Genomic DNA, 85,867 nt, shown 5'->3' with positions numbered 1-85,867 from the left:
TCTAAACACACTAAAAATTAATACGAACGTGAGGACTGCGAAGAATAATCCGTAGTCTTCTACTGATAAATTTCTTACGAGTACTAGCTTAGTTAAGTACGCGATGATTGCTGCGAGGACTGATCCTGTGAAGTAGTATATGCTTCCGCTTAGTACTTGCTTTGTATAACTCATATTCTTTTATGAGTCGTGTTGTTTTTTTATATTCTTTGCTTTTTTAGGCACTAGTCAAGTCTGCGCGTGAGATTTATAAATAATAAACCAATTCTAATAAGTATTATGAAAAATGCGATAAAACTATTCAATAATAAAGAAATTCGTGTTCTTTGGAATGAAGACGAAGAAAAATGGTATTTTTCTATTGTTGATGTAGTTGAAGTATTGACAGAAAGTCCTAGACCTAGAAAATATTGGAATGATTTAAAAAAGAAACTTGAAGAAGAAGGTAGTGAGTTGTCCGATAAAATAGGACAACTGAAATTACAATCATCGGATGGAAAATATTATTTAACAGATGTAGCCGATACTGAGCAATTATTACGTTTAATTCAATCCGTCCCAAGTAAAAAAGCTGAGCCTTTCAAGATTTGGCTTGCTAAAGTTGGAAGGGAGAGAATTGATGAAATTCAAGACCCTGAACTATCAATAAATAGGGCATTGAGCACGTATTTAAAAAAGGGTTATTCTAAAGAATGGGTTAATCAGAGATTAAAGACTATTGAAATAAGAAAAGAATTAACAGATGAGTGGAATAGGGTTGGAATAAAAAATCAAGGAGATTATGCAATTTTAACAAATGAAATTACTAAGGCATGGAGTGGTAAATCTGTTAAAGACTATAAAAAATTAAAAAATCTTAAAAAAGAAAATTTAAGAGATAATATGACTAATCTTGAATTAGTTCTCAATATGCTCGCAGAAGTTACAACAAAAGAGATATCAAAAAATAAAGATCCAACTGGTTTTGATGAAAGTAAAAAGATTGCTAAAAGAGGAGGAAGAATTGCTGGAAAAGCGAGAATTGAAACAGAAAAAGAAATTGGCAGAAAAGTTATTAGTTCTAAAAACGCAGAAGATATTCATTTTAAAAATAAAAAGAAGTTAAAATGACTTGCGTGGTAGAATAAAAATTTCTTAGATAAAGTATTCATAAGATGCACTAGCCACTTCTGGGAAAAGGATATTTAAATAAAGAAATATTACTAATTTTATGGAAAAGCAAATTATCGCTAAATTAACTAAAACTTTTGAAGATTATGTTCATGAAAAAGAAGGATTAGAATATTGGTTTGCTCGCGACTTGCAAAAACTTCTAGGTTATGATAAATGGGAAAATTTCTTTGTTGTGATTGAAAAAGCTAAAGAATCTTGTAAAAATGCGGGATTTGAATTTGATGACCATTTTCTTAACGTCAGGAAAAAGGTTAATCTAGGTTCGGGTGCTAAGAGAGAAATTGATGATTTTATGCTTACTAGGCATGCTTGTTATTTAATTGCTCAAAATGGTGATTCTAGAAAGGAAGAGATTGCTTTTGCTCAGAGTTACTTCGCTATTCAAACTAGGAAACAAGAATTAATTGAAGAGAGAATTAAACTCAGAGAACGTTTCAATGCAAGATAAAAACTCGTGAGATCTGAAACTGAGCTTTCTAAACTTATTTATGAGCGAGGTGTCGATGATGATGGTTTTGCCAGGATTAGGAGTAAAGGTGATGAAGCATTATTTGGTGGGAAAAACACGCATTCAATGAAGGTTCATCTTAAGATTCCTAAGAGTAGGCCTTTAGCTGATTTTCTTCCCACAGTAACTATAACTGCTAAAAATTTAGCTACTGAAATTACTAACTTTAATGTTAATAAAGATGATTTATCTGGTGAGAGAATTATTACTCGAGAACATGTTAAAAATAATTCTGATGTTAGAGAACTTCTTCTTAAAAGCGGTATTAAATTAGAAGATTTGCCTGCTGAGGAAGACATTAAGAAGTTAGAGAGAAAAATAAAAGCTGATGAAAAAAAGTTAACTTCTACAAATAAGCGCCTTTAAATATTGACGATATTGAAAAATTGGGCTTAATAAAAAAGAATGAAGAAATACTTTACCCAACGTTTTTCGCTAACACCGAAAATAAAAAATATAAATTCTATAAAAAACCATCTGATTTTAAAATTAATAAACTCTGACTTAACAAATTTCATTCAAAAAAAGAAAGTCATCCTCTTTAATAATGCTCTTTGGAAGTTGCGCTAAAGCAACATCAGGATTTCATAAAAAATGTTTTGTTTTTATAAATAACAAAAAACTTTTAAAAAAAGACTTGTTTTCTCCACTTCGAAGTGAAAATACATAGTTTTTTGAAAGAATTGCAATCAGACTTGTCCACGAGAAGCACGAATGGCGGTGTTAAGCGCTTTAATCACACCGAGGACTTGGAGCTTCAAGCAGTAACTATATTTTTAGATGAAATGTTAAAATCAGCCAATCCTAGATTAGATCTTGATACTTATTATCATTCTTTGAATACAGTTATTAATTCTCCTTACTTAGAGCTTGTTGAGAACAAAATACTAGGCAATCTTCATGACTTGTTTCCTTTTTCTAAGAATCCTGAAACTGTTAGTGCAACTTTTTTTAAAAACGCTTTACCTTATTATGAGAAACATCCTGAGTCTGAATTGGCTAATTGCATGCAAAAAATATACTTGGATGAATTAAGTAAAAAACTCACAAATTCTAAGAACATACTTCATAATAACATGCAAGTATTATTGGAAAATAAGCTTGAAGAAATAGGAAGATATGAAACAACTCTTGCTGTGAACGCGTCGCCTGAAAAACCTAAGGATTATGACTATAAGTCTAATTTCTTTGTTTTGGGTGAGCAATTAAGAAATGGCTCGCCTGATCCTGGAATAATAAAATGGTTTTATTCTAAGATAAGATTGATAGAAGCAGACATCATTAAGTATGATGTTCCTGATTTAAAATATGCTATTAGCAGATCTAAAGAGTACGTTGAGCGTAAGTATTCTATTGAAAGAAAAAGTTTTGGAACAAAAGACTTTAGGTGCGAATAAGACGCACTGGTCAAACGCGCAAAAAGGGTTTTTAAATAAATAAGTATTTGTTTTTTTTATGAAAAAAATACTTGGAAAAGACTTCTTTGGAAAAGATAATTGTTTGAAAGCATACTTGAATGAGAAATTGGAGTTTTATTTTGAATTTGGAAAGAAAAGCGAGGATTCTTGGTCTTGGAAAAAAGTTAAAATGAATGATTTGGAGTTGGGAGAAATAATTCTTGTTCTTGAAGATAAAAAGAAAAGCATAAGTTTTTTTCATGATTTTAAAGGTGATAAGACTCAGATATGGGTTAATAAGGATAAGTTCTTTTTTGTTAAAGTTAAGGAGTTGAGTAAGAGTCTTAATGATGGTGAACAAGTAGTTCTTAGAGAGTTGTTGAAGTATTCTGTTTTAAGGATGAACATGATTATTTAATCAACAGTTTTAAAAAGTCTTAGATTGTTTAGAAAAATCATGTCTGAACACTTATTGGATTTTGCTAAGCAAAAAGATGTGTTGTTGAAAAGAATTGTTTTTAAGGATTCTGTTAAGGATTCTAAGATGTCTGCTGAAGTTACTGGTATTGATTTGAGTAGAATAGTTAAGACTGTTTTGTTTAGTGATAAGCATAATAAAAATTACGCGGTCATAATTAGGGGTTCTGAAAGGGTTAGTAGGGCTAAATTGAAGAGTTTTTTTGATGTTCCTAAGTTAGAGATTGTGAAGTTCGAGGATGTTATTATTAGGACGGGTTTTCCTGCTGGTGGTGTTCCTCCTTTTGGGTATGATGCTAATTTCGTTATGGATTCTGATTTAAATGATGAGGAAGTTGTTTTGGTTGGTGGAGGCACTATTTATTCGCTTATTGAGATAAAAGTGAAAGATATTAAGAAGTTGTGTAATCCCTTTATTTTAGATGTTAAACAATAAAAAAACAAAACATTTATAAATATTTACCACTTCTTAGTAATTATAAATCAAAGGGTTTTTTAAAATGGAAGAAACAACGAAACAAAAAAAGAATTTAGACAACGTGATGCTAGAAATCAGTACGTACTTCCAAGAAAAAATACAAAGAAGAACCCAACTACTAACAAGACTAAAAACGCCAGGACTGAAAACAGACGAAATAAAAACATACACCAACCTGATATTTAAAGATGCCGAACAACAAATACAAAAAATAGACGAACTATACTCAGACATAGTACCCCAATACGAAGAAAAAAGCCTAAATCGAGACATGGTAAGAGGATTATTCCACGATTTAAGAAATCCTTTAAACAGAATAATGGGATTCTCAACACTCTACACAGACGAAGCAAGAAAAGACTTCCTTGAACAAATAGAAGAAGGAAATAAAGATCAACAAAACATGATTCAATCCACCCTAGAAAGCCTAAAACAAGGAAGACAAACATATAATTTGCAAACAGAAAACTTAACAGACATAGTGCACAAAACAGAAAAAAACGCTAAATTTCTAATAGATCAGTCAAAAACACAAGGAAAACAACTAGAACTACGAACAAATTACCAAATAACAGAAAACACAGAAATAGAAACAGACAAAGTAATACTAGAAAGAATACTAGACAATTTAATAACTAACGCGATAAAATACACCGAGAAAGGAACAATAGAACTAGGCGTACAAGACCTAGATGAAAAAATACAATTCTACGTTAAAGACACAGGAACAGGAATAGATAGTCACGACGTACAAAAAATCTTTAATCCTTACTTTAAATCAAACAACCAAGAAGTAAACACAACCAACATAAAAAGTTACGGAGTAGGCCTATCCATAGTGAAAAGATGCGTGGAAGGACTACGTGGAAAACTAGACCTAGAAACAGAACTTGGAAAAGGAAGCACTTTCTACGTGACCCTACCAAAAACAAATTTTATTTCTTACGCTTCTTAACAGGATTCTTTAAAGCATCAAGACTAACAAATTCCTCAACCTTAGCGTTAGTCTTCTTAATCGTGACATACATATTAAAAACAATAACAAACAAAACCACGAAAGCCCCAATAAAAAAGAAATCCTGAGTCCTATCAATACTAAGAAACCCCATGAAATTATAAATAGAACTAGGTAACAACACAAACAAACCCGCAAATAACCAAACAACTAACCAAGAAATAAAACTCCTAGAACCATAATTATGACGCTTATAATTCAAATAAGTAAAATAAACCATGACCGCAACGAAAACCAAACCTAATAATTGAACTCCCAAAAACATAAAACAACCTCTAACCCCAAAAAAACATCTTGTATTATATAAATATTATCAAAAAAAGAAGCAATGGACAACCATACAACATATTTTTAAACAAAAACCCATTAATAAAAAAAAAATGGCGGAATTCAAACTAAGACTATACCAAGAATCCATTCTGGGAACAGCCACATCAAAAAACACGTTAGCAGTACTACCCACGGGACTAGGAAAAACAGCGATAGCAGCCATGCTAATAAAACACCGCATAACCTTATACCCCGAATCCAAAGCAGTCTTCTTAGCACCAACAAAACCCTTAGTACAACAACACGAAACAACACTAAAAGACTTCTTAGAAAACGTGACGAGTTTCTCAGGAACAATAAGCCCAGAAAAAAGAAAAGAACTATGGGAAAAAAACCAAGTCTTCGCAAGCACACCACAAGGCTTTGAAAACGACGTAATAAGCAACAAAATATCCTTAAAAGACGTATCAGTAATAATATTTGACGAAGCTCACAGAGCAGTAGGAGATTACTCCTACGTTTTCCTAGCAAAAAAATACCAAGAAACAGCAAAAAATCCTAGGATACTAGGATTAACAGCTAGTCCAGGATCAGATGAAGAAACAATACTAGATGTATGCAAAAACTTACAAGTAGAAGAAATAGAATACAGAAGCCAAGAAGACCTAGATGTTCTACCATACGTACAAGACCTAGACCTAGAATACGTACAAGTACAACTCCCTGAAGAACTAAAAAGAGTAAAAATGTTCTTAGATAAGAGCTACGAATCAAAACTAAAAGAAGCAACGCTTCTAGGATACATAAAACAAGGAGCAACATACACAAAAACTAATTTGCTAAAAATGATTTCTGAATTGCATGGAAAAGTAGCGAACGGAGAAAAAAACTTTGAAGTACTAAAAACCATAAGTTTACTCAGTGAGGCGCTAAAAATTCAACACGCACAAGACTTAATAGAAACACAAGGAGTGCATCCTTTAATAGAATACTTAGAACAACTAGAAAAACAAGCACTAACCTCAAATACTAAAGCAGTAAAAAACTTAGTTAAAGACGTTAATTTCAGATCAGCACTAATAGCTGCTAAATCCATAAAAGAAAACCATTCACACCCAAAAATAGATGCAACAAAAAAAATAATACTAGAAGAACTAGAAAAAAAACCAGACGCAAAAATAATAATATTTTCCCAATTCAGAGACACAGGAATAAAAATAAAAGAAATACTAGATGCGTGCTACGTAAAAAGCGAACTATTCACAGGGCAAGCAAAAAAGAAAAACGCAGGACTAAGCCAAAAAAACCAAAAAGAAATGATAGAACGCTTTAAACAAAACGAGTTCTCATGCTTAATAGCAACAAGCGTAGGCGAAGAAGGCCTAGACATCCCAGAAGTAGAACTAGTACTATTCTACGAACCAGTACCAAGCGCGATAAGAACCGTTCAAAGACGAGGAAGAACAGGAAGACACAAATCCGGAAGAGTCATAGTACTAGTAACAAAAGAAACAAGAGATGAAAGTAACAGATGGGTCGCGCACTACAAAGAAAAAAGAATGTACCGCGTATTAAAAAACATAAAAAACAAAGTATCAGCAATGGAAAGAAAACAAACCACTATAAAAGAGTACGAACAAAAAAACGTGCACATGCTCGCAGATTACAGAGAAAAAAATTCAGCTGTTATGAAAACACTCATGGAGATGGGAGCTAACTTAGAACTAAAAAGCTTACAAATAGGAGATTACCACTTAACTGAGAACGTAGTAATAGAATACAAAAAAATAAAAGATTTTGTGGACAGCATAATAGACGGACGATTATTAAGCCAAGCGAAAGAACTAAAACAATACTACAAACCATTAATAATAGTTGAAGGAGATGAAGATATTTACACACAAAGAAAAATACACCCAAACGCGATAAGAGGAATGATATATACACTAACAACTATTATGAAGATACCTGTGATATTCACCAAGAACCCAAAAGAAACCGCTTCGTACTTATTATTCATAGCAAACAAAGAACAAAACCCACAAGAACAAGATTATCAACTACACTCAGTTAAACCAATAACAGATAAAGAACAACAAGAATACATCGTTTCGAGCTTGCCAGGAATAGGAATGAAACTCGCACCTCACCTACTAGAAAAATTTAAAACCATAAAAAAAATAATGAACGCTGACGAAGAAGAACTAAGAAGCGTGGAACTAATAGGAGAAAAAAAAGCTAAAAAAATACAAGAAATAATAAACAAAGAATACGAAGAAAAATGACACTCGAAGAACAAATAGATGAAAAACACAACAAAATAACAATAAAAGGAACAGAAGAAGAACTACAAAAATTTCTGTACTGCATGGACGAAGTACTAACAAAAGGTATGCTAAAAGAAACAATAACCCACATAATTAAAGAAAACAAATTATATTCTCCACACAACCAAATAAACTTCACAATGATACACAGAGCTTACTTATCAAAAAACGAGATATTAATATTGCCAAATGCAGGAAACCAAAAATTTTATTTTCCACTAATAAAAAAAAGTTACGAAGAAACAAAGAAATTATACAAAGAAAAAACAAAATGAAAACACTAACACAACTAAGAAAAGAAATAGACAAAACAGACAAAGAAATAATAAAACAAATAAGAAAAAGAAACAAAATAGTATTAGAAATAGGTAAAATAAAAAAAATAAAAAAACTGAACATAGAAGATAAAAACAGAGAAAAACAACAAAAACAAAAAATAGAAGAACTAGCCAAAAAAAACGAAATAAATCCTGAGTTCTTAAAAAAAATGTTCAAACTAATAATAACCAATTCAAAAGAACAACAACAAAAAATAAAAAATTAATGACTATAAACATTCCACGCATTAGAATCCTCAGATAACTGAGACCTATAATTCTTAGGCAAATGAATAAGCGCAGAATAAGCCATAGGCAAATAATGCTTAATCGCATGAGTCAAACCATTCACATCCCTAGTACAAAGAGGATTATCAATCTGAGCAGGATCACCAAGAACAAGAAGCTTAGAACCCATACCGACCCTACCACAAATAGTCTTCATCTCATAAGGAGTAAAATTCTCCCCTTCATCAACCACTATCATAGTATCACTAAAAGAACGACCACGCATAACCCCAGAATAAGTCATCCTAAAAACAGGAAGCTTAGGAGATAAATACGCTTCACCATTAATCTTAGGAATATCAGGCCTCTTCTTAAACTGAGAAGTATCCCTCTTAGGATGAGATAACAAATCCTCAAACCCAAAGAATTCATCAAGAACACATTCCTCGTGCGCATCAATAAAAGGCATCAAATGAGACTCTAACTTATCATACATACTACCAGGCAAAAAACCAATATCCCTATCCTTACCAATAAGATTATTAGGTTTTAACAAAACAATTTGCTTGAACTTATACCTTACTTGTTCACCCTTACCATCAACCCCATAACCCCTAGCTTTAGCAATACTAGAATCATACCATAAAACTTGATCAATAACAGAAACATAACTAAGCAAAGTCTTACCAGAACCCGCGCCACCAGTCATAAAGAACAATTCAACATCATCATTAAATAATCCATACTGAAAAGCCAAGTACTGCTCCATGTCCCAAGCAGACACACCCAAAACATTATCCCTAACAACAGAACCAACCCTCACTTTCTTATTATACTCCTGATCATTCAACAAAACAACCCTAGGATTATCATAACCAATAATCTTACCATTAGAAGAACGCTTCAAATCACCCACAACTCTAGCATAACGAGGAGAATCACCTCGAATCTTAACGAACTGATTAGGATACAAAGCACCATCAACAGGATTCAACAAATCAACCGCTTCATCCAAAGACAAACCCTTAGGAGAAGAAAAAATCTTCTCCGCGAACTTATTAGAAGCAACAATCACACCCTTTTTAACAATGCTCTCATCATGAAGCAAAAAACCAGGCTTATCAACCGCCAAACCCCTATCCTTCAAATCAACACGAACAGAAGAATCATTAGAAATAAACTTAGGACGATTACCCCAAGAACCATCATTATCAACCGCTTCCCAAAACTCATTAATCCTTTTTTCAAACGCAGAATAATCAGAAATCAAACCAACACCCTTAACAAAAGCAACATCGAGCCTATCCATCATGTTATAAACATTATAATTCTCCGTGGACTCAGCTTCATTAATTCTAACTTCATCCAAAGCCCTCAAAAAATCCTCCGCGCCAAAAGAACCCTGCTTCTTAGACCTACCAAGAACACCAATCATCTCCCTAGGAAGAACCAACAAATTCTTATTATTATCATCCTTAGACTTAGCCTCGAATTCCTTCAAAATATCAGGACCCGCCAACTCAATAGTATCAATCAAAGGCGAATAAATATTATGATACTTCTTCTTCACACTAACACCTCACTACATAAAAACTCTGCTAATAGACTCGTAATCATTCAACAAAATATTACGATTACCACTAAACTTACCCTTATCCAAAACTACTCTGTAAAGCTTACTACCTTTTTCTTCAACGTACATCCCAAAATTTTTTTCAGAACGCTTAAAAGAATTACTAGAAACAATTTCTTTAAGTAAAGCACTCTTAGGAATTGCTTCACCACTAGCATAATTAGATAAAATATCCTCAACAAGCATAAGATTCAAAGAAACACTAGAACTGCCTTTCTCAATACAATCCTCAATGTTTTTTTCAAGAGCACTATAAACGCATTTAACTTCATTAAACTTAGCTTCTTCAGAAGACATATTCTTACGAGCACACTTATACTTAGACAACCCCTCAAACAAACTATACGTAGCAATACTAGAAAAATCAAATTCGTTATCAGAACAAGACTTAAGCAAACTAAGCATAGAAAATAATTGCTTATCATCTAAAGACTTATCTTTTTGTTTAACCACGAATCAACCCCCAAACCTAAAAAAAAATATGAATACTGAAAAGATTAACAAAATCCTATATAAATGTTTCTATGAAATAATAGTGACAAAAAAAGTTTTGTGAATTAATTTAATAAAAAACTTAATATAATCAAAAGAGTTCCAAAACAAAATGAGAATAGATAACGAACTAAAACTAGACTTTTCAGACGTACTAATAAGACCAAAAAGAAGCACACTAACATCAAGAAAAGACGTGCTCCTAGAAAGAACATTCACATTCTTACATTCACCAAAGAAATGGACAGGGATACCAATAATAACCGCGAACATGGCGACATCAGGAACACTAGAAATGGCAAAAACCCTTTCAAAACACAAAATGATAACAGCATTACACAAATTCTACACAATAGAAGAACTCGAAGAATTCTTCAAAGAATACAACGAACCAGATTACATAGCATACACACTAGGAATAAGAGATGAAGACATAGATAAACTAAAAAAAGTAAAAGAAAAAAACTTACTGAACAACTTCAGCTTCATAGTATTAGACGTTCCAAACGCGTACCTTGAAAGATTCATAAACAAAGTAAAAGAAATAAGAAAACTATGCCCGGAACACATAATCATAGCAGGAAACGTAGTAACAAATGAAATAACAGAACAAATACTACTAGAAGGCGCAGACATAGTAAAAATAGGAATAGGAAGCGGATCAGCCTGCTTAACAAGAAAACAAACAGGAGTAGGATATCCTCAACTAAGCGCAGTAATAGAATGCGGAGACGCAGCTCACGGAATAAGCAAAGGAAACGGGTCAGGAAGAATAATGAGCGACGGAGGAATAACAAGCCCTTCATGCATAGCTAAAGCATTCGGAGGAGGCGCAGACTTCGTAATGATAGGCTCAATGTTCGCAGGATACGACCAAAGCGGAGGAGACCTAATAGAAAGAAATGGAAAAAAATACAAAGAACACTTCGGAATGAGCTCAGCCACAGCGATGAACAAATTCTACGGAAAAGTAGACGAGCACAGAGCAAGCGAAGGAAGAACAGTAGAAGTACCCTACAAAGGAGATGTTAACGAATTAGTACATGAAATACTAGGATCTCTAAGAAGCACAGCCACATACATAGGTGCAAGAAGCCTAAGAGAATTTAGTAAAAGAACAACTTTCATCATGGTAAACAGACAACTAAGCACTTACTTAGAACCATACGATAACCATAAGAACTAATCATGAAGCAATCCAACAATAAAAACTGCTAAAGCAAGAAACAAGAAAGCAACAGAGAAAATCTGATTAACAGGAGCAACCTGAGACGCATCAGCAACAACGAAACCAGTAATACTCGCGCCGGAACCCATAGCGAACATAGCCGCCAATAACAAAAATACTAACGTCAAAAACAAGATTGCTTTTCGCTTCATAAACAACTACATTAATTAACTTGTTTTTATACTTTTTGAAAAAAAAAATAAACAACAACAAAAAAATGAGCTTAAAATACTTATTCAACGAAGAAATAAAATACGAAGACTTAAACAAAGTTTACGAAATAGCAACAAAAGAATTTGGAACAGATAAAGACAAAACACAATACAACGGTTCAAAAAAAGAATTCTACGAACTACAAAAAAAAACACCCATATAGTTTTAGCATAATAAAAAATAAAAATGAAATAATAGGATTCATAACCATTATTCCTTGCAACAAAGACCTAATGAACCAATTCCTAAACAAAGAAATAACAGAAAAAGAACTAATAAAAAACATAAAAACGAAAATAACAAAGAAAAACATAGAAACCCTGTACGTGATGTCAGCGTACATACACAAAGATCATAGAACAAAAGGAATAGCAACAAACACAATCATAAAAATGATAAGTTATTACCAAAAAGAATATGAAAACATAGAATTATTCGCTTGAACATTCTCAGAACAAGGAAAAAAATTATTTGAAAAAATAAAAAAAATAACTAATCTAAAAGGAGAAAGCATAACAAAAAATTAACGCCTTCTAAGACGAGAAGAACTATTTCTGTTACCTGAAAAACCACTTCTACCACTAGGCCTTGAACCAGTCCTCCCACCACTATTATTAGATCTGCCTTGAGAAGAACCTCTACGATTAGAACCCACGCGATCATTATTATCCCTAGGCTTAGAAATATCAAACTTTATTCTAACCATGTCTTCAGGCGGAGAAAGCTTATCAATGCTAAAATCATAATTAGAAAAAACCCTAGAAAAATTATCATGATCCAAATCACTAACAAGATTAACAACTAATCCTTCACTACCCGCACGAGCAGTCCTACCAATCCTATGAACATAATCATTAGGATCCTTAGCCATATCATAATTATAAACATGAGAAACATCATCAACATGAATACCACGCGCCGCGACGTCAGTACAAACAAGAACTTTACACTTACCAGTCTTAAAATTATCAATAACCTTAGTCCTACTAGCCTGAGTAAATCCACCATGAAGAACAGATGCCTTAATATTATTCCTAACAAGATTTTGATGAACCAAATCAGAATTCATACGAGTATTACAAAAAACCATGATTCTATCAGACTCCTCATTCTTAATAAGATGAACAAGCAAAGACAATTTTTCTCCACGACGAGCATCATAATAAACTTGTTTCAAAAGCTTCGCATCAACCTGATTATCAACCTTAACATTAACAGGATTAGACAAAAACTTATTAGTTAAAACCCTAACCGCAGGAGGAAAAGTCGCTGAGAACAACAAAGTCTGACGCTTCTTAGGACAACGCTTAACAATGTCCTCAACATCAGGAATAAAACCCATATCAAGCATACGATCCGCTTCATCCAAAACTAATAACTTAAGCTTTGACAAATCAATCGTACCACGCTGAATATGATCCTTTAAACGACCAGGCGTAGCAACCACTATCTCCGAAGAACGAAGAAAGTCAATCTGAGGATTAATACTAACCCCGCCATAAATCTGCAATATCCTAAACCTTTTATTAACGTTCAAGTCATTAATAGACTTAGACACTTGCTCCGCTAATTCACGAGTAGGAACAAGAATTAAAGCTTGAACCCCTTGTTTAGGCAAACAACACTCAATCGCACCGCAACCAAAAGCTAAAGTCTTACCAGAACCAGTAGCTGATTCACCAACCACGTCCTTACCCTCAAGAATTAAAGGGATACTCTTAGCTTGAATCTCAGTTGGAACTTCGAAGCCAAGACGCTGAATCGCGCCTAGCAACTTAGAACCAAGATTAAAACCATTAAAATTAGAAACTAAATTATCTGACATAATAAACACCGTGTTATAAAACTAAAGTACTTAGAATTATGCTTTACGAACGTTAACAGCTTTAAGACCTTTATCTCCTTGCTCAACATCAAACAAAACAGCGTCATCATTATTTAATCTTACACCGTCAGCCAAACCTGAAGTATGAACAAAATAGTCCTTCTCGTCTTCACCAGTGATGAAGCCGAAGCCTTTCAAGTCATTAAAAAATTTTACTTTTCCTTCCATTATATTATTCCTCCAAAACAGACGCCCCGCGCCAGTCAGATTAGAAACATAACAACACACAAAATATTTTTCTTAAGGTAAACTTACGAAGAAATAAAATGATTCTTGTAAATGATTCTAATAAAACTAGGAAACAACACTAGTTTTTAAAGCTTTGTTTTCAAAAAACAAAGAAAAAAACGCCGAATTAACAAAAATAACCATCATGAACAGGCAAAACCGCGAAAGGAAAAACCTCATTGTTTCTCTCTAAGAACACAACGAAGAACTCTTTGTAAAACAAGAAAGAAACACCCTCAACGTCAACGTCCTTCAAGAAATCAACGGAGTACTTAGGAATAAAACCATAATCCTCAGCCATGGATTGACAAAACTGATAATTGAATAATTCATCAACAGCTCTTTCCTCAACGAACAAATAAGTCAAATCATCAGCTTTATCAAGAAAGAAACCAAGACTAGAACTATAAGACTTAAGAAACGAATCCTCAACGTCAACATTAGACGCTAATAAATGATAAGAATAATTAACAAGAACAACATCTTCCTCAATGAGTACTTCATAAGACAAATAATCAAGACTTAAATTATCACCATTAGCCTCAAAATCCACTTCTAACAAAGAATCCACGCAACCCCTAACAATACTAAGCTCAGAAACCAAGAAAGAACTAGAAATAAAAGAATCATGAATAACAGCGAATTCCTCCGCGCTAAAACTCAAAACAAAAGTTTTACCATCAACACTAACAACGTTATCAGGATAAAAACCATAACCCCCAGTAATCAAAGCCCTAGGAATAAAATCATCAACCACTAAGTCAGAACACTGAGAAACATAACTACGAAGACGACCATGAGGATCATCACCAAAAAAATCAGGATCAGAATCAGAACGAGAAAGAAAAATAAAAAGAAAAACACCTATAACTAACAACAAACCCAGAATCACAAAAATCGTTACTTGCCCCTTTTTTTTAAACACCATAAAGTACCTCTTTTGCATTAAACTAACCAAGGATAGCCCCCGTATCCTTAAAACAAAGTACGTATTGTTGACGACTAGCATATTCCTGGCTTAACTCGCCACTAGGCAAACCAGTCCTAACATCAAACCACCTCTTATAATCAAGATTGTAAAGTCTCACAAAGAAACGAACATGCGAAGTAGAAGACCAATAAAAATTATTAAGATCTTTTCCTCTTTGACAATTAATAAAACCCATAGATTCCAATTCTTCACAAAAACCACTACTACCAAACCAAAAAGACTGCTTCTTTATATCATTAGAAAGCAAAGCTTCAAAAGCATCACTACTTGCAACTCTCCAACCCTCACCTTTAGACTTACAATGATTAAGCGCGGAATCATAAGTCATTCTTTGACCTAAATCTGAATCAAAACAATAAACAACATATTTTTGTGGTTCACCCGCTAATATTGGAAACACAGGAACAGACAAATCAATAGTTCCAGGCTCACAAGCACTAAAAGGATCTGGTTTCACTACTAAATGCTTACCAGGCTCCAATAAACAAGCAAAGTGTTCAGGTACTAGCAAATAAGAACTAGAAACAGAACTACTAGTTCCTAAACCAGGATTATACACTCCGTTATTACCAAGAACGTTATGATTATAAGATAATTCTTTATCCGTGTCTTTAGTAGATTTGTAAGCATAATCAATTAAATCAGTCGCAGGAAAAAAACCCTCCAAATTATCTCTACAATGTCTAATTGCTTCGGACCAAGACATCTGCCCGTGATTATTATTAAATGAAAACCACCAACAATAATCTTTTCCATTATTAGGACTTTTTAATAAAAATGATTTTTCAGGACAAAGATCAGAATCAAATGACGCAGAAGAACCACTTGCACCAGAAGAACCACTTGAAGAACTACCTGAAGAACTACTTGGAGAATCACCGCTCTCATCAGAGGAATCACCACTCGCACCAGAAGAAGTTCCTTCAACTATTATACTACCACTACCTTGCCACCAATTCCTATACCTGTCCGACTTAGTTTCCCACTCAGTCCAAACACCGACTTGCAAACCATAAGTGCCTTCTTTTAACCTATTAACAAAACTTAAATCATTAGAAGAATAAATTAACACGTTATCAGAACAACTACCAGACTTAGACCAATCAAGAATCGAACCAAAACTAGAATCTTGCTTATTAAACCAACCAATCCATAAGCCGTACTTGTCACAATTAACACCAGACACCTTCACATAAACATCATAATTCTTACTTTGTAAATCCTCTTTAGAAATAGTTTTAGGATCACAAACATCACGATTATTCCACCTAGAATCATCTGATTTGCAAAGAGTTACTCTTATATCATCAATCATTAAAATCTTAGAAGCGCTCTCACTTAACTTATCAGCAGACTTACCCTCAACGCTTGAAGCATCAGCCTCACCAATAGGTTTACCATCAACACTCCACCTAGCATGCTCATCACCAGGAATAGGTTTCCAAATACTATAATCTTTGTCCTTCAAACATTTATCTTGACAAATACCATGAACACCACAAGGAGATAAACCCATATCACAACCAAACGCGCACATTTGCTGATTAGAACTACCACAATTATCCTCTCTCGCAGAAGACCTGAAACAACCCAAGCCCGCATCAATAAAAACATTATCTAACTCAGAAGGACTAAAACTTACTTTTCTTAAACCACGAATACCAAGAGAACTAAGATACTCAAAAGAATCAACGCTGTACCAATCACCACCCGCCAATCTACAATTATCTATTCCCTCAGGTAAGAAACAACTATTCCTAGTTATCTTATTAGAAAAGCTAAAAGAACCATATCTGAAATAATTAGATTTAATATTAGTTCCCCTGAATAAATCAGGCAACTCATACAACACTTTTCCCTCTAAAGATTCAGAAGGAACAAAAATATTAGGTTCTACAGGAACACTTCCATAAACACTATGAAACCTTAACTCATCAGAACCAAGAACTAAATAAATAGAATCATCAACATTAACTAAAACTTCAAAAAACAACTCATACAAAGCATCGCTCCTAGAATTCCAAGCTCCTACTTTTACACCTTTAACAGGAAGCTGAACAGACAAAGAACAAGTAGCTTCATTAAAACTCAAAGAACCACTAGGAATCTCAATTATCTCCGGAAACTCAGAAGAAAAACCACTTTTAGATCTTAAAAAAACATTCAAAGAACTCAAATCAACATTATCCCAACCAATCTTTTCACAAAAACTCAAATCAGAATAATCAGATATAACCCCTGGAACTTTATTATTAGAGAACCACAATAATAAATCAACACTTGAACCAGAAGGAATACGACCCCCACCACCAACATCCCTAGGAAGAGCATCATCATCAACCAAAGGATTAGAAGGATTCATAGACACTTCAACTTGCAAATCCTCACTAAAAAAACCTATCTGAACATCATCTTGCTCTTCAACTAAAAAAGAATCATAATCCTTACTGATAACTAATTTATCCTCTTCTAAAACAATAAAATAATGTCCGTGATTAAGAACATTAGTAGGATTTATTAAAAAATCATAAATCAATAAATAAGTCTCAAAAAATTCTTCATTGATTTCTTGAAAAACAAGACTTGATTCATCAAAGAAAGAATCCAAAACAGCTCGCTTATAAAACTCTTTATTATTAATCGTTTTTATAGCTAATTCTTCAGAATCAAAAACACTCAAATTATTAATTATAATAACATGATTATTAAACACAAAAATATTAGGATAATAACTAAACTCATCCGTGTTAAATAAAACAGTATTTTTTTCTCCATTAAAAGACAACTTAATATCATTTAAATCAGAAACTTTACTCTCTAACAAAACTTTATAATTATCAGAAACAAAACCCTGCTCGAACACAATACTAACAGAAACATGACTTCCAAAACGCTCGTTTTTTAAGGCTTTAACAATATCAATTAAAGATTCATCCTCAACAGGAACTAATTCATTCATATAACTTAATAATTCTTCACGAAACAAGAAACTATAATCAACAATTTCAAAGGTTCTAGAAATACTAATAGAATCAGTCAAATTTAAATCTCCTTTAGAAATATTAAAACTTGATTTGACAACTCTTTTTTGTTGTATATCATCCTCGTGTCTATACAATAAAAAAGATCTATTACTAGTAGAATAAGGAATAACTCTTTCAAAAACAAAACCCTCCAAAGGATTAATCTCCTTATCTCTAAGAATCGCCCTTTTTACTATTTCATTCTCAACAAAACGCACATTCTTTTCAACATTAACTTCTTTTAATTCCTTATTCAAAGGATCAATGAAAAAAGAAACATAAGAAAAATCCCTCTCATGAAAAACCACGAAGTAAACAAAGAAACCAGATTGATTCTTATCAAAAAAAACAAGCCTGGAATCCTTAAGCCAACCATGTTTATCAAATAAAATATCAGAAACATTCACAATTCCCAAACTTTCAAATTCGTGCTCATAAAAATCTTTTAATAAAACGTCGTAATAAGAAGCGTATTCATTCTCCAAAATTAATAAATCATATTCCTTAGTTGTATTAACTTCGAAGTTCTTAGATGTAAGAGGAGCCCAATCAGGACAACTAGGTTGCCAAGAACAAATAGAATACTCCTTATGAGAAAAATCACAAGAACAATCAACATTCATGAAGCCCCCAGTATCTTGACAAATAGCGAATCCGCAACTCGGCAAATTGTTAATCTTAAAACAATTAACTTGCTCATCCAATCCTTGAACAGAAACACTGAAAAGAGTTAGTGAAATCAACAAAAGTAATATTAGTGAAAATAATTTTTTAACCATTACAAAATACTTACTTGATATATTTAAATAATTTACTAAAATGATTTATTTAAAAAAATAATACTTATAAAACAAAAAAAAGTAAAAAAAGGGTAAAATATTTATAAAAATATAAAAATAATCATCAATATTAAAAACTTATTAATGAGCGAATATAAATGAAAAAAGAATTAATAACAATTTTGTTGATCCTTGTTTTTTTCTTAGTTGGATGTTCTAATTTTAATGAATCCGAAAATGAAGCATTAATTAAAGAAACTGAAGAAGAAAATTTGAACAAAAAAAATGAAACAAATTTCATATTATCTGAAAACTGTGAGTTTCCTAGAAATATATTAAGAGAAGAACATGAATTAATGGAAGAAATTAAAAATTATGATTATGATCGTGCACTCACAATGTACTTGAACAGTTTAAACGTTTCACCCATATCCTTTGACAATTTAAACAATAACATAAATTCGCCTTTAAAAACATATACTTATAAAAATGGCACTCAAATAGATATTTTAAGACTTGCTTCCGTCATTTTAGTTCGTAATTGTTATATTCCTATAAATATTATTTATGAACACAATGCTGCTTTTGAAATAATAATAGCGTTCAGATACGAGCATGAAGATATTGCTGAGCCAAGATATTTATATTTTGATGAAAAAATAAACACTTTTAGATTAATTCATTATGGGTGGAGTTTTGAGAAATTATTTGAATTAGAAAGTGAAAGAAAACAAATAAACATAGAAAGATATGGTTTAATAAATACTAATTATTTTTTAAGTAATCTTGATATCGTGCTTAATAATGAAATAGAATGGTTTGAAATATGAACAAAAAAACAAAGATGGTGTTGTTGTTAATTTTTTTAGTTGTAATAACAGCAATACTTGTAACTAGTGAACTCATAGCTTGTTGTAGAGTAAGTTCGGGCACAACAAGCAACGTGTGTTCAGGAACTACAAAAGTGAGAGTTGTTAATTCTAATTTGTTAGATGTTTTTGTTCCTGCAGGAACATCTTCGGAATTATCTAGTTTCTTAATTCACAGTTCAAGCCTTACAGGAATTAGTACAAGCATTATAGCTTGTTGTACTGATGCTGAATGTAGTTATCCAACCCCTTTTTGTGATACATCAAATATTTGCAGACAATGTTTAACAACACACAATTGTTTAGTACCATATCTTTGTTCTATGAGTTCTAAAACTTGTGTTGAATGCTCCGATACAATGCCTATAGGTCATGGTTGTGGTTTATCAATTTATGAATCTTGTCCTTATGATTTAAACTGTGAAAATGAAGAATGTTGTATAATGGGTGATTGGTTACATCCTGATTGTCCCACTATTAAATGTCAGAGTTGCATACCTAGAACTTGTGCAGGCGCAGGGTTTCAATGTGGAAGTCATTCAGATTTATGTGGTGGCACAATTAATTGCGGAAGTTGTATACCTCCAGAAACTTGCATCTTAGGACAATGTCAAGGAATAGTGCAAATATGTAACAATATGGAAGATTGTATGAATATGTATTCTAAGTGTAGGCTAGTAATGGAATGTTTTGAAGGATCCTGTTGTATTATGGGTACTGAAATGTTCTTAGATTGTCCTCCTCCTTGTGCGCCTGTGTAATTTTATTAATTAGCACGATTTTTTGATTTGATAAAATTTTAATGATTGAAATAACAAAATAAACAAATCAATATTACATAATAAGTAATTATTATTAATTTGATATTACATGAAAAGTCTTTAATTTAGTCATTAACGTAAAGTTTATAAATAAAGTATTACATAAGAAGTAAATAAATGCATTTTAAACAAAGTCTTGATGAAAATAGCTTCGAATTAAACCTAGAAGTTGACGCTCAATTAATAGAGCAAAAACTCGAATTCTCATTCTACGAAGCTAAATCATATCAAGAACAAGAAAACATAGCAATACCTTGCAGTGTTTTTCAAGAAGGACTAAGCGGGCTCGAAGCAATCATCAAGTATTTGAAAGAAGAACAAAAACTAAGTTTTTCTGAAATAAGCAAATTACTAAACCGAGACCCTAGAACTGTGTGGACAACATACAACAAAACAAAAACAAAACAAATAACGAAAATAAAAAAACTAGGAAAAGCAACGAGTTTCAGCACGGAAATAATCAAAAAAAGAAATTATTCAGTTTTGGAATCAGTAGCACAACACCTAAAAAATAAAGGATTGACAGTAAAAGAGATTTCTGAAGAATTAGGAAGAAACAAACAAACAATTTGGACCGTTCTGCGAAGAGCTAAAGAAAAAAATAAACAGAGCGAGGTGGCACAATGATTAAACAAACCACTTCGCGAATAAAGAAAAACAACACCTTACTATTGTATTTATTACTAATATTAATTATCAGCAGTTCAATAATAGCACAACCAACAGGAGTAGACATAACTTATAACGAAACAGAAACAACTACCCCGACGCCATCCGCGGAATTAACAACTGCAGGAGGAACATTCACCACGCTTGTACTAAGTGGAACTTTCCAAACTCCGAGATGGAAAGCTTACGTAGGTAACGTAACGGGCAGACTCGCTTTAAGTGATGCAGCGAGAAGAACAATATATGATTGGGATCTAACAACGACTTCAGGACAAGTATACGTAACTAGGAACAACAGCATTTCGTGGGACACTATTAGCTGTGCGACACAACAAACAATATTAGATGAACAAACACATCTGAATATTTCAGAAGCTTCAGCAGACAGTATAAATAGGACTTTCAACGAAACAATACATCGTAGCTTCATGGTTGGCTTCTCAGTAATACCTCAAAGTAGTTGTAGAGCGATAGCGACTTACGTCGAAGACACCAAACAAGCACCTAGCGTGGATGCTACATTCCAAGAAATATTATTACAAGACACAAATAATAATTTGATATTCACAACTTTAGTTGAACAAGGAGAAACAGGATATGATTCTAATCCTTATGATTTCCAATTAATCGTGCCTGAGAATCCTGGAAGTAGTGAAGGCACAACGTATTATTTCTACGCGGAAATATATTAAATAGCATAAAACGTGAATTTTGAGGATTTTTTAAAATATAAAAAACCCAAGATTTCGCGTTTTTAAAGCTTTAAAGAATCTAATTCACTAATTAATAAATTAATGTAATAAATAAATTAATGTAATAAATAAAATAATATATTTAATAAAATAAAGTAATAAATAAAACAAAATAAATATTAAATTAAAGTAATTAAGAAACCAATATTTAAAAAAACAAATTTCGCGTTTTTAAAGCTTTAAAGAATCTAATTCACTAATTAATAAATTAATGTAATAAATAAAATTCTATTATTTTTGTTTTATAGTAAAAAACAAAACATTTAAATATAACTTATATCATGGAATGAATTAAGATACAAAAAAGTATACCAGTGATGAAATGATTGGATTTTGTATCAAAGTGACCAAAAGGCATCAAAATCGTCTGAAAAAAACAAAAAGATGGAACAAGAAACACTATTCACAAGCGCGAAATGGAACATCCTAAAAGCATTAGCCCTAGAAAAAAAATCACCACTAGAACTAGCAGAACTCGCAAACACATCAATGTCAAACATAAGCCAATCACTTCGCTTCCTAGAATTAGCAAACATCGTAAAAAGCGAAAGAATAAGCAACCGCGACAAAGGACAACCAAGAATAGTATACAGCCTAGCAAACGATAACGCGTACCTAATAATAACCGCGACAGGACTCGTAGATAAAAAACTCATACCAATAAACGAACACAAAAAAATAATGATCAAAATATGGCTACACCCAGATGAAACAAAACACGAAACAATAGAACAAGGATACCAAGAACTAAGAAACAAAATGCAAAACATAGACGCGATATACTACGAAGAAAACACCAACACAAAACTAAGACTAATTCTCAAAGAACCAATCAAAACAGAACAAATCACGCATAAAGATACAACAATACAATACGAAACAATCACTAGAACAGAAATAGAAAAACAACCAGGAAAATATTACGAAATATACAATCCTCAAAAAATAGACACGAGGTAAAAAAAAAAAATACAATAAGTAAAATAAACCGGAGGGAAATAAAATGAAGGGGAGAACAACATTAGTAATGCTGTTACTAATAATCCTAACAGCGGGATTCGTAACGGCGCAACCACTAGGAGTGGAAGACGTGGATGTCGGAACATCATCAAGATTCGATGACACAACGACACCAGAAGCAGTAGATGCACAAGCAGGAAACGTTACAGAATTAACACTACACGGATTATCTGTGACTAGGTTCTGGCAAGGTTTCTACGGGAACATAACAGGAACAATAATACTATCAGATGCATCAGGCGCGAACTTCTACGACTGGAACGTAACCACACCAACAGGACAAGTATACGCGAGTAGAAACAACGCAGTGAGCTGGACGAACATAAATTGTTCAAACGCGACACACATAGCAGCTGAAGAAACAGCACTAGGACAAAACTCAAATGATCCAGACAGTATAACCAACACGTTCACAAATAATAACCACCCTGATTTCAACGTAGGCTTAACAACTATAACTGGTTGTCCAACAACACAAGCATACAACGCAACAGGAGAACAAGGAAACGCATTCTGGCAAGTACTACTAAACGCAGACACAGACACAATATACACAACAATAATAGAAGACACAACACCAGAAGGATTCGACGGGAACCCATGGCACTTCCAACTATTAGTAGGAGAAAATGGCCTAGTAGAAGGAACAACACCATACTACTTTTACTTAGAAATAAGATAAAATAAGAACTAAGAAAAGGAACTAAAAAATGAAGAAAAACAAAGAGGAAACAAAAATGAAAACAATACAAAGACTAATATTAACCACTGTATTAATACTGTTTGTTTCCTCTTTTTCCTCCGCCCAACCAACAGGAACAGACATCACAGTAGATAACCAAGAAACAGTAACAGCTAATCCTCCAGGAAACAGAACAGATGATGGAGGAACAATAACAACACTAGTAGTAAATGCTTTACAACAAAACATAAGATGGAAAGCATACATAGGAAACGTCACAGGAAGCCTAACACTAGATGATTCAAGCGGAAGCACAATATACAACTGGGAATTAGACCAAGGAGACATAAGCGGAACAATATACTCAAGCAGACACAACAATATAGATTGGACAGACATATCTTGTGCACAACCCGCGCGAATAACATCAGAAAACACGGCGCTAAACCTCACAGGAATAGACAGCATAGACAACACATTTAATGAAACTACTCACGAAGCAATAAGCATAGCCGGACAACCAGTAATAACACAAAACACTTGTCCCGCCACGAGTACTTTCGTAGGCAGTACAAGACAAACACAATCAACAGCGGACTTCCAACTAGTACTACTAGAATCTGAAAGTACAAACATAGTTTACGCAAGCGCCATAAACCCAACAACCACAGGATATGATGGCTCAACATACGACTTTCAAATGATAGTCGCAAATAATCCTTTAGCAACAACAACATACTACTTTTACGTAGAACTAGGATGAAAAAATATGAAACTAAAACTACTGATAATAATAACAATAATAATTGTAATAAGTAGTTTGCAAATCCAAAAAAACGTAGAAGCATACAACTACGAACACGTAAACGTAACAACGAGAGTAAACGTAACAAACGCAGGACCAGAAATACTACAAGTAATAATGGACAATACCCAAACCCTAAGTGCAGGAACAACAAAAAACATTTTTTGCAACGCAACAATTCTAGACTGGAACGGATGGGATGACATAACCGAAGTAAACGCCACGTTTTATCACGTAACTAGTACACACGAATCAGCAGATGATGGAAATACGCACTACACAAATACGAGTTGCTCAATAATAAATCACGATGGATTATACACAGCAAACTATACTTGCTCATTCAACGTGATACATTACGCTAACAACGGAACGTGGACTTGTAACGTAACAACAAAAGACACATTCAACTTCACAGACACATTATCAAACACCACAATTATTAATGAATTATACGCATTAAACGTCACGAGCCTAATAGATTACGGAAACTTAACAGTTACAGAAACAAGCGATAATCAAACAGCCACAATAACGAACTTCGGAAACATGGACATAAATGTGAGTGTGTTTGGATACGGAGGAACAGACCCAGTAGTAGGAGCAGGACTAGCAATGATATGCGACAGAGGATCAAACATAACAATAGAAAATCAAAGATTCTCATCAATAGACGTAGACTGGGATTTTAAAACTCAACTATCATCCACTCCACAAGACCTAGGAGTAATGCTTTCACAACCAACAGATTTAACTCCAATAATAAACAGAACGACGTACTGGCAATTATACGTACCACCAAACCCTTTCGGGATATGCTTAGGAACTGTAAGATTCACAGCCACGGTACCATCATAAAAATAATAAAAACATGAGAGGAAACAAAAATGAAAAACTACGTAGACGAAGTTGAAAACATAAGCCAAGACATCCTATTAGATTTCTCAATAGGATTATAAAAACCATAAAAAAATAAGTAATAAATATGAAAACAAAAAAAACAATATTCATAACTATAATAATAAGCATAGTACTAGTTATGATTCTTTCTCAAAACACGGAAGCATCCATACTCGGAGTTAACAGAGCAAGATTAAACTTTGAAAACGTACTAAGAGGAGGATACGCAGAACAACAAATAACAGTGAGCATGGGCTCAGAAAGAGCAATACAAGTATTCTACGAAGCAAAAGGAGAAATAGCTGATTGGATAACCCTAGAACCTAGAGATGAACACTTAATAGTAACTGAAAACAATCCAGGAATAATAAACGTAATAGTAGAACCGCCAAGCGACGCGAGAGTAGACACTTACGAAGGAACAATAATAATAAGCACAGGACCCGTAGGAGAAATAACTTCTCAAATAGGAACAAACATAGTGGTAGCATTCGAAGTAAAAATAACCGTGACAATAACAGACACTCAAATAATTTCCTGCACCGCGGGAGGAATAAACCTGGACACAATAGAAATAAACGAAGAAAACACAATTACTGCGACTATAAGAAACACAGGAAACGTAAGAATAAGACCTTTGTTTGAAATGAAAATATTCTCACAACTACAAGAACAATTAATTAAAGAACACGCGTACAGACACGACGCGGAAATAATACCAACAAAAACAGAAATAATAAACAACAAAATAAACCTAGGATTAGAACCAGGACAATACTGGGCAGAAATAACAGAGCCAATATGCGGAAACAAAGCAACAATAACCTTTAGCGTGCTAGAAAGAGGAGGAATAAGCGACGAAGGAAACTTAATAACTCTAAGAACAAAAACTTGGGCAACCACAAACGAAATAGTACCAATAACTGCTAAATTCAAAAACCAAGGAACAAGAACTGTGAGCGCGCAATTCAAAGGAGTCATACTAAAAGACGGAAAAATAATAAAAATAATAGAATCAGAAACAATCAACGTACCAAGAAATGAAGAAATAGACATAGAAATGTTTTATACACCTGAAGAACCAGGACAATACCAAGTAAAAGGAAGAATACATTACAATCAAAAAGTAACACAAGAAAGAGGAACAATAATAAATGTTAACACAGAAACAAAAACACAAAAAACAAACACCAACATAGTAACCTTAACTTATTCAATAATCATAATTACTATAACAACACTGTTATTCTTAATACTAAGAAAAAAGAAAAAAAAGAAAAGAAAAAAAAATAACTAAATCATTTCACCAATTTCTATGTATTCGTCAGGATCAACGAGTTCAGGCAAAATATCTGCTTCTATTTCTTCATCAACAACTGATTGCTGATCACCTAAGTAATCATTATCAGCAACATCCATTGATGAACAAGCAGACACCAACAACACCGAAATCAATAACAATCCCATCACTAAATATTTCACTTTTACTCACCTCTCACAGAGTTATTAACAACGCCACTAGGACGCTGAGCAATATTACTCAACCTAGAATCAATTCTTTGCTGTAAGTCCTCAGGAACTCTCTCTTTCATCTCATTAATCTTTTCCTTGACTCTTTCACCATTCTCAGAACTAACTTGATTCCTAACTCTTTCTTGCTCCTGCATAATATTCATCCTTTGACGTAAAGCTTCCTCTTGCATATCACGAAGAACATCATTAGCTTGCTCGGCACGAATATTCCTAACAGAACTAAGAACTTCTTCCTTAATTTGCTTAGGCTCAACCTCGCCAGACCTTATCCTAGAAAGCAAATCCTCACTGATAACGTCTCTGCCTGAAGCTCTAACAATTTCTTCATTATGAATCCTGGCTCTTTCCCTCAAAGCATCATCATACCTGGCCAGATTAGGTAATTCATGAACTTCCTTATTGACTTGAGCTCTTAAATCATTTCTTTCTTGCTCTTGAACAAATTCTCTAAGCGTTTCCCTAAATTCTTTAGATAACTCTGATGCTTCATGTCTAAACTCAACAAAAGCACGAACATCTTCTTCTTTACCAACAAGTTCATAACTAGAAACTTTGCTCTTCAAATCTTCCATAACCAAAAGAATAGCTTCCAAGTCTTCCAAGGACTCTTCAGATAATCTATCAGCTAATCTTTCAAGTAACATTTCTCCTTGAAGAATATTCTTCTGAATAGATCTTTCTAACTGAAGCAATCTAACAGTTGCGCCATCATTAGTGTTGAACGGAGCCAATTCTACGTCGTCAGCAACCTCATCCAATTCATCATCAGCTTCATCATCAACGACTTCAGCTTCATCAGCATCAGTATCTGATTCATTATTTTCTACGTCATCAACATCATTTCCATTAATGACGTCATCCTCATTCGTTTCGTTGTCATCAGCTAAACTTAAAGGCAAAGCAATAAGCAAAGCTAAAACAACCAAAAAAACTTTCAAGTTTTTCCAAATCATTTTATCACCTCATCAAATCCAATAAGAGGACTTGATACCTCTTTTTATTAAGACGGAACAAAATATAATATTTGCCCGGAACAAACCGGAACAACCAAAAAATAACCGGAACAAAGCGCCTTAAAGAATATATACATATAACTAATGCTTTAAATTATTTTTGCTTATTCAAAACAATAACATTACTATTACCCTTATTTAACTTAACAACTAATCCTTTTCTTACAAGAGAATCAATATTTCTAGACAAAGAAGATTTAGGCCAACCAAATTTTTTTTCCAAAAAACTCTGAGACACACCGTCTTTCTTTTCTAAAAATAATAAAATATTTTTTTGTCTCTCCGTCAAAGAAAACTTAACATGCACATCTTTTTTCTTTTTATTCTTAACAAAATACAACAAATAAAATCCGATGAACAAAACAAAAATCCCTAAAAAAACAAATAACAAATAATAACTCTTGCCAGGTTTTGATTCTTCAAAATGATATTGTAAGAATATTTCTAAAACTTTATCCTTCAAAATGCCTTTAACGAAAGGAGAATCATCATACCCTATATTAATAGGTGCAGAACTTTTCACGTAATTAATCACGACCCCATCAGGTAAAGAAACTTTGAATAAAGCACTAGAAAAATAATCACTGCTCAAATTAAAAACCCAATACTTACCTTGTTTAGAGGTTAAATCATCATAAGAACCTGTGATGTTAGGATGATTAGTCAGCCCAGAAATCACCACGTCCCCTCTATCATTAATATTTATTAGCAAATCAGCATAAAATTCATTCTCTGAGCTAGCTAAAGAAAAATTAACAGATAACAATAATATGAATATAAATAATACGAATTTGAAAAACTTGTTTTTCATATAATTAAGATGACCCCTTTGTTTAAATTATTTATGAAAACACACACAAAATTATTTTCTATATAGAAATTAATCATTTCAAGAGTAAAAAACAAAACATTTATATAATAATGTAGCACGAAGAATGTATAAAAAACATACAAATGTAATACAAATATACAAAAAAGGTACTAAATGTAATACATTAAACATACAAAAACTAATAAAAAAACTACAAAAAACATACAATTTTGTTTGACGCGTCGAGGAACAAATAATGAATAAAACAGAAATAATCAACGTACGACTATCAAAAGAACTTCTAAAAAAACTTGACCCATTGCTCCAAGAAAAATCCTTCAGCTCAAGATCAGAAGCCGTAAGACAATTCCTAAGAGAATACGTACAAGAACAAAAACAAAGAGGGATAAAAAAATGAAAGACACAGTGCTAAGCATAAGACTCCCCGCAACATTAGTACAAGAACTAAAAATCTTAGCACAAGAAAATCACTACTTAGACTTATCAGAACAAATCAGAACAATAATACGACAAAAATGCGAAGAACACACACAACCCTACAAACACGAAGTACAAAAAATGAGAGAACAACTAGAAGAAAACATCGCACAAAACAAAGACAGCAAAGACAAAGACAAACTCTTACAAGAACTAGAAAAAATAATTATGGAGCTTAAAAAATGAAAATAACACCAAAAATCAACAAAGCAATAACCTTCATGATGATAACACTATTATTAATAATTCTAGCATCAGCACAAACAACACAAACAACTCCAGAAAACGCAACATACACACCTAATCAAAACTACGAATTCATATTAATAGAAGAATTACAAGATAAAGTAATATTCAAACTCTTCGAAAATGAAATAATACTTCTAGAAAACAGTGATGTGAATTACGAAGAAGGATACTACTTGATAAACATAGACGACTTAAGCGCAGGAACATACAATTATGAATGGACAATAATAAACGAAACAAACACAACTAATACAACAATAATAAATAACTACAAAATAAAAAAAGCCGAACCAATAATAACACTTAAATTTAATTCACAAACTGAAAACGCGACCATAAATCAATTAGACATAGTAAATATAACCGCGACAATAGAAACAGAACAAGGACACTTAGAACTATTAATAAATAATACTTTGATGAACACAACAGAACTACTTGAAGAAACAGAAGGAACAAGAACCATAACAATAACAGGAAGACCAGACAAAACAGGAACCTACGAAATAAAAGCAAGATATAACGAAACAGAAAATTATACACACAAAGAAAAAACCATACACATAGTAGTTGAAGAAGCCCTGATAATAGAAACAGACAAAGAAAAATACAACTTAGGAGAAACTTCTTATTATTTATTAAAAACAACAAACAATATAGAAGTAGACATAAAAATATGCAGAAATGCAACACAAGGAACTTTACAATGGGAAGAATGCACACACACACAAAAAATACAAGCACCATCAACATTATTAACAAATACAGAAACAAAAAATCCGGGTAAGTACGAAATAAGAGCAAACATAACAACCGCGAACATAGCCATAACAAAAACATATGAAGTAATAGACAGCATGAAACTAAGCGTTTCTGGAAAAACAAAAATAAAACTAGACGAAGAAACAACTCTTACAGCGACAACAACAGGAGGAATAACACCTTACACATACACTTGGACTTTACCAGATGGAACAACAAAAACAGGAAACGAACTAAAAATAAAATATGCAACAGAAGGATATAGAGACATAAAATTAACAGCAAGAGATAAAGAAGGAAACACAAAAGAAGAAACCATCACTTTAGACGTGAGACCTTATTATGATTTAACAATAGAAGTAAGAAATCAACAAAACCAAGTACTAAAAGACACAATAATAACAATACTTGAAACTAACGAAGATAAAATAACAGATAGTACAGGAAAAACAAAATTTAACTTACCAAAAGACACATACAAAGTAAGACTGGACGCGATAGGATATTACGTGAAAACAGAAACAATCAAACTAGATGCAACAACTAGTCTAACAATCAAACTGGACAAAATAGAAACAACAACGACAACAACAAATAACAAAATAGAACTAGAAAAACCTACAAATAAAGCCACAATAACTAATACAGAAATAGAATTCCAAGCAAAAATAAACTTAGCAGAAACAGCTACATGTAAATTATTCATAACAGACAAAAACAGCCAATGGTTCATAGAGCTAGCAAGAAAAGAAAACGTGAAAGCAGGAACAATAACTTTCAAAGAAAAAATAGAAACAGGAGAATACAAATGGAAAATAAGTTGTGAAACACAAAAAGAAACAGCAGAATCTGAAATAAGAGAATTCTCAAAATCAACAACGCAATTCTCAACAACTAACACTCAAGACACAATAGACGCAGGAGAACTAAGAAGACAAATAGAACAAGCACACGAAAACTTAGATAACTTAGGCTTAGAAGAAAGAAAAACCGCGGACGCATTAGACATAAAAGAAACACTAAGAGTATCTCTAAGAGATTATGAAAGAATACTACGAGATCTTAACAGCTTAGCACTAAGAAGAGACTTAACAGATCAACAAAAACAAGAAAAAATACAAGAATACAAAGAACAAGTAATACAATTAGAAGGAAAAACTCCTTTACTAATAGAAGTTACAGAATCAGAAGAATACATGACTCATGCAAGCAGGGAAGACCTAGAAAAAATTGTTAAAGAATACGCAGAAAAAAGAAACCTACAAGGAAGACCAGACTTAAGAGAAATAGAAAATCAACAAAACCTAATAAGAATTAGAACATTCACCGCACAAACAACTATAACATACATAAATGGAGAAAAAGAAAATATAACAGTAGTTCAAAAAACAATAGAATACACAGGAGACACAACAAGGCATCATTTCTTACTAGAAAAAATAAGCGATGAAATAACTACTGAATTCGTAACGAAACAAGTACACGATGTACTAACAAGAAATAAATTAATAAGATTTGAAAAACCAGAAACAATAAATTATTACTTAAAAGAACACCAAGACTTAGAAAAAATAAAAAATACACACACAATAATACTAACAGAAGGATCTTTCAGAACAAGCGGATCAGGAAGTAATGCAATAACAGGACTAGTAACATTCACAGACATGAAACTAGAACCAATAACGAGCTTAGTAATAATACTAATTTTACTAATACTAGGATATGTTTTCTACGTTTTTGACTTAAAAGAAAAAATAATAGAATACATAAATAATTTTTCAAAAGACAAGAAAATAAAACAATTACAAAACCTCATAAATGATGCAAAAGATTATTTGGAAACAAAAGAAATAGAACGCGCAAGCCTCATATACAAAGAAATAAAAATGATATATGAAAAAGCGCCAAGAAACGTTAAAAAAGAAGTATATGAAGACGCCATAACATTGATGAATATTCTAAACGAAAAATACGTAGAAGAACTAACAACACAAACACAAACAGCACTAAAAGAAAAAAACAAAGAATACGCAATTGAAACATACAACAAGTTAACAGACGCATACAACAAATCAGAAAAAAACACACAAATCAAATTCAAAGAACAAATCAAACAAATAACCGAAGAAATAACAAAACAATGAAAGAACAAGAAAAAAAACGGACATTGAAACAAAAAATAAAAGACATGACCAGAAAAAAAAATATGACTATAGAAGAAGCGCTAAAAAACAGAAATAACAAAAAAACTAAAGAAAAAAACTACGCATTAATCATACTAACAATAATAAGTATACTAATAATATTAACCACGAGTATTTACACAGGATACATAGCTTATCATGAAGGACAAGGCGGATACATACACCAAATAAACCTGCTGTTCAAAAAACCAGTAATAAGCTGGGCAGGATTATATGGCGCTGCATTCGGAGTAGGACAAACACAACCATGGGAATTCGAAGTAGACCCAGGAGGAATGATAGAAGGAAACATATTCTTCGAATGTCTGAGAAGCGGAACCACCACGCTACTATTCGCAAGCCTAGTACCACAACAAGAAATATCCATACCGACGCTTCAAGCAGCAACACGCCAAGAAATAGACGCGTTTATAGGAATAGATAACACACATTACGATTCTACCATTAACACATTCAAAGAAACAATGAACATACAAATAGGCGCAAACCCAATCAACAATATACCGACAGTATACACATACGTAGGAACAGGCACCGAAGAAGGAATGTTCAAAGCAGGCCTATTAAAAGATGAAAACAACAATTATGTAGTCGTCGCATTAATAGAAGAAATGCTCCACAGAGGATTCAACCAAAGATTCTATAATTATCAAATGATGCTCCCCATTCCCAACAATGCAACAACAAAATATTACATATTCTTAGATCCATACATAGAGTGTCCTGCAGGCGAAGATGAACCAGGCGCATTCGGAATAGTAGAAGGAATAGTCACAGACATAGGAGGAAATCCTATGGAAAACACAATAGTAACAATAGGACGCTATTCTAACGTCTCAGACGCGACAGGTTACTACAGAATATCAACAGACGCAGGAACAAGAAATATCTTCGCAATAAGAACAGGATACAAAGTATATTTCAATAACGTAACAGTATTCGAAAACAATGTAACAGAACACAACATAATACTAGAAATAGACTTACCACCAGTAGAATACATAGATATGCACCCAGACATAGGACCTGACTTCGGACCAGACCAAGGACCAGACCAAGGACCCGGAGAAGTACCCTTCCAAATAGAAAGACCCGTAGAAATAGAAGGACAAGATTACTGGATACCCTTCAATAGAATCACGAAGAGAATAAGAGAAGGAGAATTCGCACAAGAAACAGTCTTCATACAAAGCTTCAGACAAAATAACATGCAACTAAATTTTGAAGTAGTAGGAGACGCAAAAAAAGTAATAAGTATAGATAGAACCAGTGTACTAATACCCCCAAGAGGAGATGGAAGAGCAACCCTAACATTTTTTGGAAATGAAACACCAGGAATATACAACGGAACATTAAACATAACCGGCGGAATAGATGTAGAAATACCAATAATAGTAGAAATATTAGACAGAGACAAAATACCAATACAAGCACTACTACTAGGAATAAGTATGAGTGACAGAAAAATATACTCAGGCTCAAAATTCACATTCAGAACAGACCTAACAAACTTGCTAAGCGACAGAGAATACCCTGTTAGTCTAATATTCACAATACAAAACCTAGACGGAACAGAAACAATATGGACACACACATCTAACGTGTTCCTAAAAACAAGTCTGTCATTAATAAGAAACGTACAATTACCTGATAACATAAGAGAAGGAGAATACGTAATAAGAGTAACCGCTAACTACTTAGATCTAAGTTCTAGCACTAGCCACGTATTCCACGTAAGTCTACCAATACATCAATACATATTATTTTGGGGAATAAGAGTATGGCACGCAGTACTATTCTTATTATTCTTAATAGGACTAATAATAGCAATAATAATAATCAAAAAAAGAATAGAAGGAAAAAAGAAATATCACTTAAAAGTTGAATATTCAGAGATACCAAAAGACGGACCAAGAAGTATATTCGCAGGAAAAATCGCAGAGACATCAAACAAAGCATACATGAACCTTGAAAATTTTAAAACACACACAATCGTAGCAGGATCAACAGGAGGAGGTAAAAGTTTCTCAGCACAAGTAATAATAGAAGAAATGCTACTAAAAGACGTGGCAGTAATAGTCTTCGATCCAACCGCGCAATGGACAGGGATGCTAAGAAAACTAACAAACAAAGGACTACTAGGCTTATATCCTAGCTTCGGAATGACAGAAAAAGACGCTAAACCATTCACAGGAAACATAAGACAAATCAATAACGCGCGCGAATTAATAGATATAAGAAAATTCATGAAACCAGGAGAAATACAAGTATTCGCAGTACATAAATTAGACCCAAAAGAAATAGATATCTTCGTCGCGAACACCGTAAGAGAAGTATTCCACGCGAACTTCGACGAATCAGAACCACTAAGACTTTGCTTAGTATACGACGAAGTACACCGTTTACTACCTAAGTTCGGAGGAAGTGGAGAAGGATTCTTACAAATAGAAAGAGCATGCCGTGAGTTCAGGAAGTGGGGAATAGGCGTAATGCTAATCTCGCAAGTATTAGCAGACTTCGTAGGACAAATCAAAGCAAACATCAACACAGAAGTACAAATGAGAACAAGAGACGAAGGAGACTTAGACAGGATTAAAACAAAGTACGGAGAAGATGTTCTGCAAAGCTTAGTAAAAGCAAGCATAGGAACAGGAATGGTGCAAAACTCAGCATATAACAGAGGAAGACCTTATTTCATAACGTTCAGACCAATAATGCACTCAGTAGCAAGATTAAGCGATGAAGAAATAGCACAATACAACGAATACAACATGAAAATAGATCAAATGACTTACGAATTAGACCAATTAGAAAAAGAAGAAAAACAAGACGTGTTCGATTTAAGATTAGAACTAAAATTAGCATTAGACAAAGTAAAAGCTGGAAACTTCAACATGGTAAAGATATACATTGAAGGATTAGAACCAAGACTAAAAAAAGTTTGGACTAAAATAGGAAAAACACCTAAGAAAATGGAAATAAAAATGGTGTCTCAAGAAGAACTAGATAAAGAACTAAAGAAAGCACAAGGAGAAAGAGAAAAATTCGAAGCAGAAAATAAGAAAGAAGAAACAAAAGATGACAAAAAAGAAACTCCTCAAGACAAATTCAAAAAAGATGTTCCTCCTGACAAGATATTGAAATTGCACAACGACATGTTAGTTGTTACCCCAACGAGTTTATACTCAGAAATAGAAGCGATGAAAGACTCAGATTATGAGTACCACGTGAATGAAAATAAAAATGATTTCGCTGATTGGATAAGAGACGCAGTAGGAGATGCTGAATTAGCAGAACATCTGGATAACACTAAGGACAGAAAAGAAATAATAAGCTTGCTTGATAAAAGAGCAAAAGGAGAAAAATTGCCTGCGTTAGAAAAAAGTCCTGAAAAAAAGAAACAAGAAGAACAAAAAGACGCAGTAAAAAACTTCGCTAAAGAACCTGCTGAAGAACCAAAGAAACAAGAAGAACAAGAAAATAAAGAAGAAAAATCAGAAGAAACAAAAGAAGATGAAAAAGAATCAGAGGATAAAAAAGAAGATGGTGAAAAATGATGCAAACAATAAAACCTGATAATTATTTTTATCTTAGGAACGGAGAAAAACTTAGAAGCATCAAAGAATTAGAAAAAGAACTAGAAAAAAACACTAATTACGAGAATCTTGAAAACTTTTATCATCATGTAACTAATGAAAAAAACGATTATGCTAATTGGATAAAGAACGTGTTTCATAAACAAGAATTATATGAAAAAATGAAGAACGTGAAAAAACCTGATGAACTACTTAGAATAATATTAGAAGAGCAAACTCGTGAACACAAAGAAAAACACAAAAAAATAGATTTAGAAAGAATAAAACACGAATTAGAAATTAACAAAAAAATAACAAGAAAAGAAAAAGCCAAAGCCATACTAAAAAAAATAATAAAACCTAAAATTAAGAAAAACAAAGAAGAAGATAATAAAGATAAAAAAACCATTTTTAAAAAAATATTAAACAAGATACGAAGAACCCCTTCCGATAATTGGATGAAAGAATTAGAAAAGGAAGCTAAGAAAATAAAGAATAAAAAATCAGAAGAGGAAGAAGAAGAGGAACAAACTAAAGAAAATGAAAAAAAACAAACAATTAGCGTTACGGAAAATTTATTATCAATAATAAAAGAAGCGAAAAAGTTAGGAAAAACAAATGAAGAAATTAAAAAAATACTCATAGGCCAAGGAATAAGTTCCGAGATATTAAATAAAATATTTTCTTCTCAAAACGAAGAAGAATCAAAAACAGAAGAACAAGAAAATAAAGAAGAAACAAAAGAAGAAACAAAAAAAGATGAAAAAGAAACAGGACAAAAAGAAGCAGTAGAGCCAGCAGAGCTAGAAGAACAAAACGAACAACCAAACACGGAATCTGAACAAAAACAAGAAACAGAACAAAACAAAGAAGAAGAACCAGAACAGGAAGACAAAGAAAATAATGATGAACAAAAAGAAACAGAAAAAACAACAGAGACAGAAGAACCAGAAAAATATGAAAGACAAGAAAAAACAGAAGAACAAAAATTAGCTGAAGAAAAAGAAAGAGATTTGAGAGCGGAAAGAGCAGAAAATTTGCTGGAAAAAACTCGTAATATGAAAAGTAACTCTTACTTGAATTATGAAAAACAAAAAGAAACAGTTTCAGATCTTAAAGACATATATGAAGAATTATACTCAGAAATATCAGATTACAGAAAACAAGGAAAAGACATGTTTATGCCTTACATGAATCTTAGATTGATAAAGCCAAAATTGTCATTCTTAGAAGTAAGCAATAAAGAACAAGACAGAAGACAAGTTATGAAATTATTAGAAGGAGTCAAAAAAGAAATAAAAGAATCAGTAGAAAGAGAAGAGCTTAATGTGAAAAAAGAAGTTTTGCAAGCCGCGGGCTTATACGAAGAAAAAAAAGAGGAATGAAGAAATATGGGATTGTTTAAGAAAAAGCTAAGCGACGAAGAAATGATTAAGAAAAACATAGAAGCGCAACAAGCAGAATTAGAAGAAAAAGAAGCAGCTAAGAATAAAAAAAATGATGATTTAGGAGATTCTAAACTAGGAATAGAAGTAACAAAAATAAAAGCTCAATTAGAAGGATTAAACGAGCAAAGACAAGCCGTTAATGAAAGATTCTCAAGGATGAACGAAGAAATAGGTGAAATAAGAGGAATGATGATGGACACGAACAAGTCCGTAGGTAACATAGAAGCCTCAGCCACTAAAGCAATAGACTTAGTAGAAAGCGTTAAACCAGATCAATTAATGTTAGAAGTTAGAAAACAAGATTCTAAAATAGAAAGCGTAAAAGCAGGAGTGGAAAGTAGCGAATCATTAATGAGAGACATGATGAAAGAAGTAAAAGAAATGAGGAAAAAAATTGATTTTTACAAAGGAATAGAACAAGTCAATAAATTAAACGAAGAAATCAAAGCAGAACTCATAGATATAAAAAAAATAGAAGGAATAATAGAAAGACACAGTAACAAAGTAGAAACAATATACATAGAAGTAGAAAAAAAATTCGTGGAATTTGACAAGTTTAACGATTCCGTAAAAGATTTGAAAAGAAGCTTCGATAAGATGCAATCTGATTTTGATAAAATAAAAATAAAATTAGAAGATAAAACTGATAAGAAAGAATTATTAAAATTCATAACTAAGTTTAACGACTTTGAGAAACACACAAACAGCGTAATAAACTTAATGGATGAAAGATCTAAGAGTACTCATGAAGATGTTAAGAAACACATGAATACTTTGAAAACTGAGATAAAAAGTAAACTTGATTCTGCTATAAAACAACTTAATTTAGAAGTTGAAAAAACAGATTATAAACCTGAAGACAAAAAAGAAAAACAAACAGAACCAGAATCAACAGAACCTAAAGAACAAGAAAAACAAGAAAATAAAGAAGAAAAATCAGAAGAACAAGAAAAACCAAAAGAAACAGAAAACGAACAAGAAAATAAAGAAGAACAAAAAGAAACAAAAGAACAACCAAAAAAAGAAACAGAACAAAACATAGAGAAAGAAAAATCAGAAAAACAAGAAAAACCAAAAGAAACAGAAAACGAACAAGAAAATAAAGAAGAACAAAAAGAAACAAAAGAACAACCAAAAAAAGAAACAGAACAAAACATAGAGAAAGAAAAATCAGAAGAACAAGAAAAACCAAAAGAAACAGAAAACGAACAGAAAACGAAAGAAGAAATAAAAGAAAACTTGAAAGACGTAATAAGCGAATTCACAACGGATCCTGAAATAGAAAGAGAACTAGAAAAACAAATATTACTAATAGTTGGAGAAGCAAGAAAAAGAGGAAAAACAGACGAAGAAATAAAAGAAGTTCTCATTAAAAACAAATTACCTCAAAAAATAGTACAAAGTATATTCAAATAAAAAAAATTCACTAAAAAAAGAAATCAAACTTAAAAAAACAAGGGAAAAAATGAGAAAAATAAGGTGGTTAGAAGTACTTAGTACAATAATACTAGTTACCATTATATTCTTATTAAACATACAACTAATAAGTACTGCAGAAAATGAATTCTCAAATCTAAAAATAATAACTGATAAAGAATACTACGAAGTAAAAGATACAATAATAATAAACACGAAACCTGAACTAATAAATGAAAACATAACTGAATTATTAACATTAACAATAATAACAAGCACCAAAAAATACGATTACATAGGGATACCAAAATTCCCAATAAAATTTAATTTACCAGAACCAGACACATACAAAATACAACTAATAAATAAAAAAACAAGAGAAATAATAAGTGAAACAATAATAACAACCAACAAAGAAGAAACAACAATAGAAGAAACAACAAAATCAGAAATACTAGAACAAGAACAAATAACAACACAACAAATACAACAACCAACCCACATAAATCCAGGAGGAATCATCCTAGAAAATTACGCGGGAATAAAAAGACCTGCGTCACTACAACACATCTTTAATTCTAGAGGACCAAGACTTTTAATGGAAAACCCAATAAAAGCAATAGAAAAAATAGAAATAAAAGGATTAAAAGACGAAACACCCCCAAGACTAGGACTAGAAGACATAAACAAAGAAATAAACATAAACGGAAGACCCACAATAAGAAGCTACGCGATAGACCCAACAACTATGAACTTCGAAGAAGCAACAATAACAGCAATCGCGCAAGGAACAGCACTATACGAATGCAAAGAATACGACTTCGAAACCCAGACTTGTTGGGGGAACTGGCAAAAAAAGAGAAACCTAGAACTAGGAGAAATATACACATTCACACTAACACCAGAAGACCCACTATACAGCGAACTAAACGATACACTAGATTGCAGTTGCTCATACACACAAACAAGTAACAACGCACAAATAAGTTGCGACGTAACATGCGAATACACAGTACAAGTACCAACAGGAGCAACCTCTTTCTTCATGGAAGAAATACAATACAACGTAGACATAACAATGACATCTGCAGGAACAATAACTGCGGGATCACAAAACGCGTTCTTAGACCACGACGATAATCTTGGAAACGGAAACGAAATACAAGTAGGTTCATCAAGCGCAACATCATCCACAACGGTTACGTGGACAAATAACAATATAGATGAAACAGGAAGCCAATCATTCAACCAAGACAACTGCGATAACTGGCCAAACTACTGCACTTACTACATACATTTAGACGCATCACTAACATTCACCACGCCAGGAAACTCACAAAGAGAAAGCACAGTAGGAATAAGCCTGAACTGGGCAAACGCGAACCTGAACTACACAGAACCAGGAGACTTCGCAGTAATATTAGAAAACCCAGAAAACAATTACTACACAAGAGCAGACCCAAACCAAGAATTCGAATACATACCAACAAGCGCAGAAACCACAATCGAGAACTGCTCACTATACACAAACGAAGGAGGATGGAGCGCGAAGAACACCACCACGAATGTGAACAATGGCACAAGCAACTTCTTAAGCACAACTTTCACAAACGAAGGAAGCTATACTTGGAACATGATGTGCATAGACGAAAACGACGATACCACAACAGCCGTACTAAACAGAACAATACACATAGACAGAACACCCCCAATGATTACACTAATAAGCCCTGCTAATTCTGCAACGATAACAGATACAAGCGTCATATCTTTTAATTATAACGTCACAGATAACTCAACAATAAGTAATTGCTCATTAATAATAAACGGAACAACACAAAGCACGTACTACGACGTAGCAAGAGACACAACACAAACAATAAACCACTTCCTAGAAAACGGAGTATACGAATGGAGCATGCAATGTTATGACGGAGCAGGAAACCAAAACACGAGTGCAACAAGAACAATAACAATAGATATCACACCAGTAATAAATGAAGGATTATGGTACGAAACAAGCACAACAGACTGCGGTACATTACTTTGCGAATTAGGCCTAGCACAACAAACTGATGGAACACAAAACACAGTATCAGGAAGCGTAGGTTCAGGACAAGTAGTAAAAATAGTAGAAGCAACAAGTCCCTTCCTAGGAATAAACGGAGCAGAAATACCAAGTGGCTCAACAGTTTCATTCAGCACATACTACACAGACGCAGGAAACAATCTTAATGCCAGATGGTACTTATACAGACAAACAGAAACAGGAACAAACACCTTGATTTGCTCAAACACAGCAGGCTCAGGCGTAAGTGGTGGCGCCGCATCTACTGGCACATGCACTCCTTCAACAGATATTAGACTTCTTAGCACGGATAAATTATATTACGAAATATGGATGGGTAATACTCATCCAAACGCGGCAAGAACATTTATTCACGCAGTAGATCACACATCAAGCTTTGTTAATGCACAAGACTTCGTACAAATAGGAATACTAAGCACTGAACTAATACAACCAAATACATCTATTTCTGTTGGACAAGGAGATCCTTTTAATTTAACATGCGAAGTAGACTGCTACATGGGAACATGCCTAGACCTAAACGTTTATGCACAAAGTAATGAAAGTGGAACATGGAACAACATAGGAAGTAGCGGAATAATAATTCTAGGAAGCACCCAGAATAACCCTGAAGATGAAGGAGACCTTTTTAATTCAACAACCACCGTAACTTTTAATCTTGAAGGAAGCAACCCTGGAACAACCAACATAAGATGCAGAGCTGCATCTAAATATTCCACAGCAATAACATCCTCTGAACAAGTCACAGTAGGCGTAACAACAGAACCAGAAATAACTCTTAATTATCCTGGAAATAATTCTTGGATAAATGATGAACCAGTAATTTTCAGATACACTCCTCAAACATTTGGAGACTTAGATGTTTGTTATTTGTACATAAACGAAGAATTAAACCAAACAGATAACGACCCAACTAAGAACGTGGAAAACACTTTCTCAGTATCAGGATTAGAAGAAATAAGATATAATTGGAGTGTTATGTGCGAAGACGACGGAGGATTAATAGGAAACTCAACAACTTATTATTTTGACATAGACAGACAAGCACCTTACAACTTAACAATCTTCGAACCAGAAATTCCACAAGCAAACATAACACAATCATGGATAGATTTTGAATGGATAGTGCAAGACTTAAAATCAGAAAACATGACTTGTGAAATATACATAGACGGAGCGCTAGAAGACATAGTACTAGCTCAAAATAATACATTAACTACTACAACAATAGAAGGCTTCGCAATAGGAGACTACACATGGAGAATGGAGTGTTCAGATGAAGCAGGAAACACAAATATAACAAGTACTTATAACATAACAATAACAGATGTTCCACCAACAATAACATTGATAAGCCCAGCGAATAACGGAGGAGTAAACACAACCACTGCGACATTAGAATACATACCTTATGATGGATTCGGAATAAGTGAATGTTCATTATATGTTAATGGCTTATTTAATCAAACCAATACTAGCATAACTGCGAACATAATAAACACGTTCCAAATAGGAATAGAAGAAGCAGAATACAATTGGAGCGTACAATGTTTAGATTCGAACAGCAACCCTGGTTCGAGCGCTACATGGATTTTCTTCGGAGACTTCACCCCACCAACAATAACACTACACAACCCATTAAATGACGCTTACTTCACGCAGTCAAGCATACTATTCTCATACACCGCGAATGATAACTGGGCTCCTTTAATGTGTACGATAAACTTCAACGAAGAACCAAGTATAACTACGAGCACAACGAGCGGAACAATGGTTAGTGAAACAGGAACAGGATACCCTGACGGATATCATGATTGGAACGTGATGTGCACAGACATAGGCGGAAATATAAACACGAGCGAAACAAGAAACTTAACAATAAATCAAAGCCCAATAATAACACTAAACACGCCAATAAACGCGACACACCTCAACGACACAATAATAAATTTGACATACACCCCCGCGGATAATGACGGATTTGAATACTGCGATTTATACCTAAACGAAGCATACAATCAAAGAAACACAACGAACATAACCTCAGGAACACAAACATTATTCGAATTACTAGGACTAAGCGAAGGATATTATGATTGGAGCGTAACTTGCGTTGATGCAGGAATATTCTCAAATACTAATACGAGCACGAATAGAACATTCATAGTAGACAGAACACCACCTAGCATAACACCTTTAGATCCAAGCGAAAGTCAAACAGTAAACACATCCACACATAACTTTACTTGGATAACACAAGATTATTACTCAGAAGAAATGGTTTGTGATGTATACATAAACGAAGAAATAAACCAAACCAATATATTAACTGAGAACAACACAGAAACAGGAATAGAAATAAGCGGACTACTAACAGGGTTGTATAACTGGAGTATAACTTGTACTGATAAAGCAGGAAACACAAACAGTAGCGAAACAATAAACTTCGAAGTACTACTACCACCAAAAATCACACTGATAAACCCTGCGAATAACACAGGAAGCACGAATAGAGACACAACTTTTACGTACATACCAAGTGAAGGAAGCGGAACATTCACAACGTGTTCACTAATACTAAATGGAGCAACAGAAGCAACAAACACAAGCATAACTGCTAATGATGAAAACAGCTTCTTAGTAACAAATATGCCTGACGGCGCATACGAATGGAACGTACAATGTACAGACACTAATAGCTTAACCGGACAAGCAGACGAACCATGGATATACTACGTGGATAACGAACCACCATACGAAGTAACACTAATAAACCCATTAAATAACACAATAGAAACAGGAAACAACGTATCATTCACGTTCCTAGCAAAAGACGCAGTCAGCCCAGAAATGTACTGTGACGTGTTCCTAACAGAATACGAACCAATAATAGACACTTATCCAATAGCGAACTTCATATTAGTAGAAAATAACACGGAACACACAATAAATTATTTATTAAATGACGGAAATTATTCTTGGAACGTTCTATGTGTAGATAAAGCAGATTTATTCAACGAATCAGCAGAATACTTCTTCGAAGTAATCGCACCACCAAACGTCACACTAATAAGCCCAGAAAATTATACTTGGTTCAACACAAACAACGTAACACTAACATATTTCCCAGAAGACGATTTTCAAATAACAGGATGTGAACTAATACTAAACGGAGAAACAAATCAAACAAATAACATAATATTCAATAAACAAAATAACACTTTTGACTTAAACAATTTACCAGAAGGAGAATACAACTGGACAGTCGCATGTACAGATAATGATGCGAATACATACGCGCCAAACGAAAGCAGTTTCTACATAGACCTAACATCACCAAGCATAACATTGCACAACCCAATAATAGATGAATTACTAAACACAAGCACAATCACGTTTAATTGGACAGTCACAGACACACTAAGCCCAATAATGATTTGTGACTTATACATCGATGAAGAAATAAACAGAACAAACATAGTAGTAAATAATTCTGAGCCACACCAAGAAATCATAAGCGGATTCACAGACGGATGGTTTAATTGGAGCGCGCAATGTAGAGACCTAGCAACAAATAGTAATACGAGTGAAACAAGGAACTTCGAAGTGCAAGAACCGCCAATCGTGATACTAGGAAACCCAATTAATAATCATAGAACGAACATAACAACTATTAATTTGTTCTTCACGGCGTTCGATAATTCAGGAACAATAAATAATTGTACATTACTAATAAATGATGAACCAAACCAAACAAAGACTAGTGTAACTAATGGAATAGAAAATTCTTTTGAACTAACAAACCTAGGAAACGGAACATACAACTGGGACGTTATGTGTGCAGATCCCAGTGGAAACGAAGGAAAAAACGAAACAGGAAAAACATTCCACGTAGACTTAGCACCACCAATAATAACATTGATAAGCCCAGAAGTAGATCAGACATTTAATCAAAACGACATAACATTTTACTGGAACGCCACGGACTTCAACGAAACAACACCTTTAGTGTGTGAGTTAAATGTTTCAGATCCTCTAGGAGAAAGATTCGCAGATAACATAACTGGTATGTCAGGCGAAACTTTTAATTACACATTTTTCGGATTGGAAGATGGAGAACACTTCTGGAACGTAACATGTAAAGATGATTTAAACAACGTAAACACAAGCGAAACATGGAGATTCGTAATTAACCAACCTGACTTATACTTAAATGATACGAGAATAAGTTTTAACAACACGAATCCTGATTTAAACGAAGTAATAAATATTACTGCTAACGTGAGCAACCTAGGAGGAGTAGATGCAATAAACACGTTAGTTGAATTCTGGCAAGGCAACCCAGATGAAGAAGGAATATTAATAGGAAGTCAAACAAAAAACGTGACGTATGAAGGACACGAATTATATTGGGTTGAATGGAGCATACCAGAAGGATATCACACCATATACGTGATCGCTGATCCGAATAATACTATTGATGAATTAAATGAAACAAATAATAACGCAACGATTAACATAAGCGTACTAAGAAACATTATACACAAGCCTTTGAATGGAAGCGTGTTCAATTACAGCGAAGTATTATTTAATTTCACATTACAAGATTACACACAAGGATTAATTAATTACACAGTTTACGTTGACGAAGCACTCATAGGTGAAAGCGGACAAATACAAGACAATGAAAGCCAAGAAATAAACATAGCACTGAGCGAAGGAACAAGAACAATAACTATAAGCGCAGAAGACTCAATAGGAAGAATAAAAAACACCACGGTAACAATAATAGTTGATGAAACACCACCCGTACCAATAATTCTAACAAGCAACAATACATGGTTCAACACCACTAATCCAGAAATAAACATTACCGCGACGGACGGAGTAACAACAAACATAAGCTACACTTTGTACGTAAACGAAACAGAAACAGAAACAGGACACATAATTAATGGAACAATTCAAACAATACAACTAACAGGATTAGAAGAAGGAACCTACTCATTAATATTAGAAGCTGAAGACGAATCAGGAAACAAAGCAAACAGCACAACCACTATTATATACTTAGACGTAACACCACCAAGCATAACTCTGGACGCGCCAGAAAACGAAGAAAATTTCACAACGAGAAATGTGTTATTAAATTACACCATTTATGACAACATGGCACAAACATCTATTTGTTACGTAAACGTTTCAGGAACAACGCATGGACCATTTAATAATAACGTAGGAGAACAACAAAGCTTCCTCGCAGAAGACTTAGACGAAGGAGAACATTACTGGAACGTGATGTGCACAGACCAAGCAGGAAACACAAACACAAGCGAAACAAAAAATTTTAATGTGTTCATACCACCAGAAATAACACTGATAACTCCTATTAATAATTATTGGAGCAACCTATCCACAAATACTTTTACTTACCACGTAAGCGACGACACAGGAATAGAACAATGCTCCATTTATTTGAATAATGTATCTAACCAAACAAGTTTCTCAGTTAATAACAATAATAATAACACATTCATAGTAGAAAACATGAACGGAATCTACGAATGGAGAATAGAATGCCTAGATAACACAACTATGAACACACAAGGAATAAGCGAGAATAGAACGCTGAACGTAGACTTAGAAGCGCCGAAGATTAATATGATAACAGAAAATAATAATTGGTTCAACACAGGACCAGGAATACAATTCAATTTAACAGATAATTTAGCAACCACTATTAATTACACAATATATGTTAATGGAACAATAAACGTGGAAGGCACAACAAGCAATAACACATTAACAACGAGGAACTTAGAAGGACTAAGCAACGGAATCTACGAAGTAAGAATAGAATCAACTGATTTAGCAGGGAACACAAACACAAGCGAAACAATAATCATATTTTATGACACAATCGCACCAAGCGTAACACTTAATTACCCTGTTAATGACACAAACACAACGAGCACCTCAGTTAATCTTAGCTTTACACCAAGTGATAATATGGCACAATACTTAATGTGCTTCGTAACCCTAAATGATGATGCAATAGCAGAAAACCTCAACGTTACGAACGGAGAAGAAGAAATAGTAGAACTAACAAGTCTTATGGGAGGCTACTATTATTGGAACGTTACATGTACGGACCAAGCAACAAACACAAACACGAGTGAGACTTGGATGTTCTTCATACCAATACCAGACCTAAGCGTGAACGCTTCAGAGATATACTTCAGCAACGAGAATCCAAGAGAAAACGAAGAAATAACCATAAACGCGACTATAAGAAATATTGGAGGAAGCCCAGCAGGAGAATTCATCGTGCAATTCTGGGCAAACGAAGTAAACACAACAGGAAACCAAATAGGAGAAAACATAACCATACTTTCTCTAGATGAAAATGAATCAATAAATGTGAGCGTGAACTTCACAGTCCCAGTAGGAAGCACCGATATAATAGTGTACGTGAACCCCGACAAAAGAATCACAGAAGATAATTACACAAACAATATCGCTTCAAGAACAATAAGCGTTGAATTCTGGCACTACGCCCTAGGAACCACTAATGACACACTAAGAGTTACAGACGCATCCGCGGGACTGTTGTTTGAATGGAACGTTGAGAATTCAACAGGAAGCAACATATACGTAACAGATTACGACTCCGACATTTCATGGCTAACACTGCAAGCACTAGGAAGAGATACAAGCAACCAAGAAAGACTACAAGACTTCGAATTATTAGACACGGCGCTAGGTTCAACTAATTACGCGGACTCAATCAATAGAACATACACAGAAAACAACGCAGTAATAGAAACAGAATCAATAAACATCTTCGGAACAACAATCAACAACATACCAATAATTAACAGCACGAACAACACAAATTTCAAAACAGGAATCCTATGGGACTACCAAACAGGAACAGAGTACGACGGAACACAAAACATCTTGTTCATAACACGAATAAACAAAGGCGCGCAAGGATACAACTCAACTAATGATTTCGAAATAAGAATACCTGCGACACTAAGAGAATACTCAGGACCCACGGACAGAGTCGTGTTTTACACCGAACTAAAATAAAAACAAAACAAAGAAAGAAAAAAAAATGATTAAAAAAATGATAAGAAACGCGACGCGCTCGCCCCGAATAATTGACCAATGTTTCACCGAGTCTAGTATTTTTGTGTTTGTAAAATCAAGGCTCGCTTGGTGTTGTCGCTAAACCCAAAAAAGAATAAAAATGAGAAAATGAATAAAAAAAAAATACTAACAATCATTACAATATTAACAATAGTTCTAATTATAAATCTTTCAAGCGCAATAATATCTTATTACAATCCTAACAGCACCATATCAAACGGGTGGAGTCAAGGATCAGGAATAACACACACAGAAATAACAGATAGTGCACGACAACCAAACGCTCCAGATATTAACACATTCGTAGCTACAAGATCAAACGCGGTAGAAATATCAGAGTTCGGATTCCCTAACATAACAGAACAAAACGTTGTGAACATAACTCTTTGGGTATACACAGCAACAAGTAGCAATGCACAATACACTTTTTCACTAAGACAAGGAGCAACAACTAGATGCAGTACTTTTCTACCTGTAGACACAGGAATAGGATGGCAAAGCTGTACTTGGGACAACGTAACAGGAGACTTATCAGATATGAGAATACACTTAAGTGCCGCGACGAGACCAACCGGAGGAGGAGGACCAACAAATGCACAAGTATACGCGGCGTACCTCGAAATAGACACAGGACCCGAACCCCCAAACATTACATTAATTTCACCAAACACAGACACAACATCAATAAATGAACCCACCACGTTTAGTTTTAACGTAATAGATGAACTTTATACAACAATAGACAACTGCACGTTATACGTAAACTTCACAGGTAACTGGGAACCAAATCAAACAATTACGAACATAGATAACGACACAACTAATTCTTTCAACGTAACTCAAAACGACGGATACTACGAATGGAACGTGTATTGTGAAAACGAATTCGGAAGAGGAGCATTCGCAGAAAATAACAGAACCATTTACCTAAACATGAAACAACCAAGCATAACTAATTACGAATTAAATGAAACAAGCATAAGACAAAACAGAACAGTAAGATTTAACGCGACAATAACAGATTATTATGGAGTAGACACAGCCACAATCACACTAAGATATCCAAACACAACCCAAATAAGTTATGAACTAAACAGGAACGGAAACGAATTTTACTACACATTTACGAACACAATAAACACAGGAACATACGAAGTCACAAGCATATGGGCAAATGACACAAGAGAAAAATCAGGACAAATAAATCCCGAGATAAGCTTCGAAGTACAAGCAATACCACCAAACATTTTCAACTTAGTTTACCCCTTGAATAATACAGAATCAAAAACACTTAACCCAGAAATGGAATGGGAACAAACAACCACGCCAGACTTCGATAATTACACATTAGAATTTAGTAAAAATAATGATTTTAACATCATAGAACAAAGATACAACACGTTCGAAATAACAACTACTAATTATTCTATAAATAATCTTGATGACGATTCAACATATTATTGGAGAGTAATAGCTTACGATTTCTTCGGAAACCAAAGAATAACACCTTGGTACAAATACATAACAGACAATACACCACCAAGCATAACGCTAAACACACCCAGCAACGATTCATACACGAACCAAACAAAGAACACGTTTACGTTCACACCGAGCGATACAAACACAATAACTAACTGCTATTTATACACAAATACTACAGGAACGTGGACAATAGCTAATCAAACAGACAACGTTCAAAAAAACCAAGAAAACGAATTAAACGCAACGCTGAACGAAGGACGCAACGCGTGGAACATACGATGCTTCGACGAAGCAGGAAACAACGCATACAACACCCAAAATAATACATTAACCGTGGACTTAACGCCACCAAAACTAAACTTAGTAAGCCCCGAAAATGAAGAATTAATAATTGGCACAAACATAATACACTTTGAATTCAATGTTAGTGATGAATTATCAGAAATAGAATCCTGCTCATTAATCGTAAATGGAAGCATAGAACAAACAAAGTACGACGTAGTTAATAACGCAGTAAACGAATTTGAAAGATTTTTACTAAACAATTATTATTCATGGAGCGTAAACTGTAAAGACATAAACGGATGGGAAAACACCACAGATACATGGTTCTTCAGAATAGATTCCTTAGACGAAGATCCTCCGCTAGTAACACTGAATTATCCTGCAGCGAATGATTATGTTAATACAAGCGAAATAATATTTGAGTACTACGTAGAAGACGCATCAGACATCACGAATTGTACACTGTACATAAATGAATCCGTAGCAGATATATCTTATGATGTTGAAACGTTCACCACCAATAATTTTTTCGTAGCGGAATTCACAGAAACAATTCATACTTGGAAAGTACAATGCTTTGACGAACCAGGAAACGAAGGAAACTCAACCACCAAAACTTTTACTGTGGATTTAACAAATCCAGAAGTTATATTGAATACGCCTGAGAATGATTCATGGACAAAAGAATCAAGTGTGAATTTTAATTACTACGTTAATGATTCAAACATAGATTACTGCGCGTTGTACACAAACGAAACAGGAATAATGGAAGAGAGACAAACCCAGACTCCTAATAACGAAGAAAACAATACTATTAACAGAAACATGCCCCAAGGCACATATGCCTGGAACATTATGTGTATTGATTTAAGCAAAAGAAAAAGCTACGCAGAAAATAATTATTTAATAAACATAGATATTACCAATCCTGTTTATTCTAATGAAAACGTCACCCCCCTTAGTCCTAGTGTTTACGAACCAAGCACCACATATAATTTCAGCATAGAGTGGACAGACAACGTAGCCATAGACACCGTTTTGTTCGAACACAATTTCACAGGAACAAAAACAAATATTACACCAAACAAAGCGGGAAATACATATTGGTTCACAACAGAACTAGGCGCGGGGAACTACTCATATAAATGGTACGCCAACGATACAGTGAATAATAAGAATAATACGGAACAAAAAAGTTACGCGGTGTTAAAAGACGAATCAGAATTAATTCTTTACCTTGATGAGGAACAAAATAACATAACAATAAATGAAAATACGCTTGTTAATATTACAGCACAAATAAATAAGCCAAGTAACGGCTTCATCGAACTGTATTTGAACGAAGAAAAAATAAACCAAGGAACACACCAATTAACAAATATTACTATGTTCGAAGAACCCGGCGAGTACAACGTCACCGCGATTTACGAAGAAACAAATAATTATACAAACGCAGAAAAAAAATTAGTCATAACAGTAATGGACACCATATCTCCTAATGTCACACTTATCAGCCCAGAGAATGAAAGCGAAACAAGCACAGGAACAATAATACTAAGATACAACGTAACAGACGCAAGCCCAATAACTTATTGCGCATTATACATAAACAACGAATTAGAAGAAAATGATACAAGCATAACAAGAAACGAAGAACAAAACTTTTTATTTAACGCAGAAGAAAATACTTATGCTTGGCGAGTAGAATGCCAAGACACATATAATAATCTAGGAATAAGCAAAACAAGAGTGTTTACAGCGATAGACACGACTATTCAAAACGTTTACTTAGATAAGAGCAATAACACTTACGAACAAGGAGAACCAATCACAATAAACATAACCGTAACTGATTTCTTCGATGACCCACAAATAACAAATATATACACAGGAATAATAACAAGCAACACAAATGTTCCTTGGTGGAATACTTCATGGACGAAACGAAGAAAAATAACAATAAATGAAACAACAGGCGAAGACATAATACAAAAACTAGCAGTGATAAACGCAACTAACCTAGAAGGACTACAAGACTGCACAAATAATATAAGAATAATAAAACACGAAAACGAACCAGTAAACAAAGCATTCTTATTAAATAGTTCAGGAAGTGATTGGTGCGAGATACTCTTCGAAATTAATCAAGATGCGAATACAATAAATGAAGAACACTACTTATACTACAATCCTGAAGAAACAAATGCGGCGGAACAAATAACTATGTATGAAAGCGTATTGTTTAACGCTCAGCAATCAGCAAGCGATGAAGGAACCACTACGAACGTAGGAAACATAATCGGAAAAAATGATGATACTTTCGCAAGAATGACTGTTCCACAAGGAGGAGGAACAATATCCTCGCACGGACGCGCATTCATTAATGAAACTTTTAACGGAGACATAGAAAAAGTAGAAGTGAGATATCGATACGCAGTGCCTTCAGCTAGCAATCTTAATTGGGCGATGAGATACAGTGTTAATAGCGGGACAAGCTACGCGAATGCATACACAGGAATAACAACTGTTGCAAAAACCACTTCGCCATGGTACGACGTAACAAGCGCTTACGCATCACTTACCTGGACTAATCTAAACAACACAAGACTCCAAGGAAGAATGGTTAAATCAGGAGGAGGAGGAACCGCGACGGTGGATTTGTACTGGGTAGAAATGAACGTCACATACAAAAAACAAATAGGCGCAACAAACACAAACATATCAGAAGAAGAAACACTAATAGAATCAAGAAGCAACACTACTAACATTAACGGATTCTACACTTGGACATGGAACACACAAAACATAACAAGTAATAATTACACAGCTTACGCCGTAGCAAAACAAGAAGGATACGAAAACGGAATAAATACCACTTTCTTAATTATAACACCAGACATAACACCTCCAGTAGTCACACTGATAAGCCCCGAGAATGATTCAAGACAAGGAAAAGGAATAATTAATCTTAGCTACGAAGTTTTTGATTACAACATAGATAGATGCACATTATACATAGGAATCGCGGAGCAAGAAGAGAATGAAACAAAAACCGTGCAAAACGGAGAAAATTATTTTGAATTATTCCTAGATTACGAAGAATATACTTGGAACGTAAAATGCTTTGATAAAGAAAATAATGAAGCATACGCAAACAACAATTTTACATTCATAGTACTAGTCCCAGACCCCGTCCTTGAAACAACTCTTTACGAAAACAACACCATACGAATAGAATGGACTGATGAACCAGACGCAGAGTACTACAACATATACCTAACAAATAATTACGAAGAAGGATTCCCAGAAGAACCAAACATTACTAGCTACACTTTAAACTTTTTAGAAGAAAACCTAACAGGAATAAACAAATTATTCTACAAAATAACAATGATTTCAAACGGAAGAGAATCAGAAATAGGAGGACAAGCAGGAATAAACACACAAGAACTAAAAGAAGGATTCAACATGATAAGCCTGCCATTTTATTTGAATAATTACGAATTAGAAAATGGAGAAAACAACGGATTCAGATTCAACACTAACGAATCATGCACACTCACATTATGGGAATACGACCCCGAAAATGGAGGATTCAAAAAAACAGATTGGATAAACAACAAATTCGAACCAAGCACAGGAAACGAAGATTTCACAGAACTCAACCCACAAAGAGGATACTTCCTAGAAACAAACAAGAACTGTGAATTAAAAATAGCAGGCAACGTACCAATCCAAAATGAAACAATAACATTAGAAGAAGAACTAAACCTCGTATCGTGGCTGTCAGCAAAAGAAAAAGAACTACCACAAAACTATGAAGAACCACTAATAATCACAGACCCAGAATATTCAGTTACGGCAATAAACAGATTTAACGCGACAACACAAACATACGAATTAACAATACATGAATTCAACGATGAAGAAGAACCCTGGGGGTGGTGGCCCGCACCAGGAAATGAACACTTCACCAAGTTAGTACCAATGGAAGCATACTATTTTCACTCAAACACACAAGCAACATGGAGACACAAACCATGAAAATGATGATAAAACAACAAAATAACAAAACAGAGAATTTTAAGATACTACTAAATATTATGCTAATCATTTTTACAATCATTACACTTAGTAACATAGTTAATAGTGTTCCGTCACCACAAGGAATAGAAGGAACAATATATCATCCTGACGGATTAACAGAAGTCTTCGAAGAAATACCCCTAACTATTACTAACTTAGAAACACAAGAAAAAATAATTGCAAAAACAGGAATAGGCACAAGCGGAAGATACTCAATAGCCCTAAGCTGGGAAAACAATCCCTTAATAGAAATAAAAGTGCAAAACCCATACTACGAAAATTCCACAACTATAACATTAGAAGGAATGATGAGACCAGTCAATCTAAACATAAACATGGACTTCGGAAACGTACCACCAAACATAACATCCACTCCAATAACAGAAGCCGTCGCAGAATATGAATATAGGTACGAAGTGAAGAGTTTTGATTGGAACAACGACGAAATAACCCATACATTAAAAGAAGCACCAGAAAATATGAGTATAACCTCTGAAGGATTAATTACGTGGACACCAGGAAGATCACAATTTGGAAATAACACAGTGATAATAAACGCGAGTGACGGAGAATATTATGACTTACAAGAATACGAGTTGTATGTTTACGTAATAAAAGAATCACCAAGCATAATATCAGAACCTATAAGAACTGTGAAAAGAGGAGAATTATATGAGTACGAAGTAGAAGTTATTGATGAAGATTATGAATTCTTAAGATTTGAAGTTTTTAGAGGACCTGAAGGAATGACTTTCGTAGATAATGTTCTAACGTTCCAAATGAATAATAGTCACGAAGGCGAATACATAATAATAATAGACATCATAGACATCATGGACGAAGTAGAAAGACAAATATTCATACTAGGAATAATAGAACCAGAAATAAGTAGCAGATCAGAAAAAGAAGATGTTATTAATGATAAAATAGGTCCGCGAATAATTTTAATTACAGGAATAAAAGATTTTGAAATAAACAATACTGATTTAGTCATAAAAAAAATAAGTATAAACAACGAAGAAGAAATAACTCTGGAAATAAAAGAAACTAATCCTTTAGATGAAGGTGTAAGAACAATAAACACTAAAGCGTATAAGTACTTCACAATAAAACCAAACAAAGCAGTAACCGAGAAAACAACTATTACTTTCTCAGTGAATAAGAAATGGTTAGAAGAAAACGGATTAAAACCAGGAGAAATAGTATTAAAGAAATACAAAGAAGGATTCTGGGAGAATCAATACACTAAGCCATTAAAAGAAGAAAAAGAAAAATATTTGTTTGAAGCAGAAACACAAGGACTTTCTTTATTTGTTATTACACACATCGATGAAGCAAAACCATTACCTACACCCATACAAATAAGTAAAATAAAAACTAATTATTTATTCATAGGAGAAATACAAATAATTAATGATGCGGAAAAAATAATAAGTCTTAATGAGAAACAATTAGATGAAATAAATAAAAAAATGCAAATAAAAGGATTGAACCAAAAAAATAATGAAACAGGGAAGTTCGAAACAAGAATTGTAGGAAACAAAATTATGTATTATGGAAGCATAACAGGAAACAAAGGAGATGAAATCACAATACTGCTGGATTTGAATAAAAAAGAAATAAAACATGAAACAACAATTAAAGACATAATAAACGAAGAAAACATACAAATAAACGAAAAAGATATTTCTAAAATAAAAAGAAATAACGCGATAATAATACTATTTATTATAACTATACTAATAATTTTTTACGTGACTATGAAACCAATAATAGAAAATAAAAAAAATAAGAATAAAAAAATAAACAAGCAAATAAAATGGAAAAAATAAACAAGCAAAAAAAACAAGTCCTTTATTTAACAATCGCACTAGTAATAATTATAAGTCCAATAATTGTGATAAGCCAACCAACAACGCCTATGAACATAGAAGGATACATATTCCTAAACGGAGGAGAAAGAGCCCCAAACGGAGTACCAATAATAATAAACAACACCAACACAAACCAAGTATTTGAAACAGAAGTATCAGCACCACCAATACCATCACGAAAAGGAGCATACTCCGCAGTAATACAAGGAAGCACAGGACATGAAGTAATAGTGAGAGCATACAACGACACGCACTACGGAGAAACCACTGCTACACTAACAAGTTCATTAACGCAAATAAACGTCACGATGAACCTTACTAGAGATTCAGAAGTAAACGTTACAATAATACAACCAGAAAATAATGAGTTGATAAGTCCAAATACTGATTTTAACGTTAGTGCAAACATCACGGCTTTAATAGGAGACGCGAATCAATGCGAAGCAACCATCACGATAAGCAACACGAGCATAGCTAACGTAAAAAACGGGAACACTAATCAAATAAACCAAATACTAAAAGATGAAACCATCACAACAATATTCGAATTAGAAAGTTACGGACCAGGACAAGTAAACATAACAGTACAAGTTTTATGCGATAGCGACGGAATAATATTTGAAGGAAAAAACACAGACACAATATACAACATAACAATAATAGATGATTTACCTCCTGTAATAACAATAATAAGTCCCGCGAATAACACAGAAGAAAAAGCAACCAACGAAATAACTTTCAGATACAACGTCACAGATCATTCAGAAATAGAAGAATGCAGACTAATAATAAATGGAACAACTAATCAAACATCAACGAGCGTTGAAAAAAACATTGAACAAACATTCACAGCCACACTAGAAAATAATTATTATGAGTGGAGAATAGAATGCGACGATTTTTACGAAAACACTGGAACAACAGAAACACGTAATTTATACGTGCGAGTTTATTTCCCAATCATCACAAACATAGCAATACAAGAAATAATAAACCTTAATCCTGGAAACACAAAAACAATAACTTGCAACGCGACGATAGAAGACGAAAACGGAGCAGATGACATAACAAGTGTAAACGCGACTTTGCACAGAGAAAAAATACTTGATTTTGAACAAAACAACAACAATGTTTACATAAATAATTCCTGCTCTTTAATTAGTTCATCAGAAAACATCGCTGAATACAGCTGTGATTTTAATGTTTATTACTACGCAGAGAACGGAACTTGGCACTGCAACGTAACATCCCTAGACCAACAAGGATTAACAAATAATAATTATGAAAACACAACTATTGACACGTTGTACGCAATTAATTTATCATCATTAATATTAGAATATGGAGAAATACCAACTAATGATTTATCAGAAGAAAAAATCTTAGAAGTACAAAACATAGGAAATATGCCTTTAACGGTTTTTGTGAGAGGATACGCAGGGAGTGAACCAGAACAAAATTATTCAATGATATGCGATAATTCAGAAACCATACCTTTAGAGAACCAAAGATATTCAACTATTGCAGACACTGATTTCAACGAAAAAAACGGATTAACCTCGACGTTCCAAGAAATAATAAATAATATGCAAAAACAAACAACTGAAACAATGATAAGTCAAAACACTTATTGGAATTTACAAACAGTGCCTATGAGTGTTACGAATTGTGAAGGAACAATCGTGTTTTCAGTAACAAACTAAAACTAAAAAGATGAAACAAGAAAAAAACAAAAAGAAAAAAAGCGAATCAAAAAAAGAAATAATGCTATTATTCTTAGTTGTTTCACTATTATTAGTTCCTATGATAAACGCGTCAATAAACTTAGAGAAAACAGAGTACGAACAAGGAGAACAAGTAATGTTCTTCGTGGAAGGAGAAGAAACAGATAAATTAGAAATAATACACCCAGACCGAGTTTTCAAATTAATAGGAAACGTGGAAGGAGAACACAGATTTTACCCAGAAAACGGAGGAGAATACTTAATACAATTAATAAATAAAGAAAACGAAGTAAAAACAGCAAAAACATTTTACGTTAAAGAAAACTATGAACTAATACAGAACGCGTATTTTAAAACTAATAAGAAAGAATACAAAATAGGAGAAGAAGTCATAATAGAACTAATAGAAAACATAGACATAACAAAAGCAACTATAAGTTTTCAAAACATAGAATATTCATTCATGGGAAAACCAGAATTCCCACTGAGTTTTTACCCAGATAAAATAGGTACATACACGATCATATTAGAAGACACAGAAAAGAAAAAATACGAAGCAACATTTGAAACCAAGCTAATAACGAGTTACCAAGAACATCGTGTTTTTGGAAGTCATAAAACAAAGCCTTTACAAATAACAGATTCAAAAGGAAAATTACAAGACATAAAAATAGAATACAAAGAAATAATTAATTTAGCAAGAGGAACCGCGATAAAAGAAATAGAAGAAGAAAACCTAGAAAGAAACAAGGAATACGACGTAGAAATAACAAAGAAACAACAAAGAATAAGCATAAAAGGATACAAGTACGAAGAAAACAAGAACATAATATTTGAAGAAACAAGAAACAAAAAAATAAATGAAAAAAACAGTAACATATTCTTAATAAACATAGATTTGGAATTTGAAGAAGCTACGTTTAAGAATGTAGCGAAAGGAACAGAATTAATAAAATGCGAGGAGTGGAATTTCGAAGAACAAAAATGCGAAGAGAACTGGGAAAAAATACAAGAATTAATACCTGGCGAAGAATACGAAGTAACAATAACTAGTGGAACAAATACTTACGCAGAAACAGGAGTCGCATCAATAAACACCAAGAAATCAATGTACAAAACAGGAGAAATCGCAGAAATAATAATAGTTGTTCTAGATAAAGATGGTTACTTAGTACCAGAAGCAGAAGTGGAAGTTAACGTGACAACTCCTAATAACAAAACACTCACTTACACAACAAAAAACAATACAGTGATTGGAGGAGAACAAGGAGTGTACTACGCGAATCACACCACTGAAGAAGAAGGAAGATACGAATTAAGTGTAAGAGCAGAAGGAAGAGAAGTTAAAGATTCTATGAAGTCATACTTCATAGTATTAGAAGAATATGACTTTGACATAATCAGAGAAACACCTGTAACAATAGACCCTTTCCAAGGACCCTTCGAATCAAGAATAAAAATAACGAGTCTGAAAGAAACAGAGACATTCAACTTCACAGAAGTGCTACCTATAAGTTTTAAAGTACAAAATTACGAACCCGCAACGAAAACAACAGACGAAGAAAATGTTTACTTAACATGGCACAACATAAAAAACGATACGGAAATAAAATACGAGTTTAATTCTCCTTTCATAATACCTTACTTATGGGAACTAGGCCCAAGCATAGTAACATACGAAGAACAAGGAGAAACAAGAACATTCACAGAAGCAAGACCCTGGTACCTAGCAATAGACCCTATAACATACTACGATCCGAGCAGTGACATAACAACTGAGTGGAGTAGCGGAACAGGAACAAGCTATACACAAATAGTAAAAACAACTAGACAACCAACCGCGCCAACAATCTCAACGTACGTAGCAAGCCAAAGAAGATCAAATCAAATATCAGAATTTGGATTCTCAAGCATAACAGAAACAGGAATTGAAGAAATCACGCTGTGGGTGTACACCAGCACTGGAGGAACATCAACATACACTTTTTCCCTAAGAAGAGGAACAACCACCTTGTGCAGCAACACAGTACCTACCGATACGAGTTTATCATGGAGAAGTTGTAGTTGGGAACCAAACGGGGACCTATCAGGACTAAGCATACACTTAAGTGCGGTAACCGGAGCAGGAGGCCCATCAAATGCATTCGTATACGCAGCGTACTTAGAAGTAGATACCGGGACGCCCCCACCAGAAGTAACACTAAACGCGCCAGCACCTAATGCTATCATGACTAGCACACCAATAAATTTTAACTTCACATCAACAGACAGTACATACACAACGATGACATGCAGATTATACACAAACACCACAGGAACATGGGAGATAAACACAACACTAACAAATGTACAAAACAATACACAAACAAGCACATCTCTAAGTCCTAGCGACGGAGTATATAATTGGAATGTTGAATGTGAAAACCAAGACGAAAAAAGCGCGTTCGCAGAAAACAACAGAACAGTGTACGTAAACACCAACGCGCCACTAATACAAAACGAAGCACTAAACGAAACCACAATAAGACAAAACAGAACCTTACATTTTAACGCCACCATAACTGATAGCTTCGGAATAAGCACAGCTACAATAAGTGTTACGTACCCAAACAGTAGCGTGATAGAACACGAACTACAAAACAACGATGATGAGTACTACTACGAATTCACAAACACCTTAGAAGAAGGAATCTATAACGTCACGAAGATATGGGCAAATGACACATTAGGACAAAGCAACGAAAAAAATACTAATTTGTGGTTCGAAGTACAAGCAATACAACCAACAACATTTGATTTAATAAGCCCAGAGAACGCAACAGAAAGCAGAGAATTAACACCTACCCTGACTTGGGAAGAAACCACTACGCCAGACTTCAAAAATTACACAATAATACTAGATAAAGACCCTAACTTCGGAAGCCCAGACTATATTTATACCATGACTAGCATAAGCAATACTAATTACACAGTGGATCTCGCATTAGACGCGAACAATGTTTATTATTGGAAAGTCATAGCTTACGACGTATTCGAAAACAGCAAAGAATCAACAAATTATTTCAAATACATAAACGACAGAATTAACCCAACAGTGACTCTGAACAATCCTGCTAATAATCACTTCGCATCAAATGATGAAGTAACATTTTCATACACGCCTAATGACGCAAACACATTAGATTATTGCGAATTATTAACAAACGAAACAGGAACAATGGAAGTAAGACAAACAAATAACACAATAACAAATAACCAATTAAATTATTTCACAAGAACACTACCAGAAGGACCAATAACGTGGAACGTGCGGTGTTATGATGAAGCAACAAACCAAGGAAGCGGAACACAAAGACAAGTAACAGTAGACACAACAGGCCCAGTAATAACACTAATAAGCCCAGAGGATGACGCGTTAATAGATGACACTAACTTCGTAACTTTTACAGCTAATGCATACGATGAATTATCAAGCGTGAATTATTGTGAATTAATAGTTAACGGAAGCGTAGAAGAAACAAATACAGAGATAACAGATAACATAAATTTTAATTTTTCAACTTTCCTAAACAATAACTACTACGAATGGAACGTGCGATGCTACGACGACTTAGGAAACGACGAAACAAGCGAAAGCAGATACTTAACAGTTGAATCATTAGATAATGATCCTCCTATTATCACACTGATAAATCCTGTTAATAATAGATACTTAAACACATCAACAACGTTCTTCGAATACTTAGTAGAAGACGCGACAGGAATAGACAGTTGTTCATTATATATAGATGGAGACTTCGAAGAAGAAAACACTAACATAATTAATTTTGAAAAAAACAACTTCACAATTAGTTTGTTAACAGAAAAAAAATATAACTGGAGCATAACATGTACAGATAATAGCAGTGAAAGCAACACAGGATACTCAACAACGAGACACTTCACAATAGACTTGACTAATCCAGAAATCACGTTAAATTCCCCCATTAATAATTCTTTTTTGAATTATGATAACATCAATTTCGAATACACCCCAACAGACACAAATCTACATTATTGTGAATTACACACAAACTTCACAGGAAACTTCGAAGCAACAGCTAACCACACCAATCCCACGAGCGGAGAAATAAACATTTTTAACGTTAACTCCCCAAGCGGAATATTTGTTTGGAACGTAAAATGTCATGATTTAAGCAAAAGAAAAAACTTCGCAGAACAAAATTTCACGTTAAGCGTAGACGTAGAGGCACCTAAGTACAGCGAAATAAACATTAATCCATTAACGCCTGCGATTTATGAAAATAATAAAAAATATTATTTCAACATTACTTGGACAGACAACTTCGAAATAGACACAGTAATACTAGAACACAATTTTACAGGAATAATCAGTGAAGAAACCCTACAAGGAATTAACGATGTTTATAATTTTTCAATACAAAATCTTAACTCAGGAACATATTATTACAAGTGGTACACCAATGATACTTCAGGAAACGAAAATGAAACAACCATTTACAGTTATGTTATTAACAAAGCAGAACCAACAATTAATCTTTACCTAAACAGCGTACAAGACAACATAACAATAAACGAAAATAACGACGTCTTAATAGAAGGAGAAGTTATTATTCTTGGAGATGGATACATAGAATTATATTTGAATAACGAATTAATAAATAAAGGAACAGGAAGCGTTAACAACAACACATATTTCTCAGAACCAGGAGAATACAACATCACCATGATATTTAATGAAACCCTAAATTATTTGAAAAAACAAAAAACTTTTTTCATAACTGTTAATGACATAACACCACCTAATATTACTTTAATAAGCCCAACGAACAACACATTATTAGCTACGGGTTCAAGAAACCTTATTTACAACGTGAATGACTCATCAAACATCCTAAATTGTAGCTTATACATAAATGATGAATTAAATCAAACAAGCACGAACATAACAAAAAATACTCAACAATCATTCACAATAAACACAGAAGAAGAAACATACAATTGGAGAATACAATGTTTTGACGAATACGAAAATGAAGGAACAAGCGAAACAAGAACATTCACAGCAGTAAGTGATGAAACAATAAATGTTTATGTTAATACAGAAAAAACATGGGAACAAGGAGAACCTGCAATAATAAAAATAAACACAACAGACGCATTCGGAAACACACTACAAACTCAAATCACTAACTACATAATAACAGGAGAAACAAACACGCCTTGGTGGAACACTAACTGGAAAAAAAGACAACAACTAATAATAAATGAAGAAACAGGAACTAACCAAGAAAACATTTTGATAGGAATAAACATAACAGGACTTAATAATATACAAAGTTGCGAGAATGAATTAAGAATAATAAAACATGAAGACGCAACAAAAACAATAATACCAAGAAGAATATATTACACTGATAACAGTGAATGGTGCTACTTCGTTTTCTACGGGAACTTAACCGCGAACGAAGAAAACAAAGAATATTACGCGTATTATAATAATAGTGGAGCGAGCAATCCTAATTATAACGTGGATGTAACCACGCATACTTTGTTTAACGCGCGAGAATCAGGAGCAGATGAAGGAACACCAACAAGTGTTGCAAACATCATAGGAAAAAATGATGATACATACGCAGAAATGACACAAGGAGGAGGAGGAGGAACACATTCCGCGCATGGAAGAGCATTCATAAATGAAACATTCGGACCAATACAAAAAGTAGAAGTAAGTTACAGATACCAAGTACCCGCGAGCTCAGGAACGTGGTCATTAAGATACAGCGTGAACGATGGTGCAGATTACTCTTCTCTAGCATCAGGAACAACGACTCAGACTAAACAAACAAGTTCTTGGTATGACATAACAAATATTTACTCAGAAATAACTTGGACAGAATTAAACCGAACAAGACTGCAAGGACACGTCACAAAAACAGGAAGAGGAAGCATAACTATGTATTTGTTCTGGGTTGAAATGAACGTTACACATTACAAGAATCCAGAAGTTATCGCAACAAATAATTCAGAAGAAGAACTAAAAAACAGCGAAACACAAAGCACAGATTCAACAGGTTACTTGGAAGTTACTTGGAACACGAAAGACATAGAACTTGGAACTTACTCAGCGGTATCTCTTGCCACAGCAGACACCTATAATGATGCAACTAATAACTATACTTTCAACGTGACACCAGACGCGACACCACCTAACGTCACTTTAATCAGCCCCGAGGATTGGTTTGAGAGTGGTAAAGGAAATTTTGATTTTAGTTATTACGTGTTTGATTACAACTTAGATTATTGTACTTTATTCATAGGAAATATTAGTGAAACACTAAATGAAATAACAACAAATAACAACCCTACGAATGATGAAACAAACACGTTCGAAAACATATTCGTAGACATAGGTGTTTACGAATGGAACGTGCGATGTCACGACGAAGAAAACAATTCTGCTTTCGCAACAAGCAACTACGTATTAAATATTTCAGCGCCTGACTTAGTAGTGAGAAGCGAAGACATATGGTTTGAATACACTCAACTAATAGAAGGAACGACTTATACTATTTTTGCTAACATAACAAACGAAGGATTAAGCCCTGCGGAAGAAGAATTCAACGTAAGTTTTTATTTACAAAATCCAGCCACAGGAGGAGAATTAATAGGAACAAGCACCATAACGAGTTTAGCTAGTTTAGAAACAAAAACAGTCAATACAACTCATAACTTAATCATAGGACCAAACAATATATATGTATTAGTTGATGAAAAAAACGTGATAAACGAAACAGACCTTACTAATAATAAAGCAAATAACACCTTGAATTTAGAATTATATCAATATTATTATGGAAACACAACTTCAGATATAGTGTTAGCAAAATCAGATTATTCATTATTCTTAGGATATCCTAATAATACAGGGATAAAAGGACATGTATTCTTCGCGGATGCGGACTCAGAGATATCATTTCAAGACTTGCAAGCAATAACAAGGAACACGGATGGAAACTTAGTCGCAGGGGACTTCTCAGCAATAGATGAAGTTATGAACACAACTCATTTATCAGACTCAATACGAAGAACATGGGGCGGAGGAACAGAGACACCATTACAAACAAGAACGTTCAATGTTTCTTCAGGAATAATACATAATGTTCCAGTGGTTCCAAGCACCGAATATGAGGACTTCGTAACAGGAATACTTTGGGATACTAGTCAAGACACAGGTAATCTAAGATATGATTCAGCCGATAAAGAAGTAATAGTTTTTATTACGGAACTAAATCACGCGAAACAAGGAAAATACGGAGTGTATGATTTTGAAATAAGAGTTCCTGCAACACTAAGAGAATACAGCGGTGAAAATAACAAATTAGCTTTTTACTTTGAACTAAATTAAAAAAAGTCTTTTTTTAAAACGATTCTGCTAATCCAAAATCATCAAAACCTTTATATAACAGAATAATTTTATAAGGACTAAAAAGAGGGGGAAGTACTTGGATTTTTTTAAAAGAAAAAAAGAAGAAGATAGTTCTGAGAAGAAACAAGATTTAGATGCTCCTAGTTCTTTGCCTGATAGCTTAATAGAACAATATGGTTTAAACAAGAAAAACGAAGAAAAAATAGATCATCCTCAAAAAATACCTGAAGATTTAATAAAAAATAAGGAAGAAATGGAAAAAATGCATGATGATTCTTTGAAGATGGAGCATATAAGGAATCTAGCAAAAGAATTAGAAGTGACTGAGAATATCCCACAACAAAAAGAACAAAGCAAGAATTCTTTTTTTGAGGAATTAGAAAAGAAAATAAAAAGTGGTAAACACGGAGTCGATAATCACTTTAATGCTAGCTTGGTTGATTTAATGAAAAGATATCATAAAGCCAGAGTTAGAGGAGAACATTTCTTTTTTCATGAAGAAGAATTAGATGATGCTTTGTATAATAAAATGCTTAAGTTAAAAGAACTTGAGAATGAATGGATGATACGCGCAAAAGAATACAACGTAGCAAAGGAATTATTGAATGAAAAAGAATCAGAAATAGAAAAAGCATCAATAGAATTAAGATCTTTAATAAAAAGCGCAGAGAAATTTAAAATATTTAGTAAGCAAACAACTCATGATAAAGCATTCAGATTAAACAATGGAAAAATATTGTTAAGCATTAATGATTTGCTTAATGAATTACAAGACATGAGTGAAGAAGAATATAAGCATCATGTTTCAAGTCATAAACATGATTTCTCTACTTGGATAAGTCATGTTTTTGGACAAAAAGAGCTTGCTGAACTTGTTAAAAAATGCAGTAATAAAGATTCATTAGTAGAAACTCTTAGTAATTATTAAAAAAAAAAATTCTTAAATATTTTTCTCGTCTAAACAAAAAAATTTGATTTGTTAGTTTCTCTACTAAAAAAGCTCAATGACTAAAAAACCATCCTAAACGAAACATTTATATATCAGTATACACATTTGTATCTAAGTTTTGGTGATTTAATCATAGATTCACACTAAAAAAAAGCCCGTGAGGTGACAAAAAACAATGAGAATTAAAAAAACAACCATCATAATGATGAGCATAGCAATAATAACTATGTTCATAGCGATGGCACAAGCAAATGACGGATTCAACGTTCCGTTAGGTGCAGAAAACGCCACCACGATAAGGTCGGAAACAACAAACACGACGCTGTATCCACCATACGAAGTAGAAGCAATAGCAGGAAACCTGACAGAATTAGACATCACAGGAGTATCCGTAACAAAGAGCTGGCAAGGCTTCTTCGGAAACGTATCAGGTACAATCATATTAGAAGATAGCAGCGGAGCAAGATTCTACGACTGGAGCGCGGCAGAACCACAAGGACAAGTATACGCATCAGTCAACGACAGCATATCCTGGACAACAGTAGAATGCGCCCCAATAAACGATAACGGATACAGAACATCATGGTACAATTTCTACGGAATGAACGAATCAGACTACGACAACATAAACATGACCTACAACGCCACGGACCACCCCGAAATATACGTAGGATTCGAAACCATCAACGGATGTAGAACCACATACACATTTCAAAACAGCGAAAGACAATTTGAAAATTTCCCAGCACTACTACTAACAAGCGATTCCCAAAGCACATTAATATTCACAGCTATAATTGAAGACAAAACAATCAACGTCAGAGATTCCTTAGTGGGTTACGACGGAGGATTATACGACTTCCAATTACTAGTAGCAGAAAGAGGAAAATGGGGAGACACTGACTCCACAACCTACTATTTCTGGATAGAACTAAGCTAGGTGCCACAATTTTATTCTTTTTTTTAACCAAAAAAAAGCAGGGCTAAGAGAAAATGAAACCAGAAAGAAAAAGGAAAAATAAATCTGAACTCTTCCTAGTTTTATTAGCACTCACGGCTTTCTTAGCCCTGCCCCTCTTCTCCCAAGAAATAACAGCCCAACCAACAGGACTAGATATAACTTATAACGAATCAGAAACAAGAGACGCGAACGCACCGAGTGAAAGAACAGACATAGGAGGAACAATCACCACGATGCAAGTAGAAGTAGCTCAGCAAATAATAACTTGGAAAGCCTACGTGGGAAATATCACAGGAACACTCGCCCTAGACGACGCAGGAGGAAACTCAATATACAGATGGGAACTAGACGTAGGAGACGTAACAGGAAACATATTCATAACAAGAGATAGCGCGGTAGACTGGACAGACATAAATTGTTCAACAACGCAAAACATGGAAGACGAAGACGCTAACTTAGGCCTAGATTCAAGCACATCATACAGTATAAATGGAACATTCAGCTCAAACACATATTCATCAATAACTGTTAATTTAGAAGCAAAAAACAATTGCCCAGCAACAAGCACATTCATAAACGGAGATCCTCAAGGCGTAGCGCCTAACGACGCAGATTTCCCACTAATATTATTAACAAGTAACACTAACTTAATATACGCAACCCCTATAAAAAAAGAAACTGAAAGTTTCAGAGGAAGTGGAGACCTAGTAGACTTCCAAGCAATCGTACCAAACCAAGCAGGACAATCAACCGCGTACTACTTTTACGCAGAACTAAGCTAAGGTGCATCATGAAAATAAAAATAAACAAAACAAAAAAAGTTTTAATAACACTATGTTTAATCCTAGTTCTAGCACCAATAGTTAATTCTCAATACACAGACACAAAAGACGTAATCGCGAGAGTAAACATCACAGATGCATTCCCAGAAATGGTAAGCGTCGTAGTAGACGATCCAATAACTCTAACAGGAGGAGGTATAAAAACAGTCACGTGTAACGCTTCCGTAAGAGACTGGGGTGGATGGGAAAACATAGAATACGCAAACGCCACATTATATCATACTTTTGACAGCAGTCATGAAGACGTAGACAGCCTAGATTATCATTACACAAATAGCAGTTGTGAAAACTACGATAATGATGGAGAATACATCGCACTATACACATGCTCATTCCAAGTTGCTTATCACGCAACTAATGGAAACTGGACTTGCAACGTCACCGCTAGAAACAACGGAACATTCATAGATTCATTATCAAACACCACCACTATCAACGAATTATACGCGTTAAACGTTACTAGCCTAATAGACTACGGCGAATTAGCAGTACTAGACACAAGCGAAGAAGTAAACGCGACAATAACAAATTTTGGAAACATGGCAATAAACATAAGCGTAGAAGGCTACGGAGAAACACCAGGAGATGGACAAGGACTAATATGTAATTCAGGAAGCAACGACATAGACGTGTACTACCAAAGATTCTCAACCACGCCTTTTGAAGACTACGGATTAAAAATACCTTTAGACACTTTACCACAAGACCTAGGAATAACACTCCCAAAACCAACACAAAGCACAGCACCAGTAACTAACACGACTTATTGGCAATTAGAAGTACCAATGAACCCATTCGGATTATGCGAAGGATTCATAAGATTCACAGCGTACGCACCATAATCAGAACTTAAGAATTCTAAACAAATCCTGCTTAGACTTAACATTCTTAACTTTGTAAGCCAAAGACTTATAACCAAAAACATCACGAATCCACAAATAAAAATCATTCTTAGAATCATTAACATGATGACCAAAAACATCATCACTCATATCACGCAAAGAAAACCTTAAATCATTTAAATTCTTAAGGATGCGACCGTCACACAACAAAAATTCTTTGCCAAAAGGAGCATTCCTAGACATCTTCTTACGAACATTTTTAACCTTAGACACGTACGTAAAATCATCAACAACCTCCTTAGAATAATAAATATCTTCAACTATGCTTTTCAAATCATACAACGTATCAAGAACTTCCTCACTAATAGAAGAATCATCAACAAACACTTTTTCCTTAGATACCGCGCTAACACCCTTATCAGAAACCAAGCTAGCATTAACATCACCAACATTATCAACATCATCAACATTATCAGCACTTGCTTCTTCATTTAACAATTCCTTAGCAACATTATTAATTAGTGTAACATGATTCAAAGACTTTAAATTAGCATCATCAACGGACTTGGAAGAAGAAACTAAAACAGGAGGCTTCTCAAGATCAAGCTTCTTATGAGAATCATCTTTCTTAACAAACAATTTCTTGAAATCAAACAAATCCTTAACATAATCCAAATCCACAAGAGAAGACTCCTCAGACTTAAAATAATAAACAGACAAAAACAAAACAGACAACAAACCAATAAGTAAAGGAACAAATAAAGGATTAGAAGAACGCTCAACGTCCTTAGCAACCATACCTGTTATTAAATTCTTAGTTTCATCAACCTTACCTTGTTTGAAAACTAACATCTTAGATTCTTTAAAGTCATCAAAAGATGAATTACTAAAAGAATAATAAGAAACCTTTTTAGAATCGCCACTAACATTCCATTTAGCAAAATAATTATTCTTAGAAACAGGACTAACAACGAAAACAACATCTTTTTCTAAAGATAAAACATTATCTAAGATAACTAAGTCATCAACAATGTCAAAGAACTGTAAATTCTTAGAAACTAAAGAAACACTTTCTTCTCTATCAGAATAAGAAATAACTGCGCGAATCACTTCAGAATCAACTAAAAAAGAAGATTGACTCTCAACTAAATAATTAAGCAAATCAGAAGATTCCCTACGAGAAAGATTAAAATTTTCAAGTTCCAAATACTTCTCAAAAACGTTCCTAGCTAAGAAAGAATCATGAGTTTCTTGATAAGAAACAGAATCAACAATTTCAAAACTTAAAGGAACATCTTTTAAAACATTGTTAGCTTCAATAATAAGCTTAGACACAGCCAAATCAAATTCAGCATAAGACAAATCCTTAGATTCTAATTTAGATAATTCGGACACAACATTATTTAATTTATTCTTAGAAGCCACAATGTCAGATAATAATCCAAGACTTTGAGTAATCAACAATTCCTTCTCTGAAGATAAACGCTGAATCTTAGATTCAGCTAAATCAACATCTAAAATCAAAGCATTCACGAAACTAATCTTATCTTTTAACTCAGCTCTTAACTCAGAAGCCAAACCTTTAACTTCAGAAGACTCATCCCTATAAGGAATAAAAGTAATAGCAACCTCGTTAGATAAAGGACCTTCTTTGTGAGCATGATTAACCGCGCTAACCTTATAATAATAAGCCTCACCATACTCAACATCATAATCAAAATAATAATTCCTAGAAGTAGTAGCTAAATAATGAACATAATCAACCCCACCCCTATTTGATTTCTTATAAATCTTATACTCTTTAATTTCATCAAATAATTCATCTAAGTACTTCCAATTAAGAACAACCCTATCAGATTCAACGAGAGCCTCAAAACTAGAAACCCTAGAAGGAACATAATTATCAACAATAAAAATCTTACCAGACGTTATTTCTGTACCAACCAAATTAGTTTTATCAACTCCCTTAAAAGTAAAAGTTCCAATTCTTCTTTTATCAGCTTCCTGAATAACCATGAAACCAGCCCACCTATTACCAGAACCAGTAAGAGTAATACTCCTAGGACTAGCATCATCATCAAAATAATACTTAAGCTCAGGCTCACCAATCAAATCCTCAGAAGCAATAACTTCCACTTCTATTATACCTGCTCTTAAAGGAGAACTAGGACTTAATATAATATCAGCAGAAGGAAACAAATTAACATCAACAACAAAAGAAGCTTTTGACTCAACACCAACAAGTGACTTGCAAATAACATGAACTTTGTGCGTTCCTTGAGAAAGACTAGGTGTTTTACCTTCATGAACAAAATCATCAACTGATTTAAATGTGTAAGTCATACTTGAAAATGATTTGTTAGATAAATCATATTTGCAAACAGAAGCTAAATCAGTTTCTAAAGAAACATCAAGAATTCTTGAATTAATATTAACGTTCTCTAAGCCAGAAATAACAGGACTTCTAGCAATAACAACAGAAGAAGAAATACTAGATTCATTATCTTCAACAGAGAACAAAATATCTAAGTAACCAGAAGAATCAAAATTAGAAATCCAAGAAAACAAGTAATCAGAACCATCAAGAACTAAAGTTCCTTGAGAAACATTTTTAGAAGCAGAAACTTCTGATACGTTTCCAGAAATACCTAGATGAAAAGAGATAGCTTCATTATTCTCAGCTTTAATCAATGAAGAAACATCCATAGATAAAGCAGTTCCAAAAGATAGAGAAACAAGTAACAAAAATAAAACTAATACAATGTTTAAATACAAGTCCTTCTTAGTTTTTATTTTTAACATTTTATCCTTTACCTTTCTTTTTTGAACCAATACTTTGAGATGAAATAACATCAGAATTTTCTTTTTTTAACGCTTCTAGAATAGCTTTCTCTATGAAATCATTAAGCGTAGAACCCTTAAGAATAGCAATTATTTTAGCTTTAGTATGTATTTCTTCATCTAATCTTATGTTAAGCTGTTTTCTTGCCATTAATAACCATCAAATCCTAAATTGTTGCTATTCTCTAAATTATTTATAAATAATAAAAAAAATAATAGCTATCATTATATATAAATATTTCGATATAAAAATATTTTGCTAATTTGCTAGCAGGTTCTTTTTTTAAAAAAAGAAAAAAAGAAAAAAATTAACTAGAAGAACCATCCTGCTTCTTAGACTCATCACTTTTAGCTTCATCACCAGATTCTTCACTTGATCCATCACTCAATTCCTTGCCTGATTCTTTACTTGATTCCTTTTTTGATTCCTCACTTGATTCATTATCAGACAACACAGGAACCGAACCATCCGCAGAAACATCCTCCTTCTCAGGATGCTTAAGAGCATCCTCAAAAGCATGAATACGCACATCTAATTCTTGCTTAGACTCAAAAGCAGAATAAAGAAGAGAAATATTATCCTTCAAAGAAGAAAGCTCAGGATGACTCTCAACAGCCTTAATAAAATCAGCATTCTTATCAAGATCTTTAATCTGATTCAACAAATCCTTCTCAGTCTTCAAAGAATCCTTGCCATCAATATACAAATCATAAAGACGCAATAAATCATCATAAATCTTCTTAATTTCCTTCACACTAGACAACAAATCACCAAACTCATTCCTGCTGTTCAAAGCATAAATCTGATTAGAAATCTCAGCTTCAGACCTAGCAATTTCTTCCTTTTGTAACCTAGACAAAAGCAACAAATGCTTATAATGCGTATTATTAAGCAAACTAATCTTTAACAATTTTTCACGCTCAGAATACTTCAAAAAAGCCAAAAAAACATTAATAACAATAGGAGAAATCAAAACAAAAACAAAAAGCAACCACAAATTATTATAATAAACGTCTTTGCACAAAAAGAAAAAATAATGATACAAATAAACAATAACAGAGAGAACAGAAGCAATAATCAAAAAAGTATAAACTTTGTGCTCAGCATGAAAAATAGCCAACAACTCCTCAGTTTCCTCAAGCTTCTTTTTCTTAATACTACTCTTCTCAGCCTTGAGAAAAAATAAAGGAACAAGAACAATAATAGCAAAAAGAACCAAGAAAAACAAAGATTCCACACTAAAAAAAGGAAGACGCAAATCACAACGCGCAACAACACCTGGCTCCTCTATCCTAGGCCTATCAATTAAGTCAGGAGGCAAAATCGCTTCAGCATCATAATCACAAAACCTCTCCGTTTCAGGCTTATCATCATCCGTACCACATTGATTAACATCAACACAATCCCTGTACTGAATACCTGAAGGAAGACAAAGACCCCAATCACCACAACTCCAAGACTCAACACAATCATCAATTAACTCATCTTCTTCAACTATATCAGGACCAAATCCAGGAGTATCAGGACCAAAAGCAGGCGCGCCAGGATCAAAACCAGGAAAATCAGGCGTCGGAGAATCAGAAGGATCAGACGCGCCAGGAGAACTAGAAGGAGGTGGAGGCGCAGGACACTCACCACAATCCTCAGGACAAGTATTACAATTTTCATACGAATCACAAAAACCATCACCACAAATAAGAGGAGGCGCGACCAATATCAATCCTTGAAATTTGCCACTTTCCCAATGCAAAGTACCAATACCCTCAACAGAATTATTAAAAAGAACAGACGCAGGAAAACCACCAACTCTAAACCTTATTAATTCACCAGGATACGCACCACTCACAGAAGGAGAAGTATTCTCGCCCAAACAAGACATAGTACCAAAAAAACCATAATTAACAACAGAAAAACTACCACAAACATCCCCTTGAGAATCAACAGCTTGAATAACCATGCCAGGATTAACAGGGACATTAAAAAGCTTAGCCGCGCCATAAAGCTCCATAGGCAAAGGCGGATGACTAACAACGAAAGAAGATAACAAAATTACTAAAACCAAATAAACAAGTAATCCTCTACGAAAAATAAAACTCACCAAGTCACCACCCAATCAACATTTTGATTAACATAAATCCAATAACCATAACCAGGAACAAAATAATCCAAAGAACTATTACCTTCTTTAAAATGATGCAACCACGAATAAGAACCATTAACTAATTGAAACGAATGAACACTAACATAATAATCAGAAATAGAACTCAAAGCATCAACTATTTCAAGCTCCGTTTCAGAAGGATAACCCACAAGATTCCAACCAGAACGAAGATTCATAGTAGAAGTATTAAAACGCAAACCCTCCGCGAAATAAGTACCAGGTTCATTCATGTAAACAAAGTAACCTCTACGCCTATCAAAAGAAGTAGAACTAGTCTGAATCGTCCAATTAGGCAAACTAGGATTAAAACTATTCCAAGGATCAACATTATTAAGAGGATTAAAATAAAAAATGTACTCAAAATTCAAAGAAACATTATTCACATCAGACAAAGCAGAAGAAAAATTTTTCACCCCAGTCTCACAAGGAAACGAAACCACGTTTAAACCATCATCCAAAAAAACAGAACAAGTCTCAGGAGACAACTCCAAAATCCTAACCCTAGCAACAGTAGTCAAACCAGTAAAAGTCTCAACTAATTCAGAAGAAATAAAAAAAGACAAAAAACCAAGAAACAAAACCACGACGACAGCCAACAAACTAACAAGAGCGCGCATCTTCAACATTAATCATCACCCTCCTCAAAGTCTATGTACCACTTCTTAGCCTTAGAATCAAATTTGAATACGACATTTTGCTTTTTGTCTAAATCCAATTCAAAAAGTAAAGGCTTAGGAATCGTAGTTTCAAAAGAATGACCCCTAGTATAAAGCTTACGTTTAAATTTCAAAAATACATCACAAACAACAAAAGAACAAAACCCATATAAATACTTTACTTATAAATTTACTTACATATTTACTTACATTGTTTTGTGTAAAAAAAGAAAAAAATCAAAACAGAAGCTTAATCCACAACCCTAAGAAATGAGTTGAAATAATAACAACAAAAGCTAAAACCCAGTGCTGAAAAATGACTTTCAAAGGATTCTCTCTTTGTTCCAAAGCCAAAAAATAACTAAGAACACCCAACAAAAACAAACCCAACCCAACACTAACAAGAACAGCCAGATTTAAACTAAACAAAAGCAAAGGAACAACAAACAAAGAAGAAAAAAACATCTTAGACAAAAAAGTAAACAAAGAAATCTTCCACGCCTTAGAATCACTTCTAACTTCGGACTCCTTAGAAATGTGAATACTAAGAGAATCAGATAAAGAATCCGCGACCGCGATAATAATCACGCCACCAATAACCGCCACAGCAGAACCCGTACTCGCATTCAAACCAACCATTAAACCAAGAGTAGTAAGAATACCAGAAACTAATCCAAAACTAAACCCGAACCTAAACGAACCACTATTCCAAAAATTACCCTTCATTTTTTAATCACCACAAAAAAAAGAAAAAAAATTATAATTTGTGCCCACACTTCTTGCACTTCTTCCTAAAATAAGGATTCTTCTTCTTACAATGCTTGCATTTCTTCGTGATGAAGAATAAAAGAAGTAACAAAATTATTAGTATTATCAAGATTATTAACATCAAATCAACAGATTCATACTTGAAGTCAAACAATCCTTCCTTGACTTTAATCAAAGAATTCTCACGCTCACCATAAAGAACCTTAACGCGAATCTTCTCATTAAAAGGAATATCTTCTTCCTCCATCGTTGTATCAACACTAATAGTTCCTGATTTACCAGGCCTTAAACTAATAATTTGATCAGTACCAAAAATAAGAGATTCACCATCAACTATCAACTCCACAATTTCAGCAGTAGCATAAACATCAACATCACCTATGTTCCTAACCTTAATCAAGAATCGGCTATTCCTAGCACTAAAAGAAACATCAACAATATCCAACTCAGCACCATCAATAACACTTATCTCAGAAAGAGGAACAACGGTTTCAAGAGTCTGCTCCAACGCCTTAGGAGACTCACCATAAATCACGCTAAGCTCTAAAGACTTATTATCACCAAACAAATCAATACGCTCACCATCACCATCAAGCAAAGGATAAATAACAGTCTTAAAATCATTACCATCAATAAACGTAGGAATAACATCAATTATATCAACAATACTAGAACTCTGACCATCAGTGACGCGCATACTAATAGGTAAAAAATAAGTAGAAACAGGCGCAAAATTCCTATAAGTAACCTCTAAATTATTAGTAGCAGTATTAACAACCGCGACGACAATACCAAGATTCAAATCATACCTAGGAATAGGAAACCTATCAAGATCCTCAACTTGCGCAATCGCGCCCTCAGGAACACGAGCACCCTGACCAAACTTAACGAAAACACTAAGACCAGTTTGACGCCTAATAAAAGTAGCCGCGCCAATCAACTCATTACCAATAAGCGTACCAACCTCTAATTCGCTCCTAGAAATATAACTCCTAACTTGATCAGGCACGTTAGCAAAGCCAATAAACAAAACAGGATCAGCACCACTCATAATACTAGACTCTATGAACTCCCCATTAGTAAGAATCACTTGGCGCCTAGACTGACCATGAATGCTACGATAAACCTCTTGATACTTCTCAACCAAAATAATGTTATTATCAAACCTATCACCAGTATTAATAATTAAAGGATCATAAACTTCTAAAGAAGACCTTAAAGACCTATCCACTTGACCATAAATAATTAATTCACGAACATTCCTATCCTCTAAAACATTAACTATTTGATTAACATTATTACGATTAGAAAACAACACATAATAACGACCAAGAGAAGCCAAAGGAGCAACAGAGATAGCATTATAACCATAAGAATCATCAACAATTATGAACTTATCAACACTAGGAAGCAAATCAAGAATCTCTAAGTTACCACTCCTAACCCTGAACTCTTGAATATTCTGAAAACCCTCATTAACAAGAATAGGCTGATAATTAGCAATATAAGGATTATTCCTAGACGTAAAAACTTCGATGCTCTCAGAAGCACGAGAAATACTACCAAGAATAATAGACGCGTGCCTAGTACTAGTCAAGAAATGACCTTGCTTACCATCAAGACGAGCATAAAGCAAACCAGAATAAACATCGCGCCAATCAGCAGAATTAACAATTACTTGAGGAGCAGCAAATACAACAGAAGAAAACAAAATCATCAAAATCAAAAAAGACAACAGTAATTTCTTATTCACTATTAAAACCCCCCCAAAAAAAATGACTTATTCAACCATATTTAAACTTTTCTATGAGATTTCAAATCCTTATTAATAATCAAAAGAAAAACAGATAAAGAAATAAAAAAGAATAATTCAAAAATACCAGTCATACCAAAAACAGTAAGAGTAAAAACAGAACCACCAACACAAAACAAAATCAAACGAAAAGACTTAACAGACAACTCCTTATCAACCAAAGATAAATACTTAGAAAACAACAACAAAGAAACAATAAGAAAAACAGCGAATAAAACACCTAAAACAGCGTGAATATTAAAATCTAAACTTCTCAACTCCTTAGGAATAGGTTCATCATGAATAGTAGGAACAAAAACAGTTAAAATCAAAAAAATAGCAGAAAAATACAGAAACCTATACGCTTTCTTATTCTGAAACTTAGTTCTCCTAAAAATGTGAATTATAACAAAAAACAACAAAACAGCAGTGATAACACCCCAAATAATAAAAGACTTCTGAAAACCATACCAATTACCAATCATACTAAGCGTATACTCAAAAGGCGACTTCTTCAAACCAAACAACAAAGTATAAACAGGAATAAAAATAATAGAAAACAAAACTAAGTACTCAACAAACAAAACATGAACAAAATTCTTATTTGAACCAATCATAAAAAAAAAGAATTAAGAAAAAAGCTTATTAATGTTTTGCTTAGCAACAACCTTGTTTTTAGGAAACGAAGCAACATTAAATTTTACATGAAAACAATCACCAGAATCGGTTAATTCAAAAAAATCTTCGAGAATCCCAGGTTTTAACAACCTCAAATAAAAATCAAGATTATCATCTAACCTATTATCTTGAGCACACAAAAAACCCTTATCCTTAACAGACAAATTATTAACCAAATTATTCAAAGCAACACCCAAATGCCTAGGCTTCTGCAAAAACAACTCAAAAATAATAATTTTATCATCAAAACCTTTAGCGACACACCTAGAAATAACTAGTTTCTCACGCTCCAAATCCTCAAAACTAAAACCAGCAACCCTAAGAAGACCTTCCTTAATTAGTTGTTCATCCTCCCCAGACTTACAAAAAACCCTAACAACGAAATTATTAATCAATCTCAATTACTTACCCCTACTCCTAGACTCAAAAAGAGCAACAGCGATACTAACAACAGAAGACTGAGACTCCAATAAACGCTTCTCAAAAACAATAAGCTTAGCATCATCAATACATTGCTTCATCAAAACAACATCCTTCTTATCAACAACTTCACCCACGAATAATCAATCCTCCTTCTTAGAATGAATCGCAATAGGCGAACTACCCCCATGCCAAGTAAACCTAGGCCTAACCCTCATAGGATATAATTTCTCGTTAGTATCATCAAAAATAACCGCGGCACCCTTCTCCCTAGGCAAATCATCCAACTCACCCACTAAACCAGTACGCATATAACTCTGCATCAAAGTACCAAGAGCCTCAGTATCAAGCTTAGCAGTAATCCTATGAGCAAGAACCGTGTCAGACTGAGTCATAACATCCGTATGAATCTTACCAGGTTGCTGAGTAGCAAGAATCAAAGAAATACCAGGCTGACGACCCTCCCTAAGAATCGTAATCAAAGGATCAGTAGCAAGAGTCTTCTCATCCTTAGGCAGAAACTCATGAGCCTCATCAATCACTAACCAAACCAAAGGCTCCTCTTGCTTCTCCTTATAATCATCAGAATAAGGATTCATAGCTTTATGCAACTCAACGAATTCCTCATCCTTACGCGCAACCATCCTCTGCACGAATAACTTATCAGCAATAAGACCAACAACCAAGTTCTTAATATTCCAAGAACCAGACATAGTAGCATAACAAGACAAATCAAGAACAGTTACTTGACCAGCCATAGCCAACTTAGACAAAGGCGTACCGCGCTCATCAAACAAACCCCACTTATCCGCAGACAAGAAACGATTCTTCGCCGCACTCTTAGTAACAGGATCAGAATCCTTATCATCATCGATGCGCTTAATAATATCTTTAACACTATAATTATTACCTATCTCTTTTAATTCATAAATTATACGCTCAATCAAAACACCAACATGATCCTCAGGCTTAATACCAAAAGTAGTAATCCAATCACCACCATTCAACTCAGAAGGCTGAATAGAAAAAGGAAAATCAGTAGGAATATTCTTCTCCCTAAAAGTATCAAAAAAACCAGTGGGCGTAAAAATCTTAACATCCAAACCCTTAGGTTCTAAACCCCACTCCTCTAACAAATCCTTATCTTGCTTATTAGGATACTTCATAGTCCAATAAACACCCATAGTATCCAACAAAATAATAGAAACATTCTGCTTAACTTCCTCAGGCAAATCAGAAACACCCTCCGCGATAACACCTAACGTATAAGACTTACCACCACCACGCTTACCACAAATAAAAATGACGTGACTACGCGTAACATCCATAAAAACACGATTAGACAAAGAAGTAGTCCTACCCATCTTCACGTAGTGCTTACCAAGAAGAATAATGCCTTTATCACCAAATTTTTTTCTATCACTAGAATCTCTGCCAATAATTATATCATTCATACAAACAAGAATTACAAAGCTTACTTAAATATTTTTGGTGAAACAAACTAATAAAAATCCTCTAATTCATGAATCTGATCAATTTTTAATTCATTATGAATATCTTCCAACAAGAAAACTTCTTGAGGAGTAATAATAGGCTTCCTAAAATTAGCATGATCATCATACGCAATCCTAGGACAAGCAGTATTAACATAACAATCAACACTAACACCCTCAACGTAATCCTCATTAACATAATCACAACCAAAAATGTAAGCCTTCTTACCAAGCTTCTCTAATTTATCCTTAATAAACCTAGCAAATCTTAAACGAAACTGACCTTGCTTACCACTAACAAATATACCAAAAGAATTACAAGACTTAGCCTTAGCAACCAACGCGTACCTCTGCTTAATAAACAAATCACTAATAACTAATTTCTTAGATTTTCTATGAACAGGATCAATAACAAAAACATCAACGTTTTTATGAACAAAACCAAGATTATTAGGATGAAAATCACCATCACCAACAAAAACAACAGGCTCACCAACATCAACAATCGTAGAAGAATCACAACCAAGAACATGATTATTAGTTACGTGACTAGAACTCTTAGAATCAAGAACAACAACACCTATTTTTTTTAATTCATCCTTAATTCTAGGAATTTCATCCAAAAAATTAATAGTAGTAACGAGATTAACAGAACCTAAATTTAATTTTTTAACTTCATCAACCAAAAAAAATAATTCTTCATCATTAAACAAATAAGAAACATGAACAAACAAAGTCTTAATCTTAGGCTTGCCCATAAAAGCATGACCAAAATGAATCAACAAATTACAACCAAACTTCTTAGCTTCCTCATCTCTTAAATCACACGCACCATACATAGGATCAACAAATAAAACAGGATCAAAATCACACAATTCATCCAACACAAGAGTAGAATACTGCTTCAACCCCTCAGGGAGCTGAACAGCCACAGGCTTATCATCACTTGATAAAGAACTCTTTAATTTTTTCAATTCCACCAATAATCTTTCCTTGTACATAAAAACAAAGAAATATTAATTATTATAAATAATTAGTGAAAAAAAAAACAAAAGAAGAAACATTTATAAGTTCGCTCTGATAAATTAAGAATAAAAAAGGTGATTTAAATAAGCATAAGCGAACCAATTCCAACAATAGAAGTACGTCATAAAGGAATATATGATTTAGACGCTATTTACAAAGGATTAAGACATTGGTTCAAAGAAAGAGAATATGATTATGATGAAAAAAGATACAAAGACAAAGTCGCGGATTACGGAAACGAATTAGAAGTAGAAATGCGCGCAGAAGTAAAAATAAATGACTTCGTAAAATTCAACGTCGAAGTTGACGGAAAATTCTACGGAGTAAAAGAATTCGAAGCAGAATACATGGGGAATAAAAGAAAAGTAAACAATGGACAATTCTTCGTAAAAATATCAGGCCAAGTCACTTATGATTATCAAGGAAAATTTAAAGGAAACATAACTGAGTACTTCCTAGAATTATTAGTAAAAAGAATACTTAAAAATTATTACGACATAAAATATGTAGACAGACTATACTATGATTTGTACACTTTGCAAACATTAATTAAGGAGAAAGTCTATATGGAAACAGCGAGCAACGCTTACTGAGGCAAAAAAAATGACTGAATACAGAAATTTAACATTCGGAGAATCTTTTTCATACAAAGGATTAATAGATGTTAAAGGACTTTACAGATTAATAGATAAATGGTTCAAAGAGCACGGATATGACAAATTCGAAAAATGGAACTTCGAAGAAGTGTACGAAGATGGAAAACAAATAACTCTTAAACTTCACCCTTACAAAAAAATATCAGACTACGTAAAAATAGAAATAAGAATAAACGCGGTACTATCAAAACTAAAAGAAACAACTATTAATCAAGACGGCGTAAAAATAACACTGATGAAAGGAAATGCGAAATTCACATTTGACACTTTCGTAGTAACTGATTATGAAGGTCATTGGAGTGGAACACCCTTCTATTTCTTTCTAAAAACATTAATGGACAAATTCATATACAAATCATATACAGACAGATACGAAGAAACACTAATCAGTGATAAAGACAAAATAAGACGAGAAATAAAGAGTTTCTTAAACATGACTAGGTTCGGAGAAGTATAAACAAAAATTTAATAAGATTTTTATAGTAATCAATAATAATAAACAATATGTTCTTATCAAAAACACTTAAATTCTATAAGAGAATCGAAGTAAGAAAAGCAATATTAGAACAAGCAAAAGATAAAGAAGTCGCAATACACTTCAAAGATTTTTTTGGAAAAAGACCTGATGCATTATTTTATGAAGCAGACATATTAGAACTAGCAAAAAAGAAAGCGACAAGTTTTCACTGCTCAGAAGAACTATGGACTAATCCTTTAAGCATAAGCAGCGATATGAGAGCAACAGAGCTTAACGCGATAAGAAAAGGATGGGATTTAATCCTAGACATAGATTGTTATCATTTCGCGTACAGCAAAATAGCTGCGCACTTATTAATAAAAATACTTAAAGAACACGAAATTAATAGTGTTACGTGTAAATTCTCAGGAAACAAAGGATTCCACTTAGCGGTACCTTTTGAAGCATTCCCAGAAACAGTAAATAATAAGCCAACAAAAGAATTATTTCCTGACGCGCCAAGAAGAATCGCTTATTATTTACGAGATATATTAAAACCAAAACTCGAAAAAGCAATAATGAAATTCGAAAAAAAAGACATAAATAATGTGTCAAAAAGAACAAACATACCAATAAATAAATTAATACAAATAAGAAAAGAAAACAACGAAGAAATAAGAATGTTAGACGTTGAATCATTCTTAGAAATAGACACAGTCCTTATAGCTCCAAGACACTTATACAGAATGCCTTATTCATTCCATGAAAAATCAGAACTAGTAAGCGTGCCTGTAAGCATTGATAGAATATTAAAATTTTCAAAAGAGGAAGCCAAACCAGAAAACGTGAAGTTCGACGTGCCATTCTTAGAAAGAAAAAACGTTAAGAAAGGAGAAGCAAGCACACTAATAATAAACGCGTTCGACACGCACCCAAAAGAACCAATACAAAACACGGAAAAAAAACATTTTGATTTACCAGAAAAAGCAGTGCCTGAAGATTTATTTCCGCCATGCATGAAAAACGCGTTACGAGGATTAGAAGATGGAAAAAAAAGAACTTTGTTCACAATGATAAATTTTTTCAAAGGAGTAAACTGGGAATTTGACGCGATTGAACAAAAAATAAAAGACTGGAATATAAAAAATCCTGAGCCACTAAGAGAAGTATACTTAAAAGGACAATTATCACAATTAAGAAAACAAAAAGAAGCAATACCCCCTCATAATTGTAAGTCATACTACGAAGACCTAAGAATATGCACACCAGATAATTTTTGTTCAAGAATTAGAAACCCCTTACAATACGCAGTACTAAAACAAAAAATGAACACGGAACAAAAATCAAAAGGCAGACCTAAATTAACAGAAGAACAAAAAGAAATGAGACGAAAATACAGAGAAAAAATAAAAAAAACTAATCAATAACAGCCGAGAATCTTTCAGCACCACACATCACCAACATGATGATGTTAGGATTAACAAATTTAGTATTTCTAAGAGTGTTCTTGTCAGTACTAGAAGGCGCGCACCTCTTAAAAGGATGAGTGTGCAACATGATAATTGTGTCATCAGAACAAGGAGCGTGAGACACATAATTCCAAGCTCTTTCAAAAACCCTAGGCTTATAATAACCTTCAACGAAGTATTCATTACCTTTAACTTCCCCTAGCAAACAAACAGCCCTTTCATCACCTAAAGGATTATATAATTCTTGAAGAAAAAACAAAGTCTCATCATCAAAAGAAACAATTACTTCATTCCTAAAAACGACTGTGTTAAAATCATCAATTCTAGAAGAACCAGCCAAACCAAAAATGTAACTATAAACAGGAGAACCAAGATACAAAAAAGAAAGCATTAACAAAACAAGAAAAGAAGCAACCAACACATTAACAATTCTTTTAAAAAGAATACTACTTTGATGTTCTTCTTCTAACTCTTCATCAGATTTATCTGCTAATTCTTGTTTAGCTTTTCGCAAATCATCAAGAACAAGATCTTTCTTCATAAACAACAAGAAAAAAATAAGAATATAAAAAATGTGTTAAAAATTTAGTTCTAAAAATTTTTTATGAGCAAGACGTAAAGGCATCATGACTGGCACATAAGTGTAATCTGTCCAAAAATCAAGAAATTCTTTTGTTTGTTCAATGAAACCTAATTCAACCAATAATAAATTATTAGATAACTTAATAGCTTCTAACTCTTCAATCATGCCTTTATTTGAACGTCTACCATTTAAAACATAATAAAAATTAGTTTTTTTAGAATTAGACAAATTCTTAGTTTGATAAATAAATAAACCAAAAGATTTAAAACCTCGCTCTTCCGCAATAAATTTTTCTCTAAACAAACTATAACCCTCGAAAAAAACACCTTCTCTGGCCTCAAAAAACTCGTCGATTAATTGAATCTTAGTTTTAGATAATAAAGAAACATTAACTATTATTTTTTCCAAATTTTTCCTTAAATCATACTCTAAATCTTTAGATACTTTATTTTTAAAAACTAAAAGAATATCTACGTCCTCAGGATTTTTTTTACCCCTCATTAAAGATCCAAATAAAATAATGTCGTCTAAATCTTTAACTTTTTTATAAGATTTACAAATCTTTACTAATTTTGTATGTATCAATTTCTTTTTCCACCTTTTGTTTTATTCTCTTACAAGTTTCAAAATCAGTTATTTTAGAATATGTATCTCTATAAGTTGAAAATTCTTTATCTAATTCAATATATGTTTTAGGAAAATAAGATTCCAACATTCTAAAACGAACATTATGATCTTTAGGAGATTCCCCTATTTTTTCTTTTAAAATAAAATCTTGCAAAACAAACCAAGTTTTAAAATAAAGAATTGTAGCACTAGTATAATCTTTCTGTTTAAACAAAGTATCTGCTGATTTTTTAAATACTAAAATTTGATTCTTCAAAACCATGTTATAATATATAACCAATAAGACTTATTTAAATATTTTGGTTATAACATATAACTTTTGTTGTGTATTAAAAAAAAGCAGAAAGAAAGTGAGGACGAAGGGATTCCTCGAACGAAATTAAGAGGTGCCAAAAACTGAAAGTTTTTGAGCATGTTCAAATCCCCTAACAAACAACAATACCAATAAACAAAAAAGAAAGTGGGGACGGAGGGATTTGAACCCCCATCGGCCGGTATCTCTCACTTCTAATTCATACCGTAACATTAATCATCGTCTTTCGACTCATCGCTCCAAAGCACTGGAGCCGGCTATTCTAGCCAGGTTAAACTACGCCCCCGCATAAAACAAGATTATAGAAGAGTTTAAAAAAGTTTTTTTTATTCAATATTAATATATTCTTCCAAATCAGCACGAATCTTAACTTTTTCTAGTTCACTAAGCTTACTTTGCTCAAACAATTTTTTTTTCTTAGTCCTATCAATTTTTTCACGCAAAGCCAACCTAATAAATTCTTGAACACTAGAAAAGCCTTGTTCTTTAACAAACTTATTTGTTTCATTTAATAAAGTGTCAGGAATCCTCAAACTTATTAATTTATTAGCCATAAATAAAACAAAAACAAAACAAATATATAAATGTTATCAAATGACATCAAAAAACAACAAATTCTTTTTTTTTAAAGACGAAAAAAACACAAAAACACAAAAAAATAAGAAAAAAATATAAAAGAAAAAAAACAAACTAAAAAAAGAAGAGGGAAACAAATTTGAAACTAAGATTTAATCTGCCAGCCGTATTTGAAGATAAAATAAAAATAGAAGGTGGAACCCCTGAAGAAAATAGAGTATTAACCTCCACAGATAATCAAGGAAACGCTGAATGGAAACCACTAACAGAAGTACTAGACTCAGTCAGCGGACTATACCACGAAGGAGACGTACAACCAGGACAAATCACGTTCTGGACCACGACGCCACCCACAGTAAGTGGAAACAACAACTTATTCTGGGACAACACCAATTCTAGACTCGGCATCGGAACAAACACACCCACATCTAGTTTACAAATAAACAGTTACGAAACAATAGACAGCGTGGGAACAAACATAATTCTAAACGCAGCAAGAAACAGAATAATGTACAGTGACCCAGGAACACCAAACACGAGAGTAGTAATAGGAAGTAGTTGGGGAACAGGAAGCAACTTCTCAATCATAACAAAAACAACAGCAGGAGACCTAACAGAAAACGACACAAAACTAATACTACTAAACAACGGAAACGTAGGTATAGGAAAAACAAATCCGGGAACCGAACTAGACGTTAACGGAACAATCACCGCGACAGGAGGAACCAGTACGAATTGGAATACGGCTTACACTTATTCGCAAACAGGTCATTTGCCTTTAAGTGGAGGAACACTCACAGGGAAATTAAATTTGCCTGCGTCAATAACTGATTCTGCTTATTTGAATTTACCACACGGTTTGACACCCACCACTCTAGTTAACGGGGATTTTTGGACAACAACAACTAGTTTAATA

At 33.6% G+C, this 85,867-nt stretch carries 66 protein-coding genes, 1 tRNA gene and 1 pseudogene; 40 read left to right on the top strand and 28 right to left on the bottom strand.

Annotation, left to right across the window (positions count from 1 at the left end):
* Positions 1–279 precede the first annotated feature (279 nt).
* The 6 genes and pseudogenes from KO361_00370 to KO361_00345 all read left to right on the top strand — a co-directional run bounded on the left by KO361_00370 (position 280) and on the right by KO361_00345 (position 4,988).
* Positions 280–1,110: a Bro-N domain-containing protein gene (locus KO361_00370; protein MCC7574032.1), complete on the top strand. Its 831-nt coding sequence runs from the start codon at positions 280–282 to the stop codon at positions 1,108–1,110.
* Positions 1,111–1,210: 100 nt separating this feature from the next.
* Positions 1,211–2,047 (top strand): annotated as a pseudogene (gene dinD, locus KO361_00365) (DNA damage-inducible protein D).
* Positions 2,048–2,337: 290 nt separating this feature from the next.
* Positions 2,338–3,078: a hypothetical protein gene (locus KO361_00360; protein ID MCC7574031.1), complete on the top strand. Its 741-nt coding sequence runs from the start codon at positions 2,338–2,340 to the stop codon at positions 3,076–3,078.
* A 58-nt stretch (positions 3,079–3,136) separates the two neighbouring features.
* Complete coding sequence (locus KO361_00355) at positions 3,137–3,496, top strand: hypothetical protein (GenBank protein MCC7574030.1); 360 nt, start codon at positions 3,137–3,139, stop codon at positions 3,494–3,496.
* Between the two features lie 39 nt (positions 3,497–3,535).
* A complete protein-coding gene (locus KO361_00350) occupies positions 3,536–3,991 on the top strand; it encodes a YbaK/EbsC family protein (GenBank protein ID MCC7574029.1) in 456 nt (151 codons plus the stop codon).
* A gap of 64 nt (positions 3,992–4,055) precedes the next feature.
* Positions 4,056–4,988 (top strand): HAMP domain-containing histidine kinase, encoded by a 933-nt coding sequence (locus tag KO361_00345; protein ID MCC7574028.1) that lies wholly within the window; start codon positions 4,056–4,058, stop codon positions 4,986–4,988.
* On the opposite strand, the gene KO361_00340 is transcribed toward KO361_00345, so the two are convergent.
* Positions 4,969–5,313 (bottom strand): DUF2304 domain-containing protein, encoded by a 345-nt coding sequence (locus KO361_00340; GenBank protein ID MCC7574027.1) that lies wholly within the window; start codon positions 5,311–5,313, stop codon positions 4,969–4,971. The two genes, KO361_00345 and KO361_00340, sit on opposite strands and share 20 nt — an antisense overlap.
* 115 nt (positions 5,314–5,428) lie before the next feature.
* Between KO361_00340 and KO361_00335 the strand changes: the two genes are divergently transcribed.
* From KO361_00335 to KO361_00325, 3 genes are read left to right on the top strand one after another with little or no spacing between them, the layout of a single operon-like run.
* Positions 5,429–7,603 (top strand): DEAD/DEAH box helicase, encoded by a 2,175-nt coding sequence (locus KO361_00335; protein MCC7574026.1) that lies wholly within the window; start codon positions 5,429–5,431, stop codon positions 7,601–7,603.
* Positions 7,600–7,920 carry a hypothetical protein gene (locus KO361_00330; protein ID MCC7574025.1) on the top strand — a complete coding sequence of 107 codons (321 nt, stop codon included), beginning with the start codon at positions 7,600–7,602 and terminating at the stop codon, positions 7,918–7,920. The genes KO361_00335 and KO361_00330 overlap by 4 nt, the downstream gene beginning before the upstream one ends.
* Positions 7,917–8,189 (top strand): chorismate mutase, encoded by a 273-nt coding sequence (locus tag KO361_00325; GenBank protein ID MCC7574024.1) that lies wholly within the window; start codon positions 7,917–7,919, stop codon positions 8,187–8,189. Before KO361_00330 ends, KO361_00325 begins: the two co-directional genes overlap by 4 nt.
* Here the strand turns inward: KO361_00325 and KO361_00320 are convergent.
* Both KO361_00320 and KO361_00315 read right to left on the bottom strand, forming a co-directional pair.
* Positions 8,186–9,760 carry a PhoH family protein gene (locus KO361_00320; protein MCC7574023.1) on the bottom strand — a complete coding sequence of 525 codons (1,575 nt, stop codon included), beginning with the start codon at positions 9,758–9,760 and terminating at the stop codon, positions 8,186–8,188. The genes KO361_00325 and KO361_00320 overlap by 4 nt on opposite strands.
* Before the next feature lie 12 nt (positions 9,761–9,772).
* Positions 9,773–10,276 carry a hypothetical protein gene (locus KO361_00315; protein ID MCC7574022.1) on the bottom strand — a complete coding sequence of 168 codons (504 nt, stop codon included), beginning with the start codon at positions 10,274–10,276 and terminating at the stop codon, positions 9,773–9,775.
* A gap of 151 nt (positions 10,277–10,427) precedes the next feature.
* Here KO361_00315 and KO361_00310 point away from each other — a divergent pair, with 151 nt between their 5' ends.
* Positions 10,428–11,501 carry a GMP reductase gene (locus KO361_00310; GenBank protein ID MCC7574021.1) on the top strand — a complete coding sequence of 358 codons (1,074 nt, stop codon included), beginning with the start codon at positions 10,428–10,430 and terminating at the stop codon, positions 11,499–11,501.
* Here KO361_00310 and KO361_00305 read toward each other — a convergent pair.
* Complete coding sequence (locus tag KO361_00305) at positions 11,498–11,695, bottom strand: hypothetical protein (GenBank protein MCC7574020.1); 198 nt, start codon at positions 11,693–11,695, stop codon at positions 11,498–11,500. The two genes, KO361_00310 and KO361_00305, sit on opposite strands and share 4 nt — an antisense overlap.
* A 35-nt stretch (positions 11,696–11,730) precedes the next feature.
* Between KO361_00305 and KO361_00300 the strand changes: the two genes are divergently transcribed.
* Positions 11,731–11,919 carry a hypothetical protein gene (locus KO361_00300; protein MCC7574019.1) on the top strand — a complete coding sequence of 63 codons (189 nt, stop codon included), beginning with the start codon at positions 11,731–11,733 and terminating at the stop codon, positions 11,917–11,919.
* The gene (locus KO361_00295; GenBank protein MCC7574018.1) at positions 11,840–12,199 is read left to right on the top strand and encodes a GNAT family N-acetyltransferase; all 360 of its coding nucleotides are present in this window, start codon (positions 11,840–11,842) and stop codon (positions 12,197–12,199) included. The genes KO361_00300 and KO361_00295 overlap by 80 nt, the downstream gene beginning before the upstream one ends.
* Before the next feature lie 80 nt (positions 12,200–12,279).
* Here KO361_00295 and KO361_00290 read toward each other — a convergent pair whose 3' ends face one another.
* The 4 genes from KO361_00290 to KO361_00275 form a co-directional block, all read right to left on the bottom strand.
* Entirely contained in the window at positions 12,280–13,581 is a 1,302-nt protein-coding gene (locus KO361_00290) for a DEAD/DEAH box helicase (protein ID MCC7574017.1), read from the bottom strand.
* A gap of 36 nt (positions 13,582–13,617) precedes the next feature.
* A complete protein-coding gene (locus KO361_00285) occupies positions 13,618–13,812 on the bottom strand; it encodes a cold shock domain-containing protein (GenBank protein ID MCC7574016.1) in 195 nt (64 codons plus the stop codon).
* A gap of 184 nt (positions 13,813–13,996) precedes the next feature.
* Positions 13,997–14,797, bottom strand: coding sequence for a hypothetical protein (locus KO361_00280; GenBank protein MCC7574015.1), 801 nt, complete (start codon positions 14,795–14,797; stop codon positions 13,997–13,999).
* A gap of 22 nt (positions 14,798–14,819) precedes the next feature.
* Complete coding sequence (locus KO361_00275) at positions 14,820–18,662, bottom strand: hypothetical protein (GenBank protein MCC7574014.1); 3,843 nt, start codon at positions 18,660–18,662, stop codon at positions 14,820–14,822.
* 158 nt (positions 18,663–18,820) lie between these two features.
* Between KO361_00275 and KO361_00270 the strand changes: the two genes are divergently transcribed.
* The 9 genes from KO361_00270 (at position 18,821) to KO361_00230 (ending at position 26,477) form a co-directional block, all read left to right on the top strand.
* On the top strand, positions 18,821–19,492 hold the full coding sequence (locus KO361_00270) for a hypothetical protein (protein ID MCC7574013.1): 672 nt from the start codon (positions 18,821–18,823) through the stop codon (positions 19,490–19,492).
* A complete protein-coding gene (locus KO361_00265; protein ID MCC7574012.1) occupies positions 19,489–20,292 on the top strand; it encodes a hypothetical protein in 804 nt (267 codons plus the stop codon). The genes KO361_00270 and KO361_00265 overlap by 4 nt, the downstream gene beginning before the upstream one ends.
* A 177-nt stretch (positions 20,293–20,469) precedes the next feature.
* On the top strand, positions 20,470–20,979 hold the full coding sequence (locus KO361_00260; protein MCC7574011.1) for a helix-turn-helix domain-containing protein: 510 nt from the start codon (positions 20,470–20,472) through the stop codon (positions 20,977–20,979).
* Positions 20,976–21,713 carry a hypothetical protein gene (locus tag KO361_00255; GenBank protein ID MCC7574010.1) on the top strand — a complete coding sequence of 246 codons (738 nt, stop codon included), beginning with the start codon at positions 20,976–20,978 and terminating at the stop codon, positions 21,711–21,713. The genes KO361_00260 and KO361_00255 overlap by 4 nt, the downstream gene beginning before the upstream one ends.
* A 444-nt stretch (positions 21,714–22,157) precedes the next feature.
* Positions 22,158–22,733: an ArsR family transcriptional regulator gene (locus tag KO361_00250; GenBank protein MCC7574009.1), complete on the top strand. Its 576-nt coding sequence runs from the start codon at positions 22,158–22,160 to the stop codon at positions 22,731–22,733.
* Between the two features lie 43 nt (positions 22,734–22,776).
* A complete protein-coding gene (locus KO361_00245; protein MCC7574008.1) occupies positions 22,777–23,475 on the top strand; it encodes a hypothetical protein in 699 nt (232 codons plus the stop codon).
* Between the two features lie 28 nt (positions 23,476–23,503).
* Positions 23,504–24,238: a hypothetical protein gene (locus tag KO361_00240; GenBank protein MCC7574007.1), complete on the top strand. Its 735-nt coding sequence runs from the start codon at positions 23,504–23,506 to the stop codon at positions 24,236–24,238.
* Between the two features lie 6 nt (positions 24,239–24,244).
* Positions 24,245–25,138 (top strand): hypothetical protein, encoded by an 894-nt coding sequence (locus KO361_00235; GenBank protein ID MCC7574006.1) that lies wholly within the window; start codon positions 24,245–24,247, stop codon positions 25,136–25,138.
* A gap of 127 nt (positions 25,139–25,265) precedes the next feature.
* Positions 25,266–26,477, top strand: a complete 1,212-nt coding sequence (locus tag KO361_00230) for a hypothetical protein (GenBank protein MCC7574005.1) — start codon at positions 25,266–25,268, stop codon at positions 26,475–26,477.
* Here the strand turns inward: KO361_00230 and KO361_00225 are convergent.
* From KO361_00225 to KO361_00215, 3 genes are all read right to left on the bottom strand, one after another.
* Positions 26,474–26,662, bottom strand: a complete 189-nt coding sequence (locus tag KO361_00225; protein ID MCC7574004.1) for a hypothetical protein — start codon at positions 26,660–26,662, stop codon at positions 26,474–26,476. The two genes, KO361_00230 and KO361_00225, sit on opposite strands and share 4 nt — an antisense overlap.
* A gap of 2 nt (positions 26,663–26,664) precedes the next feature.
* Positions 26,665–27,666 carry a hypothetical protein gene (locus KO361_00220; GenBank protein ID MCC7574003.1) on the bottom strand — a complete coding sequence of 334 codons (1,002 nt, stop codon included), beginning with the start codon at positions 27,664–27,666 and terminating at the stop codon, positions 26,665–26,667.
* Positions 27,667–27,820: 154 nt separating this feature from the next.
* Positions 27,821–28,537, bottom strand: a complete 717-nt coding sequence (locus KO361_00215) for a MarR family transcriptional regulator (GenBank protein MCC7574002.1) — start codon at positions 28,535–28,537, stop codon at positions 27,821–27,823.
* A 256-nt stretch (positions 28,538–28,793) separates the two neighbouring features.
* Here KO361_00215 and KO361_00210 point away from each other — a divergent pair, with 256 nt between their 5' ends.
* From KO361_00210 to KO361_00140, 15 genes are all read left to right on the top strand, one after another.
* Positions 28,794–28,955, top strand: coding sequence for a ribbon-helix-helix domain-containing protein (locus KO361_00210; protein ID MCC7574001.1), 162 nt, complete (start codon positions 28,794–28,796; stop codon positions 28,953–28,955).
* Positions 28,952–29,221, top strand: coding sequence for a hypothetical protein (locus KO361_00205; protein MCC7574000.1), 270 nt, complete (start codon positions 28,952–28,954; stop codon positions 29,219–29,221). The genes KO361_00210 and KO361_00205 overlap by 4 nt, the downstream gene beginning before the upstream one ends.
* A complete protein-coding gene (locus KO361_00200) occupies positions 29,218–32,193 on the top strand; it encodes a hypothetical protein (GenBank protein ID MCC7573999.1) in 2,976 nt (991 codons plus the stop codon). Before KO361_00205 ends, KO361_00200 begins: the two co-directional genes overlap by 4 nt.
* A complete protein-coding gene (locus tag KO361_00195; protein MCC7573998.1) occupies positions 32,190–35,810 on the top strand; it encodes a DUF87 domain-containing protein in 3,621 nt (1,206 codons plus the stop codon). The genes KO361_00200 and KO361_00195 overlap by 4 nt, the downstream gene beginning before the upstream one ends.
* Positions 35,807–37,213, top strand: coding sequence for a hypothetical protein (locus KO361_00190; protein ID MCC7573997.1), 1,407 nt, complete (start codon positions 35,807–35,809; stop codon positions 37,211–37,213). The genes KO361_00195 and KO361_00190 overlap by 4 nt, the downstream gene beginning before the upstream one ends.
* Before the next feature lie 6 nt (positions 37,214–37,219).
* Complete coding sequence (locus KO361_00185) at positions 37,220–38,692, top strand: hypothetical protein (GenBank protein ID MCC7573996.1); 1,473 nt, start codon at positions 37,220–37,222, stop codon at positions 38,690–38,692.
* 49 nt (positions 38,693–38,741) lie between these two features.
* On the top strand, positions 38,742–47,876 hold the full coding sequence (locus KO361_00180; protein MCC7573995.1) for a hypothetical protein: 9,135 nt from the start codon (positions 38,742–38,744) through the stop codon (positions 47,874–47,876).
* 168 nt (positions 47,877–48,044) lie between these two features.
* Positions 48,045–53,750 carry a hypothetical protein gene (locus tag KO361_00175; GenBank protein ID MCC7573994.1) on the top strand — a complete coding sequence of 1,902 codons (5,706 nt, stop codon included), beginning with the start codon at positions 48,045–48,047 and terminating at the stop codon, positions 53,748–53,750.
* Positions 53,732–55,624: a PGF-pre-PGF domain-containing protein gene (locus KO361_00170; GenBank protein MCC7573993.1), complete on the top strand. Its 1,893-nt coding sequence runs from the start codon at positions 53,732–53,734 to the stop codon at positions 55,622–55,624. The genes KO361_00175 and KO361_00170 overlap by 19 nt, the downstream gene beginning before the upstream one ends.
* Positions 55,612–57,369 (top strand): hypothetical protein, encoded by a 1,758-nt coding sequence (locus tag KO361_00165; GenBank protein ID MCC7573992.1) that lies wholly within the window; start codon positions 55,612–55,614, stop codon positions 57,367–57,369. Before KO361_00170 ends, KO361_00165 begins: the two co-directional genes overlap by 13 nt.
* 10 nt (positions 57,370–57,379) lie before the next feature.
* On the top strand, positions 57,380–64,819 hold the full coding sequence (locus KO361_00160) for a hypothetical protein (protein MCC7573991.1): 7,440 nt from the start codon (positions 57,380–57,382) through the stop codon (positions 64,817–64,819).
* Between the two features lie 97 nt (positions 64,820–64,916).
* Positions 64,917–65,768, top strand: coding sequence for a hypothetical protein (locus KO361_00155; GenBank protein MCC7573990.1), 852 nt, complete (start codon positions 64,917–64,919; stop codon positions 65,766–65,768).
* A gap of 196 nt (positions 65,769–65,964) precedes the next feature.
* Positions 65,965–66,729, top strand: a complete 765-nt coding sequence (locus tag KO361_00150; GenBank protein MCC7573989.1) for a hypothetical protein — start codon at positions 65,965–65,967, stop codon at positions 66,727–66,729.
* A 53-nt stretch (positions 66,730–66,782) separates the two neighbouring features.
* Positions 66,783–67,532 (top strand): hypothetical protein, encoded by a 750-nt coding sequence (locus tag KO361_00145; protein ID MCC7573988.1) that lies wholly within the window; start codon positions 66,783–66,785, stop codon positions 67,530–67,532.
* 8 nt (positions 67,533–67,540) lie between these two features.
* Positions 67,541–68,434 (top strand): hypothetical protein, encoded by an 894-nt coding sequence (locus KO361_00140; protein MCC7573987.1) that lies wholly within the window; start codon positions 67,541–67,543, stop codon positions 68,432–68,434.
* Here KO361_00140 and KO361_00135 read toward each other — a convergent pair whose 3' ends face one another.
* From KO361_00135 to dph2, 12 genes are all read right to left on the bottom strand, one after another.
* The gene (locus KO361_00135) at positions 68,435–71,236 is read right to left on the bottom strand and encodes a fibronectin type III domain-containing protein (protein ID MCC7573986.1); all 2,802 of its coding nucleotides are present in this window, start codon (positions 71,234–71,236) and stop codon (positions 68,435–68,437) included. It abuts the gene before it with no gap.
* A 1-nt stretch (position 71,237) separates the two neighbouring features.
* Positions 71,238–71,426, bottom strand: coding sequence for a type II toxin-antitoxin system HicB family antitoxin (locus tag KO361_00130; GenBank protein ID MCC7573985.1), 189 nt, complete (start codon positions 71,424–71,426; stop codon positions 71,238–71,240).
* 157 nt (positions 71,427–71,583) lie between these two features.
* The gene (locus KO361_00125; protein MCC7573984.1) at positions 71,584–73,374 is read right to left on the bottom strand and encodes a hypothetical protein; all 1,791 of its coding nucleotides are present in this window, start codon (positions 73,372–73,374) and stop codon (positions 71,584–71,586) included.
* A complete protein-coding gene (locus KO361_00120; protein ID MCC7573983.1) occupies positions 73,371–74,063 on the bottom strand; it encodes a hypothetical protein in 693 nt (230 codons plus the stop codon). The genes KO361_00125 and KO361_00120 overlap by 4 nt, the downstream gene beginning before the upstream one ends.
* Complete coding sequence (locus tag KO361_00115) at positions 74,063–74,227, bottom strand: hypothetical protein (GenBank protein ID MCC7573982.1); 165 nt, start codon at positions 74,225–74,227, stop codon at positions 74,063–74,065. Before KO361_00115 ends, KO361_00120 begins: the two co-directional genes overlap by 1 nt.
* Before the next feature lie 103 nt (positions 74,228–74,330).
* Positions 74,331–74,819 (bottom strand): hypothetical protein, encoded by a 489-nt coding sequence (locus tag KO361_00110; protein MCC7573981.1) that lies wholly within the window; start codon positions 74,817–74,819, stop codon positions 74,331–74,333.
* A gap of 31 nt (positions 74,820–74,850) precedes the next feature.
* Positions 74,851–76,614, bottom strand: coding sequence for a hypothetical protein (locus KO361_00105; protein MCC7573980.1), 1,764 nt, complete (start codon positions 76,612–76,614; stop codon positions 74,851–74,853).
* Between the two features lie 41 nt (positions 76,615–76,655).
* The gene (locus KO361_00100; GenBank protein ID MCC7573979.1) at positions 76,656–77,270 is read right to left on the bottom strand and encodes a DUF998 domain-containing protein; all 615 of its coding nucleotides are present in this window, start codon (positions 77,268–77,270) and stop codon (positions 76,656–76,658) included.
* A 12-nt stretch (positions 77,271–77,282) separates the two neighbouring features.
* Positions 77,283–77,732, bottom strand: a complete 450-nt coding sequence (locus KO361_00095; GenBank protein ID MCC7573978.1) for a hypothetical protein — start codon at positions 77,730–77,732, stop codon at positions 77,283–77,285.
* Complete coding sequence (locus tag KO361_00090) at positions 77,733–77,888, bottom strand: hypothetical protein (protein MCC7573977.1); 156 nt, start codon at positions 77,886–77,888, stop codon at positions 77,733–77,735.
* A 6-nt stretch (positions 77,889–77,894) separates the two neighbouring features.
* On the bottom strand, positions 77,895–79,205 hold the full coding sequence (locus KO361_00085; protein ID MCC7573976.1) for an ATP-binding protein: 1,311 nt from the start codon (positions 79,203–79,205) through the stop codon (positions 77,895–77,897).
* A 47-nt stretch (positions 79,206–79,252) separates the two neighbouring features.
* Entirely contained in the window at positions 79,253–80,227 is a 975-nt protein-coding gene (gene dph2 / locus KO361_00080; GenBank protein MCC7573975.1) for a diphthamide biosynthesis enzyme Dph2, read from the bottom strand.
* Between the two features lie 297 nt (positions 80,228–80,524).
* On the opposite strand from dph2, the gene KO361_00075 reads away from it, so the two are divergent.
* Genes KO361_00075 through KO361_00065 form a run of 3 tightly spaced genes read left to right on the top strand, consistent with a single transcriptional unit; the run spans position 80,525 to position 82,810 of the window.
* A complete protein-coding gene (locus tag KO361_00075) occupies positions 80,525–80,863 on the top strand; it encodes a hypothetical protein (GenBank protein MCC7573974.1) in 339 nt (112 codons plus the stop codon).
* Between the two features lie 10 nt (positions 80,864–80,873).
* A complete protein-coding gene (locus tag KO361_00070) occupies positions 80,874–81,383 on the top strand; it encodes a hypothetical protein (protein ID MCC7573973.1) in 510 nt (169 codons plus the stop codon).
* Between the two features lie 47 nt (positions 81,384–81,430).
* Positions 81,431–82,810 (top strand): hypothetical protein, encoded by a 1,380-nt coding sequence (locus tag KO361_00065; GenBank protein MCC7573972.1) that lies wholly within the window; start codon positions 81,431–81,433, stop codon positions 82,808–82,810.
* Here the strand turns inward: KO361_00065 and KO361_00060 are convergent.
* The 5 genes from KO361_00060 to KO361_00040 all read right to left on the bottom strand — a co-directional run bounded on the left by KO361_00060 (position 82,800) and on the right by KO361_00040 (position 84,929).
* On the bottom strand, positions 82,800–83,393 hold the full coding sequence (locus KO361_00060; GenBank protein ID MCC7573971.1) for a hypothetical protein: 594 nt from the start codon (positions 83,391–83,393) through the stop codon (positions 82,800–82,802). The two genes, KO361_00065 and KO361_00060, sit on opposite strands and share 11 nt — an antisense overlap.
* Positions 83,394–83,429: 36 nt before the next feature.
* Positions 83,430–84,020: a nucleotidyltransferase domain-containing protein gene (locus KO361_00055; GenBank protein ID MCC7573970.1), complete on the bottom strand. Its 591-nt coding sequence runs from the start codon at positions 84,018–84,020 to the stop codon at positions 83,430–83,432.
* Positions 83,989–84,324 (bottom strand): hypothetical protein, encoded by a 336-nt coding sequence (locus tag KO361_00050; GenBank protein ID MCC7573969.1) that lies wholly within the window; start codon positions 84,322–84,324, stop codon positions 83,989–83,991. The genes KO361_00055 and KO361_00050 overlap by 32 nt, the downstream gene beginning before the upstream one ends.
* A gap of 199 nt (positions 84,325–84,523) precedes the next feature.
* Positions 84,524–84,661: transfer RNA gene (locus KO361_00045), tRNA-Trp, on the bottom strand.
* Positions 84,662–84,701: 40 nt separating this feature from the next.
* The gene (locus KO361_00040) at positions 84,702–84,929 is read right to left on the bottom strand and encodes a ribbon-helix-helix domain-containing protein (GenBank protein MCC7573968.1); all 228 of its coding nucleotides are present in this window, start codon (positions 84,927–84,929) and stop codon (positions 84,702–84,704) included.
* Positions 84,930–85,090: 161 nt separating this feature from the next.
* Between KO361_00040 and KO361_00035 the strand changes: the two genes are divergently transcribed.
* Positions 85,091–85,867: hypothetical protein (locus KO361_00035; GenBank protein MCC7573967.1), on the top strand; the 777-nt coding region annotated here is incomplete at its 3' end.

The organism is Candidatus Woesearchaeota archaeon (genome assembly GCA_020854775.1).
Lineage (GTDB): Archaea > Nanobdellota > Nanobdellia > Woesearchaeales > 21-14-0-10-32-9 > 21-14-0-10-32-9.
The sequence above is the reverse complement of the archived record's forward strand: the minus strand, read 5'-3'. Positions and strand labels throughout refer to the sequence as shown.

What these genes read in the sequence shown, in the direction of transcription:
- KO361_00250 (MCC7574009.1), top strand. Translation starts at nt 22,158, where the DNA reads ATGGAACAAGAAACACTATTCACAAGCGCGAAATGGAACATCCTAAAA.
- KO361_00040 (MCC7573968.1), bottom strand. Translation starts at nt 84,929, where the DNA reads ATGGCTAATAAATTAATAAGTTTGAGGATTCCTGACACTTTATTAAAT.
- KO361_00195 (MCC7573998.1), top strand. Translation starts at nt 32,190, where the DNA reads ATGAAAGAACAAGAAAAAAAACGGACATTGAAACAAAAAATAAAAGAC.
- KO361_00075 (MCC7573974.1), top strand. Translation starts at nt 80,525, where the DNA reads ATGCGCGCAGAAGTAAAAATAAATGACTTCGTAAAATTCAACGTCGAA.
- KO361_00135 (MCC7573986.1), bottom strand. Translation starts at nt 71,236, where the DNA reads ATGTTAAAAATAAAAACTAAGAAGGACTTGTATTTAAACATTGTATTA.
- KO361_00145 (MCC7573988.1), top strand. Translation starts at nt 66,783, where the DNA reads ATGAAACCAGAAAGAAAAAGGAAAAATAAATCTGAACTCTTCCTAGTT.
- KO361_00215 (MCC7574002.1), bottom strand. Translation starts at nt 28,537, where the DNA reads ATGAAAAACAAGTTTTTCAAATTCGTATTATTTATATTCATATTATTG.
- KO361_00355 (MCC7574030.1), top strand. Translation starts at nt 3,137, where the DNA reads ATGAAAAAAATACTTGGAAAAGACTTCTTTGGAAAAGATAATTGTTTG.
- KO361_00370 (MCC7574032.1), top strand. Translation starts at nt 280, where the DNA reads ATGAAAAATGCGATAAAACTATTCAATAATAAAGAAATTCGTGTTCTT.
- KO361_00220 (MCC7574003.1), bottom strand. Translation starts at nt 27,666, where the DNA reads ATGATTTGGAAAAACTTGAAAGTTTTTTTGGTTGTTTTAGCTTTGCTT.
- KO361_00190 (MCC7573997.1), top strand. Translation starts at nt 35,807, where the DNA reads ATGATGCAAACAATAAAACCTGATAATTATTTTTATCTTAGGAACGGA.
- KO361_00245 (MCC7574008.1), top strand. Translation starts at nt 22,777, where the DNA reads ATGAAGGGGAGAACAACATTAGTAATGCTGTTACTAATAATCCTAACA.
- KO361_00345 (MCC7574028.1), top strand. Translation starts at nt 4,056, where the DNA reads ATGGAAGAAACAACGAAACAAAAAAAGAATTTAGACAACGTGATGCTA.
- KO361_00255 (MCC7574010.1), top strand. Translation starts at nt 20,976, where the DNA reads ATGATTAAACAAACCACTTCGCGAATAAAGAAAAACAACACCTTACTA.
- KO361_00210 (MCC7574001.1), top strand. Translation starts at nt 28,794, where the DNA reads ATGAATAAAACAGAAATAATCAACGTACGACTATCAAAAGAACTTCTA.
- KO361_00205 (MCC7574000.1), top strand. Translation starts at nt 28,952, where the DNA reads ATGAAAGACACAGTGCTAAGCATAAGACTCCCCGCAACATTAGTACAA.
- KO361_00340 (MCC7574027.1), bottom strand. Translation starts at nt 5,313, where the DNA reads ATGTTTTTGGGAGTTCAATTATTAGGTTTGGTTTTCGTTGCGGTCATG.
- KO361_00275 (MCC7574014.1), bottom strand. Translation starts at nt 18,662, where the DNA reads ATGGTTAAAAAATTATTTTCACTAATATTACTTTTGTTGATTTCACTA.
- KO361_00235 (MCC7574006.1), top strand. Translation starts at nt 24,245, where the DNA reads ATGAAACTAAAACTACTGATAATAATAACAATAATAATTGTAATAAGT.
- KO361_00200 (MCC7573999.1), top strand. Translation starts at nt 29,218, where the DNA reads ATGAAAATAACACCAAAAATCAACAAAGCAATAACCTTCATGATGATA.
- KO361_00140 (MCC7573987.1), top strand. Translation starts at nt 67,541, where the DNA reads ATGAAAATAAAAATAAACAAAACAAAAAAAGTTTTAATAACACTATGT.
- KO361_00335 (MCC7574026.1), top strand. Translation starts at nt 5,429, where the DNA reads ATGGCGGAATTCAAACTAAGACTATACCAAGAATCCATTCTGGGAACA.
- KO361_00170 (MCC7573993.1), top strand. Translation starts at nt 53,732, where the DNA reads ATGGAGACACAAACCATGAAAATGATGATAAAACAACAAAATAACAAA.
- KO361_00060 (MCC7573971.1), bottom strand. Translation starts at nt 83,393, where the DNA reads ATGAAGAAAGATCTTGTTCTTGATGATTTGCGAAAAGCTAAACAAGAA.
- KO361_00265 (MCC7574012.1), top strand. Translation starts at nt 19,489, where the DNA reads ATGAACAAAAAAACAAAGATGGTGTTGTTGTTAATTTTTTTAGTTGTA.
- KO361_00305 (MCC7574020.1), bottom strand. Translation starts at nt 11,695, where the DNA reads ATGAAGCGAAAAGCAATCTTGTTTTTGACGTTAGTATTTTTGTTATTG.
- KO361_00325 (MCC7574024.1), top strand. Translation starts at nt 7,917, where the DNA reads ATGAAAACACTAACACAACTAAGAAAAGAAATAGACAAAACAGACAAA.
- KO361_00290 (MCC7574017.1), bottom strand. Translation starts at nt 13,581, where the DNA reads ATGTCAGATAATTTAGTTTCTAATTTTAATGGTTTTAATCTTGGTTCT.
- KO361_00150 (MCC7573989.1), top strand. Translation starts at nt 65,965, where the DNA reads ATGAGAATTAAAAAAACAACCATCATAATGATGAGCATAGCAATAATA.
- KO361_00185 (MCC7573996.1), top strand. Translation starts at nt 37,220, where the DNA reads ATGGGATTGTTTAAGAAAAAGCTAAGCGACGAAGAAATGATTAAGAAA.
- KO361_00180 (MCC7573995.1), top strand. Translation starts at nt 38,742, where the DNA reads ATGAGAAAAATAAGGTGGTTAGAAGTACTTAGTACAATAATACTAGTT.
- KO361_00050 (MCC7573969.1), bottom strand. Translation starts at nt 84,324, where the DNA reads ATGGTTTTGAAGAATCAAATTTTAGTATTTAAAAAATCAGCAGATACT.
- KO361_00165 (MCC7573992.1), top strand. Translation starts at nt 55,612, where the DNA reads ATGGAAAAAATAAACAAGCAAAAAAAACAAGTCCTTTATTTAACAATC.
- KO361_00130 (MCC7573985.1), bottom strand. Translation starts at nt 71,426, where the DNA reads ATGGCAAGAAAACAGCTTAACATAAGATTAGATGAAGAAATACATACT.
- KO361_00240 (MCC7574007.1), top strand. Translation starts at nt 23,504, where the DNA reads ATGAAGAAAAACAAAGAGGAAACAAAAATGAAAACAATACAAAGACTA.
- KO361_00100 (MCC7573979.1), bottom strand. Translation starts at nt 77,270, where the DNA reads ATGATTGGTTCAAATAAGAATTTTGTTCATGTTTTGTTTGTTGAGTAC.
- KO361_00110 (MCC7573981.1), bottom strand. Translation starts at nt 74,819, where the DNA reads ATGAAGGGTAATTTTTGGAATAGTGGTTCGTTTAGGTTCGGGTTTAGT.
- KO361_00230 (MCC7574005.1), top strand. Translation starts at nt 25,266, where the DNA reads ATGAAAACAAAAAAAACAATATTCATAACTATAATAATAAGCATAGTA.
- KO361_00260 (MCC7574011.1), top strand. Translation starts at nt 20,470, where the DNA reads ATGCATTTTAAACAAAGTCTTGATGAAAATAGCTTCGAATTAAACCTA.
- KO361_00175 (MCC7573994.1), top strand. Translation starts at nt 48,045, where the DNA reads ATGAATAAAAAAAAAATACTAACAATCATTACAATATTAACAATAGTT.
- KO361_00085 (MCC7573976.1), bottom strand. Translation starts at nt 79,205, where the DNA reads ATGAATGATATAATTATTGGCAGAGATTCTAGTGATAGAAAAAAATTT.
- KO361_00330 (MCC7574025.1), top strand. Translation starts at nt 7,600, where the DNA reads ATGACACTCGAAGAACAAATAGATGAAAAACACAACAAAATAACAATA.
- KO361_00070 (MCC7573973.1), top strand. Translation starts at nt 80,874, where the DNA reads ATGACTGAATACAGAAATTTAACATTCGGAGAATCTTTTTCATACAAA.
- KO361_00065 (MCC7573972.1), top strand. Translation starts at nt 81,431, where the DNA reads ATGTTCTTATCAAAAACACTTAAATTCTATAAGAGAATCGAAGTAAGA.
- KO361_00270 (MCC7574013.1), top strand. Translation starts at nt 18,821, where the DNA reads ATGAAAAAAGAATTAATAACAATTTTGTTGATCCTTGTTTTTTTCTTA.
- KO361_00280 (MCC7574015.1), bottom strand. Translation starts at nt 14,797, where the DNA reads ATGGTGTTTAAAAAAAAGGGGCAAGTAACGATTTTTGTGATTCTGGGT.
- KO361_00310 (MCC7574021.1), top strand. Translation starts at nt 10,428, where the DNA reads ATGAGAATAGATAACGAACTAAAACTAGACTTTTCAGACGTACTAATA.
- KO361_00350 (MCC7574029.1), top strand. Translation starts at nt 3,536, where the DNA reads ATGTCTGAACACTTATTGGATTTTGCTAAGCAAAAAGATGTGTTGTTG.
- KO361_00120 (MCC7573983.1), bottom strand. Translation starts at nt 74,063, where the DNA reads ATGTTGAAGATGCGCGCTCTTGTTAGTTTGTTGGCTGTCGTCGTGGTT.
- KO361_00160 (MCC7573991.1), top strand. Translation starts at nt 57,380, where the DNA reads ATGAAACAAGAAAAAAACAAAAAGAAAAAAAGCGAATCAAAAAAAGAA.